Consider the following 115,343-nt stretch of genomic DNA (forward strand, 5'->3'; position numbering starts at 1 on the left):
GTCATCAAGGTTTCGTCAGCCGCCGTCGTCTTATAAGGCGTTGGAACTTTTGCGCCATTCTTTGCGATCATTGATAATGATCGTTGGGCTAGATTGCCGAAATCATTCGCCAAGTCGGCATTAATACGATTAACAATTGCTTCATGACTATAGCTGCCATCCTGACCAAAAGTCACTTCTCGTAACAGGAAATAGCGAAGCTGGTCTACGCCATAAAGTTTAGCCATATCTATTGGATCGACAACATTTCCAACAGATTTAGACATTTTTTCTCCTTTATTAAGGAGAAATCCGTGACCAAAAACGGCCTTTGGTAAAGGAATATTCGCTGCCATTAAAAAAGCAGGCCAGTAAACAGCATGAAAACGGATAATATCTTTACCGATAATATGAATGTCCGCTGGCCAATAGTGTTCAAGTCTGGCTTGATTATCAGGATACCCTGCCCCTGTCAGATAATTCGTTAACGCATCAATCCAGACATACATGACATGTCCTGGCGCATCCGGTACAGGAATGCCCCAATCAAAGCTGCTCCGTGAAATAGAAAGATCAGACAAGCCAGATTTTACAAAACTGATAACTTCATTCCGCCGGGCTTCCGGTTGAATAAATTTAGGGTGCGCTTCATAATAAGCTAGCAATTTATCTTGAAAGTCAGAAAGTCTAAAGAACCAGCTTTCTTCTACATTCCATTCAACGGGTGTCCCTTGCGGGGATAATTTATTACCAGCTGCGTCAGTAATCAGCTCATCTTCTTTATAAAAGGCTTCGTCTCGGACAGAATACCATCCTTCATAGCGTCCCAGATAAATATGCCCTGCATCGGCTAAAGTTTTCCACAAGGCTTGACTTGCCTTATAATGTTCAGCTTCTGTGGTCCTAATAAAGCGATCATAAGAAATATTATAAAGATCATCCATAGCTTTAAAATGAGAAGACATCTCATCTGCAAGGGTAATCGGTTTAACATCACGGTTACGCGCCGCCTGATCCATTTTTAGACCATGTTCATCAGTACCCGTTTGGAAATAGACATCCTGTCCTAAAAGACGATGATAGCGGGCAAGCGCATCAGCCGCGATAGCTTCATAAGCGTGACCAATATGGGGTTTGCCATTGGGATAGCTAATAGCAGTCGTAATATAAAAAGATTGAGACATAGCGTTTAACGTTTACCGAACCTATCTGTTGGAGCTAATCTGGCCAGCAATCCGGCCAGAGTGAAAACCGTTGCCTGTGGATCGAGTGATAATGATATAGCTTCATTAGCTAACTGGCGTGCCTTTTCCCACAAATGAATGGCGCGTGCCAATCTTTCTCCCGTTAGATGATGGGCTTCTGCGGCGATACGTGCAGGAGCCTGTTCCAAAAAGGCTTCATATCGTCCTTGTGCGGATTTAAGCGCAAGGCTTTGTGCAAGCTGGCTACGCAAGGAAAGATCGGAATCGCCTTTTTTAATCAGATCATTCATACTACGATCAAGAGTGGCTATATCAAGACCAGAAAATTTTAATCCGTATCCTGGGGCACCCTGACTAATTTTTACCAGACTAACTAATTCTTCTTCGTTAGCTTCAGGTAAATTCTGTCTTAGAGCTTTAAGAACATCAGAATCGTCTAACGCCTGAAAACGAAGTATCCGGCAACGTGACCGGATAGTGGGTAAAAGACGGGTTACCGCATGGCTGATTAGAAGAAATATTGTACCCGCAGGGGGCTCTTCAAGATTTTTTAACAGCGCATTAGCGGCTGCCCGTTCCAGATCATCAATGGAATCAATAATAACAATACGCCGGAAGGAAAGTGCTGGCGTAGTTGAAAATAACCGTTGAATGCCTCTTACTTGATCGACAGTGATATTTCTTGCCCGCTCTTGCTCTTTACTGTCACGAAATAATCGTTCTAATCGCAATAAATCTGGATGACTTCCGGCTTTTATAAGCGAAAGGGTAGGATGATGATCAGGAACAGCAATATTATTAACAGGTGCATTTTTTCTGAAGTCAGAATTGACCGCACTCGCTAAAAGCCATGCGGCCACCTTATCCGCCCATAACCGTTTGCCGATCCCACGCGGCCCCGCCAGCAACCAAGCATGGTGCAGCCTTCCACTCTTTTCTGCATGGTAAAGGGTTTTTACTGTCTGATCATGGCCGAATAATTCTGACATTAAGATAAAAGATCATCTATTGAATGCATGATACGCTTATGAACCATTTCGGCGGTGCCACTGGCGTCAATAATACGAAAACGTTCAGGATTTTCGAGAGCTAATTTATGAAAAGCCTCATTGACCTTCTTGTGATAGTCAAGATCGCGTTTTTCAAAACGGTTACCTTGGTTACCATCGCGAATTTTAGCCCGTTCAACCCCTTCCCCATTAGGCAGCACCAAAAGAAGCGTGCGATGCGGCATTAATCCCTGACTACCGATATAATGAAGCTTGCGGATATTGTCTTCGCCAATACCACTAGCATCGCCTTGGTAGGCTAAAGAACTATCAATATAGCGATCACACAGAACCCATTGCCCTTTGTCCAAAGCCGGACGTATAACACGGGTAACATGTTCAGAACGGGCCGCGGCAAAAAGCAAGGCTTCCGTTGCATTCGTCCAGCGGTGAATATCCCCTTCCAGCAATAAATGACGAATAGCGTTTCCCCCCGGACAGCCGCCGGGTTCACGCGTCTCAATAATATCGAAACCTTTTTCTTTTAAATCAGCACCAAGAAGGCGGATCTGTGTTGATTTTCCAACACCTTCACCGCCTTCTAAACTAATAAAATATCCCTGTTTATTAATCACATCCGTCCTAAAAGCCAACGCACGCCTTCCTTTATCCGCCCGAAAAAACCAGCGGATGCAACTGCTTTTTCTGCGACAAGAGGCGTTATTTGAGGTGGAGTATCAGAGGTAAATACTACAAGATTTGCAATATGTTGCCCTTCCGCAATAGGCGCCTTTATAGGCCCTTGATAGGTCACTTTTACCTTAATTTGATCAGAGGCTGTAATCGGTAACGTTACCGCCAGATCGCGCGGTGCCACTAAACCGACTGAAGATGCACTGCCACCCTGTACTTCCGCTGTCTGAACTCTTACGCCTTTTCTGACGACAGGTTTCGATTTCCATGCCCGGAAACCCCAATTCATAAAGGCTATGGATTGTTCACGACGTGCAGATCCTGACGGTAATCCCGCCATGACCATCACCAGCCGCCGCCCTTTTTGTTCGGCAGATCCTGTGAAACCATAACCGGCTTCATCCGTATGGCCTGTTTTAAGACCATCTGCGCCTTCGATAACCCCTAGCAAAGGATCTCTGTTTGATTGTGTTATGTCTTTACCTGAACCGAGGGTTTTTCCCCATGTAAATTCGCGCTGTCCATAGAACTGGCGATAAAGATCAGGAAAATCACGGATAGTGGCTTCAGCCAAGGTTTCGAGATCATGGGCGGTAACATAGGTAACACCCCCATCAGGCCAACCATTAGCGGTTCCGAAATGAGAATTGGTAAGACCGATCCTTTGTGCGGTTTCGTTCATAAGCGAAACAAAAGCAGGCTCAGTTCCCGCAATACCTTCGGATAAAACGACACACGCATCATTACCGGATAAAGTAACGATACCATGTAACAGGTTAGCGACACTGACCTGTTCATTGGGCGAAAGAAACATCGTCGAGCCAGCCGCCGGTCCATGCCATTTTTTCCATGTTTCCGGTTGTACTGTTATCGGTTGATCCAGCTTTAATTGCCCTTTTTTGATCAGGTCAAAGGCAATATAAACGGTCATCATTTTTGCCATTGATGCAGGCGGCATCCTTCGGTCTGCGTCTTTTGAATAAAGCACAGCGCCAGAGGATAAATCCTTCATATAGGCAATGGGGGCAATAGTCTCAAAAGGCGGTGCCGCCGCATAGAGAGAGGCTGTGGTAAGCCATGCTGTTATAGAAACAGAAATAAAGAAAGCTGGCTTCATTGAATCACCAATATCCCAAAAGGCGTGGTCATTAAGATATTTTATCCTGATAACCTTGCGACAGCTAATAACAATGTCAAAATGACAAAGTAAAATTAAAAGCTAGAGGCGTTTTACGCGCACTCTTGCTGTTCCCTTTTTCTCAATACCTAATGCGCGTGCTGCTCCTCTTGATAAATCTATTATTCTCCCTTGCACAAAAGGCCCCCGATCATTCACTCTAACGACCAAATGGCGCCCTGTTTCAAGGTTGGTCACCTCAACATAGCAGGGTAACGGTAAAGTTTTATGGGCTGCACTAATCCCATTTGGAGAAAATTTCTCCCCGATAGCCGTTGGGTGACCCGCAAAGTCATCCCCATACCATGAAGCATAGCCTACTTCATTATAATGGGGATCATCTTTGGGTACATAGGTAACCCCCCCCACATTATAGGGTCGGTTAGTGCCGCCGCCGGCATGACTGACATGACCATAATGGGTTTGCGGCCCGGCACAGGCCGCAACAAATAACATAGAAAGAACCGCGCCTAAACGAAGCGAAGATGTGAAATCAGCCCGTAATCGCATCAGCCAGTAACCCCACAGATAAAGCATAGAAATTAGAACAATTGTAATCAAGAATAGAGCGATAATTAGAAGAAACGAGCCATGCCGTCGCCCCAGAACCATCTGGTTCAATTAAGGCCATGGGTTCTGTTTCGGATGGTACATGGCTTCCCATAAAAGCAATTCCTAATTTTCGCCATTCAGATACTGGTTGCCAACGGCTTAACCGTGCATAAACGCGCGGACATGTTGGTGAGGCGGTCGTCGATTGGATAAAGCTACGATCTAAACTTATCGGTACTCTTACCGCAACACCCCATGGGACATCAGCGCGCCAGCCCGCTAATTTCAAATAATTGGCAATGGAGGCCAAAGCATCTATTTCATCTGACCAGATATTCTTGCGCCCATCCTGATTGCCATCCATAGCAGCGCGTAGATAAACACTCGGTAAAAATTGAGGAAATCCGGTAGCCCCTGCCCAGCTGCCTTTTAACAAATTACGGTCAATACCCGAATCCAGTATTTGCAAAGCCGCAATATATTCCCGTGTAAATAAATCACGCCGCCGCCCGTCATAGGCTAAGGTAGCCAAAGACTGTAACAAATCAAAATTACCTGAAAATTGCCCATAACCGCTTTCATGGCCATAAATCGCTAGCATGATACCAGCAGGCACACCGGTTTTTTGTTCAATCGAAGCTAATGCATCCTTTAAAGCCTGATATTTTTTTTGCCCCAATGCAATTCGGATAGCATCTACGTGACTAGCCGCATAAGGTGCAAAGGGGGGAATAGGCGCACCGGCTTTAGGTGATTCTGGTTGATTCTGATCCAGTTCAATGACACGGGCATTAGGGGTCAAACCCAAAGCCACATTATCAAAGGTTTCCGGCTTCACCCCGCTTGCCAAAGCTTGCGGACGAATAGACGCAAGAAATGCTTGAAAATCCTTATTGTCTGTTGATATCCCCCCGCTATTTTGGGTGTTGCCAGAAACAGAGATGGCGGTATTTGATAAAAGCTGTGAAGAGGCTGGATAAGCCATACCGCTTAATAAAACAGCTATTATCAGGGGATATAAACGCATAATCGCCCAAATCCTCTTGGAATGAAAAGTGATAGAAATGATTATCTATGCTTATTTCAAGAATTTAGACAACATTAACCGTGATATTAACGCAAATGAGGCCTTTCTTCATGGGCTATTTCAGCAAGCGCTAACAGAGCAGCAGAATAATAATCATCTTGTTCGGTTATTTTCGAGGTAATCGGTTTATTCAGCATCAAATGAACAATAGCCATACCGCCTGTTGAAAGCGGATAAGGCGCAATCGCCTGCGTATTAAGATCAATCCATGCCGGTATTGGTTGGTTATGGGTGAGATAACTATTCCAATAGACAGCAAAAGGCACTGCTAACGCGTCTTCTCCACCCCAAATTAAGTAAAGCGGGATACGGATGGCATCAAAACCAAAATAGGGCTGTTTATCAGCGGCAGGCGCTAAACTGCCATCATTTTTAAAATCAACCCAGTCTGTCGGTAATTGAGGTAATCCAAAACGAGCACGGGATAGCAATTTTTTGCCACTTTCAATAACCGTACGCCACATACCGTTATCTACCTGATCGAACGCTTTTAAGGCTGGCCAAATATAATAAGAAAAATTCAACGTCACATGATCTGTGCCGACAAAACCCTGTAATCCGGGTAAAAGAATAGTTTCGCCCCCACCCGAAAGAACTAATTTTTTACCAATAGCCTGCCTGATAGCGGCGGATGCCGCACCATACCCCTTACCCGGCCAGCGGGATTCTGCCCGTAACAGGGCCCATGCAATCAGAATATCACCGTCAGTAGCATTGTTAAGATCAGAGATCGGATTTTGCTGTGATCCATCATAGCGCCATGCAAACAGTGCCATATCTGAACGCATTAAATGCGTTTTTGTCCATTGCCATAGAGCATCGAAGTTAGCGCGATCATGGGCCGCTTCAGCTTGTAGCAGGCCATATCCCTGCCCTTCACTATGACTAATACCACCGTTACCGCTATCGACAATACGGCCTTCTTTTAAGAACCGATTGCAAAATAACTTCCAATTACTTTGATCTGTTGCATGAGCCTTACTACAAGCTGTTATCAACGGAATAGTCATTAAGCTGGCAAGTATAAAACGGCGGTTATATATCATAACTGAAGATTGTTTCACTACTGCCTACCTTTTGACAAGGGTTTTTATCCCATAAATCCTTTTGAAATTCTTATTTTAAAGAAAATTTCTATTTAGTGATTACCGTAATTCTCTGCATCCAGTGCATAATGGAGCGAAAGCAATTCTCGATATTCGCTATAAGGACCGAAGGTTGTTGCTCTGATTTCTCCCCCCAGTACCGCAGATCGACTTAAACGATAGCTAACCGAAAGACGACCTTCATACCCCGCACCGCTATGATGTTGACCCGAAAAACGATTAGCAAGCGCATTGTTAGCAAGATGAAACGCATTCATTTGGTTTTGTAAATCATGTTCATTGCCAAATATATAATTACTTCTTTCATAGAAGTTTTGATAACCTGGCGCCACCTCAGCATTAAGCTTCCAACGATCCAGCGTTCCCGTATAGCGAAGCGGGAAGGCAACACTGATGAAATGATTGGGGCTGAAATACCCCCCTTGACTGAAGGTAAAGAAATATTGGTTGTGGAGATAATGTTGATAATTAACATTTACCCCGATACTGAAATTGGCTGCTTGGCTATGTAATAAGGAATAATAACCGCCGACATTGGCTTCAACTGCGTGGTTGTTCTGAACTCGTGTGCCTCGATAAATACGGTAATTACCTTGTGCATAGAGTCCGCTACCATCGACATCATAAGATAAACCGGCGCCGCCGCCCGTTTTCATAACTTGTCCCCAATAAAGTCCTGTAACCGGATCGACGGTACCAGCATAGGCCACTAAACTATCCATAACAGGCCGTCTTTCCATGAAAAGATGGCCCGTTAAATGGTCGGTAATGGACGGCGACCAACCGATGCCGCCTTGAATATTGGTCTTTTTAAATCCAAGCGGGGTAGTACCAATATCTAAACTGAGATTACCGCGTTTAATACCTGCATCAAGCGCAACACCTGAGGCTGACTGGTTTTTGACGGATCGAATAAGGGCGGTGCCACCATGGGCAACACTAGACGTTGCTACCAGCGGATTAGCCCCAAATACAGCAGCACCATATATATCCGGCTGCCCTGCCGTCACATAAAGCGGGGTTGCCGAGAAAAAGCCGCGGATTTTGCTGCCAAGATCGGTTGTTACCTTTGCATGAAAACCATATTCATTAAGGCGACTTAATCCGACCTGTCCAGAATGTTCTCTAAATTCCGGTGTGCCTTCTAAAACCGTGCCCGTATTTAAAGAAAGATGATCAATACCGTCATTAATATCCCGCATTAAAGGATCATTGCTACCCCCATGAAAGCGGGCTGCTGCGGGATAATTGATAGGATCGGCAACGGCTATACTGGTGTAAGACGGCGCTTCCAGCATAGTCCCTTGGCCAAAAGCACTCCCCGGCGCAAAGACATTCCAACTATCATATTTTTTCTGTTGTTTTTGATCTTCCTTAATTTTCATCTGCGCTTCATCATCATCTTCAAAATCACGTGAAGATTGATTGAAAGGCTGGCCAAACATCCGGTTACCAGACATCCCATTGTTGAGGCCCCGCCCGGATTGGCTTGGGAAAGGTAGCGCTTGATCCTGCATTGCAAAATCATTGGCCGTTGTCGGTTTTGACTGCGTTACGGGTAATGCGTTGGTAGTCCCAGTGGAATTATTACGTAAAGATGGACGAGGAGCACTTCTTGTCTGAGACTTATAGGGTGCTGATCTTACAGGGATTTCATCGTTATTTTCTGAATCAGCAAAAAGTGGCTTTGCTTTAAAACCAGAGGACGCAACGTTAACAGATGCACCAGAGCGCCCGTTATTAGGCATATAGCTAGCATGATCGAAAGATTGTGAGTGATTGGAAGCTGTCGAACGAAAACTATTTGTAAAGCGGCGGCCACCAAAATCATCATCGTCATCATCGCGATTATAGGCGTAACTATCCTCTTCCCCAAAGCGATCTTCATCGGAAGAGGCCATTTCAATCTGGCTTTGCTTTTGTAATTTACGCCAATCATTTTCATTGAGAGCAAAGGGATTATAATGATCTTCTATCGGCATCTGCGTCGCATCATCAGCGGCACCTGTAGGTAGATCCGCCGATAATCCCCGTCTAATCATATGTTGATAGACAGCATGGGCCCGTTTTAAATCCTTTAAGGCTTTTTCATCGTTATCTTTTGTTTTTTCAAGCCGTGCCGCTGCCAGATAAACATAAGGATTACCCGGGGCAATTTTTTTTAGCTGTCTAAGGGCTCGTTCAGCGCGCTCGTCATTGCCTTCTTTTTGAGAAATTGTCAGGCTGTTCAGAAGCGCCGAGGCATCTTGGGGGTGATTTCTAAGCATATAATGATAAAGTGACTGAGCCTTATCATTAAGCCCTGTATCTTGATAAATTCTGGCGAGAACAGGTAATATATCGCTGCTGCCGCCGGATTCATCCCAAGCTTGGTGTAAAACGTCAAAGGCGGGCATGTAGAGTTTTTTTTGCCGCATCATATCAGCGCGCGCAATAGCCAATGTCCGATTAAGCATACGATACCCATTCTGGTCATGCTTAGACATTTCAGGCGTAATCTGACTGACAAAGCTGTTGGCTGTATTATAATTTCCAGTTCGGATTAAAACCGACAAGCTTGCTTGATAATCGTTTGCTGATCCCAAAGGTAAGGAAAGGCTGTGTTCAGCCAAAAAAGCAGCATCTTCAACATCGTTTAACTGTAAAAGCGCATCGGCAATTGTACCAAGTTGCGCAATGCTACGGTTAGGATCATTGGCCAGTGAGCGCAATAAACCAATGGCATCTCCCCGCCGTCCATAGAGACTCATGCGTTTGGCTTGCGCTAAAGCGACATTCAAATCCGCATTTTCGGCAATAGTATTGATTAAAGCTGTTCGTTGTTCTTCAGGTATCCGTTCAACCAACGCAATGACGTGTCGATTATCGCCTACTTCTTGCCAGAAGAGACTGGCCGCATAAATGGCTTCTTCAGAAGACGCCTGATCTTCTAAAGGGCGAATAAGGCTGACAGCCTCAGGGCGATGGCCCCGTTTTAATAAAAGTCGGGCATAATCCAGCCGTAGCCAAGGATTGGCAATATCATTTGCGATAGCCATCCGGAAATATTGCTCGGCATGGACATAATCCCCCTGTGACAAGGCCTTTCTAGCCTTGATGCCGTTTTCCTGACTTTTTAGTCGGGCAACAGCTACCGCATCAGCCGAGGAACCTAATTTATCATAAATGGCGGTTGCCTTATCAAATTGTCCCTGACGGGCGTAAATATCAGCCAAGAGAGAATCAGACACATTCTGGTCACCCCCTTGCTGTCCTTGAAGCTGTTCAAGGATTGACTGGGCTTTGTCTAATTGATTTGCACGACTAGCGACTTGTGCCTCTTCAAATCGGCCATAAAAACGGGCAGAGGATAAAGCAGAGGCCCACCGCCATCCTTCTTTATCTGATGAAGCTTCCTCTAAAAGACGGATGGCTTCCGAATAATTATGCTGTTTTAGACGAATAATCCCGAGACCGCCTAATGCGTCTTTATCATGAGGATAAAGGGCTAAAGCACGGCGAAAGCGTTGTTCGGCCAGATCCAACTGATTATTCTTAAAAGCATTAAAACCTTCTAACCGAATTCTACCCGCGCGCGCTGAAGGCGTTAATCCAGTAGGAAACGATCGACCGCCCTTACCCGTTACAATAACATTTTTAGGCGCATTCGACGCCGTATTGGAAGGACTTTCAGAATTTTCAATAGGGGCTGCGACAAAGGTAGATTGTTGGATAGCTTCCTTTGCCATACGGTTATTAGGATCTATTTCTAATAACCGCTGCCAGGCATTAGCGGCTAAATCGGGACGACCTCTATTTTTTCAGAAGATAGCTTGATTACGCAAAAGCTGAATAGCACCCCCACTTCCAACAGCTTTACCCGAAGAAGGCGCGTTACTATCCGTAGAAATTGATTTTTTATTGCCTGTTGTCGGGCTGGCGACTGCATTGATCGTCAACGAACCCAAAACCATCGCACCTGCTAATGAAGAGGCTAATGTAATTCCTGTTATCCGTTTCATGCTTCAGACTCATCATTATTCTCTGGTGCGTTCTCTTCGGTGGCATGCTCAAGACGGCGTTGTTGCTGAATTCTAAGCAAGGTGCCGATGGGTACAGCCAACAAAAGGGCGATGAATAATGTTATCACAATCATTACTAACGGATGGTTACTAGCCCAGTAACCCATCCACAGCCACCAAGGCACAGAACCTCGCCAATAAAGAGGCCCAACTTGGAAACTGCGAATACCGTTAATAGTATTAAGGGCGAGATCGCCTTTGATCTGGCCATCGTTTTGTTTCTTATCAAAAGATAACACGAAATCGGGAAGCTTTGTCTGATCAAGGGCTAGCAACGCTACAGCATCATGACGGCTATCAAAGGGTGACCGCCAAGCCATTAAACCTTGAAATTGGGAAGAAGAGATAGTCGCGGCGACATCTTGATCAGGATAAGACGGGACCTCAGGCGAAGTCATGTGGAAAAATCGGCTAAAGAAACTGACAAAAGGTCTTTCTTTTAACGTCAAATGTTGCCCGTCCCAACGAACCGGCGCATTTTCCAATAAATTATTATTTTCAGAAAGCGCAGGGCCGCCGATTATCAAAACATCCTTACCCTTCAAGCGATCTGGATTAATTCCTTCCTGAACTGAGAGTCTGGTAACGGCGGCGCCGGTTGTGTTGCCAAAGCGTGCCATAATGCCCAGATAAGCCTGAATAGCGCCCATTGTCGGATGGTCTTCCATCAAGACGACACTGTCACCTAAATCAGGAACGCGGGTAAAGGGATAACCTGCCCCTGCAAATAAGGCTAAGCTAGGTAAACGGGCTAAATGATGGGCATTCATCAGGTTGATGGTGCTTATAGGATCAATCGAAGAGCGCACATTATTGGGCAATACCGCCTGACAACGCCCTTTATCGGCTAGCTGTAAGTCATAGAAGAAACTAAGATAGTTATTAGGTGCCATCATGTATCCGGGAATGGCCCGTTTCCCTTGGTTTCGGATGCCAACGGCACCATCACGCCCCAGTAAGCGATCAATCCATGTTTTTTGGCCGATAGGTAACGTAGAGACATATTGCGAATTAAGCGATATATCCAATCGTGAACGCTTCCTATCCAGCCAACTTCCATAAGGATAACGATAACTGACATTCATTCTTGGGCCTGACCATGGCCAAAAGAATAAATCGGGGGCTGCTTTGAAATTGACGTCTAACGGCCCCGGCATAATGCTGTTACCGATTAAATCTTGTGGTGACTGAACCAATTCTGCTAGTTTGATAGCTCGGTCAGTTCTTATCCATCGCGGCGCTTCATATTCTTTATAACTAGGGATTTTGATGTCATCGACGACTACACGTGCCCCTTCAAGCGCTGCACTTCTTGAAGCAAGAACCGCCGCCGCCTGTTTTAATTCTTCTCCATTCCGGCCCATAATGACCAGAATCAAGCTAGAAGGATCAGAAGGATTTTTAACAATCTCAATAGTCGGCCCACTGATATGATCATCACCAAGACCAGCAATCGGATTTTTGCCCGTTGTAAATAGAATCGCATTTCCCGTCGGAATGCTACCTGTCATCGGGACAAAAGAAGCGCCTCGAAAACCGCGAGAACTCCCGATCCATGAAGCCACATAACCTGCAGATTCAAGCATGTCTTCATCAGGCATGGAACTAAAAACAAAAGGTAACGAAAGTCTTCCTGTATCAAACCGGTCAAAGAAGGGCGCTGGTAACCTTTCGAGATTAGCCTCGATAGGCGTTTTAACCATAGCCAGATCAAGAAAAGAACGTTTATTGGAAATATTCATCCAAAGCGAACTATGGACAGGATCTTCGCACTCTCGAGTATAGTGACCAATAAAACGAAGATTAATGCGATTTTCACCGGGTAAGAAAAGGGCTGGTTCGACGGGTATGGTAATATCCAGTCCATTCGCATTTTCTCGCAAAAGCGGAATAGAGCGAACAACTTCGTTATTGACCAAAACAACCAAATGGCTGAGATCGCTTAACAAGGATGGTGAGTAACTTAAGCTTAGTTTTAAATTGGCACGGGCGACCGTCTCATCACTTCTAAGACCAAAGGGAATACCCATTTCCCCTAAAACACCCACCAAATGAATAGTCTGACCTATCCCCATATTTTCAAAGGAGATATGGCCTTGCTGTGCGGTAGAAGGCACGGCGATTGTAACTTCATCTGATGATAGGGTGGTTTTTGATGAGGAAACCGTTGTTTTGGCGGATGCCTGATGATTATAAAAACCGGCTACAGTTAAAAATATCAGGCCGGCCGCCGTTGCTTTTACAGTAGCCACTTTTTTAATAACCTCTTGCTTTATGGCGGCTTTTTTATCCACGCGTTTTTTTGGACGGTAGTGCAGCAAGCCAAAGATAATTTTTAGAATATGGCGCATAGAGGCTATGGTTGAGATTGGTTTTTCATCGGCTCCATAATTTAACCAAGCGTCAGCCTGCCCCATAAGAGCAGCCACAAGTTTTTTTTGAACATCAAGGGACAGTACTTCGAATTGTAATCGAACCAGAGAGCCGCTCTGATTGATTAATTTTACAGGTAAAGCGAAATCTCGGCCATCTAACGTCATCGTAACATCGGTTATTGGATGCTCTTTTAAGTCATATCCTTTCGGCAACGAAATCGCGAGTCCGCCTAAAGAGATGTTATCTGTAATACTATCCAGCACGCGCCCATTCTCAAAATAAAGAGAGATCGGAATATGGAAAGGAAAACGGACCGTGTTCCGAATTTGTCGGCTTTCATGCGCAACAGCGACCGAGGCCAAGAGAATAATTAAATTAAAACCCGCCCATGCCATATTTAAGAATAAAACAGAGGCTTGGATATGAAATATATTCGGAAAGAAAAGCTTTATTGAACCAACAATAAGACCCAGAAAAAGAAAGGCTGCTGTAATAAGATGAGGTCGAACAGACTGAACATCAAAATAATCATCTTCCATCCGTTCTCCCTTATCGGTTACATTGAATTTTCCTTTATCTGGATTAAAAAAGGTCACCAAGGTGGGTTTAATAAGATGGAAGGCTAAAAGGGTTTCATTGATTTCACCCCAAAAAGGTTGACGGCGGCCACTACTAAGCCGTTCATGTGCCCAAAGAGATAAAAATAGATGCGGTATGGCATACGCAAAAACCATCACGGCAGAAGCATGGATAATGCTGGAATTGAACAGCATGAAGGCCAAGGGAGAAATCAAAAATATGACCCGTGGCAAAGCAAATTGATAATGTAACAGCGCATTCATATAACAAAGACGCTGCGCTATCGTTAAACCACCACCAAATAGAGGATTATCAATTCTTAAAATTTGTGTCATGCCGCGCGCCCAACGCGCCCGTTGTTTGATATGGGCTAATAAAGTATCCGTAGCGAGACCAGCCGAAAGACGGATATTAATATAGGCTGTATCCCAACCCCGACGTTGAAGTCGAAGCGCTGTATGGGCATCTTCGGTTACCGTTTCACCTGAAAATCCGTTATTTTCGTTTAAGGCCTCGCGTCGCAGAATGGCACAGGAACCACAAAAAAATGTGGCATCCCAAAGATCATTACCGCATTGGACAGAACCATAAAATAATTCGTTATCGCCCGGTAATTCATCGCCACCGGGCACATTTCTTTGAACAGGATCAGGGGAATAAAAAAAGTGAGGTGTCTGGACCAAAGCAAGGTTAGGCTCTTTTTGAAGCCAACCTATGGTCATTTGCAAGAAGGCCCGTGTCGGAACATGATCACAATCAAAAATACAAACAAAATCGCCATCAGTCCGCTTTAAAGCAGCATTAAGATTACCGGCTTTAGCGTTGTGGTTATCGCTACGCGTTAAATAATGGCATCCGACATCCTGAGCAAAAATTCTGAATTCTTCACGATTACCGTCATCAAGCAAATATACTTTAAAACGATCAGGCGGATAATCCATCCCCATCGCAGCAAAAACGGTATTACGGACGATTTCCATACTTTCATTATACGTTGGAATTAAAACATCAACGGTGGGTAAATCCTTGTCAGGCCCTTTAATTTTTACGACAGGCCGCTTTAAAGGCCACAATATCTGAAAAAGGCCAAGAACTAAAATAATCCATGCATAAAGCTCTGCCATAAAAAGGACGCCACCAAAGATAGCATCCATAATATGCTCAAAACGGAGCGTCTGAGTTATGCGCCAGAAAATATAACGAGAGGAGGTTAAGGTTGAGAAGAGACAGATAACAACCGAGGCATAATGGGAAGGGCTACGATCTATTAAGAGGGTAGTGCCCATTAAAGACAAACCATAAACCCACTGGTAATCTAGGGGTAGCGGCACCGCGATGACAATAATAGCGGCTAGTATAATCAAGATAATCAAAGGCCATTGTAATGAAGAGGCCCAAGCCTGTTCTGTCAGTCGTTTCATTTCAGACTTATTAAGGCGGAATTTATGAAACATGGGCTGAGGCCTTAGGCTTAACCATTGTCTGCCTTCCAAGCATCAGAAGAATCTGTTGGGCGATACTGTCAAAATCATTTAAGGCGGCACTAGCAGGAGCGTAAATATTCAAACGTTCAAGTTTACCTAGCGCCTCATTAAGCGCTTCATCTCGGCGGATAGTACCGATTAAATTATCCTCGGCCATATCTTGAACAAACTGTGCCGCGGCTCTTTGAAAATCATAACGGGGTTCGACAGCATTTAAAATATAACAATGGGTTTTATCAAAAGCTTCGGGTAATAAAGCCATACATCCTGCATTGGGAGCCAGAATAGTTATTACTAAGGCTTGATTGTTCTCATTAAGCACCTCTAATAACTCTAGATTTTCAGTACCTAAATCAACCAAGATAAAACCATTATCTTCGTCTATTTCTTTAGAAAAACTTAATAATTCTTCAATGGAAGAGGCTGATAAAAGCGGGATATCTATATCAGCTATTGTGTCGACTTTTGCGGAATCAGAAGTATTTTCTTCTGTTCCCAAGTGAAAAGTTAAAGATTGTTGGCCTGTTAAGTCAGCAAGCGCTACTTGCTGTTCAAAGCGGGATAAAGCCATAGCCAGATTGGCTACGACTGTAGTGACCCCTACCCCTCCCTTGAATGAATGAAACAATACCAACATATAAAGTCTTTCTTAATAAAAATAGACAGTTTTTATAAAATACCCCTCGTGATATTTATTAGATATTTAAAATTTTCTGTCTTTTTGTAATAGTGATTAAGTAAAATTAAGGTTAATATTATGGATTTATAATCATTTCGGATTTTTCTAATGACTTGTTATGAGTAATCTTCCAAGAAATATATTGCGCAGCCTTTTCTAATAATGGCCAGTGATGCCATTCTGCCGCATTTCTGTTATCGTAAACACGATAAGGTAAATTATCTTGGTCAATATCTTTCAAGAGATTATCTACATCTTGAGGCAGAGCTTTTTTAGCGTGTGACATAAATTTCTCCTGAAATGAAAAATTTTACCTTCTATTTTTATCTGATTTAAAAAGACAATATCCGAGAAGCGTAAACTATAGGTTAAGAAAAAAAATAAGGACGCCGACTACTGTCGACGTCCTTTATTGAATTGAAAATCAGGATTTTAGAAAAAAACGCTTGATTAGTTTTTACCAACCCGATTGTCACGACGTTCCGCAATACGTGCAGCCTTACCTGTACGACCACGAAGATAATAAAGTTTTGCACGACGGACAACACCGCGACGGACAACTTCAATTGAATCAACATTGGGCGAATACAGTGGAAAAACGCGTTCTACGCCTTCACCAAAAGACATCTTACGAACCGTAAAAGAAGAACCGATAGCCTTATTTGAACGTGCGATGCAGACGCCTTCATAAAACTGAATACGGATACGTTCACCTTCAACAACGCGAACACCGATTTTTAAGGTATCACCCGCACGGAAATCTGGAATAGACTTTTTTTCCTGCAGTTTGGCGATCTGTTCTGCTTCCAGAGTCTGAATAAGATTCATTTTTCATTCCTGTCTTTTTTGCCACGCGCCAGAGGGCGACTGACCTGAACACTCCGATAGTGTTCCCAAAGATCTGGCCGCCTTAGCCTTGTATCGCGTTCTGACATAGCTTGCCGCCATGCTTTAATATGCGCGTGATTCCCAGATCGTAGCACTTCGGGAATCGATAACCCTTCCCATTCAACAGGACGGGTATATTGGGGATATTCCAGCAAGCCGGATTCAAAGCTTTCCTCATCCCCGCTTGTGGTTCCGCCCATTACGCCAGGTAACAATCGGATGCAAGCATCTAACAATGTAAAGGCCGCCGTTTCGCCACCGGACAAAATATAATCCCCAATGGAAATAGGCTCAATGGATCGGGCTTCGAACAGCCGTTCATCAATGCCTTCAAAACGACCGCAAAGAATGATAGCTCCGGGGCCGGAAGCTAGTTGTCTTACCTTAGACTGTGTCAAAGGATAGCCTCGTGGCGTCATAGCTAACACCGGAAGTTGTGGTTTTTGTTGACACGCATAATCCAGCGAACGCGCTAAAATATCAGCACGCATAACCATTCCGGCACCGCCACCTGAGGGGGTATCATCCACAGTATGATGACGGTCAGTAGCAAAATCACGGATAGGAATAGTATCCAGTGACCAGATACCTTCCTTTAAGGCTCTGCCGGCTAAACTATAGCCAAGGGGCCCAGGGAATATTTCGGGATAAAGCGTAAGAACGGACGCTGAGAAAGAGGGGGTCATTCAATAAAATCGGCGGCAATCACAAGATGATCATCTTGAAAAGTAACGGCTTGAGCAATCGGTACCATAAACCGTTTTTGATCCGCTTTTTCTATTTCAAGAATGTCGCCCGCACCATAATTTTCGACAGCGACGGAAATACCAATTTTATTACCCGTCTCATCAAGGCAAGGCAAATCAATTAAATCAACATGGTAATATTCATCAGCCGGTAAATCCGGTAAAGCCTTACGGGGTACTGTTAAAGCAGTTCCCCGTAAAGCTTCGGCCTGATTACGATCCGTTATTTCTAAAAAACGAACAACCCAACCTTTGGTATCAGGTCGTAATTTTTTCAGCGTTAACGATGACCCGTTCGCCTCAAATACACCATAGGCTTTAAATTGAGCCGTATCCTCGGTGAAAGGCTTTAGCCGCACCTCTCCTGTTACGCCATGGGCGCCTGTTACGACTGCAAGCGTAATGGGACGATCGGCGGCTATCATAAAATTAAGCCTCGGTTGCAGGCGCAGCTGCTTCTTCTGCTACAGCGGGTTCAGCAGGCGCTTCGCTGGCAGCCTTGGCAGCTTCAGCAGCATCAGCTGCTTTTTGAGCGCGTTCTTCAGCCCGTTCCTTAGCCTTTTCACCCGGTTCTGCTTTTTTCGGGTTATTACGAGCAGCGCGTTCTAACAGACCTGCTGCATCAAAGAAGCGAGCAACGCGATCGGTAGGTTGTGCCCCCACAGATAACCAATGACGAGCGCGGTCAAGGTCTACGATGACGCGATTTTCATCTTCTTTGGAAAGCTGAGGATTGTAGCTACCAATCTTTTCGATGAAAGAGCCATCGCGCGGGCTGCGAGAATTAGCAACAACGATACGATAATACGGACGGCGCTTAGCACCACCACGAGAAAGACGAATTGAAACGGCCATTATATTTTCCTTTCACCAAAAAACTAGAAATATTTGTTATTAAATTACTTACGGCCAAAGCCACCAAAACCGGGAGGAAGTCCCGGCATACCCCCCGCAGGCGGCATAGGCGGGCCACCCCCGTCCAAGCCACCCCCGCCCAGCATTTTCATCAAGCCTTTGATGCCACCCAGTTTCTTCAGACGTTTCATCGCTGAAGACATTTCCTGATGCATTTTTAAAAGCCGATTTATTTCCTGAACGGTTGTACCGGATCCTTTGGCAATACGAATTTTGCGTTTGGCATTGATGAGTTCCGGACGCGTTCTTTCCTTGGGCGTCATGGAATCAATCATGGCTTCCATTTTAATCAGAATCCGGTCATCAACCTGACCATTTGCCATCGCATTTTTGATCTGCTTGACACCGGGCAACATCGAGGCAAGTGCCCCGACCCCACCCATACGGCGCATTTGACCAAATTGTTTCTTGAGATCATTAAAATCGAAACGCCCTTTGGCCATTTTGGCTGCCAAGGCTTCTGCTTCGTCCTTTTCAATCGTTTCGCTGGCCTTTTCGACCAAGGAAACAATATCCCCCATACCAAGAATACGGTTCGCCACCCGATCAGGATGGAAAGGCGAAAGACCATCAAGCTTTTCACTGGTTCCGACAAATTTAATCGGCTTACCTGTGACTGCACGCATGGAAAGCGCTGCACCACCGCGGGCATCCCCATCCATACGCGTTAATATAACGCCGGTAAGATCTACCTGCTCTGAAAAACTACGGGCGACATTGACGGCATCTTGACCCGACAGCGCATCAACAACCAATAGAGTTTCAATAGGCTGAGTGCTGTCTGCAACAGCCTTCATTTCATCCATCAGCAACTGATCGACATGAAGCCGCCCAGCCGTATCCAGAATAACAACGTCATAGCCCTGTAATCGGGCAGCCGTTAACGCGCGTTTAGCAATTTCGACTGGTTGCTGACCTGAAACAATCGGTAAGGTGGGAACATTGGCTTGCGTTCCCAAGGTGGCCAATTGTTCTTGCGCTGCTGGACGATGGACATCCAAAGACGCCATTAAAACACGTTTGTTGTCTTTTTCGGTAAGCTTTTTGCCTAATTTGGCAGAAGTCGTCGTCTTACCTGAACCCTGTAAACCTACCATTAAAATGACAGCAGGCGGATTGACCGCAAGATTAAGATCACTTGCCTCGGCACCCAGCATCTCAATCAGCCCATCATGGACGATTTTAACGACTTGTTGGCCTGGTGTTACCGATTTTAAAACATTTTGACCAATAGCTTGTTCTGTAATTTTACTAACAAAATCACGAACAACCGGTAAGGCAACATCCGCTTCCAAAAGGGCAATACGCACTTCGCGCATTGCTTGGCGGACATCATCCTCGTTAAGGGCACCACGACCACGCAGCCGATCAAAGACTCCGCTTAAGCGCTCGCTAAGACTGCCGAACATCGCCATCCCTTCCCGTATAAGCCGTAATGATAAGATTACGACAAGCTATCAAACCGATCAGAAGAATATTTCCGATACCTTGTAAAAAACTATATTTTACACCTTAAAAACGCAAAATACGCCGGTGGGCGAAAACTCGCTGACCGACGTGCGACATAAGGCTTATAATACAGATGTCTATCACAAAATTTCTGTCCTTTTACGGAAGTAGTCACTCTTTGGCAAGCGATACTCTCTTTTCTGGAAAAAATTAATATAATACATTGATATAAAAAGATTTTAATTTCTAAGTGTATAGGATTTATCTTGAAATTTTTGCTATGAAACTTTGATTTTTAGATAGATTCTGTCTGAAAAATATTTATGGAATCCATTTGATCTTCTATCAGACCGATTTCCTCAAAAACAAAAATCAGCTAGAGAGCCGATATGACTTTCTCTTTCCATAAAATGCATGGGCTTGGTAATGATTTCATCATTCTGGATGCCCGAAAAACGCCTATCCAAATGAATGCTGCGCGCGCGCAGGCTTTAAGTAACCGTCATACGGGTATTGGCTGTGATCAGCTTATCATTATCGGTACTGGTGACGAACAAGCCGATGTTTCGATGCAAATATGGAATGCTGATGGTTCCGAAGTCGAGGCCTGCGGTAATGCTACCCGTTGTGTGCCTGTATTTATCGGGCATGACGTCATAATCCGTACAGCCGCCGGTTTGCTCGATGCGCGTTTAGCGGATGAGGGCGCCTGTGTTGATATGGGGCAACCCCGTTTTTCATGGCAGGAAATTCCTTTGGAATATGCTATGGATACGTTGGCTCTGCCGGTTGCATGGGGAAATTTAAAACAGCCCACGGCTGTGAACATAGGAAATCCACATCTGGTATTCGTTGTTGAGGATGTCGATGCTATTGATTTTGGTCAATTAGGGCCAATTATTGAATATGATCCGTTGTTTCCCGAAAGGATCAACGTCAATATCGTTATGGTGGTGGGTAAAAATCACCTGAAAATGCGCACATGGGAACGCGGTGCCGGTTTAACACGGGCTTGTGGAACGGGGGCTTGTGCGACTTTTGCTGTCACTAAAAAACGGGGTCTCGTTTCGGGTAAAACCTTGATTGACTTACCGGGGGGGCAGTTACTTTTAAATGATAATGAAAAAGGGCATATTATTATGCAAGGGCCTGCCCAATATGTCTTTAAGGGTGAAGCCGACTGGGCTAATTTTTCATGAGTAAACCTGATATTATTACCTTAGGATGTCGTCTTAATATTGCTGAGAGTGAATCTATAAGGCAGTCCTTGATTAATAAAGAGAGTAGTCAGGATCTTATTGTTATCAACAGCTGTGCTGTGACGTCTCGTGCTGTCGCACAAACGCGACAAGCTATTCGCCGTGCACGGCGGGAACGGCCTGATGCTCGTATTGTCGTAACGGGCTGTGCCGCGCAAATTGATCCCGAAATTTTTGCCAAAATGCCAGAAGTATCCCGTGTTATCGGGAATATCGAAAAGCATCAAATCCAATCCTTTGCTTTTTCTGATCAACAATCTGATGAAGATCGGGTGCAGGTCGCGGATATTAACAGTTTAAAAGAAACGGCCCCTCATCTCATTACCGCTTTCAGTGAGCATAGTCGCGCTTTTTTAGAAATTCAGAATGGCTGCGATCATAATTGTAGCTTTTGTATTATTCCGCAAGGACGAGGACGCAATCGTTCCGCTTCCCGTGAAGAAATTATCCGCTGTGCAGAACGCTTGGTAGAAGCGGGTCACCAAGAATTAGTTCTCACCGGCGTTGATCTTACGTCTTATGGGGATGATTTATCGGAACAAGATACACTCGCCCATTTGATCGACCATCTGTTAACACAGATAAAAGCGCTAAAACGGATAAGACTTTCCTCACTCGATCCTAATGGGGTGGATGATTATTTGTTCGAATTAATCACGGGGGATGAACGGATTATGCCGCATGTCCATCTGTCCCTACAAGCAGGGGATGACCTGATTTTAAAGCGGATGAGACGGCGACATACCCGTGCCCAATCAATAGAATTGGTTTCTCGTCTAAAGGCAAAACGGCCCCAAATTGTAATTGGCGCTGATTTAATCGCCGGCTTCCCGACAGAAGATGAGCAGATGGCAAAAAACTCTCTTCAATTGATTGAAGATTGTGATATCGTTTTCGGGCATATTTTTCCTTACTCACCTCGCCAAGGCACGCCTGCTGCCAGAATGCCCCAAGTCCATACGGCTTTTATCAAAGAACGTGCCGGGAAGTTACGGGAAGCGGCGGCCAAACAACAACAGCTTTGGCTACAAAGCTTGATAGGTAGTCATCAATCGGTGTTATTAGAAGGGGATGGCTATCGTGGCCATACGCCACAATTTGCGCCTATCCGCCTTGCTGAACCTGTTACAGAAGGCGGGATTGTTGAAATCGCTGTTACCAGCGCGGATAAAGATGGCCTGATCGGTAAAAAATTATGAGTGAAACGCCTTGGTATAAAAAAATCGGTTTGGGTCTGAAACGGACATCTGATCGGTTAAGTGAAAATCTATCGTCTATTGCGCTTAAAGCGGCGCTTGATAACGAAACCTTGGATAAAATTGAAGAAGCGTTGATTGCGTGTGACCTTGGCCCTGGTACAGCCGAGCGTATTCGCCACCGGCTTTCTAGTGAACGTTTTCCCCAAGGCATTACCGAAATTGAAGTTCGGGAAGTCGTCGCACAAGAAATAACAAAAATTTTGGCACCGGTTGCTAAACCTATCGAGATTGTCGCTTTTCCACGACCTCAGGTTATTTTAGTTATCGGTGTTAATGGTTCGGGAAAAACGACGACTATCGCCAAGCTTGCCCATTGGTTTCAGGAATTGGATTATGAAGTCATGTTGGTGGCAGGGGATACCTTCCGCGCGGCGGCTATCGGACAACTGACGGTATGGGCAGAAAGACTAGATGTCCCGATTATTAGCGGTGAGGAAGGCGCAGATGCTGCAAGTCTTGTTTTTAAAGGACTTAAAGAAGGAACCGCACAAGGTACAGATGCTTTAATAGTGGATACGGCAGGCCGCTTACAAAATAAAGTTGGATTGATGGATGAATTGGCCAAAATCCGAAAGGTGCTTGGACGTCTTAATCCCGCTGCTCCGCATGATGTCATTTTAGTCTTGGATGCGACGAATGGGCAAAATGCATTGTCACAAATCGAGGTTTTTAAAGAAATCGCGGGCGTCTCCGGCCTGATTATGACGAAACTGGATGGTACCGCGCGCGGGGGTATTATGGTAGCTGCCGCTGAAAAATATGGCTTACCTATTCATGCTATCGGTGTTGGTGAAAGTTTGGATGATTTACGACCCTTTGACCCCGAAGCAGTTGCTCGGGCTATTGTAGGATTACCGCATAATTAAAGCTGGTAGCAATAATAGCGCTCGACATCGGGACGATTTTTGTTATCACCCTCTTAAGCCAGAGGATCGGGCGGCCGCCGGTATGAAGTTTTCATGCGGGAGGAAAGTCCGGGCTCCAAGGAGTAACGGTGCCGGATAACATCCGGCGAGGGTGACCTTAGGGAAAGTGCCACAGAAAACGAACCGCCTTCTTACTTTTGTAATGGAGGTAAGGGTGAAAAGGTGCGGTAAGAGCGCACCGCATTTTCGGTAACGAAAATGGCAGGGTAAACCCCACCGGGAGCAAAACCGAATAGGGATGGCATATGGGCTGGCTCCGCCCCGTCATCCGGGTTGGTTGCTGAAAACCAGAAGTAATTCTGGTTTTAGATGAATGGTCGCCTATCCAGCTTGGCTGGTGGACAGAACCCGGCTTATAGATCCTCTGGCTAAGAGATTGACTCATTAAAGTATAAGTAATTATTTTGAGCGCATTCTTTTGTTTTATTTACTTATTTGCTTTTCTTTTAGAAAAAGAAGTATGTAACTCTTTCCCCCGAATTGTAGCGCTGTAAAAATTCGTTCTTTGGGGATTCGATTTTTGAAATTCTTACGCTGAGCGGATTATTATGGCTCGATATACAAAATCCCGTGACTGGGGCTTTCCTCGTTGGCGCGGTTATACCGATACTAATCATGCTGCCCAGAAGGTGCGGATGTGTGACCGTGAAGGTTGTACTCTTCCAGGCAATTTCCCAGCCCCGAAATCACCCAACAGCCCTGAACGTTGGTATTTCTGCGAAGAGCATGTCACCGAATATAACCGCGGTTGGGATTATTTTGCCGGCTTATCCAAAGAAGAAGCCGCCAAGCGACAGGCCGAAGAAAAAAGCCAATCGACGGGGTATGCCTATTCAAGTTACAGTTGGGAAGGATCAGCATCAGGCCGTTCAAACGAAGTTATTCAGGCTCTTAAAGTCTTAGAATTAGAAGTCGATGCCGATTTCGAAGCCATTAAAATACAATGGCGTCTTTTGGCTAAAAAATGGCATCCTGATCTTAATGGAGGTAATGAGGAAGCCGCTAAGCGCTTTCAGGCCATTCAGGCTGCTTTTGATTTATTGAGAAACAGAGAAGAACGGGGTAGCCTTTAAAAAAGGCACTTTAATAATAGAAAAATAGTTAATCCGTTGATTCTGGTAAAGGTTTTTTCTGGGCAATATCAGCCGCAATGCTTTGCGCTTGCTGATAGGTCAAAGGGACAGAAAAGGTTAATACATTGTCACTGATAGGACTTCCCAGAACAAGCTGACTAAGCATTTTACCTTTGAATCTAATCTCAATCATCTGACTAAAACCATTACCAGCCGTGGCATCTGTCAGTTTTTCAGTACCTTCACCGGTCAGTGTGAGCATAATAACCGGATTGCCTTTTAATTGCGGTAGGGCTCGGGCATCAATAATTTCTGTTGGATCAATTTTCACCTCTCCAATGTAAAAACCGTCATCCCTTCGAGATTTTTGCGTGGGGTGGCTGTTTTCTTCCATAGGTATCGGTACTGCCTGAGAAGCAACAGGCGGTGCTGATAAAAGCAAAAGGCTGGATAATATCACTGATAGCGCTCCGCTGTAGCACGGATAAGGGCAATCATATTGGGAATACCTTGAGTGCGATTAGAACTCAGCTGATTTTTAAGATCAAAGGGCGCTAATAAAGCTTCGATGTCGGTCTCGACGATAGCAGACGGCGCTTTATCTTGAACCGCTAATAGAACCAAGGCGATAATACCTTTTGTAATGGCCGCATTAGAGTCAGCCAGAAAATGAAGGGTTCCGTCTTCTTTTCGGGTCGGATAGACCCAGACCGATGCAGAACAACCTTTAACCTTGGTTGCCTCTGTTTTTAAAGCTTCGGGCATTTCTTCAAGTCGCCGCCCCAGATCAATAAGCAAACGATAACGGTCATCACTTTCAAGAAAGCTGTATTCTTCTTCTAAATCAGTAAGATTGGTCATAAGATGCATTTATTCAGTTAAGGAAAGATATATCTTTTATGGCAATAAATAGCATAAAATAGCAATATAAATTGGATTATTGTGATAAAATTATCAATGCTATGCCCTTTTACCCACAGTTGAATAAACCTTCTTTTTTTCTCGATTTGATAGGGTGATCGATAAGGCTTTTTTTTAATCAATTTAAACATGTATTTTTTGTGAGAAAAAAGCGACCCCGCTTAACAGAAACGCAATCAGGAAAAAGGATATTTTTAAACCGGCAAGATTAGCAATAAAACCGACTAAAATAGGACCTGCCAAAACGCCCATATATCCTACTGTTGTCACAGCTGAAATCGCAAGATGGCTGGGCATGATAGTTTGTCGTCCGGCCGTACTATAAACAATCGGAACGATATTGGCACATCCTAAACCAATAAGGGCATATCCGATGAAGGTCGCAGAAACGACAGGCATAAAAATCACAATCAGATAACCTACCATAGCCAAAAGGCTTCCTAAAAAAACTGTTCGCATACTACCCAGTTTTTCAATAATCTTATTACCGAATAATCGGCCACAGGTCATAAGTGTCGAGAAACAGGCATATCCCCATCCCGCCTGTTCAACGGATACTTTTCGGATTGAAGTCAGAAAAATACCTCCCCAATCAAGCACTGCGCCTTCTGCAAGAAAGGCCACGCAACACATACCGCTTAAAAGCCAGACCATGCCTTTTGGTATAGAAAAAAACGAGCCAGTATTGCCCTCGCCTTTAACAGGTAACAAAAATTTCCAAACTGCTGCTAACAGACAAAAAAGAACAACCGAGCATAAGATCGCCGCCGCCAAAGGCGGAAATGCCTTTGAAAAAATGAGAGCCATGCCGCCCGCCCCTGCCGCGCCACCAATACTATACAAAGCATGGAACCCTGAAAGAATAGGGCGTTTAGCGCGTTTTTCGACAATAATAGCATGGATATTCATGCCGGCATCAACGGCACCAACAGCAGCACCCACAATTAATAAGCTTAAACCTAGCAAGACAGGAGAGGATAAGGTTGCAATAAAAGGTAGGATAACCACAGTAACAATAACACCGAGAGTGATAACCAAACGGCATCCAAAACGCGCAACCATGCTACCTGCCATGGGTAGCGAAAGAATGGCCCCCAAGCCTAAACATAACAAAAGATAGCCCAATTGCCCGTCTGAAATAGCGGCGTGCTTTTTGACAAAAGGGATTAAGGCCCCCCATATTGAAATTGCGCTTCCAAGAAGAAAAAACATTGTTGCCGTCGCGATTCTCTCGCTTTTCATGGCAAATCCTTAAAAATATTTTTTGTTTTTATTTTTAAAATTTAAAAATATAAAGATTAAATAAATCAAGATCTTAGAAAAATAAAATGGACTATTAATTTTATTTTACTTTAGAATCCTACCTCTAGTTCAATGCGTCAATTTCCCGATCCAAGGCAATAGTACGATGATTATCAGTCGTAATTCTTTCTAGGACAGCAACACGCTCTTTTAAGGTTGTAATCTCTTTTTGCATCTCTTTAAGAGAAGGGTCCTCCGATATGTCTCCAAGTCGGCTAGTATGACGAGAACGGGATTTAATAATACTTCCGGTAATGGCGAGCGCTACAATAATAATGATCATCAGATGAGATGAAATCATCCTACTATCCTTATTTTAAAGGAAAAATTTAAGAGAATATATTCTATGATATTTTAGCGGAGATTATCAATTTCCTTCGCCAACCGTCTATCTTGACTGGTGATATAGGTTTCGACTTTCGCTAGCCGATGATTCATATCGCGAAAGCGACCCTTCACACTGCGCAAACTAACACGGGGTTTAGTCCTGACCCCCTGCCAAAAACGGGTTTCATCGCCATCCATCTCCGATAACTCGAAGGGCTTATTTTCACTAAGCCATGCTGTGACAAAATAGGCGATAACCGTCCATGGAAAGCCCCCTATTAGGGTGGCAACGACGGTTAAAATCCGAACAACCGTAACATCAAGTCCAGTATAATCAGCGATACCCGCGCAAACCCCTAATATTTTCCCATGATATTTATCACGATAGAATTTTGTGCGTCGAAAAGACATTTTCTTCCCCTGTTTTAGAAAATAATCGGCATATTTAGTCATTTTTCGTTAAAAATTGGTCTAGAAAGATCTTTTTCAAAAGGGGGAACCTGTACCCCTGACTGTGGATTTTCTGCTGCGATAATGCGTTCAATTGTCTGTAAGCGTTCTTCCAGTTTACAGGCACTTTCATATAATTCTTCTATTAATTGCTCGTCGGCAGCACTGATGCCAGATGATTTTTTCCATTGGGTAATATAATGTAAAAATAACCACGGTATGCCGATAAACAACATAAAGCATACCCCGATTGGAACGATGATGGATTCCATTTAATTACCCCCTTTTATGTTGAAGTCGGTCCTTTAATTCGGACAGTTCTTTTTCAACTTTATCATCACCTTGTAAGCTTGCTATTTCTTCTTCCAGTGACAAACTACGGATACCCGCGGCTTCTGCTCGACCTTCTGCATGATCGACCCGTCTTTCAAGGGTCTCGAAGCGCGCGAAAGCCTCTTCTGTGTGCGAACCATTATAAAGCTCCCGCATTTTTAAACGATGTTTGGCACCCGTATATCGGGTAGCCAATACTGATTGACGACTACGCGCTTCATTCAGCTTGTTTTGAAGCTTGGTAATATCATCTTCCGACGCTTTGAGCGTCTCATTAAGGCTCGATTCTTCTTCAGCGAGATCTCGGATAAGATCGCCCGCTTTGTGTCTTTCGACCAAGGCCGCTTTCGCAAGGTCCTCTCGCCCTTTATTTAAAGCAATTTCTGCCTTTTCTAGCCAATTAACTTCAATCTTTTTTAAGCGATTGATCTGCCGTTGAATTTCTTTTTGGTCTGCAATCGTTTTTGCAGCAGAAGCCCTGACTTCAATAAGGGTTTCTTCCATTTCCAAAATGATCATTCGGATCATTTTTTCGGGGTCTTCCGAGCGATTTAAAATGTCCATAACATTGGCAGCAACAATATCACGCGTTCTGGAAAATATGCCCATTTCTAATCCTTATCTTTTTTCGTATTGCGTTTCATTCAGGGTTAATTGTTCTGTTTCAAGGCGTGAAGCAAAAGCCCGATTTTGTTCTGTATCCTGCTGAATTATTCGGCTATTTACATCTGCTAATTCTTGCGTATCTGCATCAAAAAGCACTTTAATATGAATTTTTTGCGCTGCCTTATGAAGGCTATCGGGTAAAGGGGGATAGTACAGCGTAGCCGCTACCCGCATCGCTTCTTTATCTAAAACAAGTTTACCCGCTGACTGCACCATATGAATATCGGAAGGATGGCCTTTTTTATCAATGGTCAGGCCAATGACGCTTACGCGTAAACCATCATTAGCCTGATCATTCACCGTTTCATGAATGGTCGCATTAAGGTTATAACTTACGGTTTGTTGCCATTTTTCAAGGTCATGGGCGGGTGTGAAGGCAAAAGCGGGCTTCGCTAATATGATAACAATAGCATAAGCAAAGCCTATCCTTTTTACTCTATTTTTAGAGCGGCAGCAAAAGCTTTTGAGAGAAGGCATTTTAGAGATCCTTGATATATATCCTTAATATCCCAAGCTCTGCATCAGCTATGCCAAATTTATTTTATCTTTTTCAATCAATAACTTATTATAAAAATGCAAAAATTTTAAAAAAGCATAATAGTATTTATTGCTATTTATTGGTCAAATTTCCTAATATTTAGGTATGAATAAAAATGTTTTCGTTATAGGGCAATCAGCGGCCTTTTTGGATGCGGTAGAACAAGCCAGTCGGGCAGCCGGATTAAATCGTTCTGTCTTGGTAATTGGTGAAAGAGGTACCGGAAAAGAATTGATTGCAGAACGGTTACATCGGCTCTCTTCGCGCTGGTCTGCCCCTCTCGTCACGATTAATTGCGCTGCTTTGCCTGAAAATCTAATCGAAGCGGAATTATTTGGTTATGAAATAGGCGCTTTTACGGGTGCTACTCGTGCCAAGGCTGGTCGCTTTGAGCAGGCCGATAGCGGCACTCTTTTTTTGGATGAACTCGCAACTCTCTCTCTATCGGCACAGGAGCGCTTGTTGCGCGCTGTCGAATATGGAGAAATAAGCCGTATTGGGGCCAGCCGTTCTATTCATGTTGATGTACGCATTGTAGCCGCAACGAACGAAGATTTACCTTCCTTAGCGGAAACAGGTCGCTTCCGTGCTGATTTATTGGATCGTCTTTCTTTTGAAGTGATAACCTTGCCCCCTTTACGGGCACGGAAAGAAGACATTCACTTGCTAGCCGATCATTTTGGCCGCCGTATGGCCTCAGAATTAGAGTGGCAGCAATGGTTAGGCTTTTCCAAGAAAGCGACTGAAATTCTAACCAGCTATAACTGGCCCGGAAATATACGCGAATTACGGAACGTCATTGAACGTAGTCTTTATCGATGGAATGATGAAAATCGACCTGTCGATACTATTATCCTTGATCCTTTTGCCTCTCCTTGGCGGCCTCATCACATCAAAAAATTGCAAACTGACATAGTCAAAGAAAATCCGGTGAGCCCTTCTCAACAGGCATCTTCACCCCTAACACAATTGTCTTTTTCATCTGAATGTTCAGATCTACGGACGGCTTGCCAAGCTTACGAATGTCATCTTTTGGAAAAAGCGTTGCAACAACATCATTACAATCAGCGCGCTACGGCGCAGGCTCTACAATTAAGCTATGATCAACTCCGACATCTTTTAAAACGGCATAATTTACTTTCCAAGGAAAGGGACCTTTCTAAAGAGAAACCCAATAAAGATAAAAGATAATCAATTACTGTTATTGAAAAAGAGAATACCCGTTTTGAAAATTTTAGTTTCCTAAAATCAAATATATAACTATCTGAATTATAATAATTTTTAACAAAGCAAAGCTTACTCTTTGTTCTTATTGAGAACGTCTTTCATTATGTGAAAAATGGTAACTTTTTAGCAGTTGATGCGTTCTCTAAACAAAAGGTTTTCGCGCCAGCCTATCGATTTAGGAGATAATATTATGGCTTTTTCTTTACCTAATTTGCCCTTCGGCCCCAAAGATCTTGATCCTTATATGTCAGCTGAAACGCTGGAATATCATCATGGAAAACATCACAAGGCCTATATCGATAAAACTAACAGCTGGATTGAAGAAAAAAAGCTTGAAGGCTTAACCCTTGTTGAGGTTATTAAAAAAGCCGTCGATACAAAAGACAAAGGCTTATTCAATAACGCAGCGCAGGCTTGGAATCATAATTTCTTCTGGTTATGCCTTGCAAAAGCCGGTCAAAAACCCAGTGGGAAACTGGCCTCTTTAATTGAAGAAAGTTTTGGTTCTACTGAAAGCCTGTTAGAAAAATTGGCAGCAGAAGCCGTCGGGCATTTTGGTAGTGGTTGGGCTTGGTTAGTTCTCGAAAATGGAAAACTGGCCATTACTTCTTATCATGATGGTGATACTCCCGTAGCGCATGGAACGGTTAAGCCTCTGCTGACACTGGATGTCTGGGAACATGCTTATTATATCGATTATCGGAATGCGCGTCCCAAATACGCAAAGGAAGTCCTTTCCAGTATTATTAATTGGGAATTCGTCGCGAAAAACCTTGATGGTGAAGGCGTCAGTCGAGGCGATTTAAAACAAGGTTGATTAAAAAATTAAAATAGCCGTAACTTATGCCGGTCTGATTTCAGGCCGGCATTTTTTAATTTTAACGTGGAAAATTAGATAATTCGATGCCTACCGATTGGCAATCTGAATAAGCATCCGGTTTACGAGTAAGGACACGAATATACCGAACATGGGCTCTCGCTGCGATTAAAGCATAGATTTCCTGAGCTAAAGTTTCTTGTAAATTAAAGCGACGGTTTTTGACCAAATCTAATAATGTTTGGTGAATATAGTCATAATTCCAAAAATTATTTTGGATACTATCACTATCAGGTAAAGCCACTTTATCGAGTTCTATATCAATAGTGACAAGAATACGCTGTGATTTATCAAGCTCGTGATGGTGAAAGCCAATTCCTGCCATCAAGGTTAGATCTTCGATATGCAGTCTATAGCTTTTCGGTGATAAATAATCCGGAATAAGGCCGCGTGCGGCTTTGGGATTAAAGATAGTGTCGCTCATAATAACCTCAAAATTTTCAGGCAATTTTGTAATCATGGAGATCATCAAAATTATTTGATGCCATCATAGCGCGTGCATGAAATCAGGTGAAGTCATCCTGTCAAAGGCTAATACGTGCCGAGACCAAAAGGCCAAAATAAAAGAGAGATGGCACGATATATTAGTCTATTTTTAGGGTAGATAATGTTATTTAAAAAGGCTTTCCCCCAATGTGATTAAAAATTAGGCAATGCAAGAAAGCGCCCTAAAAATAAGGAGTTTTTGGGCTTTTCCCCAATCTTATCCACAGGGTAATGCCTTCTTCTGGGGATAAATATTTAGAATAAAGGCGTTTAAATTACTCTAAAATTTTTTCTTTATAGGAAGAGAATCGTTCCGAAATAAAAAAAAGCCTTTTACAAGCACGGCTTGTAAGGAAAAAATCTATTTTCCTTGTATGAGATAAGGCCAATTAAAGAGTGACAACGCTTATTCCTTTAACTGATATTAATGCACAAGCGATTGAGGACTTGTTGGACATCGGATTTGGTAAAGACCGCCGAAGCCGAACCGCTTATCGCTTGCGAGAAGGGGTAAGCGCTATTCCTGAACTATCTTTTGCTGCCGTTCAAGGGACAACGCTTCAAGGCATCATTCAATGCTGGCCTGTCCGTCTTTCTTGTCTGAATGGTCAAAAATTACCGATGATCTTATTAGGGCCTGTCGCAGTTCATCCTAGTTATCAGGGGCAAAAATTAGGACAAAAGTTAGTTCAGCATAGCTTAGACATTGCCGATAGCAGTGAGATCAGAGGTAGCGATGCGATTATGCTCATCGGGGACCCCGAATATTATGATCGTTTTTTCGGTTTTTCTGCTGATGAAACAAAAGGATGGCGTTTGCCGGGGCCTGTCGAACAACGGCGGTTACTAGCACGGTTAACGTCCCCCCGTCTCCAAAATCGTGCCGGTATTGTAGAACCGGATGTATTGATTCTATCTTCAAAAAAGGCCTGATTTTTATGTCCATCTATCTACCCGATGCGTCATGGCGTCATCACAACGGCCTTGGACATTTGATAGATGTTTTTGGTGGCGATTCGATGATCCGCTTTGTCGGGGGGGGCGTCCGAGATAGTTTATTAAAGACCGCTGTCAGCGATATTGACTGTGCGACCCGCCATCACCCAGAAGAAACCGTCAAATTAATTAAGGATGCCGGCTTTAAAGCTGTTCCGACGGGTATCCAGCATGGAACGGTCACTGCAGTTTTGCCTTCGGGACCAGTCGAAATTACCAGCTTAAGGAAGGACGTTTCGACAGATGGTCGGCATGCCACCATTGCTTATAGCGATAGCTGGCAGGATGATGCGATGCGGCGTGATTTTACTATTAATGCGCTTTATGCCGAACCTAATAGCAGCTTAATACATGATTATTTTGGGGGTATTGCGGATCTTGAAGCTGGATGTGTCCGTTTCATAGGTGATCCTGAAACGAGAATTGCAGAAGATCATTTAAGAATTTTACGTTATTTCCGCTTTCAGGCGCGCTTTGGACGAGGGATCCCCGATGCGGCTTCTTTAGCGGCCTGTATTAAACGTGCGAATGATTTAATGGCCTTGTCTCGAGAACGCATTGCCAGTGAATTAATAAAAATATTAGCCCTCCCTGCACCCTTGGCTATCATTACGTTGATGATTCAGTCGGGCATTTTTACGCCGATTATACCTGAAATAAGGGATAATAGCCTGAAACAACTGAAACGTTTGTTAGAACGGGAAAAAGCTTATTCAGTAAAAGGGGATCCTCTTTTACGACTTGCGGCGCTTTTACCTGAAGATCCTGAATTAGGGCGATCTATTGCACAGAGATTGCGTTTTTCAAAAGAGCAAAAAAAATATTTAATAGCCCTTTTAACCCCCACCCAAGATGCGCCTTGTGCTTTGGCATGGAAAATTGGCAAACAAGCGGCAATAGGACATATAGTCCTTTTTAGGGAAGAGGATGCCCTACCCTCTACGATGTCTTTATTGCAGGATTGGGAATGTCCTGTTTTTCCCCTTAAAGGGGGAGATCTTATCAAGAAAGGTTTACCCGCTGGCCCTATCGTCGCGACCACGCTACAGGGTATTCAACAACAATGGATAGAGGCTGGTTTTCCAGAAGCTGAATGGGTTCATCAAAAAGCGGATCAAGCAATTGATCAGTTTTTATTAGCCGCTAAATAATAAGCTATAGCTTCATCTGCGGGTAGTGGGCGAGAAAAGTAAAAACCTTGAGCATAATCACACCCTAAATCCATGATAATTTTGTCTTGTTCAGCGGTTTCGATCCCTTCTACAACCGTTTTAATAGAAAGGGTCGAAGCCATACTGATAATCGCACGAGTAATAGCAACGGCGGTTTTATCTTCTGCTAGATTAGCAATAAAACTACGGTCTATTTTAAGATGGTCAATAGGAAAGGTTTTTAAATAAGAAAGCGAGGAATACCCTGTTCCAAAATCATCCATAGAGATTTTGATACCTAATTCATGCATTGTGTTGATAACACTGATGCTTTGTTCAGGGTAGCGCATCAAAGCACTTTCAGTTAGTTCCAATGTCAAACGCTCGCCATTTAAACCTACTTGACGGCTAAGGCTGTTAATTACTTCTGTAAGATTATCACGCATAAGCTGTAATGCAGATACGTTAACAGCAACCCGTATCGGTAAGGCAAAACCGGCCTGCTTATCCCAATCTTGTTGAGTATAGATTGATTTTTCTAAGGCCCATCGCCCTAAAGGAATAATCAAACCGGATTCTTCTGCGACAGGAATAAATTCTGCCGGAGAAATCGGCCCCAGTTCGGCATGATCCCAACGTGCCAGCGCTTCGAAACCAACCACCCGTTTGCTATAAGGCGAAATGATAGGCTGATAGGCTAAATGAAGATCTCCATTATCGATAGCCCGTCTAAGATCCGTTTCTAGACTAAATCTTTTCCGTAAAGCACTGGCCTCACCGACATTATAAACCTCTACATGGTCACTTTCTTTGGCATGTTTTAAGGCTATCTGGGCATCTCTCAAGAGGTCTTCGGAAACCTCGATCCGATCATCCATCAAGGAAAAACCAATAGCACAATTTACCTTAACCTTAAGATTGGCCAGATTGAACGGCGTCGACATCAAAGCTTTAATCCGACGGGCTGTATGCCAAACATCCGATGTCCCATGGTTAAGAGTCAACAGAATACCAAACTGATCGCCCCCGATTCGACCTAACCGATCACCAGGTCTTAACGCTGAGGTCAGACGTCTTGCCACAGAAACCAGCAATTCATCGCCGACAAGGGACCCCATACTTTCGTTAATCCGACTAAAGCGGATAAGGTCAATGGCAATAACCGCAACAGGTGAATTGCCATCATCCATGGCAATGACATCATCCAATAATCGCGAAAAACCTATGCGATTAGGAAGACCTGTTAAACTATCCCTTAAGATTTTTGTCCGTAAAGTTGTATGCAATTCGGCAGTCGCCGTGCAATCGATAGGAAGCATCAGATAACAGGTTTCTCCTATTATCGGGTTCTCCATCGCTGTCACTTTTATCTGATAAACACATCTTTTTTCTCTGCCCGGCGGCATCCAATCAAATTGATAGGGCTTTCTAAGCGATGGCGGCATATATTCAAGCGCAGCCACGAGTTCTGGATGGAGGTGAACGGTATTATCTTCTTCAGAAGCCGAAAGATTGGGTTGCTTCCGTGCACTGGCAACTTCAGAAAAGGCCGCGTTACAAAATAAAACTACTGGCTTTTTGTTTCTAAAAACAATGGAGGCAGCGGGGAAAGGCAATGCATTCAAGTAGCTTTGTTGCCAAGCATTGATGGTATCGGACAACTGAACGGGGTCACTTTCCATTACACCGGTTATTTTCCAATTATGTTCAGCCATAACCTGATTATCCAGTGACCTTCAATCAACTATTATTCAATACAGAATGAAAAATGAAAACAATAATTTTAATTTTAATATCTATTACTCTAATAGAATAAATAATTATTATTTTATCCAGTATTTTTACCAATAATAAAATAACAATATAATATTCGCATACTATATAAATATGGTAAAGACACCATATTGGATAAACATTAAATAATTGTTAATAAAAAAGAAAAACGCTTATTACAGTCAGAGAGCGAATTTATTATCTCGAGGAAAACCTACGGGTGGTAACCGTCCACTTGCACCTCGGGCGACCCGCCAAGGTACCATATTTAATTCCGTTCTTATCCGTCCGGTTTCTCCGCCCATAGGCCAGCTTAATCCTTGTTCAAAGGTAAATGTTGTAGCATCAGAAAGACCACCATCACGGTAACGTTGTAATTGAACCCCACTGCCCTTTGATAATTCGGGTATATCGGCCAGAGGAAAGACCAATAATTTTCGATTTTCTCCAATAAGGGCAATATGATCATGCAAGGAATCTATAGGGCGTAAAATGGCCAGATGCTGATCTTTTCTTAATTTAACGATTTGCTTTCCCTTACGGGTTTCGGCACTAATATCGCTCATATTTGTAATAAAACCACGTCCATCAGAGCTAATAACTAGAAATTTAGCGTTTTTCTCTAAAGGAAATAACCCCATAATCTGGGTATCATTGGCAATATCTAACATTAATCTTATCGGTTCACCAAAACCGCGTCCACCCGGCAAACGATCCGCTAAAAGCGTATAAAATCTTCCGTTGTTAGCCGCTATTAATAAGCGATCAGTCGTATAAGCATGACAAGAAAAATCTGCGCCATCCCCTTCTTTAAAGCGCAACGCCTCCGCCGATTTCAAATCAACATGCCCTTTTAAAGCTCTGATCCAGCCTCGTTTTGATAAAACAACCGTCACCGCTTCGCGCTCGATCATAGCATCTAGGGGGATGGCCTTGGCAGGCGTTTCTTCCATTATAAGCGTATGACGAGCACCTAGTTTGGTTTTAAGGCCATAGCGTTTATGCAATAAAGCAAGATCAGATTTGAGACGTTTGCGCTGTAGAGTATCACTGGCTAGCAACGCTTCTAACGCAGCCTGTTCCTGTTTTAAGCTATCGCGTTCTGTTTTAATTTCTAATTCTTCCAGTCGTTTTAGAGCACGAAGACGCATGTTTAAAATAGCTTCAGCTTGTCGATCATTTAAACCGAATTCGGTTATCAGGATGGGTTTTACCTCATCTTCATTGCGAATAATTTCTATTATCCGATCAAGATTAAGATAGGCGATCAAATACCCTTCCAGAAGTTCTATGCGGTCATCAATCCGCTGTAATCTATAATGGGCACGCCGCTGTAGTACGGTAAATTGATGCCCTAACCATTCTTTTATCACTTCATGAAGCGCCAAGACACAAGGGGTGTGCTGACAGTTCAATACGTTCATATTAAGAGAGATACGCGTTTCTAAGCTGGTTAAATGAAACAAACCATCCATCAACAATTGCGGATCAACTGTGCGGCTGCGGGGTTCCAGAACGATGCGAATGGTCTCGTCAGATTCGTCACGAATATCGCTTAGAATAGGGAGTTTTTTATCATTGATTAAAGCGGCTATTTCTTCAATCAATCGTGACTTTGGCACCTGCCAAGGAATTTCCTGAATAACAAGGATCCAGCCGCCACGCCCAATATCTTCTATCTGGTAACGGGCTCTGACACGAAAAGCGCCGCGGCCTGTCTTATAGCTGTGCTTGATACTGGCCCGTGAATCGACAATTTGTCCTCCCGTTGGAAAATCAGGGCCCTTTACAAATTGCAGTAAATCTTCTGTGCTCGCCTCTGGATGATCAATCATATGCGTAATAGCATCAATCAATTCAGCCACATTATGAGGCGGAATAGATGTCGCCATACCAACAGCGATACCGCTTGAGCCATTGGCCAATAAATTTGGAAATAAGCCTGAGAAAAATTCAGGTTCTTCCTCTTCACTGTTATAGGTTAAACGAAAGTCAACCGCCCCGTCGTCAATGCCTTCCATGAGATCATAGGCAGCAGCGGTTAAGCGCGCTTCGGTATAACGCATTGCAGCGGCATTATCGCCATCGATATTACCAAAATTACCTTGACCATCGACCAAGGGATAACGAAGGGCAAAACTCTGTGCGAGACGCACCATAGCATCATAAACGGACTGATCGCCATGGGGATGATATTTACCAATAACATCTCCGACCACGCGGGCGCATTTTTTATAAGCCGAGGCAGGATCAAGCTTCAACAGCCTCATCGCCCATAACAGTCGTCTTTGTACTGGTTTCAAGCCGTCTCTTATATCCGGAAGAGAACGTGATGTTATGGTCGAAAGGGCATAAGCAAGATAACGCTCGGATAAAGCCTTATCAAAAAAGGCTTCGTGGATTTGTTCAGAAACGGGAGAACTGGTCATAGCGGCAGGAAATAGCAGGATCGCAGCAGAGTGGCGAGAGGCGCTTTGGAATTAGTTCTTATAAACAGAGTAAACCGCCAGTGTTGAAACAGACAGGCAGGAAAACCTGCCTGTCCCAAAATATTATTGTAAACCGCGATTTTTACGATGGGATTCAAGATCCAAAACCGCCGTATCCGCATCTACAGGTAACAGACCCAATCGACGGGCGATTTCCTGATAAGCTTCCACTTCACCCCCTAAATCTTGGCGAAAACGGTCTTTATCTAATTTTTCATTAGTAATCATGTCCCATAACCGACAGCCATCAGGGCTGATTTCATCGGCCAACAGAACCCGGGCATAGTCATTTTCCCAGATACGACCAAATTCGAGTTTAAAATCCACAAGCCGAATATTAATGGCCGCAAAAAGGCCGCTCATAAAGTCATTCACACGGATAGCCATATCCGCAATATCACGCATTTCTTCTTGGGTAGCCCAACCAAAGCAGGCGATATGTTCATCGGCAACCATGGGATCACCAAGGGCATCATCTTTATAGTAATATTCAATAATGGTGCGCGGTAGCTGTGTGCCTTCTTCAATTCCCAGTCTTTTACTGAGCGATCCCGCAGCAACATTTCTAACAACAACTTCGATCGGAATAATTTCGACCTGCTTGACAAGTTGTTCGCGCATATTCAACCGACGAATAAAGTGGGTTGGAACACCGATACCAGCAAGTAATGTAAAAATATGTTCCGATACGCGGTTATTGATAACACCTTTACCGCTTATCATTCCTTTTTTTTGAGCGTTAAATGCAGTAGCATCATCTTTAAAATATTGAATGATTGTACCGGGCTCAGGCCCTTCATAAAGAATTTTGGCTTTGCCTTCATAAATTTGACGACGACGGGACATGAATTAGCTTCTCCGAAATTGGAACAGGAGGAATCCTGTGTCCGAAAAAGGCAAGGCACGGAATAAAACCGTATTTATTCCAATTAGGGTGCGTTTATAGCTGAGAAAAGGTTCATGCGCAAACAACGCAGGATAAAGTTTCTGATTATTTATCCTGCCCATATATCGGGATAAAATTAGAATTTTTTACTAAAAAAATTGCTACAACTGTTAAGTTTTACAAAAAAATTATTATTTTATAAAATAACAGAAAAAGGCTAGGTTATCGCCTAGCTAGGATAGCAAAAGTCAGTATTTTATAAAGCGCTATGACATTTCGATTGAAGCCCTCTTTAAAAAGTCGGGACGCTATCCAAACCTTCCGGTCAGATAGTCCCGCGCGCGACGGGTTTTCGGTCGCGCAAATAAGCGATCCGTTGGCCGGAATTCTATCATTTTACCTAAATACATGAAGCCAGTATAATCAGAAATGCGCGCGGCCTGCTGTAAATTATGCGTAACAATCACAATACTAAGGTCACTCTTTAATTCCATCAGGGTTTCTTCAAGACGTGCCGTTGAAACCGGATCGAGAGCAGACGCTGGCTCATCCAATAATAAGACCTCTGGCTCAACGGCAATACCGCGTGCCACACAAAGACGCTGCTGCTGACCACCAGAAAGGCTGAGACCGGAGGCGCGCAGTTTATCTTTGACTTCGTCCCACAGCGCAGAACGGCGGAGCGCTCTTTCTACAATTTCATCCATTTCATGGCGAGATTTTCGGAAATGCAACCGAACACCGTACGCCACATTATCGTAAATCGACATCGGGAAAGGGGTCGGTTTTTGGAAAACCATGCCGATACGAGCCCGTATTTGTGAAATATCGGATTCAGAAGGGATGATTTTTTCTTGATCTCCACGCGCTTTTAGTCGGCTAAGCGTATTCCGACCGGTTAAAATATCTTTTCCATCTAACAAAACGCGGCCCACGGCATATTGCTCGGGATAAAGTTCATAAATACGATTTAGAACACGGAGCAAGGTCGATTTACCACAGCCTGAAGGGCCGATTAAAGAGGTTATTTTATTACGTTCAACGGGTAGATTGACGTTAAAAAGCGTCTGCTTAGTCCCATAATAAAAATCCAGATTACGGGCTTCCAGATTCAGACCCTCGACTTTTGGGGGATCGATAAATTGTTCTTCTTTATCTATGACCTGTTGTTCGTTAGCCATTACTTGCCCTTCCCCTCAGCGATCACACGCCCTACTATGTTGATAGTTAAAACGGCCATCGCTATTAACAGCGCCCCGACCCATGCTAAACTGCGCCAGTCGTCATAAGCGCTCATGGCAAACTGAAAAATTGTCGTTGGTAAACTACCCATGGGTTCTGTTATATTCAGTGTCATGAATTGATTACCAAGTGCGGTAAACAACAAGGGTGCCGTTTCTCCGCTAATCCGTGCAAAGCCTAATAACCCGCCTGTTAAAAGGCCCGGCGCTGCCGCTTTCCAAATAATTGAACGGATAACAAAGCCCTGTGAAGCGCCCAATCCTACACCGGCTTCCCGCAAGGTATCGGGTTGCAGTTGGAGCATATCTTCTGTTGTTCTGGTTACAATGGGCATTGCCAATAAGGCAAGTGCAACCGAGCCCGCAAGCCCCGAGAAACCATGAAATGGGCGAACCATAATCTCATAGATAAAAAGACCTACAAGAATAGAAGGAACAGAAAGCAATACATCATTCAGAAAATGAACAAGGCTGCCATATCGTGAATTACCGCCATATTCAGAAAGCCATGTTCCAGCCAGAATACCTAATATTACAGCTATAATCATAGCTATAAAACACATCAGAACTGAGCCAATGATCGCGTTTCGTAATCCTCCGGTAGCACCGGGAGAAGGCTGGTCGAGCGTGAAAACAGATAAATGCAAACCACCAATACCATTAACAATCAAAGATCGCAGGATAAGGGCAAGCATACCTAAGGCTATAATCGTGGATAAAGTGCACAAGGTAATAAATATACCATTGGCAAGGCGGCGTTTAAAAATCCTAGTCATAAAGAATCCCTAAGTCCGCTTTCCAATAAGCAGTCGGGCTAAGATCAGAACTAAAAAAGTTATTAGAAATAAGACTAATCCCAATGCCGTTAAAGCTGCACTGTGCATTTCGCTTGTTGCTTCTGTAAATTCATTAGCGATCGTTGAGGCAATCGTTGAGCCTGAATCAAACAGAGAATGCGGGAATCCATGGGTATTCCCAATGATAAAGGTGACGGCCATGGTTTCTCCCAAGGCGCGGCCTAATCCCAGCATAATCACGCCGATCATACCTCGTTTTACATAAGGTATCGTGACAGAATGCGTAACTTCAAAAGGCGTAGCCCCTAACCCATAGGCCGCTTCTCTTACCTGTGACGGGACAGTCAAAAACAGCTCTCGAAACACCGAAGCCATATAAGGCAAAATCATAATAGCCAGAATAAGAGAGGCTGTCAGAATATTAGCGCCATTGGGTACGCCCGCTACCAACTTACCCAACCATGAATCGGGTTGCACATGCATGATAAGCGGGAATTGGATATAATTGGCAAACCATGGCGCAAGAACGAATAACCCCCACATCCCATAGACAATGGAAGGAATACCCGCCAGCAGTTCAACTGCAATAGCAATAGGGCGGGCTAATAGTCTTGGACAAAATTCTACCAGAAATACCGAGATTCCAACCGCCAAAGGCAATGCCAGCAAAAGCGCTAAAAAGGCCGTAATTAACGTGCCGACTATGGGACCGGCGGCCCCATAAATCTCGGAAACCGGATTCCATTCGCTAGAGGTAAAAAAGCTAAAACCAAAAGTTTTAAAAGCGGGCCAACCACCAATGGCAAGTGTTACGATAATACCGGCCATAGCAACGAGTGTTAAGGTTGCTGCTGAAAAACAAAGTGAACGGAAAATCATTTCTCCCAAGGAATCGGATTTGAAAACACGATCAGAAGAAGAAGTCGGGGGTGAAGGATGGCTATTCATAAGAATAATCCAACACCCGTTTAACACCAGCCATATCGAGCCAATACCCTCAAGAAAAAATGATAGCTTTTAACCGCGAACAAATTTTATCCGGAAACAATGCCTTAATGTGCTTTAATGCGCATTATAGACGGGCTTGCCATTAACCTGAATGTTATGCGGCCATTGTTGACGGATGAAAGTCTTCACTTCTTTCGGTAGGGGCGCATAGTCAAGGGATAAAGCAGCGCTATCTCCATTTTGATAAGCCCAATCGAAAAATTTCAATACTTCTGTTGTGGTTTCAGGTTTGTTCGGTGTTTTATGTAACAAAATATAAGTGGTAGAAACGAGAGGCCAGCTATTTTTGCCTTTTTGATCCAAAAGGGAAATGCCGTTGCCTGGTGCATGAGTCCAATCGGCGGCGGCCGAAGCTGCTGTGAAGCTTTCTGTTGAAGGGTGCGGGAATTGGCCTTCATAATTAGCAATAAGCGCATAAGGCACTGTACTTTGACGCGTATACGCATATTCGACATAACCAATAGCACCGACCGTTTGTTTTACAAAAGCCGCGACACCATCATTGCCTTTTCCGCCCAGACCGCTTGGCCATTGTACCGCATCACTGGCACCCACACGGGAAGCCCATTCAGAGCTTTTAAGTGTCAGATAAGACGTAAATTGGAAAGAAGTCCCTGAACCATCCGCTCTATGTACCACTGTAATCGGCACGGCTGGCAATTTTAACCATGGGTTAATAGAAGCAATACGGTTGTCATTCCATTTCGTGATTTTGCCGAGATAGATATCAGCAAGTAAACTGCCAGTTAAATGGAGCCGACCGGAACGTAAACCCGGTAGATTAACAATAGGAACGATACCGCCCATAACGGTTGGAAACTGGTATAATCCGCCTTTAGAAAGTTCGTCTGTTTTCAAGGGTTTGTCAGAAGCGCCAAAGTCAATCGTCGAAGCGTTAATCTGTTTGATCCCGCCCCCTGAACCAATAGGCTGATAGTTAATGACTATGCCTGTCTTACTCCGGTAATCATTAGCCCATTTGCCGTAAACGGGTGCCGGAAAGGTGGCACCTGCCCCCGAGATTGTCATTGCATAGGCAGAGCTGCCAAGAAGACTCATAAAACCTACGAGAGCAGCTATTTTCTTAACCATGACAGCACTATCTTTCTTTATATCGGATATTAAGGCGTTTCTATGCGACGATCTGTAATCCTGTCATATTGCATAAAAATGACAAAAACCTATTTTTTGTTTTGTGTTATCATAATGCCTGACAGTTTTTAGAGGTTCCTTTCTTAAAACAAGGATAGCCAATCTGGCCTAATATCTGTCAAATCTTCTGTCATGGTTTTGTCATAAAAGTGATAGAAAAACTGTCATAAGCGCTCGCTATATCTCCGCCCTGCCGAACGGGTTGTGCGTGGAGAGTATATGCAGCATTTTTTTCAATCTCTTAGAAGGAGCAGTGGATTAATTCCGGTATTGGGAATTTTTGCGAGTATTCCGGTTACTTCTTTTCCTGTCAAAGCGGCTTCCGTCCCGCCTTCCAGAAAGCTAAAATCTGTTCATTATTCTGCTGCAGCAGAGATCGCTAGGCAATCAGAAGAAATCCGCCAACTCCATGCTGAATTAAAAGCACTGGCTCTTAGGCTAGATGCTCAAGAAAATAAGAAACAGCAAACGGCTACGCCCGTTGTAGTTCAAGCAGATATTCCGCAAAAAGCGGTCCCTTTAAATACAAATGAACTAAAAAACGAACAACCGACTTTATCTGAGCAACAGCTGAGACTCGCCGCAGCAATTGATTCGATTCCTGATCAAATCAATAAGCAGGTTGATAAATCTGTCTCCCAAAGAATTGATAAGAAGCTTAAATTTGGTGACTGGTTTGCGAATACGCATATTGGGATGCGGATGTATTCTAATGCCAGCTATGTCAATTATCGACAGGATGGACAAGCGGCGGCATGGATGCCGGGTCGAACCTCTGCCCCGACCAGTATTAATACGCCCGCCGGTAATATTGGGTATGATACCAAAAATCGGCCTGTCGGAGATTCTATGGGGTTCGATTTAAAACGCTTCTATTTAATGGTTGATCATAAATTTAATGACAACTGGGCTGCCCGTTTGACTACGGACGCGTCTTATATTTCTGGTGTTGGGGAAGCCATATATATCAAGCATGCCTATCTTGAAGGAAAGCAGTCAGATGCCTTGTCGGTTCGTTTTGGTGCGGCCGATCTTCCTTGGTTACCTTTTGTCGAAAATCTTTATGGCTATCGGTGGGTAGAAAATACCTCTTCAGAGCGTGCGAATTTTGCGACTTCTGCTGATTGGGGTATTTTTGCCTTAGGTAAATTGTGGAATGGCTTGGTCGAATATAACATGGCTGTCGTTGACGGATCAGGGTATCGGTCACCGTTTCGTTCAAAGAACCCTGATTTTGAAGGCCGTATTAATGTTAATTATGCCGGTTTCACTGTCGGTGGTGGTGCGCATATTGGCCATCAAGGTCAAGAACGTGGTCAATTAGGCCAATATGTCTATAATGCAGCTCAGCGCTATAATGCAGTCATTGCTTATGTTCATGGGCGCTTCCGTTTTGGTGGCGAATATTTTTACGCCAAAGATTTCACCGCTTCCTCGCTGGATTGTAACCTTAATGCTTGTACAACAGATAGCACCCTTAATAAAAAGGATGCAGGTCAAGGATGGTCTGGTTGGGGGTCCATTCGCGTTTTGGACAGAGTATCAGTATTTGGGCGCTATGACTGGGCACAACCTTTTATGAAAAGCGATTCTCATTTCAGGGATCACTATTTTAATGCTGGTGTTGATTGGCAGCCGATTAAAAATATTGATGTGGGTCTTGTCTATAAGCAAGAAAATGTCACTAATAATGGCTACACAGGCACAGTGCCTATTTATATTAATACAACGAATGGGGCTATTGGGGGTATGAGAAGCGCTTCTTATAGAGAAGTCGGACTCTTTACGAATTTCAATTTTTAATATTTTAAAAAATTATTTGATTAAAAAAGGCCTTCGTTATTGAAGGCCTTTTTTATTACTGTTTTTTATTTTTTATTCCGTAATTCATCCCGAATTTCGCGCAGAAGAACAATATTTTCTGGTGGAGATACCTGTTCAGCCAGTTTCTCTTTTTTATCTTCGGATTTATCGAATTCCTTTTGAAGCTTACTAGCCGCTTTCATAATTAAAAATAGAATAAAAGCTACAATGACAAAATTGACAACAACCGTTAAAAACGCTCCATAGCCGAACAACGGTACCCCTGCTTTTTTCAAATCATTGTAACTTGTGAGAGATCCCGTATAATTTGCAGGAACAGCACCAAGACGAATAAAAAAGCCCGAGAAATCAACACCGCCAAAGACAGCACCGATGATCGGCATTAAAAGATCACCTGTTACAGAACTGATGATTTTATTAAAAGCATCACCCATGATAACAGCGATACCCAAACCGAGCACGTTACCTTTGCTGATAAAATTCTTGAAATCAGTGATTAGCGACATATTTTATTTTTCTCCGTGTTTGGCTATTCATCATATTTTAAAGAGTGATTAATTAGAATAAAAATAATTTAAATTTATACAAGTTTAATTATATTTTTAGTCCAAAATAGCGTTTGTTATTTATAGAAATAGGATTCTATATTAAAAAATATTTTTTAATTCAATAATTACTATGATTTCCAAATATTGGATTAAATTTTCATTTAATTTCGGTAATTAATCGGAGAATTCCCCATGTCCTTGTTACGTCGTCTTTCTCCCGCTTTACTGGTTCCGGTTGCGGCGGTTTCGCTTGCCGGTTGTGGGATTAACCAAATCCCAGCTGCTGAAGAAAACGCAAAAGCGCGCTGGGCAGATGTTCAGAATGAGTATCAACGACGAGCTGATCTTATTCCTAACTTGGTTGCTACTGTTAAAGGGTATGCTAGCCATGAAAAAGATGTCCTAACGGCGGTTACAGAAGCCCGTGCTAAGGCAACATCCATGAATGTTTCGGTGGACAACCCCGATTCTATGAAGCAATTTGCTGAGGCCCAAGGACGGTTAAGTATGGCTTTGGGACGCTTGATGTCAGTTCGTGAACAATATCCCCAGTTACAGGCAGATCAGAATTTTCTGGCTTTACAGGCTCAACTGGAAGGGACTGAAAACCGGATTACTATTGCAAGACGGGACTATAATGAAGCAGTTCAGTCTTATAATACCTTAGTCAGAACCTTCCCGAATGCTATCGGAGCTAAAATATTCTATGGTGCAAAACCCATGACCCCTTATGAAGCAACCGCAACCAATGCGCAGGCGGCCCCGACTGTCAGCTTTGATGCCCCAGATTCTGCCTCTCAAAAGAAATAATAGGATAGAGCCAGTAGCTATGTCTAATTTTAAAAAAAATTTACTGTCCCGCTGCTGGCTATTAGGCTGTCTTTTTTGTGCTTTTGCCACTGTCTTTATGACAGCGGGGGCTTTTGCCCAAAATTTTCCAGATATCGGTGATCAGTATGTGGTCGATGCCGCTCATGTTCTTTCCCCCCAAAGAGAGAAAAAGATTAATGCTGAGTTAGCGGAAATTGAGCGAAAAAGCGGGCATCAGATGATTGTTGTCACAGTCGATGATTTACAAGGTTACGATATCCGCGATTACGGGTATCGATTGGGGCGTCATTGGGGTATCGGGCACAACAAAATTAACGATGGATTGCTTTTTATTGTCTATCCGAAAGCCGGAAATAGAAAAGTAAGCGTCGAGGTCGGCTATGGCCTAGAGGGTAGTATTACCGATGCACTTACTTTTACCCTTCTCCATCAAAAAGTTGTGCCTGTTCTCAAAAAAAATGTCGAGGATGGCATTGAAGCAGGCGTTCAGGTTTTTGGTGATTTACTGACCGATCCTGAGGATGAATTAAGAAACAAGTCATTAAAGGCAGAAGCCGACTATAAAACGAAAACAACGAACGATTCCTTACCTGTAAAACCACTAAAGCCTATACACCCTTTAATATGGATTATTATTATAGGCGGAGGCTTCTTTTTTATAACGGCGCTTATCAGCGAAAGTAAATTTCAGAACTTCGCGAAGGGGCATGATAAAAATGATTATTCTTCTAAAAAAGAAGGTTTTTTATCCTCCCCTATCTCAGGACGGCTCCATTTTTTCTTTGGTACTTTATGGTCTGTTCTTCGATTTATTTTGAATATAATTTCAACTTTCATGCTACTTTCCATGCTGTTTGGCCGTCGGAATGGAGGGGGGCATGGTGGTAGCGGCGGTGGCTTCTTCGGGGGTGATGGCCGCGATAATTCTGATCATGATTCCGGTAACGATGATTCTTTTGGTGGCGGTGATGGGGGCTCATTTGGCGGTGGGGGCGCGTCAGATGATTGGTAAATATTTATTCTTCGACCGCGTAGGTGCTGAGGAAATAATATTTCATTTTTAATATCACATGAGATTTAATATCTTATTTTTTGTAAATCATTTTTAAACTTTTTATAAAAACATGAAAACCTCGTATAATATTCCAGAATAATAGATTTTAAATTCTGGATTGGACATCTGTATTATGAATAAAAACCCTGAAAAACCGCTTAAAACTGAACTTCTTTATTCTGGGAAATATATTCTTTTAAATCGGCGTGGTAGCTGGGAATATGCCAGTCGTCCTCATAATATGACAGCCGCCGTTATTGTTGCTATAGATGAAGACACCATTATTTTAGTCGAACAACGCCGCATTCCGTTTGATTGCAATACAATCGAATTGCCCGCGGGCCTTGTGGGCGATGAAGAATCCGGTGAATCTGTAGAAGACGCGGCCAAACGAGAGCTTATAGAAGAAACTGGCTACCATGCAGAAGTCATTCATAATTTAGGAGAATTTGCATCCTCTCCGGGTATGACGTCTGAAGGATTCTTTCTTATTCGTGCAGAAGTGTTAACTAAAGTCGGCGAAGGGGGCGGGGTTGATGATGAAAATATTACCGTTCATCGGGTAAAGTTAGCGCAACTATCCGAATTTATCGTTCAAAAGAGAGCTGAAGGGCTTGTTATGGATGCAAAGCTTTTATTGCTTTTAGGGCCTGCATTATTAGGAAAGACCGCATTTCCTGAAGACTGAACTATCTGAATGGTGACCCCGGCGTGACTCGAACACGCAACATCCTGCTTAGAAGGCAGGTGCTCTATCCCGTTGAGCTACGGGGTCACTTTGAGCAGAGCTATACGCATTCACGCGCAGGTTTCAACCACCAAGCGTATTTTTCTTTAATTTCTTTTTACTTCAGGCGGAAAAATTTGAATTTTTCGTTTCTGCACCGCTTGCTTGAACACAATAGAAAACTAAAAAGCGCCCTCTCTTTTAACTTAAGAATGTGGTTAGATTTTTTTAAATTATGAAAAGTCTCTCTTTTGGGCAGAATTTTTATCATTGAAATTATAAATAGCGCCGTTGAAAAAAATCCATCGCCTTTCCTTTTAACAAATAAGCTGAGTCGTGGAAAGGCAAGTGAAATCTAAAAAAAACAAAAAAAATAATCTTTGCGGTGGATTGCCATCCTACACTATCACTGGTGTATATCAACATATTGAAACACAATATTTGGAAAAATTTTCTAAAATTGAGTGCCGTATAATAGCGACTAATAGAGAGTTATAGCCGGCTAATATCCGTCGGTTTTGTCACTATGGGGACAAAGAAGACTTTCTTGAAAAGAAACTGGGAAAACCCGTTTTAACCCGCTTCTCTTTTTTAGAATTTTTTTTGAGTAGTTAAGGAAATAGAAGACGATGACGCTTTCTTCGGAAAAATTGAAAGATAGCACCAAAAGCGTAAACCAACGGCGTTTCAAAATTAAAATCGATTCGAGCCGGGACGCTTTATTAACTGAATTTGGTAAAGCCACTTTGGATGATCGTTATCTTCTCCCCGGTGAAAGTTATCAGGATCTTTTTGCCCGTGTTGCAGATGCCTATGCCGATGACGAAGCCCACGCGCAAAGGCTTTATGATTACATTTCTCGATTATGGTTCATGCCAGCAACGCCAGTTTTATCTAATGGCGGCACAAAACGTGGTTTACCTATTTCTTGCTATCTAAATTCTGTTCCAGACAGCCTTCAAGGTATCGTCAATATCTGGAATGAAAATGTCTGGTTGGCTTCCCGTGGTGGCGGAATCGGGACGTATTGGGGTAATGTACGCGGTATTGGGGAAACCGTTGGAATGAACGGTAAAACCAGCGGTATCATTCCCTTTGTTCGTGTCATGGATTCTTTGACATTAGCGATTAGTCAGGGATCGTTACGACGTGGTTCGGCGGCATGTTATATTGATATTTCTCATCCTGAAATTGAAGAATTTTTGGAAATTCGTAAACCTTCCGGCGATTTTAACCGGAAAGCTTTAAATCTACATCATGGTGTCTTGTTGACAGATGCTTTCATGGAAGCGGTTCGTGATGGACGTCCTTTTGATTTGGTTTCACCCCATGATGGTTCGAGACGGGGTGTAGTGGATGCTCGTAGTCTATTCCAGAAACTGGTAGAGACCCGACTTCAAACCGGAGAGCCCTATATTGTTTTCATTGATCATGTGAATAACAATATGCCGCATCATCATCAGGAACTAGGTTTAAAAGTCTCAACTTCTAACCTCTGTTCAGAAATAACCCTTCCCACAGGAATGGATCATCTGGGCAATCAGCGAACAGCGGTATGCTGCCTTTCCTCTCTTAATCTGATTACTTGGGATCAATGGCATGATGATAAACGCTTCATTGAAGATGTGATGCGTTTTCTCGATAACGTCTTGCAAAGTTATATTGATAATGCCACGGATGAAATGGCTCAAGCGCGTTATTCTGCGATGCGGGAACGATCCGTCGGGCTTGGCATAATGGGGTTTCATAGCTTTTTACAGGCACGGGGAATTCCGTTCGAAGGCGCTTTAGCCAAAAGTTGGAATCTCAAAATTTTCCGTCATATCAATGCTAAGGCCAATGAAGCCTCTATGCTTTTGGCCAAAGAGCGGGGCCCCTGCCCTGATGCTGCGGATACGGGCGTTATGGAGCGTTTTTCTTGCAAAATGGCCATTGCACCTACGGCCTCTATCAGCATTATTGCAGGCGGGGCTTCTGCCTGCATTGAGCCTATCCCAGCCAATATTTATACGCATAAAACATTATCTGGCAGCTTCGTTGTCAAGAATCCTTATTTACAAAGACTTTTGCAAAAAAAATCAAAAGATTCCGAAGCTATATGGAATTCCATTTTAGAAATGAATGGCTCTGTTCAGCATCTGGAATGCTTGAGTTCTGAAGAAAAAGATATTTTCAAAACCAGTTTTGAAATTGATCAGCGTTGGTTAATAGAAATGGCTGCTGATCGCGCATCCTATATTGATCAAGCGCAATCTTTGAATTTGTTTATTCCAGCAGATGTCGAAAAATGGGATCTCTTGATGCTGCATTTCCGTGCATGGGAATTAGGTGTAAAATCACTTTATTATCTGCGCTCAAAATCTATTCAACGTGCGGGATTTGCAGGAGGTGTTGAAGCGGACAACACATCGCAAATGCGTCAAATTGAGGTGGAAATGCGCAATTATGATGAATGTTTAGCCTGTCAGTAAGTAAAAATAGACTAAATATTTATCCTCGGAGAATTGATAGTCATATTTAATATTCCATATTTAGTTGAATGATTGGCGACGCTAAGGGAGGTCATAGTGACCGTCATTGCGGTTTACAGTTCCAAAGGCGGTGTTGGGAAGACCACCTTGGCGATCAGTTTGGCTGGCTTATCGGCCAGCCAATCTTGCCGCCGGACTTTATTATGGGATCTTGATCCTCAAGGGGCTGCCTCTTTCCTGTTAGGCGGTGAAAAGGCTGAATATCAGCATGGTTTTCATAATATCGAAACTATTTTCACTCAAAAACTAGATCCTAAAAATTTTATTATTCCAACCGAGCTTCCTGAACTGGATCTTTTACCTGCCGATATTTCTTTGCGGCATCTAGATGCCATTTTATTAAAATTGGATAAACGAAAACGGCTAAAAAAAATTCTACATTTTCTAGCAAAAGATTATGATCGAATTATAATGGATTGTCCCCCTATGGTAGGGGCCTTAAGCGATCAGCTGGCTGAAGCGGTATCGTTAATTGTTGTTCCGGTGCCCCCTGATCCCCTCGCTTATCGAAGTTACCAAGAAATAGTCAGCTATTTTAGTGAAAAATCACAAATGACTTTTGCCTTAATGCCTGTGTTTAATATGGTGGATAAAAGGCGGATTACCCACAAACAGGCCATGGAACGAGAAAAAGATTGGCCGGTCATCCCAAGAACTTGTCTTTTTGAAAAAATGGCGCAACATCGTCGCCCAATCACCACTTATGCGCCGCGCAGTTCGGCATCATTAGGACTAGCAGACTTATGGCTTACGGTTGAACGTCGCCTTATGACCTTGAAATTATAATTTCAGCTAATCTTTTCTGATAGGATGGTATTCGCTTTATAAAGAAGGTTTAGAATTTTCTTTTATTAGGTGAGTCTGTTCTTTCCGGCGACGCAGATTGCGACGCAACGCAGCCCCTAATTGTTGTTGCTTATTATCTTTCTGATTCTTGGCCATTTTTTTAAAAATATCCGCTTTTTTTTAAAATTAAGGTCTAGCAACCTTGACTAATAGAAATAGTTTCGCCATAGGAGCGCCTCACCATGAAAAAAGGTGACAGTGCTGCCGTAGCTCAGTGGTAGAGCGCATCCTTGGTAAGGCTGAGGTCGTGAGTTCAATCCTCACCGGCAGCACCATTTCTTTAATGTTTCCTTAAATCTAAATCCCTCACCCTAACCTCTATTACGAGAATCCTGTTCTCTCTCGTTTGTATATCTGATCAAGATATAAAAAACCCGCTTACAAGCTTTCTTGTCCGCGGGTCTTTTTATTTAAGATTTAAAGTTTTTCTTGATTCCGACGACCCAGAAGTCGCAGCCGTAAAGCATTCAGTTTAATAAAGCCTGCGGCATCCTGCTGATCATAGGCCCCCGCATCATCTTCAAAAGTAACGACCTTTTCAGAATAAAGCGTATTGGGTGATTTACGGCCAATAACGTTGACGCTTCCTTTATACAGCTTCAGACGTACTGTGCCGCTTACTCTTGCCTGACTATGATCGATGGCAGCCTGTAACATCTCCCGTTCAGGAGAGAACCAGAAGCCATTATAAATTAGTTCAGCATAACGCGGCATTAACTCATCTTTGAGGTGCATTGCGCCGCCATCAAGGGTAATTTGCTCAATACCACGATGGGCTTGTATAAGGATAGTCCCGCCTGGGGTTTCGTACATCCCACGAGATTTCATGCCGATGTAACGATTTTCGACCAGATCCAAACGACCAATGCCATGCTTACGCCCTAAGTCGTTAAGCTTTGTTAGAATTTCGGCTGGCGTTAAGGCTTCACCATTGATCGCTACTGCATCCCCACGTTCAAAATCAACTGTAATGATTTCTGGCGTATTCGGCGCATCTTCAGGGTTAACCGTGCGAGAATAGACGTAATCTGGTACTTCTTCCCATGGATCTTCCAGAATTTTACCTTCTGAAGATGTGTGGAGCAAATTAGAGTCAACCGAGAAAGGCGATTCACCACGTTTATCTTTGGGCACCGCGATCTGACGCGATTCAGCGTAGGCAATCAATTTGCTGCGGCTATTAAGATCCCATTCCCGCCATGGGGCAATAACTTTAATATCCGGGGCTAAGGCATAATATCCCAGTTCAAAGCGTATCTGATCATTACCTTTGCCGGTTGCCCCATGCGCTACTGCATCGGCACCGACCTGACGTGCAATTTCGATTTGACGCTTGGCAATAAGGGGGCGTGCGATAGATGTGCCCAGAAGATACTGCCCTTCATAAAGCGCATTGGCTCGCATCATTGGGAAGACAAAATCACGGACGAATTCTTCCCGAAGATCATCCATAAAGATATGTTCGGGCTTAATGCCCATCATCTCGGCCTTTTTACGAGCCGGTTCAAGCTCCTCTCCTTGACCGAGATCTGCCGTGAAGGTGACAACTTCGCAGCCATATTGTTCTTGCAGCCATTTCAAAATAACACTGGTATCAAGGCCGCCTGAATAAGCCAGCACGACACGTTTGACTTTTTCGGTCATGAAAGTCTCCGAAATGAATTTTATAAATGCGGCAATGTCTTTACCGTATAGCCGCCGATTGCCATGCTTATCATGGTGATTCAAGCATCATCCTGTTTTAAACGCATTCTATAGCGGCTTCCTTATTAAAGGAGGATAGATTATTATAAGCATTATCAGGTAATATTCATAAAATGCCTGATAGCGTTTCATCTTCGAAGTATAGGAAAATACCCTAGGAATTATATTTTATTATAAAGTTCTACCTCTTCTTTTTGAAACAAGGTCAAAAATGATGAAAAAGAAAACATTTCTTTTGAATGGTCTGTCAGCCGTATCGGGTCTGCTTTTAGCAGCATCCCCTCTCTCTCAGGCTTTTGCACAAGATATGGTTCCGCCCCACTTTCTGCCGATTACACGGGGAGAAATGCAGGCGCGCATAAGACAAGACTTTGATAAGTTTGATCTTAATCATGATGGTACCGTGACTACGGCTGAATTTCAAACCGCTTTGGCCAATGAAAAAAGCCAATGTCAGGCGATGATGGCCCAGTTTCAAAAAGAAAATCCTGACGCTCCGAAGGACCCAGATGACAGTTCAGCTGGAAAGAAAGGCCGTGGGCGGCGCGGTGGCCATCGGATGTGTGATATGGAAAAAGGGCCCATGTCTCATTGGTTTGATCGCATGGATACCAACCATGATGGTCAGGTTACCTATAATGAAGCCAGTAGTCAGGCTTTAGGGGCCTATGATGCCGTTGATACTAATCATGATGGTATCATTACCCCCGATGAACGTAAGGCGGCTTTTGAAAAATGGAAAGCAGAACATCCTTTCCGTGGTCCCGATAGCAAAAGCACGACCAGCACCAGTAAAACACGGTAATTCTTTTAAAAATTATCCCTGCTCTTTGGGCAGGGATAATTTTAAATAGACCATTTTGGATATGGGTTAATTTTAGTATTCACTAGCCTTTAATACAGCCTCATTTTCAAACATATAATCACGCGTTAAAGGTAGGCTATCCCGTTTTTTAATATATTGAATTTGATAATTACACATTTGGCCAAAACGGAACGCAGCAGAAGCCCCTGCCAGATAAAAAGTCCACATACGATAAAAACGGGCATCGTAAAGTTTAATAATATCAGCCTTGGCCGCCATCACCCGTTTATACCAATGATTAATCGTATACATATAATGTAGCCGAAGGGTTTCTACGTCTGAAACAATTAAACCGCTATGCTCACTTGCACCAATAACTTCTGATAAAGCAGGACAATATCCACCAGGAAAAATATATTTGTTTGTCCATGGATCTGTCGTGCCGGGTAGCCCAAGACGACCAATAGTGTGAAGCAACATCACCCCGTCATCGGCCAAAAGATCACGGCAATGATTAAAAAAGCTTTTATAATAAGGGGGGCCTACATGTTCAAACATCCCTACCGAAACAATACGGTCAAAACGTCCTTCTACCTGTCGATAATCAATAAGTTTGAATTTTACCCGATCTGAAACCCCCGCTTCTTCTGCACGTTTTTTTGCAACTTTTAATTGCTCCTCCGAAAGCGTTATCCCCAAGACATCGACATCCGCCACGCGATTTAAATAAAGCGCCATGCCACCCCATCCGCATCCAATATCTAAAATTTTTTGGCCGGATTTAAGCGCTAATTTAGAGGCAATATGAATTTTCTTGTCAAGCTGCGCTTGATCAAGAGAATTATGTGTATCCGTGAAGTAACCGCAACTATATTGACGGTCCTGATCCAAAAAGAGATGATATAGTTTATCACTTAGATCATAGTGATGGGCAACATTTTGTTTTGAGCGAGCCTTCCAGTTAAGGCGCTGAAATTTGTTCGCCATGCTTTGAATCGTGCGGGGGATTACCCCGCCTTCCAGCATACTGGCCCGATCACTGACAGTATTGGCAAGAATAAGATCAATGAGTCCTAGGATATCCTCATCATCTACTGTCATGCGACCATCCATATAGGCCTCACCTGAACCCATATAAGGATGAATAGCCACAAAATCGGGCGCTTCGGGATCATGAAAACGTACCGTAATCGGCGTGTTTTTAGAGACGGTCCCATAGGTATGACGTTGACCATTTGATTCAATAATGATCAGTTGGCCTTGGCGGATTAATTTCTTCAAAAATCTATCGAGTAGCCACATGCTAAAACTTTACAGGCTTTTAAGTGATAGACAAGAGCAGAAATTATACCATTTTACTATGAATTAGAAGGATCCTGCACATAGGATCGGGGTTGTCTTTCCGCGGCTGATTTTAATTGTCCGCAAGCGGCCATAATATCTTGCCCCCGTGTGCGTCTCACTGGTGCCGAGATGCCCGCCTCGAAAATAATATCTGAAAAACGGGCTATCCGTTCTGCTGGGGAGCATTCATAGGGCGATTCCGGCCATGCGTTAAAAGGAATAAGGTTAACTTTGGCCGGTAAACGATAGTAGCGTAGTAACCGAACCAACTCATGCGCATCTTCTTCGCTGTCATTTTTATCTTTTAACATGACATACTCAAAGGTGATGCGCCGTGCATTATTGACCCCGGGATAAGCCGCACAAGCCGCCAATAATTCTTCAATGCCGTATTTTTTATTGATAGGTACAATTTCGTCACGCACTGTTTTCGTAACCGCATGGAGCGAAACCGCTAGATTAACACCCATTTCTTCACCGGCACGCGCCATAAGGGGAACAACACCTGCCGTCGAAAGCGTAATACGGCGGCGGGATAAAGCGATACCATCGCCATCCATGACGAGCTTTAACGCGTCTCGGACATTATCAAAATTATAGAGGGGCTCTCCCATCCCCATCATAACGACATTCGTCAGCAAACGCCCTTCCGGCTTTGAAGGCCATTCCCCTAAGCTATCTCGCGCCAGCATAATTTGACCCACTATTTCACCGACGCTTAAATTGCGTACTAATTTCATAGTGCCCGTATTACAAAAACGGCAATTGAGCGTGCAGCCAATCTGACTTGAGACGCACAGCGTGCCACGATCGGCATCTGGAATAAAAACCATCTCATAGTCATGCCCGTCATCGGTTTTTAATAGCCATTTTCGGGTCCCATCGACCGATATTTGAGCCGTCACGACCTCAGGACGAGAAATAACAAAACGTTCTGCTAGCCATGGACGCATGGTTTTAGCAATATCCGTCATAACCTCAAATTCGACGGCACCACGGTTATACATCCAATGCCAAAGTTGTTTTGTGCGTAATTTCGCCTGTTTCTCTTCAAGTCCGGCTTCTTTTAAAGCCTGTCGGATTTGATCCCGTGATAAACCCAAAAGATCAATGCGGCCATCCTGACGTGTTGGCAAAATGCGAGGTGCTACTTGTACTTCAGCCTGACCGCTGATCAGACTACCGGAAAGAGAAGAAGTTAAGGTCATAGGATATAAAAACTCAAAAATAAGCTTAATTTCTGCCTGCATAAGAGGACAAAGCGGAGAAATATAATTTTTTAGAAAAGGATAAGGCTGCTCATTATCTAGAATAGCATAAAAATAGATATTTTGAAAATGTTGTTGCCGCTCTATAGCGTATAAAGCGGCTTAATAAAGATTCATTTTATCTGAAAACCCAATCAATAAAATCAATGTATATCGCGACGATTGAGCCACGGGGCTATAAGCAGGCAAGCGATAATAAACGAACCCAAGGTTAGCCCTAAAAATTCACACTGAGAAAAGTGAATAGTTAATTTTGAAGTCACTATATCAAGCTTATTATTAATAAAGCGTAAGCCGTAATCCCACGGATAATAAAGCCATCCTTGTTCCGAAAAACCTATATTCACAGGCCCAGCTGCAAAGCTGAGAAGGGTTCCAAGCGTTAGCGGCAAGGTCGTATTAGAGGTAAACCAGCTTATGCTATGTTGAATAAACAGAACAGGCAAAAAAACGAGAGACAAGCCAGCGACCAGCATAATGAAATTGTTTTCTGGCATGAATCCGATCGGATCGCTCTTTATACTGACCAATAGACCCGCGCTATATACCAATATAAGGATCAGATTAGCTGAGGCTAAAAGTGCCCACTCAACGAACAGCTTGGCAAAATATAAATGGCATGGTCGTATGGGCAAAGTTAACATTAAACGCCAAGTCTGGTTCTGGTGATCATTGCCATTAATGCGCGTCGCAATAATAGCGATATAGAGCGGAAAAACAAAACTACTCCAAAGATATAAGGCGCTTTGCCATATTATCTGCCATGAAGCTCTATCCAGAGGGTGCCCTATGGTAAAAGCAGCAAGCGTAACGACTATAGCAGGGGCTATTAAAAACAATACTAAGCTGCGCGTGCGACTGATTTTTGTAAATTCCGCTATAATCAGCCTGATCATTAAAGATAAGGAATGCTTTAACCTTTGCAAAACCATAGCGCTTTTTATACCCCGCCTCTGGAAAGTTGTATTTGTTGAGAGAACCATTGTTCCAGCTTGGGTTGCTGTAGCGTGGATTGATAAAAATCAATATTGGCTTCAACCAACAGCCGGTAAATCGGCGGCGTATCTTGACGATAAATCCCTTCGATCAAGAGTTTATTTTCGTTATGCTGAAATACTTTATAGCCGTGATTTGTCAGTAAAGTGAGCGCTGCTTCGTTATCCGCAACCTCCAGTAACAGACCACAGCGATGGGTGGCCCGAATGCTTTCTAGCGTTCCTTGAAATAGGATTTCTCCCTGACTGAGTAGAGCAAGATGTGTGGCTGTTTTTTCAACTTCTTCCAACTGGTGGCTGGAAAAGAAAACCGTGCACCCTGTCCTTTCGGGCAAACTTACTAATAACTCTCGAATTTCTTTAATGCCTTCAGGATCAAGACCATTTGTCGGTTCATCAAGAATGAGTAATTTAGGATTACCTAATAAAGCATGGGCTAAAGCTAACCGTTGTTTCATCCCCAAGGAATAATGACTGATTTTCAAATTGCGCTCACAATGGAGAGAAACCATTTCGATAACGCGGTCTATTTCCTGATAGGGAAGCTTTTTTAGTAAACAGCCTATTTTTAAAAAATTAAAGGCGGTCATATGACCATAAAGGCTCGGTGAATCGACCAAACATCCCATATTTTGCAAAGCCGCTATGGGATTTTTTTGCATATCATGACCCAGTACAACCACTTTGCCGGATGTGGCATGGCAAAGACCTGTAATAAGTCGAATAGTGGTTGATTTGCCCTGTCCATTATTACCAAGGAAGGCGAAAAGACTGTTTTTAGGAACCGTAAGGTTAATATCCTTCAAAACAGTATGGGCACCAAAATTTTTTGAAACATTATGTAAGCGAATAGCTGTAGTCAAAGCATTCCCCCTCGCCCTACTTTATAACGCAAAAATGCTTTCGACCGGAATAAAACCCCTATATTTGGAATAGATTAAATAAAATCTACTATACAAGCGGGCGTTCTTGATAGGGTTGTAGCGTATAATCAGTGATACCAAAAGCCGCGAGATCCGCTTTCATTTCCAAGAGCGCCGCTTCATCCAATAAAGGCGGATAGACCGTTGTACGAATTTGGTGGCTAACGCCACTCTCAAGGAGATGCTGCAAACTTTTTTTTACGTTTTCAGCGCTATTCGGGATGCGCGTAATTTTATCATAGAGGGAAAAAGGCCCTTTGATGTCAAAACCGATCCAATCCACCAAGGGTAATAGCGGGATCAGACGTTCTGGTTTGACACCGGCGGTGTGCAAGCCGATTTTAAAACCTAAATCGCGTACCCCTCGCATGGCATCAGGTAAGGCCGATTGCAAAGTGGGTTCACCACCAGAGAAGACAACACCGTCCAAAAGCCGACCACGCTGTTTTAAAAAAGCGACCAGGTCATCCCATGGAATTTGTGTTTCAGCTTTTCCTGTCGCAGGACGTAGCGATTGATTATGGCAATAAGGACAATCCCAGCTACATCCTTGACAGAAAAAAGTGGCGACAAGTTCACCTGGCCAGTCGCAACTGGACATGCTTGCTATGCCGCCCACTCTTAAATCAGTTGCAGCCACAGCTACCTTCTTCAAAATAACGGCGCTGCCCAAATTCGCCCTGCTTACCAATATTGAATGAGGATACCGGACGATGATAGCCCATAACGCGCGTCCAGATTTCACAAGGCTGACGTTCTTCGTCTTTCAGCTCGATTTTTGTGTAATCTTGGGTCGTAATTTTTAATTCAGTCATGATTTTTCCTCTCTTGGAATAGTTAAATTTTCTAGGCTGCTTTATTATTACATTTCGCCGCAAGCAGTTCCGCATCGCATTTAGGACAGAACTTATGCTCGCCCTCTAAATAGCCGTGTTTTGGACAGATCGAGAAAGTGGGCGTAATGGTAATGTAGGGCAGCCGGAAATTTTCAAGCGCCCGACGCACCAATTTCTTGCAGGCTTCTGCATTAGAAATGCGTGATCCCATATAGAGATGCAACACAGTGCCGCCGGTATATTTGCTTTGTAAAATTTCTTGGCGTTCTAGGGCTTCAAAGGGATCATCTGTAAAATCAACCGGAAGTTGACTGGAATTGGTATAATAAGGATTCGTTTCACTCCCGGCCTGAAGCATGTCGGGGAAGCGTTTCTTATCCTCACGAGCAAAGCGATAGGTTGCTCCTTCAGCCGGTGTCGCCTCTAAGTTATAAAGATGACCGGTTTCTTCTTGAAATTCGACAATCCGTGACCGGATATGATCCAGAAAACGTACCGCAAAAGTTGCCCCCCATTCGGTCGTCAGATCTTCTGCACCCGAAGTAAAGTTACGGATCATTTCGTTGACACCGTTAATGCCAAGCGTTGAAAAATGATTGCGTAAAGTGCCGAGATAACGCTTCGTGTAAGGAAATAAGCCGTTATCGATATGTTTTTGGATAACTTTGCGCTTAATTTCGAGGCTGGTGCGACCGATATTCAGCATCGCGTCCAAGCGTTGAAAAAGGCTAGCTTCATCGCCACGATGCATACGCCCAAGACGAGCACAGTTGATCGTAACAACCCCTAATGAGCCTGTTTGTTCGGCGCTTCCAAAAAGACCGTTTCCGCGCTTTAATAGCTCGGTAAGGTCTAGTTGCAAACGACAGCACATCGAGCGCACCATATGCGGCTTTAAGTCAGAGTTTAGAAAATTCTGGAAATAAGGGAGGCCATATTTCGCCGTCATTTCAAACAGACGGTTGGCATTCTCACTTTCCCAGGGGAAATCAGGCGTAATATTATATGTCGGGATCGGAAAAGTGAAGACACGCCCTTTAGCGTCTCCTTCCGTCATGACTTCCATGTAAGCGCGGTTGATAAGATCCATTTCTGGTTGAAGATCGCCATAGGTAAAGGGCATATCTTCACCACCGATTACCGGCACCTGATCTTTTAAATCATCAGGGCATGTCCAATCAAAGGTCAGATTGGTAAAAGGCGTCTGCGTTCCCCAGCGTGATGGCACATTCAGATTATAGATCAATTCCTGAATATATTGCCGTATCTGCTTATATTCCAAGCCATCCTTACGGATAAAAGGTGCCATATAGGTATCGAAGGAACTGAACGCCTGCGCGCCCGCCCATTCATTCTGTAAAGTACCCAGAAAATTGACGATCTGCCCAATAGCGCTCGACATATGTTTGGGGGCACCAGCTTCGACTTTACCGGGAACACCATTCAAACCTTCAGTAAGTAAGGTTCTAAGAGACCAGCCGGCACAATAGCCGGAAAGCATATCTAAATCATGGATATGCAAATCACCTGCACGATGCGCTTCCCCAACCTCGGGAGGATAAATATGGGATAGCCAGTAATTGGCAACGACCTTACCGGAAACATTCAGGATGAGACCACCCAAAGAATAGCCTTGGTTGGCATTGGCATTCACCCGCCAATCGGCCTGTTCCAGATATTCATTGATCGAGGATTCAACCTTGACGATGGTTTCCTGATCTTTCCGAGATTTTGAACGTTGTTCCCGATAGACAATATAAGCACGCGCTGTTGCAAAATAGTCAGCCGAGACCAAAACCTGTTCAACAATATCCTGAATCTGCTCAATTTCAGGCGCATGATCCGAAAAGCGATGCGCGATAACTTTTTGTGCCTGTGCAGAAAGTCTCGCCGCTTCAGATGCCTTAAATTCTCCTGTAGCTGCACCTGCTTTTTCGATAGCAAGACGAATTTTACCGCTATCGAATAGCACCTTATCGCCATTACGCTTAAGAGCGAAAGCAGGAAAAGCTGGCGCAGCACGGGCCATTGATGGTGTCCTTTTTTTATTAAAATCGCGTTCAATTCTAAGATAAACAGCCCACAAATAGAGGCGCAAATTCTTTAAAAAAGCCCCTAAAAGTGTAAAGAAAACCTTTGGTTGCAGATAGTTTGCAACCATATATGCTGTGTTATCTTATTTTGAGATCACTAAATGTTGTATGAATCTCTAGATCAGAAGCTCATTTTTCGTCAAGCGAATAGATAGTCTTGACAAAGAAATAAGCGCCATTTCCGGCGAGAAAAATCTTATGAAAAAAAATGCTCTCTAACCGATAACTTTTTTAAAAAAATTAAAAACACGCTTGGCATCACCTTTGCAATTTATATTAATTGCCTCTTTTATTATTGAGATTTGTTCTCAATATATTTTTCCCATCCCGATGCCCTTAATTCACAGGCAGGGCACTGTCCGCAGCCATATCCCCATGGATGTAATTGTTGCCGATCACCTAAATAACAACTGTGGCTTTCTTGCCGAATCAACTCGACCAGAGCAGCGCCTCCAATCTCTTCGGCCATCTGCCAAGTGGCAGCCTTATCAAGCCACATAAGCGGCGTATGCAGCACCAGCCGCCTTTCCAGCCCCAAATTAATCGCGACCTGCAAGGCCTTAATAGTATCATCGCGGCAGTCAGGATAACCGGAATAATCCGTTTCGCACATACCACCGACAATATGACGAAGTCCCCGCCGGTAGGCAATTGTAGCGGCAAAGGTAAAAAATAACAGATTCCGTCCCGGAACAAAGCTGTTAGGAATACCGTCTTCACCAAAAGCTATTTCGGTTTCGCGTGTAAGGGCACAATCGCTGATTTGATGAAGGACATTAAGATCCAAACTGTGGTCTTGTCCAAGTCGATCAGCCCAAGTAGATGACATTTTTGATAATTCGTTTCGGATAGTTTTACGGCAATCCAATTCAACTTTATGCCGTTGGCCATAGTCAAAACCAATCGTCTCGACTCTTGAAAAATGTTCTAAGGCCCATGCAAGGCAGGTAGTAGAATCCTGACCACCAGAATAAAGAACAAGGCAACCTTCTTGCGCTGTTCCATACTGAATATCACTTGAGAAAGATTTTTTTATTGCCGTCATTTTAGCCCCTTTTTTACCCTTTTTACGCCTTTAAGCCTTAACCACATTAATAGATGATTCTTAATGAGCCCTCTTATTTTCTGCAATGTGGCGCCATGTCTGAATAAAACGCTCGATTACGGCTTCGTTTGTTTCAGGGCCAAAACTGACGCGAATGACTTCTTCAGCCTTTTTGTGATCATATCCCATCGCTTCTAGGACGGGGCTGATCTTTAAACTTCCTGATGCGCAAGCACTGCCAGCAGAAATTGAAATACCCGCCATATCAAATAGAATAAGCTGGGTCTTAGCGGCAATATTCGGCATATGATAAGAGGCAATCGTAGGAATTCGACTTGAATTTTCAGCAATAATGCCGCCGCCTGCGGCTAATATGGCGCGATCTAGCTTTTCGCGTAGCGCTTTGTTTTTTTTTAACCAGCTTTTGTCTTGTGCTACCGCCGCCGCAAATCCGAGAATGGCAGGCCCATTCTCCGTGCCTGCTCGATAGCCTTGCTCCTGTCCACCAAAAGGCAAAAGATCCGCTAAATCGCGTACAAGTAGCGCCCCAATACCGGGAGGCCCCCCCAACTTATGCGCCGAGATACTGATAAAATCAGCATCCGGAAGGTCAATTTTCCCCGCTGACTGAGACGAATCAGCAAACCATAAACTATTTTTTTCTCTGATTTTTGAGGCAACCTCATCAAAAGGCTGGATGACTCCCGTTTCATTATTGACAGCCTGAATGGCAATAACCTGTTTTTCAGGTAAATTATCTAACTGAACATAGCCTGCACTATCAACGGGCAGCGTTTCAACGGCGATCCCTGTCCTACGGAAGGCATCATGCTCTACAGCCGATATCGTCGATTTTTTAAAGATATTTTGCTGTAAAACCAAAGCGATAGCTTCGCTGGCACCACTGGTAAAAATTAAATGATGGGGCCAGTTCAGGGCCTGTTTAATCTGAAAACGGGCCGATTCTACGGCTTGGCGCATCTCACGACCCTCTTTATGGGGTGATGATGGATTAGCCCACAAATCCAACCCTCTATACATTGCTTTTTTTGCCGCATCCAAGAGCGGTGTAGTGGCTGCATGATCGAGATAAAGGCGGCTATTCACACAGAGTCCTTAAAAGCTTTCGGCTTTTATAAAGCCGTAAATATTGCGTGGAAAAAACCCTAACCTTATATAAGCTAGAGCGATAACTTGTTTTTTTAGGGTGTTTATTACATCCGATAACTAAATGGATCACCATGCCTGCAGTCATTTTCCCCGGCCCGGAAGGGCGTCTTGAAGGTCGATTTCAACCCGGATCGCGACCAAGGGCACCTGTTGCTTTAATTCTTCACCCTCACCCACAAGGTGGGGGCACGATGAATAATCATATTACTATGGCACTTTACCAGACTTTTGTCCGCCGTGGTTTTGCGACATTGCGTTTCAATTTTCGCAGTGTCGGGCGTTCTCAAGGGGTTTTTGATAACGGCATTGGCGAACTCTCTGACGCAGCGTCTGCATTAGATTGGGTTCAATCTATCCACCCAGAAGCGATTACGACATGGGTCGCTGGTTTTGGATTCGGGGCATGGATTGGGATGCAATTGCTGATGCGGCGGCCTGAGATTAAAGGTTTTATTTCAATTGCTCCCCCTGCCAATATGTATGACTTTTCATTTTTAGCGCCTTGTCCTTCTTCGGGTATCATCATTCAGGGGGGTGCCGATGAAGTCGTGACGGGTTCTGCCATTCAGAAATTAGTGGATAAGTTGCGAACGCAAAAACATATTACTATTGATCACGATACTATTCTGGGAGCTAATCATTTTTTCCAAAATGAAATGCCGGAACTTATGCAGAGCGTAGATAACTATCTGGATATGCGGTTAAAAGCTGATCTTTCCTAACAGAAATTCTTCTGGGAGAAGGGATATTTTCTATTTCCCCCTTCTCCCATGAAAAATTAAAAATATTTCTGACCTATCAAATTTGGAATATATTGAAGTTTTTTGTTCATAGTTATAATAAATTATTCAGGACAGAATAATTTTCTTTAATAATTATTTTAAGATGTTGTTGTTTTTGTAAAATTTATTATATTTAGGGTGGTTGCTCCCATATTCTCAGGATTAATATTTTTTAATTTTATTTCAGAAAATCTATAATTTTTGCTATTTATATAACAGTTATCCTTGAAATTTATTTCTTATAAAAGAAATATATTTTTTATTATTTTATTATTTTATTATTTTAGAAAGTCCTTGATTTTATCATTATTGTACTTCGTTTTTTTCAATAATTTAAAAAATTTTTAAATAGCTATTTAAATCTTGATAATCCTCTTTACATCCGAAGCCTTAGTTTTTATGAACGACGCCCGCTGCCCCATGGGACTTCCAACCGCAAGGCAGCTTTTTAGTCTTGCCACCCTACCCTCTGGAGGTCCCTTGAATTGCACAAACATCATAGCGCGCTGGGGTTAGCTTCTTCTCTCCGTCCGGTTGATCCGGTCACCCTTATTCGCCCTCATGCTGCTCATCGCGCGGCTCGCTTTTTTATTGAGAAATTTGCGGGTACGACGATGTATGCCGTGAAGGCCAATCCTTCACCGGCCCTTATTTGTCGTCTGTGGGAATCTGGTATTACCCATTATGATGTAGCCTCGGCTAATGAAGTACGGTTGGTAAGAGGATTGCTACCGCACGCTACCTTATGTTTTATGAATCCTGTTAAACCAGAAGAAGTCATCCGTGAGGCATATCATGTCCATGGTGTGCGGGCTTTTTCGTTGGATAATCAGGAAGAACTAGACAAAATTCTGCGGGCAACCGACTATGCCAAAGATTTAACGTTATGTGTGCGGTTACGTGTTTCTTCTGATCATTCCAAACTAAGTTTGAGTTCTAAATTCGGCATCGATCCGAATGCTTCGGCATCTTTATTAATGGCTGCAAGACAAGCCTCAGATGCTTTGGGTATTTGTTTTCATGTGGGTAGCCAAGCGATGTCCCCTGTTGCCTATATTCAGGCATTAGGGTTAGTCCGTGATGCTATTGTTCAAGCCGGTGTGACCGTAGATGTCATTGATGTCGGGGGCGGTTTTCCTTCTGTTTATCCAGATCTTGAGCCGCAGGCTTTGGAAAATTATTTCCATGCCATCCATGAAGCCTACGAAGCCTTACCTATCTCTTACTCTGCGGAATTATGGGCAGAACCGGGACGCGCTTTATCGGCAGAATATTCCAGCATTATGGTTCGGGTAGAACGTCGGCGCGGGAATGAACTTTATATCAATGATGGCGCTTATGGGGCCTTATTCGATGCTGCCCATCTTAATTGGCGTTTCCCTGTAAGATTGTTACGGGATAAACCGAGTGATGCGCGCCTATTAGATTTTAGTTTTTATGGCCCAACCTGTGATGATATGGATTACATGGCAGGCCCCTTTTCATTACCGGCGGATGTAGCCGTTGGCGATTACATTGAAATCGGTATGCTGGGGGCTTACGGCAATGCCATGCGCACGGATTTTAATGGTTTTAAAATGGGGCCTACGTTGATCGCAGATGATCAACCCATGGCAAGCCTTTATGATGATGAAAATGATCTCAGACGCACTATAGCTATCCGCTAAGTCATGAGCATTTTTAATATATTGGCTAGAAAATATTGCTATTAAAAACCTGTTTTCTGGTTCGATTTATCTAGGGTTACTTAAATTTTATGTCGGCTTATTTCCGGCGCTAAGCGGAGCTTTCTTTCATGACAGACACGACGATCAACGACCAACGCAAAGCAGAATTGCTTTCAAAAGAAGTCGAACACATCGACATCCGAAGCTTTGATGCCCGTCCTATTATTAATGCAATGGGTAAGATGAGCTTCACCAGTCGTGATCTGGCACGTGCAACCGACATCTATAATCAGATGCTGGCTGATCCCAAATGCTCTATTTTCTTAGTCATTGCAGGGTCGACTTCGGCGGGTGGCTGCATGGATGCTTATGCTGAATTACTACGCTCTAATATGATTGATGGGGTTGTCGCGACAGGGGCTTCCATCGTTGACATGGATTTTTTTGAAGGCTTGGGACACAAACATTATCAGGCTCTAGAAGTACCTGATGATATGACCCTTCGTTCTCTTTACATTGATCGTATTTACGATACCTATATTGACGAAGAACAGCTTCAGGATTGCGATAATACAATCTATAAGATTGCAGAATCCTTAAATCCCGGCGGTTATTCCAGCCGTGCCTTTATTCGGGAAATGGGGCGCTATCTGTCAGAGCATGGTAAAAAAGAAAATAGCCTCGTCAAATTAGCTTATGAGCATGATGTTCCGATTTTCTGTCCGGCCTTTGTCGATTCTTCTGCCGGATTTGGTCTCGTAAAGCATCAGGTTGAGCGGATTCGTGATAAAAAACCTTATGTTATGCTGGATGCTGCTGCCGATTTCCGTGAACTGACTGAAATTAAAATTCAAGCAGGTACGACCGGTCTTTTGATGATTGGTGGTGGCGTGCCAAAGAATTTTGTTCAAGACACGGTCGTTTGTGCGGAAGTCTTGGGCTACGAAAATATTGAAATGCATAAATATGCCGTGCAAATTACGGTAGCTGACGTGCGGGATGGGGCCTGCTCTTCTTCAACTTTAAAAGAAGCTGCTAGCTGGGGTAAGGTTGATACAGCGCTGGAACAGATGGTTTATGCTGAAGCCGGTTCGGTTTTACCCTTGTTGGCTTCTGATGCATGGCATCGTGGTCTGTGGAAAAATCGTGAACCACGGGCATGGAGCAAAATTTTTGCTTAAATTTACTGTATAAGTTTTTATAAATTTTAAATTATTTTTGGAGAAAGCCCCATTTTTTGGGGCTTTTTTCTATCCTTTTTGAAGATAAAAATCCGATTTTCATTTCTAATTTTAATTTTTTTGCCAGTACTTATTAAAAGTTTTCTACGTGCTCCCCTCTTGCCGTTTGTGTCGTTCTGGCTCATGGTTCGTCCGACATGACAGGTTCTGATGATTTTAGCTTTAATAGAGAGGGCGATCAGCTAGCCTTAAGGGGCTCTCTGACACTTTCGGATATAGAAAGCTTATCCGATAAGCTGAAAACATTTTCCTCGGTAAAAGTGATAGATCTTTCTGATCTTCACCGAATGGATACAGCGGGTGCTTGGGTTGTTCACAAACTGGCCAAAGATACCAAAGCTGAAATCAAGGGAGCGGATACGGCTATAACGCATATTCTGGATAGAATAGCGCATTATGACTATCCTCTAGCCAATCCTCCTGAACCAATATCGCCTCTAGTCTATGTTTTGAGCAGTACCGGTAAAAATATAGTACAGGTATGGAAAACAACGGTTGGCTTAATTAATTTTTTTGGAGCGCTTCTACTAAGCCTTTGGCATATTATTCGTCATCCAAGCCGTTTGCGGCTTACCGCTACTTCATGCCAACTGGAATCTGTTGGTGTTAATGCTATTGCGATTGTTGGCTTGATGAGCATACTTGTCGGGGTCGTTATTGCCCAGCAAGGCGCTGTACAGCTTCGCCAATTTGGCGCAGAAATTTATAGTATTAATCTTGTTGGCCGAATTTCCTTTCGCGAATTAGGGGTTTTGATGACCGCAATTATGATTGCTGGCCGTTCAGGATCGGCTTTCGCCGCAGAAATTGGTTCTATGAATTTGGCGGAAGAAATTGATGCGATGCGCATTATTGGTGTATCGCCTATGGAAACATTGGTTGTACCGCGATTTATTGCCAGTATTTTTATGATGCCTTTATTGGGCTTTTATGCCACCATAGCGGCTATTTTGGGCGGTGGTTTACTCTGTTGGACTTCTCTTGAAATTCCTCCGGCTACTTTTATTACCCGCTTACGGGAGGTTATTCCCTATACAGATATTGCCGTCGGCTTGATTAAAGCGCCTATCTTTGGGGCATTGATTTCAATAACCGGCTGTTTTCAAGGTACTCAGGTTAAAGGCAATGCGGAACAATTGGGACGCTGTACGACAAAAGCCGTTGTTCATTCTATTTTTCTGGTAATCGTTCTTGATGCCTTCTTTGCAGTATTCTTTTCCGAGATAGGCTGGGTATGAGCGATTCTGACGTTATAAAAATACGCGGTCTAAAGAACAGTTTTGGTACTCAGGTTGTTCACGAAAACCTTGATCTCAGTGTCAAACGCGGTGAGATACTGGGCCTCGTCGGAGGTTCCGGTAGCGGTAAGTCTGTTTTAATGCGTTCCATCATCGGTTTACAGAAACCCTCTGCGGGTTCAATCGAGGTTTTGGGTCATGAAATATTAGGCCAAGATATTTTGACGTTGCGTATGGTTAGCAGACATTGGGGCGTTTTGTTTCAGGAAAGTGCTTTATTCTCAACCTTGAATATTATTGAAAACATTCAAGTCCCCTTACGAGAGTATTATCCAGATCTTGACCAATCACTCTTAAATGAGATTGCCTCTTATAAAATTGCTATGACTGATTTACCGGAAGAGGCCGGTATAAAATATAACTCTGAACTTTCTGGGGGGATGCGAAAACGCGCCGGATTATCCCGTGCTTTAGCGCTTGATCCCGATTTGTTATTTTTAGATGAACCCACCTCCGGTCTTGATCCCGTTAGTGCAGATGCTATTGACGCCTTGATCTTGGGATTACGTCAGATGCTGGGATTGACCGTGTTTATGATCACCCATGATCTCGATAGCCTTTACAATATTTGTGATCGCGTCGCGGTACTAGCCGACAAAAAGGTTATTGCTATCGATTCGGTCGAGAATTTAGCTAAGCTCGATCATCCTTGGATAAAACGCTACTTTAATGGGCCTCGTGGTCGGGCAGCGGCGGAATCCTACGATGCCAGAAAGACAGGAGCATAAGGAACAGACGATGGAAACCCGCTCCAATTATATCCTCGTTGGTAGTGTTACGCTGCTATTACTGGCTTTAATTGCCGCTGTGCTTATCTGGGTAGGCCGTATTTCCGGTAATGAGACACGATTATATGATATCTTTTTTCATCAATCCGTCGATGGCCTGACCAAAGGCAGCACCGTTACCTATTCCGGTGTTCCTTCAGGACAAGTAAAAGAGATTAAATTATTACCCAAAGATCCCGATTTTGTTCGTGTAAGAATTATTCTTAATGCGGATACGCCTGTTCTCCAAGGTACCACTGCAACGATGTCTAGTGTCGGATTTACAGGGGTTAATCAAATTACCTTGGCGGGTGGTGTCGCCGGCGCAAAACCGATTGAGAATCAAGGGCCTTTTGGGGTTCCCGTTATTCCGACCAAACCTGGCGCTTTGGGGCAGATATTGAATAGTGCGCCCCAGCTGTTGGAACGGATTACAACCTTAACTGAAAGAATGAGTGATCTTCTCAACGATCATAATCAGCGCTCGATTGCTCGTATTTTAGATAATATGAATACGCTTTCTGCAACAATGGCAGGACAATCGCCTAAAATTCGGCAAATTCTTGATGATACACATCATGCTTTGGTCAATTTAGGAGATGCAGGCCACCAGATCGCAGATTTGGCACAGACTACAAATGATACCGTTAAACAGGATATTCATCCGGCGACGGCCCATTTGAAAGAAACCGTAATGGCGGCGCGTGACAGTATGCAAAATCTTAATGCAATGCTGATTGATGCTCGTCCGGGTGTTCATCACTTCTCTAACGAAACGATGCCTCAATTTGATCAGTTGATAAATGATTTGCATGATATGATTGGCAACATGTCCGCATTAACGGATCGTCTCAACCAGAACGGCGCTGAGGGAATGATTAGAGGACGCCCGTTACCTGATTACAAGCCTAAGGATTAGTATTATGGATTTTCGTTATCGCTCAGCCCTGATACTTCCTATGGCTGCCCTGATGGTGTCTGGCTGTGTCAATATTGGCAATCGGACACCACCCAAAAATTTATTAACATTGACACCTGCTGTGGAGGGGGCTGTAAACAGTAATGTTTCCTCTCAGAATAAGCCTCTTTTGCTGGTTTCGCCGCCGTCCGTGCCGGCAGAATTAAAAGTAACGCGTATTCCGGTTACGACTAGTCCAACAACCATTGCTTATTTAACGGATGGGGTATGGGTAGATTTACCTTCCCGTCTCTTTAGTAGTTTACTGTCTGATACTATCGCGCATCATAATCGTTTTATGATTGTTAGTTATCGGACAGCCGTTGTGCCGGGTTATCGTTTGTCAGGCACCTTATCGGCTTTTGGATTAGATGCGGTACATCATCAGGTTGTTATTACCTATGAGGCCTTTTTCAGCGGCGTTGATAATAAGACCAGGCAAAGTGAAGATGTGATAAGCCATCGGTTTGAAGTACGGCAAGATATAAAGCAGCAGGATGCTGTCAATGTCGCAGCAGCCCTTAACAAAGCGTCCAATCAGCTCGCTGACCAAGTGGCTAGTTGGTTGGACCAGCAAGCTGTAGCTCCCGCGGCATCATAAACAATGGCTTTTTTGGGATCGCTTCTTTCTTTTTGTGCGTTATAGCGTTAAGAGCGCATTTGGCCTTGATAATATTATATCGGGGCTGATCTGGATTTCTATCATTTTTGCATATTATCCTTTTTAAGAAGCATAATGCTAAAAAATCCGGCGAATAATCTTGAAATTATCATAGGCTATAACAAAAAGTTATACTCTGTAGTTTAGAAATAAAGAGGCTTCATTTGGCAAAAGAAGAATTGCTCGAAATGCGTGGTCGCGTTGTGGAATTGCTTCCTAACGCGATGTTTCGTGTTCAATTAGAAAATGATCATGAAATCTTAGGCCATACGGCTGGCAAGATGCGGAAAAATCGTATTCGTGTCTTGGTAGGGGACGAAGTTTTAGTTGAACTAACCCCTTATGATCTGACCAAAGGGCGGATCACCTATCGCTTTAAATAAATTTTATGGCATCACCCCTTGTTCTTGCCTCTGCCAGTCCTAGACGACTGGCATTGCTAGCGCGTATCGGTATAAAACCGGACTTCGTAGAACCTGCTGATATTGATGAAACGCCTAGAAGGGATGAGCTCCCCCTCGTCTATGTCAAACGTATGGCGATGGAAAAGGCTGAACAGACCGCCGTTCGCTATCCCGATAGTGTGATTTTGGCGGCGGATACCGTTGTTGCGGTAGGAAGACGGATTCTTCCTAAGGCAGAAGACGCGCATCAGGCGCGCCATTATCTCAAATTGTTATCAGGACGCAGACATCGCGTTTTAACGGCTGTTGTGCTTAAAAACGGCACAGACTCTTCTGTTCTGAGGGTGTCTTCTAATGTGGTCACCTTTAAGCGTCTTAGTACACAAGAAATTGATGACTATATTACAAGCAAAGAATGGCGAGATAAAGCGGGAGGCTATGCTATTCAAGGCTATGCTGAAGCTTTCATCCGCTTTCTGGCGGGTAGTCATTCTGCTGTAATGGGGTTACCCCTTTATGAGACGCGCCACCTTTTAATAAGTGCAGGGTATCTTGGCTCTGCTTCTCAAGATTGTATTGATAAGCTTTAACTTATGCCTTGTTACGAATGGATTATCGAAAAAGGTATTGGTGAAACACGGGCTGCGTTATTTTCGGATGGCGAGATCGTCAAAGCCCGTATCGACCCCGAAGAACAGATTATTCGAGCAGGTAGCATTTTAGATGTCAGGCTTAGTCAGATAACGAATGCAACAGGTCGGGCTCTGGCTGTCACAGAGGATGACCAAGCTATCTGGGTCAATGGCGTACCAAGACAGATCACTCAAGGTAGCTCTATACGGGTTGAAATTACGCGTGAGAGAGTTTTTGAACGTGGTATTATAAAACCCCCTCATGCACGTGCGGTTACGTCTGATACGCCTATACAGGCCGGATTAACGCTTGAAGAGCGTATTAAAGCGCGGGGTTATCCGGTTAGCTATCAATCCGCCCATCAATTTGATCGTTTAGAAAATGCGGGTTGGTCTGAAATTATCGAACAGGCTTATACAGGCGATATTGATTTTTCAGGGGGGCGTCTGCGTATGGCGTTAACCCCTGCCCTGACTTTGTTTGATATAGATGGCCATTTAGAAGCGCTTGATCTTGCGTTAAAAGGTACAGAAGCGGCCGCAAAAGCGATTACTTGCTTTGATATAGGGGGATCTATCGGACTGGACTTACCCGGTCTATCCGGCAAAGCCGCCCGTCAGAAAGTCGCAGAATGGATCGATAAGTATCTTCCTCCTCCCTTTGACCGAACCGGGGTTAATGGTTTTGGATTTTTGCAAATCATTCGACCCAAAAGACGCCCTTCTTTGCCAGAACAGATTGCCGCTCAGCCGATTGCACACAGAGCTCGCCAATTGTTGCGTCAGGCTAGTCGTGCAAAAGGAGCTGGTAAACGCACCTTAACAGCATCATCGCTTGTAATAGATTATTTAGAGCGCCATCCCGAATGGATTAAGGCCTTAACGCGTTTAACAGCGGCTGAGATAGTGTTGCACCCCGAGCCACTACGTTCAATATATGAAAGTGATGTCGGGGTAGAATTTCCCTGATTATCTATTTTTAGGGAAAAACGATGAAAAATAAGAAAAAGCCATTGATAGAGAATAAACCTTCTTTGAATAGTCGGTGCCCTATTTGTGGAAAGCCTTCTGAAAGAGAATTCCGTCCTTTTTGTAGCCGAGGATGCCGTGACCGTGATTTGCTGAATTGGTTGGGCGATGCCTACCGTTTACCGGGACGATCTACGCAAGAAGAAGATGAAGTATTTGATTAAATTATCAGATATTTAAGAAAAAAGAAAAAAATACTGGACAAGATCGCAATTCATTTTTATACGCCCACTCCAGACAAGACGAACAAGTCTTGGCCCAGGTAGCTCAGTCGGTAGAGCATGTGACTGAAAATCACAGTGTCGGCGGTTCGATTCCGTCCCTGGGCACCATAATTAAAAGCTATAGGGTGTTCATTTCAAAGCTAGCCCTATTTTAATAAATTTCATCTTCCTTTTCAGAGAAAATTCTATTCTTGTTTGAGGATAAACAGTCGTTTTATCGTCTTTTTTTGTCTGTTCTCTTTAAAAAAGATTACCCTGCTTGGTATCCGTTAAGGATTTGGGTGTTTCGGCTGAAAAACGCTGTAATAGATGGCTATCTTCCGGTGTGATCTGTTGATCAAGCCAATAGGCTAATATCTTTAAAATATAACGTTGTTCATCTTCGGTAAGCGTTTTGTCTGGCTCGATATTATGCCATTTATGAAGGCATCCTCGACAACAGGTCCCTGTAGCATGTTGCGCTAAAAAAACAGGATGCCCCTTGTAAGGGGTTTGCTTCCCATCATTCGAGATCGTAGCGGGGGCTAATCGCTTTTCAATAAAATCTTTTCCGTGCTCTAGAATAACCGACCGCCCCTTAGAAACAAAATATTGTTTTTCTTTAAAACCAAGCCGGAACCTCCTACGAAAAGAGGAGCGACCTAAACGCTTGAACAGCAGAACAAGAGAATCTTCCATTTGTTATGAATAGCATTGATGATCTTTTTTGCCGAGTTAAACTTAAAAAGAAGGCGGCTAATAGAAAAATTACTAGCCGCCTCGTTCCTATACTGATTAGTTTTTTAGATTATGATTGCACTGTATTTGAGGCAGGTGGAATTTTACCTAATATAGCCTGGCGCTCGAAAATATCCTGTGTCAAAGACAGTGACATAAGATGCGCATAGACTAAAGGTAAGAATCCAGACTTCACCATTTTACGGAGAACATCCCCTCGTAAGTCCTGTAACCGTTCTTCAGAAATAATCTGAAAACTGCGGTAAACATAAGGCTGTGGCGCGCCCTTGGGTTGTATGGCGACTTCTCCATCAATCAACAGCTTATGTTCAATAAGTTCGGCGACAAAGTCAGTAGTGCGTTGCGCTGAAACGGCAAACTGTTCACAAAAACCTAAAATGTTTTTAGTAAACTCGCTTGGTTCATCGCCATCAAATAAAGCCTCTCCGTCCTCGAATTCACCGACCATGCCCCGAGTAGGATCAACACATAAGGACATATCCTCACTATCCGGATTAAGTTTGGCCAACATAAAAGGATAGCGGCGAATATAAGCCGGTAAATAAATATGTGTTTCGCGGGGATTACCTTCTTCATCGAAAAAGACGTTAATCCCGTCATTCAGCCCCATAAGCGCTAAAGGTACAGGGTTAGGACCTGCAGAGAAAACAATCGGAAAACTGCGCTGAGCTAAAGCGAACTCTTCAACAGCCAGTGGGATCGCATGGATATCCGACATAAAAGGCAGTTTATCTTGTAACCGGAAGCGCCAATTTTTATGATCATGCCGTGAAATCGGGATAAGATCATTGTAAAGCACCGGTAAAGCATTGCTTGGCTTTGAAGCCATTCGTTTTCTGCTCCTAATAGTGAAAATAAAATTCGATGACTGCCTGAAAAAATCAGAGGACAAAAATGCCTATGACACATGACACATGACACATGACACATGACACATGACATTATAACGATAAATTACAAAAATATTTTCTTATGGTATAATCAAACTAGAAATAGAAATTTATTACCAACTGTGGCTTTTTATGACGATTAATCAGCGCTATCTACAGGCAATAACTTACCCGGATTCATGATAGCATGCGGATCAAGGGCCTTTTTTATAGCCTTTAGCGCCTTTATTTTTGTTTTGTTTCCGAATTGCATGAAATCAGCCAATTTAGTCTGTCCAATACCATGTTCTGCCGAGATCGCGCCACCAACAGCCATTACTCTTTCGTAAACGAAACGAGAAACTTCGATGCCGTCTTTTTCGACCCATTCCAACTGATTGGGAATATCTTTGGGCGGACAGACATTAAAATGAACGTTACCATCACCAAGATGGCCGAAGGTCAATACCGTACATCCGGCGAAGCGTTTTTCGATAGCAATGCTTTCGTTCTCAATGAAGGAAGGCATCGCGCCGACGGGTACTGAAATGTCATGCTTAACTGCAAAACCTTCAGTTCTTTCTGCTAACGGGATGGTTTCCCTTAATTTCCAAAGTTTACAGGCCTGTGTTTCATTCTGAGCAACAACCGCTTCAAGAATTTCTTCGGCTTCTGTAGCATCAGCTAAAATATTAATCATTGCTGTTTCGAGGTCGAAACCTTCTGTAATGGCTGTAGCTTCTATCAAGACATACCAAGGATATTCTTTTTCCGTAGGAAGCTGTGTATCCGGAATATGTTTTAGAACCAGATCAATCAAGCTGGATTCCATTAACTCGAAAACTTCAACCGCTTCACCACTTTCCTTCTCTAACCGGCGAAGTAAAGTCAAGGCTGCTGATGGAGAGGCAACCCCTACCCACATAACAGTCCGTAAGCGAGGTTTGGGCATAAGCCGTAAGCTGGCCGCTGTAATAACCCCAAGGGTGCCTTCAGCCCCTGCTAAAAGCTGACGTAGGTCATAGCCTTGATTGTCTTTCCTTAAAGGCAAAATATTTTCTAGTAATGACCCATCAGGAAAGACGGCTTCAATGCCCAATACAGAGGCCCGCATAGGGCCAAAACGTAATACATGCGATCCCCCTGCATTAGTAGAGATTAACCCCCCTACTGTTGCCATATCTTTAGAGGCGATATTGAGTGGGAAGCGTAAATTATGTTTGTCTGCGGCCTCGTGAAGGGCTGATAAAATAACACCGGCTTCGACAGTCGCACAGCTTTCTTCAGGAGAAATAGAACGAATAGCATTCAAGCGTCTTGTCGAGAGTAAGAGCGCGTTACCTTCTTTAGAAGGCGTGGCCCCCCCTACTGTAGAACTATTACCGCCTTGCGGCACCACGGGGACACCCGCTTCATAAGCCAGCTTCATAATAGCAACAACGTCTTCTTTAGTCGCAGGAGAAAGGAGCGCTGCTGCATTACCACGTAACTTGCCGCGCCAGTCTTCGAGAAAAGAAGCCATGACGGTTGGATCTTTGGTAAACCCTTCTGCGCCCAAGAGCGTTTCCAGCTTGCCAAGCAAAGCTTCATCTGGATGATGAGGCATCATAATCTCCATAGAATAAGGCTACTATGCAGAATGTGAGTTGGGTTCACCTTAAAAAGGAGAAATCATAATCTGCCAAAGTAGAAGGATATTGAGGTTTTAATTTAATACAGCGGCAGACTTTGCAACTTTATTTAAGCCAAGTCAAACCTTGCAACTGATCTGTTTCAATCATGGCAGTTATGTCGTCCAGTGGAAGACAGTTTGCTGACTGAAGCGAAAAAGGACTTTGCATATCTTTTCCTAAACGATTGAGAATGAATAGCAAAAATCCGACAATAGTAGTCGCTAAGGGCGTAGCAATACCCAAAGTATCGACAGCACTAATAGGCAGAAGAATACAAAAGAACTCAATAAAAAGCATAGGAAAGAATGTATATTGATGGGGCAGCGGCGTAGATTTAATTTTTTCCATGCCCCCTTGAGCATGAGAAATAGCCGACAGCGTTGTTTCAAGCGTCTGAATTTGGATAGTATCCAAAGCTTCTTTTTTAGCAATAGCCGCTATTTGGCGTCCTGTTTCCAATAAAATAAGATTAGGCGCATTATTCGCTTCTTTCAGAGCTTCTCTTTCTTCCTGTGGTAAAAAAGGCGTAATATCCTGCCATGGTGATTGATCAAATAAACGGCAACGCAAAGCATGCACATAGGCTATATGACGATACACCAGATTTTTTTTCTGCTGGTCATCTTTAATAATCATTTCGACTTCCCGAGCAAAATTTCGGGAATTATTATTCATTAGCCCCCATAATCCGCGGGCATCCCACCAGCGCGCATAGGCACTATTCGTTGAAAAACCGATAAAAAGGATTAGGGCCGAACCCAGAATCGTAGTAGGTGCCGTCGGCACATCCATCCACAAAGCCCATTCGGGATCATAAAGATAGAGTGCTGTAATTAGGATATCCCAAGCCAGTAAAATTAATAGAGAGGGGCCCACATAAGAAAAAATGTCTTTGGTATGAGCAAACCGCTGGCGAAGAGAATTCACAAAAGTCCTTTCGATAGGAATATTGAACAAAACTTAGAATGTAAGGCGATAGGGAATGGCCTTAACGCCTTCCCTAAAAGGGTGATAAATTAATAAGATTTTGATGAATATAGGTTAAACATTAAAGCCTATTTTCATGGGGTTATTTTTATAAGTATTATAAAAATTATCAATAATACATTTAAATTTAAATTTCTGTAACGTGTTATTTAATGTAACGCTTGCCAGACCGCTAGAGCTTGTGCCGTATCTTTAACATCGTGCACCCGTAGTAACTGTACGCCTTTATCAGCGGCATCCAAGGCGATCGCTAAAGACCCACCCAATCTTTCTTGCGGTGGGCTATCCCCTGCAAAAGCTAAAATCAATTTCTTCCGGCTTGCTCCAAGCATTAACGGGCAACCTAAGCCATGAAATAGAGCAATCCCGCGAATTAACTCGAGATTATGTTGAAGATTTTTACCAAAACCAATACCGGGATCAAGAATAATACGATGACGTTCAATACCGGCGGCTTCTGCAATAGCAATACGTTGTTCTAACCAGTCATACACTTCTATTAAAACATTATTATAGACTGGATTCTTCTGCATCACTTCGGGGTTACCGCAATGATGCATCAAAATAACGGGATACTTACTTTCTGCAGCTATTTTTAAGGATTGGGAATCCCAGCTAAGAGCGGATACATCATTAAAAATAGCGGGTGTTTTCTTCCATACTGCTTTTATCACCGAAGCTTTTCGTGTGTCGATTGAAAGAGGTATCGACTCTTTCAATAATGCCTTAACCACGGGTAATACGCGTTTTTTTTCTTCAGTTTCCGAAATCTCTTTTGCGCCGGGACGGGTAGATTCCCCTCCAAGGTCAATTAAAGAAGCCCCCTGCTTCATCATGGTTCTTGCTGAATCACAGGCTTGTTCGACACTGTTTTGATAACGTCCCCCATCAGAAAAACTATCGGGCGTGACATTAAGAATCCCTACAACATGGGGCTGATCCAGCTTTATTTCATGCGTGCCCAATTTAAGGGAGGCTCTAGGTGAAACGATACGTGAAATGATTTTATAAGCTTGTAATTGTAATTCTGGCGGCAAACTATTTAGAAAATTGTTGATGTCGGCGGCTGGGATAATCCGATCCTGAATGACTTCATTTTTGACCACTGTTATAACAGAAAACGCTCCGAACCATTTTAAGCCCCCGGCCAAGCGGAAACTGACACCAGAAGGCACCATAGGTGCGTTGATAAAGGCAGTCGGGCAAAGATATAGCCGAATATCAGAATAAGCCTTATCTTGGATATTTTTAAAAAAATCGGACATTACAAAGTCTCAGCAATATAACGCTGTCGCAAAATATCTAAGGGCAATAAAGTCTGTTCTTCTTCAAAATGCCAGAAAATCCATCCATTACAAGAGACAGCCTCTTGAATCTGTGCGCCTAATTTATGAATAGAGCCGATGCGCCCATCACCAGACCTTAAAGCGCCATCTATGCCGACGATGGCTTTAAAACGACGACGGCTATCATACAGTTCTAATCCGGGGCGAATAATGCCCCGTTCTATCAGAGATCCAAACGTCACACGCGGCTGTTTCCGACGATCAGGGAAACGGGTCATCAGATCTTCGTCAAAAGGCTGGACCTTACTTATTCGGGCACTGGCAGCCTTAATATAGGTGGGTTCTCGCTCTATACCGATCCAATGCCGTCTTAAATACTGGGAAACTACCCCAGTTGTCCCCGTACCAAAGAAAGGGTCTAGGATAACATCATCAGGCTGGGATGAAGCCAATAAAATACGATAAAGTAAGGCTTCCGGTTTCTGTGTGGGATGGATTTTATGACCTTCTTCATCCTTCAATCTTTCACTACCTGCACAGATAGGTAATATCCAATCCGAGCGCATTTGAAGATCATCATTGAAGGTTTTTAACGAGGCATAATTAAAAGTGTATCGGGATTTATCGGATTTTGCCGCCCAGATTAAAGTTTCATGGGCATTTGTAAACCGTCGCCCTTTAAAATTAGGCATTGGATTGGATTTTCGCCAAATAATATCATTGAGAATCCAATAGCCTTCATCCTGTAAGACGGTGCCTACGCGAAAAATATTATGGTAGCTCCCAATGACCCAGATAGTACCATCTTCTTTCAATACACGGCGGGCTTCTTTCAACCACAGTCTTGTAAAACGGTCATAGGCCGCAAAAGTATCGAATTTATCCCAAGCATTATCAACGGCATCGACCCGCCCCCCTTCAGGCCGGAATAAATCACCACTTAGCTGAAGATTGTAAGGAGGATCGGCAAAGATAAGATCAACTGAATTATCCGGCAAAGATTGCAGAATACGGATACAATCCCCCTCAAGGATTTGGTCTAAAGGGAGCGTTCCAGAATTAGACAAATCCTTATCGCCTCCGATGTTTTCTTCGCTAATGCGTGATGGACATTCGGCAAGGCGCATAAAAATTGATCCTTCTACAAAAATCCTACTCCACTGTGATTCAACGGGACTTTGGGGTCAAGAGGCTGAGCTATAAAAAATAAAAATTGCTGAATATATTTTCAGATTAGATAGAAGCATCAATAAAAAATAACACTTATTAGAAGCGATACTTAAAAAACGAATCTTTAAAGCGAGCGTATTACCTCGATTTTTGTTCTAAATAATCACGAATGGGCGAAAAACTACATCGGTGAAGCGGCGTAGGCCCCAATGTCCAAATAGCGTCCCGATGTTGTTTTGTGCCATATCCCATATTATGTTCCCAGCCATAACCTGGCCACCGCTGACTTTCTTCTATCATCAGATGATCGCGTTCAACTTTCGCTAGAACAGAAGCCGCTGCTATAGATAAGGAAAGCCGATCACCGCCAATAATCGTCTGCGATGGCCATGGCCAGTCCGGTAGGTCGCATCCATCAACAAGAATACAGGCCGGTTTTATCCCTGTTTTCGTTATAAGCGCTTTTACGGCCCGCTTCATAGCCAAGAGGCTGGCCTGTCGGATGTTGATGCGATCAATATCGGCAACGTCCACCAAGGCTGTTGCATAGACGGCATGTTCATGCAGTTGATCTGACAATAATTGGCGACGTCTAAAAGTTAGTTTTTTGGAATCATTAATTCCTACAGGAATATCTTCTTTATTAAGAAGCGCTGCCCCAGCCATAACAGGGCCAGCCAAGGGGCCTCTTCCCACTTCATCAACACCGAATACAGGGCCATCTATCGCATTTTCAAAAGCCAAATCAGGCAGAATAATCGTCTTTTTAGTTATGTTTTTAATAGGGCTCACGGTATTTAATTACTTTCAAGAAACCAGCGGTCAAACGCACTAATACCAAGGGTATGACCAATAGGGCCCTGCCCCTTTCCTAAATCGGGTGCGTTTTCTAGCGCTGCCCGAACATAGGAACGGCCTCTGTTTACGGCCTCTTCCAAAGTCATCCCTTGTCCAAGAGAGGTCGCAATAGCACTCGATAAACTACAGCCCGTGCCATGCGTATTTTCAGTTAAAATTCGCGCTCCCTGCCATTCTACTAAATGACCATCTGGCCATATCAAGCGATCAATCAGCTGTGCACCCTTGGCATGTCCCCCCTTGGCTAAAATAGGACAATCATATTTTTGAGCGAGTTTCTGTGCTGCCTCTATAATTTGAGCCCCAGAGTCCAGGATAACTTCACCCAGAATTTCAAGCTCGGGAATATTGGGTGTAATCAGATCAGCACGGCGCATCAGTCGATCAAAAGCGGCTATCGTTTCATCATCAGCCAGATGAGAACCACTGGTCGCTACCATAACCGGATCAAGAACAACCGGTATTTCGGGGCAACTGGCTAAACAATCAGCTACTTCCCTCGCAATGTCGCCGGAACCGATCATACCGATTTTGATAGCAGATATACCAATATCTTCAAAAACAGCTTTGATTTGGGCAACGACAATTTCACAAGGTATCGTATGAATAGCCGTCACACCTTGGGTATTTTGGGCAGTCAGGGCTGTAATAGCTGTCATGGCATGACCGCCCAACATTGTAATGGTGCGAATATCCGCCTGAATTCCGGCACCTCCACCAGAGTCCGACCCCGCTATGCTTAAAATTCTGGCGGGTTTATCTATATCGATTTTAGGGGTTTTATGCGGCACGGCGTACAGTATCACAGATATGATCGACAATATGATGAATAAGTTCTTTATCTTCGGCTTCGGCCATAACACGGATTAAAGGTTCTGTTCCTGACTTACGAATAAGCAGTCGCCCTTTGCCATGAAGCGTTTCTTCAGCTTCAGAAATAGCCTGACAAACCGTTTCATTTTCCAAGGGTTCGCCCCCTGTATAACGAACATTTTTTAGAAGTTGCGGCATAGGATCGAATACATGCAACAATTCGCTTGCCTTTTTCTCACTTTGGACAAGATCCGCTAGAACTTGAAGCGCGGCGACTAAGCCATCACCGGTCGTCGCATGATAAGATAAAATAATATGGCCAGATTGTTCACCGCCGACGGTATAGCCCCCTGCCCGCATTGCCTCGACAACATGGCGATCACCTACCTTGGTACGAAGCAGATTGATACCCAGACGCGATAGATAACGTTCCAGACCCAGATTAGACATAACCGTTGCTACCACGCTATCGCCTTGTAACAAGTTACGCCGGCGCGCCGAAGTAGCAATCAGGGCCATAATTTGATCGCCATCAACGATCTGACCTTTTTCATCCACGATAATGAGACGATCCGCATCACCATCAAGTGCAATGCCTAAATCGGCACGCGTTTCAAGCACCTTGGCCTGTAAAGCAGAAGGGTCTGTCGATCCGCAATGATCATTGATGTTAAGACCATTCGGTGAAACCCCGAGGGTTACAACCTCTGCTCCTAATTCCCATAACACAGCCGGTGCTACTTGATAGGCCGCACCATTAGCGCAATCGAGCACTAGCCGTAGTTTATTCAGTTTTAAGGATTCTGGAAAGCTGGATTTCACTGCGTGAATATAACGGCCTTGGGCGTCATCAATACGTCTGGCACGCCCAATATTAGCAGGCGTCGCCAATACTGGCGGTTGATCAATGGCAGCCTCTATCGCGGCTTCATCTTCTTCTGAAAGCTTATACCCGCTGGGGCCAAATAATTTGATGCCGTTATCGTAAAACGGGTTATGACTAGCCGAAATCATGACGCCCAAATCGGCCCGCATGGAACGGGTAAGAAGGGCGACACCCGGTGTGGGTAACGGCCCAACCAAAACGACATCCATGCCGACACTGGTAAAGCCAGCCATAAGTGCTGATTCTACCATGTAGCCAGAAAGACGCGTATCTTTTCCGATAAGGACGCGATGACGGTGGGGGCCACGGGTGAAATAAGCCCCTGCTGCTTGTCCTACCTTCATAGCGACATCGGCTGTCATTGGGGATTGGTTCGTGCAACCGCGAATACCGTCCGTTCCAAAATATTGCCGCGACATACGCGATTACCATCCTTTCAGATATTAATAGCTCGACTTTAAAACAGGAACCTTAATCCAGCCTTTCATGTAACAGACGTTTTAGAAAAGGCGAAATAAGGAGTATGACTCCGCCAGATACAACGGAAAGCCAACCGATAGAAGAATAAACATACACAATATTGTGAAAGCCATCTTCTGCTCCCGCACTTGTTAAACGAGCAATCAGACCCGCTCCATATTCACCAAAGGCAGTTGAGAAAAACCATGTCCCGACCATTAATCCGGTCATATTGCTGGGCGATAATTTAGTAACAGCCGATAATCCGACAGGGGATAGGCACAATTCACCGATAGTGTGGCATAGATAAATCAGAAAGATGAAAAGAACAGGAACGAAACCTTGTTTTGCAGCGTAGCTACCTGCTACCAAGACAAGAAATCCAGTACCCAGCCCAATTAACCCTAAACCGAATTTGAAAAAAGTAGACGGCTCACGGTTATATTTGCCTAAAAAAGTCCAAAGCATAGCGGCCAAGGGCGCTAATAAAATAATATAAATCGAATTAAGCGACTGGAACATTGAGGTCGCAATCTCAATGCCAAAAATATGGCGATCCGTATAACGATCGGTAAACATATTAAGGGATGAGCCCGCTTGTTCAAATAATGACCAGAAGGCAACGGAGCCAACCATCAAGAGTAACGCAGCAAAGAGGCGATCACGCGCTATCGAAGATAACCCTACTGCCTGCCATATAATATAGCCCACCAGAACAACGCCGATGACGCCTAATAACTGGCCAATAATCTGATGATAATGAAGCAGTAAAGCCGAAAGCATTATAGCCGCCAGCCCAAGAATATATATCCAATATTCTCGGGAAATACCGAAAATACGCTGTCTTAACAAGACAGATGAAGGCGCTTCACCTTTGCCTTTCAGAAGTGGGCGACAGACTATAAAAATAATAAGCCCGATAGCCATACCGATACCGGCAAGCCCAAAACCATAGCGCCAGCCATATTTTTCACCGATATATCCGCACGCCAAAGGCCCCAACGCGCCCCCAAGATTGATACCCATATAAAAAATTGTGAAAGCCGCATCACGCCTTAAGTCTTGGTAATCATAAAGTGACCCGACAATGGCGGATATATTGCCCTTCAAAAAGCCTGTCCCGACAATAATAAAGGCCAGTGCTATATAAAAACAATTAACGGCCAGCGCACTACCTTCTTTGGGGCCTTCAAACCCCATTAAAAAATGACCTATCGTGATAAGAATAGCGCCATAAAGGACGGCTTTACGACCACCCAATAATTTATCTGCAATAAAGCCGCCGATAACCGGTGTTATGTATACTAAAGAGGCATAGGATGCATAAATAGCGTAAGATTTATCATCACTAAATAAAAAATGTTTGGTCAAATAGAATATAAGAAGAGCACGCATCCCATAAAAAGAAAAACGTTCCCACATTTCGGTAAAGAACAGCAGAAATAAACCTGCTGGGTGCCCTATAAATGTTTTTTCTGAAAGTCTGTTATTCTGCAATAGTCTACCCCTTGTCTCTACAAGAGAGGTAGCAAAATTGTTGTTATTTCATCCATTTTGCCCCCCTTCAAAACCCCAATTTACTTTGGAAACAGAATATCGGCTTTTTTGCAAGCGGGATTAATGCTGGGAAAGGGAACTATTGTAAAAAAATTCCGCTTTAGAAGAGAAGATATTTTCTTGTGAAGAGGTTCTCATGCTTAATGATTATTCCACAGCGAAAAAGCTGTTGGCAACGCGTAGATCGGGTAAAGCCTCTCAACTGGAGGCACCCGGCCCTTCCGAGACTGATCTGCTTTGGATCTTAGAAATAGCTATGCGTGTTCCCGATCATGGGAAATTAGCCCCTTGGCGTTTTTTCATTGTAGGGAAAAAAGAAAGAAGCGCTCTAAATGCCCTTTTTGAAGCTGCTTTAAAGGCAGAAAAACCGAATGCCGACAAAAAAAATTATGAAAAAATGAATAAACTTGCTCATTCTGCGCCTTGCTTAGTCGTTGTTCTTGCCAAGGTCGATAAGAAGAGTTCAGTTCCTATTTTTGAACAGCATTTGTCGGCGGGTGCCGCCTGTATGAATTTATTATTAGCCGCGCATAGTCTTGGTTTTGTCGGCAATTGGTTAACGGGATGGGCTGCCTTTTCGCCTACCGTTATAAAAAGTTTTGGTGGCGAAGAAGGTGATTTAATCGCTGGTTTTATTTTTTTAGGAACAGAAGAAAAAGATATAGAGGAACGCAAGCGTCCTGATGTTAAAGATATTGTCCATAAGTGGAAATCAAAAAATAAAGAATAAAATTTAAGTACATCATATCATAATTTTTTTATTTTAAAATATTTTTATTATAAATGATACGCGCCAGTATTACCGGCGCGTATCGTAATGAAAAAGAATTATTTTGTTTTTTCTTCTTCACGCATCTGATGAGCTGCGGCAACCATCGCCAAAAGTGATGGTTTTACTTCTTCCCAACGGCGCGTTTTAAGACCACAATCTGGATTCACCCACAGACGATCTGCCGGTAGATATTTACGGGCAAGCCGTAATAATTCTACCATTTCTTTGACAGAAGGAATTCTGGGAGAGTGAATATCATAAACACCGGGGCCAATCTGATTTGGATATTCATAGCTTGCAAAAGCCTGTAATAATTCCATCTGAGACCGTGCCGTTTCGATGGAAAGCGCATCGGCATCCATAGCGGCAATGGAGGGCAAAATATCATTAAATTCTGAATAGCACATGTGGCTATGAATTTGTGTTTTATCCTGCACGCCAGAAGCCGTCAGGCGGAAAGATTCAACCGCCCAATCTAAATAAGTCTGCCATTCATTCCGTCGTAAAGGCAAACCTTCACGCAAAGCGGCTTCATCAATCTGAATGATTTTAGCGCCCGCTTTTTCCAGATCGACAACCTCATCCCGAATAGCCAGCGCTAGCTGACGACAGCTTTCCGAACGGGGTTGATCATTACGGACAAATGACCAGTTTAGAATTGTCACCGGGCCCGTTAACATGCCTTTGACAGGCTTTTCGCTCTGTGCCTGAGAGAAGGCCCACCATTCAACTGTCATCGCCTTCGGACGGGTTACATCACCGAATAAAATCGGAGGACGGACACAACGAGAACCATAGCTTTGTACCCAACCATTATTGGTAAAGACAAAACCACTCAGTTGCTCGCCGAAATATTGCACCATATCATTGCGTTCGAATTCGCCATGAACCAAAACGTCAAGGCCGATTTCTTCTTGCCAATGAATAGTAGCCGCGGTTTGTTCACGCAGGAATTGCGTATAACCCGCATCATCCAATTCACCACGGCGATGCTTGGCGCGCGCCTGTCTTACTTCGGTTGTTTGGGGGAAAGAACCGATAGTCGTGGTTGGATAAAGGGGAAGTTTTAAACCTTCCTGCTGAAGAGCGGCACGCTTTGGATAAGGGCTGAGCCGTTGTGCCATTTGCGGTGTGACGGTTGCCAAACGCTTGGCTACTTGTGGATTATGAATACGAGGCGATGAACGCCGATTCTCGGCGGCCTTAGCAGAATCCGCTAATTCCAAGGCCACTTCATTGCGACCTTTATTCAAGGCTTTCTTCAGAATTACCAGTTCTTCAAGCTTTTGATGGGCAAAAGCAAGCCATTGCGCTACTTCAGCATCAATCTTCTTTTCAGCTTTCAGATCAACTGGAACATGCAATAAAGAACAAGACGGTGCTAAGATAAGATCACGAGTTTTAGCAAGCGGCTCAACCCAATCCAAAAGGGCATCAAGATCCGTACGCCAAATATTGCGTCCATCGATAACACCAAGAGAAAGCACCAAGTCTGGACGTGCTTTTTCTAATAAGGCTTTCTGATCTTCTTTACCGCGAATGAGATCAAGATGAATACCCGAAACCGGAAGTGATAAAGCCAGATCAAGGTTATCAGCAAGGCGACCAAAATAGCTGGTCAGCATCAAAGAGGGGCCAGCTTTGGAAAGCTTATCATAGGCTTTCTTAAAGGCTGCTTTTTGTTGATCATTAAGATCTAATACCAAAGCAGGTTCATCAATCTGAACCCATTTCGCGCCCGCTTTTGCAAGACTTTCTAAAACGTCAGTATAGATCGAAATGACATCATCGAGATAATCAAAAGGATTAACATCCCGACCTTTGGCCAGACTGAGCCATGTCACCGGCCCTAACAGGACAGGACGGGTTTCAATACCGGCGGCTTTGGCTTCGTTATATAAGTCCAAGGCCTTGGTAGAAGCCAGAGCCAGCTTTTGGCCTTTGACTAATTCGGGCACCATGTAATGATAGTTGGTATCAAACCATTTGGTCATTTCCATGGCGGTAACGCTATGATCAGCCGAGGTAGTGCCCCGTGCCATAGCGAAATAAGTAGCAAGGTCTACCTTACCCCCTTTAAAGCCATAGCGTTCTGGTACCGCGCCCAACATAGCACTTGTATCAAGCACATGATCATAGAAAGAAAAATCATTGCTTGGGATATAGTCGATACCCAGCTTATCCTGTAGCTGCCATGTTTCATGGCGCAGCTCTGCTGCGGTTTTTTCTAATTCAGCTTCACTACTACGACCGCCCCAAAAGCTTTCTAACGCAAATTTTAGTTCACGCCGAGGCCCTATTCTTGGGAAACCCAGATTAGCAACTTTAACACTCATTTCTCTTCAACCCCGAAAAGAAGCTGATTTCTGGAAACGCCTTTTCAGCCTTCCAAAAGCAGCGGATGGATAACAGGGTTAAGGCAGGTCTCCTGACTTACAGATCATCACCTAAGATCAACCTTCCCGATATTACTATCAGTGGTAAAAATGATCCTGGCTACCTGTTTACAGTTGCGGGGGCAGCACCGGCTTTGGATTTTTCCGCACCGATTTCCCTCTTAGCTTTGTAACACGTACAAAGAACCTTAATCCTTCTTCTTGCTCACCGATCATGAACCAAAGGTCAAGCTAAATATAAAGATGTGTTTATATGTTTATTTTTTGATTAGTTTATTTTTTGCGTTCGGCTTCCCTATTAAGGTGCCGAAAAGATAGATTTTTCCGCCAAAAAGGGAGAAAGCTTGCAGAACATAGCGTCACAAGCTAGCCCAATCGAATGAATGCATTTTCTTCACGCTTGGGAACTGTCGTTCGCCCCTGTGACGAGGCTGGCATAAAAGAAGCCGTTTCGCTGATTCGATCAGGCTTACCTGTCGCGGTGCCGACCGAGACCGTTTATGGTCTGGCTGCGGATGCCGCTTCTAACGAGGCTGTGGCTCGTATTTATCAGGCAAAAGGCCGCCCTTCTTTTAATCCGCTTATTGTTCATGTTGCCGATATTGAACAGGCGTTGTCCATTGCCGCATTCAGTGAAGAAACCCTAAAAATAGCACAATTATTTTGGCCGGGCCCGCTCACCATGGTGCTTCCTTTGAAAAAAGAAGCCCCCATTGCCTCTATCGTTACAGCCGGATTAAAGCGTGTAGCGATTAGAATGCCTTCGCATCCTGTTATGCGCGCTTTAATCCTGTCTTCCCGTTGTCTATTAGCGGCCCCCTCTGCCAATAAAAGTGGTGCGATCAGTCCTACTTCTGCCCAGCATGTCAAAAACTCTTTGGATGGACGTATTCCGCTTATTCTTGATGGAGGTCTCACCGAAGATGGCCTTGAATCGACCATTATTGCGCCAGAGAACGACAAAATACATCTGTTGCGTTATGGACCGATTACGATTGAAGCGTTGAAAAAGGCGACTGCCTTACCGATTGTAGAGACCCATAAAGAAAATAGTACCTCTCACCCTATTGAAGCGCCGGGACAATTGAGCAGCCATTATGCGCCCCATCAGCCCGTTAAATTAGAGGTAGAAGTCAAGCAACCAGATGAATGGCATATCGGTTTTGGTAAAATTGAGGGCGACGATAATCTTTCATTCACAGGCGATTTGGTCGAGGCGGCGGCGCATTTATTTGCAGCCCTTCATCGCGCTGAAGCCAGCGGGTGCCGTCAAATCGTGATAGCCCCTATTCCAGACCACGGCATAGGACGGGCTATTAACGATCGCCTGAGACGCGCCGCCGCACCTCGTTAAAAAAAACAAGAATGTAATCCAAGCCTATGAAGAAGATTTATTTTTTAGTCTTGCGGCATAGCTTTTTCGGAATTTGGCTAATTTAGGGGCGATTACAGTTACGCAATAGGCGTTACTACTACCTTGTTTTTCAAAGTAATCTTGATGATAGGATTCAGCGGGATAAAAAGTTGAGGATGATTCAATCGTGGTTACCACAGGCTTTTTATTGTGTGCTTGGGCTCTTACGACAGCATCTTGTGCCTCGTGTTCTTGCTGCTTGTTAAGGGTAAAAATAGCCGAACGGTATTGCGTGCCAACGTCAGCACCTTGCTGATTAAGTTGGGTCGCATCATGGATATTAAAGAATATATCTAAAATATCGGCATAGCGAATTTTTTCAGGATCGAAAGATAATCGAATGGCCTCTGCATGCCCCGTTGTGCCTTGGCAGACCTGTTTATAATCAGGATGGGCTATATTTCCACCGATATAGCCACTTTCTACGGAAGATATACCTATTACGTCTTTAAAAATGGCTTCTACACACCAAAAACAGCCACCGGCTAATATTGCTTCTTCTATCATAGAGAAGAAAACGGCCTGATTCTAAAAAAGTTTCGGAATAGTCCGATCCGTTTTGATAGGCCCATAAATGCAAAACGCCACCTGTTCAGCACAAGTGGCGTTTTAAAGCAATCTGTGACGCTATTAAGCGACAGCAGCGCGCTTGAAAGAAGAAGCTTCTTTAGCAAGCGACGTGATCTTAGCCACATCGGGTTTGCCAGCTGGAACAACCCAGCTACCACCGACACAAAGGACAGAAGGATGAGCCAGATATTTAGGGGCAGTTTCCGGCGTGATACCGCCCGTCGGGCAAAAACGAACCTGACGGAAAACAGAAGCCATTGACTTCAGAGCGGGTAAACCACCAATGTTTTCAGCCGGGAAAAATTTGAAGCGTTCCAGACCAAGGTCAAGACCGAGCATCAGATCAGCAGCGTTAGCAATACCAGGAAGCAAAGCAGCTTTCTGAGCAACAGCATGCTTACCAAGATCAGCGGTCAAACCTGGGCTGACGAAGAATTCGCAACCAGCTTCCTGAGCCTGATCCAGCATCTTTGCATTAAGAACCGTACCGGCACCAACAACGGCACCTGGAACTTCTTTCATGACCTTGATAGCTTCAAGGGCACAAGGGGTGCGAAGCGTTACTTCAAGAACGTTCAGACCACCAGCAACTAAAGCTTCTGCAATGGGTTTTGCATCAGCAATATCTTCAATGACCAGTACCGGCATAACCGGGGCTAAGCGCATTACGGAATCGATATCGCGCATCTTAGACTCCTGCTTTATTTCCCTTAATGGGTTCGTTGCCTGCATCTACCCCCTCACTCGAAAAATCAAGTTTTTTACGTGGAGGAAGTGCAAAACGTGTGTATGCAATAGCTTCAGGCATGTTTTCTGCAATAAAAAGCAACATTTTTTCACGAATGTCACAACACAAATCCCAAGAGGAGGGCGCATCCCTTGCCGTCGCTAATAATCTAAGCTCGATATATTCCGGCTTCATATCGCTAACTTGCAAAATAAAAGAGCGGCCATCCCATAAAGGGTTGGAAACAACTACTTTTTTCATGTGTTCACGCAGACGTTCAACGTCAGCCAAGGGATCAACATATAAAAATATTTTTCCGATTAATTGCTCGGCTTCGCGTGTCCAGTTTTCAAACGGTTGTTCCAAAAAACGAGCCAGCGGTACAATAACCCGTCGTTCATCCCATAAACGAACCGTTACATAGGTTAATGTGATTTTTTCTATCCAACCCCAATCGCCGCTCTCAACAATAACTAAATCATCAATTCGGATAGGTTCCGTAAAAGCGACCTGAATACCTGCAATCAGATTTTTTAAGAGCGGTTGCGCCGCCGCACCCACCGCTAAACCTACCAAACCAGCCGAAGCCATCAGCGTTACACCGATATTTCTGACCGCTGGAATCGTCATCATCATGATGCCTAATGTGACCATGATGATAAGAAAAGAACCGACTCGCATCATAATCGACATACGTGTTCTATGGCGACGGGATGCTAATTTCCGGCTTTCATTGCCTTCCACAGATTGTCGGCTACGAATATCGACAATGTCGCTAACCGCATGAAGCATCGCCAAGGCTAACCACCCTGCCATAGCCGGAACAACAAAAGACGCTGCGCGTAAAAGTAAGCTTTCTCCAACAGGGCCAAAGGGTAATATCTGTTGAGATATATAGATGCCAATCAGACAGGAAACCCAGCGTAGGGGACGCGATAATTTATTAAGTAAACTTTGGCTGACCGGACTTTCTTTATTTTGAATAAGATAGCGTAGAAATCGCAGCAGAAAACGATAAAAGGCAAGGCTCGCTATTATGCAGATACCAAGAACAAGCATTGTCTGGACAGACACAGGGAGCATACGAATAAGATAATCAGTCAATCAAATTATCTCTTATATAAACAGATTAGGTTCTGTTAGATCTTGATCCAGTCTGCAGCGGCAGCGATGTGGATAACCGCGAGGAAGCAGGTTGCTGTTTTTTCATATCTGGTAGCGACAGCGCGCCACTCTTTGAGGCGAGCCCAGAGGTTTTCAACAAGATGCCGGCAACGATAAGCCCATTTAGGGCAGGCGACCGACGCATCACGTCGTTTTGCAGGAATGGCTGGTCGAGCCCCGATGTCCCAGATCCGTTCACGGAAAGCATCCGAAGCATAGCCTTTGTCAGCTACGACCCACATGGGAACAGAGGGGAGATGTTCAAGCATGACTGGCGCCATTGGCAGTTCATGAGCCTGTCCAGACGCAAGAGCGAAATCAATTCCTTTTCCGTGTCCATCAGCAATTACACAGACTTTCGTGCCATAGCCCCCGCGAGAGCGGCCAAGTGCTTCACGATGGTCTCGCTCTTCGAAAGAATCCCCTTTTTTTGGGCTCCTGCCGCCTTATGGTGAGCCCTGATGTTCGTACCATCCAGAAAAGTCATTCCGAGTGCCACTCCCTGTTGTTCCTGAACCCGTTTCAACAGGCGGTCCCATACGCCAAGTTTCGCCCAGCGGATGAAAAGCTGCGCTGCCCGCCACCACGGACCCAATTCAGCGGGAATGCTCCGCCATTTCGCACCATTCTCATGTCGCCAGAATATCGCCGATATCGTGCGACGCAGATCATGGGGTGGTGTCTTACCCTTCGGGCGAACTGCCTCAATTAGAGGTTCCCAGATCGACCATGTCTCATCCGTAAAAATACCGGTAACGATTCCGTCTTCCATCCCTTTTATGTAAAAAAATTTAAGATCTAACAGGCCCTAGACAGAACAAAGATATTTCAGAATCCTTTACTTAATATTCAAGCAATATAGGGTATTTTTATAAAATTTTCCAGTAAAATGAAATATTTTCGATAACTATGTAAAAATAAATTTTTTTGTTAAAAAGACAGTTTATAATCTATACTTTATTTTATAAAATATTAGTATAATTATACTATAATTAATTTTTATAAGTATATGTTTTATGAAAATGGAACCTAATTTAGATTCTATAGTTATAAAACATTAATATGTAAGAAAGGAAAGCATTCTACCATGCCTAGTAACCGATTGACCAACTCTGTGGCAGGTCTTCTTCTAAGTGCAACGGCAGCGTTGAGTCTATCCCCAGTCATGGCGAGTGCCGCCTCTGCCTATTCTGTTGAAGATCAGGGTGCCATCAGCAATGCCGGTGATAGTCTTCAAAATGGTGCAGATGAAACCAGTCAGGCTGTTAGCAATACAGCGACTGCTGCTCGTAAAAAAGCAGGGAAGACTACGAAAAAAGTTCGTCGTTCTACCGTAAAGACGACGAATAAAGCGTCTAATGACGTTGGCAAGTCTTGGAAAAAGACGGGCACCAAGGCTGAAAGCGCTACCGACAGTGCGGGCGATGCCATTGAAAATACGACCGATAAAGCCGGTAACGAGATTAAAAAGGGCGCGAATACCGTGGGAAGCGCTTTTTCTAATGCTTGGAAAGGTGCCACTGGCCATAAATAATCTTCATTAAAATTATAGATTATTAAATAAAAGGTGCTTTTGGTATTAATTTTCGCCAAAAGCACTTTTTATATCCATATTATAAATTTACATTTTATAACTATGTTTTTTTATTGTTTAATATTGTCTAAAATAGAAATATATAGTCTAAATACTACCTGCTGGTTTCTTGATCAGGAACTCTTTTTCTATCAGCAGGATTTTTATTGATGCGCTTTTATAGTATTATGGCTTCATTACTATTTTCGGCCAGTATGGTCCTTAGCCCTGTCTGGGCAGAACATCCCGATAAAAAAACACTCGATAAAAAAATAGAAAATAATAAGCTTAATACATCCCTTACTGAAGAGATTCAGGCAAATTGGGCTCACCCGCCCGTTCTGGAACAAGAAAAAGTAACCGAACATACTTTATCACTGAATGGTCAGAATTTGCGCTATCATGCCACTGCGGGTACCTTAACTATCCGTGATAGCGAAGGTAAACCAACGGCAAGTGTTTTTTATACCGCTTATACGCTAGATAGTAAAAATTCTGTATCCAATCGGCCTGTTACCTTTTTTTATAATGGCGGACCGGGATCTTCTTCATTGTGGCTTCATGTCGGATCTTTTGGCCCTATGCGGGTCAATACGGCAGATCCGATAACCATTCGCCCTGCGCCTTATCCGTTCGGCCCTAACCCCGATAGCATGTTAGATGTTTCTGATCTGGTCTTTATTGATGCTATTGGTTCAGGCTATTCACGTCCCTTAGGGGATACGAAAGGCAAAGAATTTTGGGGCGTCGATCAAGATGCACAGGCTTTTGCAAAAACGATCCAGCGCTATGTTACTAAAAATCAGCGCTGGGGAAGCCCTAAATATCTTTTCGGGGAAAGCTATGGTACAACCCGCTCAGGTCAGTTAGTGAACCTGTTACAAAAAGAGGGTATGCAGTTTAATGGTGTTATTCTGCTTTCCTCTATTTTGAACTATGGCATCCGCCAACCGGGATACGATCATATCTATAAGGCTTATTTGCCAAGTTATGCGGCCACCGCTTGGTATCATAACAAGCTAAGGAATAGACCTGCTGATCTTAAAAGTTTTCTTGATCGGGCGCGTGCCTTTGCTAATGGCCCCTATTCTACGGCCCTTGATAAGGGCGACCATATTTCTGATGAAGAAAAAAGTCAGATAGCCCAGCAATTAGCTGGATTTACAGGGCTTTCTCCTGAATTTATTAAGCTCAATAATCTTAGGATTGATCTTGGCAGTTTCCGTAAAGAATTATTACGTGATCGCCACCTAACGACAGGACGGTTAGATGCCCGCTATACAGGCATCGATTCAGAACCAGCAGGGGAAACTCCTGAATTTGACGCTTCCAGTACCGCTGTTTCCGGTGCTTTCTTTGGATTATTTAGCGATTATTTGACGCGTGATTTACAATATCAAAGCAATATGAATTATAACATCAGTATTTACGGTCAGCCTGACTTTAAATGGGATTGGAAACACAAAGCGCCAGGATCGTCTTCCGTACAGCAAATACCCGATGTTGCAGTTGATTTATCTCTAGCAATGCGTGAAAATCCTCATCTGAAGATTCTCTCGCTTAATGGCTATTACGATATGGCAACGCCTTTTTTTGCAACAGAGTATGATCTTTCCCATATGATGTTAGAGCCAGCGCAACGCGCTAATATAGCTTATCGTTATTATCCATCTGGTCATATGGTCTATTTGGATCCGGTTTCTCTGCATGAAATGAAACAAGATGTGGCTCGATTTTATACCGAAACAACAGCCCATTAAGAAATAAGCCTAGGATTTTATTCCACCCCAAAATTATTCCGGTAGCTTAGGGTTATCGGAATAATTTTTATGGCTCATAGTAACGTCGAATCCTTTTTCAAGACATAAAAATTTTTATCTAATAATGTTGAAATGCCTTTTACCTATATTATCTCTATTTCAACAAATGATGCGGCCTTATGGAGCAACCTTTGTTTCTCTGGCAAGTAATGCAGAGATTAAATTTAGTCGCTTATTAAAAGGATTAGATAAATGCGTGCTTTTGATCTTACCCCGTTTTTGCGCTCTTCTGTCGGATTCGAAAACATTAACCGTTTAGTTGACATTGCTTCACGGGGTGAAAGTGAAGCCTTCCCACCCTATAATATCGAAAAATTAAGCGAAAATCGTTATTGTATCTCTATGGCCGTTGCCGGTTTTTCCAAAGACGAACTTGATGTAACGGTACAGGATAATGTGCTTACAATTACCGGACAGGCGGCAGAAAATACTGTTAAGGAAACGCGAGAATATTTGCATCGTGGTATTGCCAAGCGCAGCTTTGAACGGCGTTTCCAATTAGCGGATACCATTAAGATTGTCGGTGCCGATTACGAGAATGGTTTGTTGAATATTGAGCTGGATCGGATTGTTCCAGACCAGAAGAAACCGCGTAAGATTGAAATTGGCGGCGATAGTTCAAAAATCGAAAAGAATTTGCCTGATGATAGCACAGTAAGTCCAGTAAAGGCCGCTTAATCATGCGCGTTTAAACGTTATACTTAAAAAAAAGAACCGCTTCTATTAAGAGGCGGTTCTTTTTTTACTTGAAAATAACATCAAAAAATTATCGAATTTTTATGCAATAATATCTGGAACCAACTGGTCTTCTATCAAGGCGATTTCATCACGTAGACGCAATTTTCTTTTTTTCATACGTGCTAACCGCAATTGTTCAGCCGGTGCGTTGAGCGCTAACGCTTCAATGGCAATATCCAGATCCCGATGTTCCTGACGTAGCAGATTAAGCTGCTTAAGTAATGCGTCATTATTCATCATCAATCCTTTGAACCTGCTTTTCTATCGCCCTAATCAGGAAGTAGGATGTTTCTAAGGCCTATCTCTATGGCATATCGGGTCATCAAAAAATATAGTTTATCTTTAAAAAAGATTTTGTATCGCGACAAAGCAGATAATCTGTGATTTACTCCTTTATGTTAGGATACTCTAACCGGCTATGAATAAGGAGACTCTTCACCATGAGAAATCGTCACCTTTCTGCATTATTCGCCAAACATGCCCATATTGATGCCCGTCTTAGGGCAGAAGTTATTCGACCCAATCCTGATTTCACTGTAGTCAGCCGCCTGAAAAAAGAAAAATTGCGAATAAAAGAAGATATATCCGGTATAAAGTAAAATTTATAAAAAGAGGGGCTTCAAATCTGATTGAAGTCCCTCTTTGCTTGAATCTTTAAAAAGAAAACAAAGCCCTATATTTATTCATCTCTCGATACTTTTTCATGACGCTCGTGGCGTTCTTGTGCTTCAATAGTCATCGTCGCAATAGGGCGTGCTTCCAGACGGGCAAGAGAAATCGGATCACCAGTAACTTCGCAATATCCGTATTCACCTTCATCGATTCGTCTCAATGCAGCGTCAATTTTTGAAATTAACTTTCTTTGCCGATCGCGGGTACGCAATTCGATTGACCAATCTGTTTCACTAGAGGCCCTATCCGTCAAATCAGCTTCTCGTAATGAGTCTTGTCGTAATTGCGCTAGAGTTCCCTGTGATTCTGTTAGAATGGCTTCTTTCCAGCGTAACAATTTCTCGCGGAAATAGGCTTGCTGTCGCTCATTCATAAATGGCTCATCCGCTGAAGGACGATAGTCATCAGGGCCAGCAATAGAGGGTGATTTATCTAAAGCACTAACCTTAATACCTTTGGTATTAACCTTAGAAGCAGTGAAATTAGATGCCATGTACGTTGCTCCCTTTTAAGGTTGGCAATCACCATTTTGCTACCACGGTATCTGGCGGGATTGGTCCGGGCAGAAATAGGCTTCCATCGTGTAATTCGGTGCCCAATATGCAGATTTATTATAAGGCTGACCGCATCACGACTCCTTGCGTAATAAACAGACGAATCCGATCAGACAAGATAGAGAAGTATCGTATTAGTAAATACCATTTTTAAAATGGATGAACATAGATTTTTTTACAGCCTTGCGTTCAATTTACAGCATCGTCATAGGCAATGACTATGCATGATATTAGACTAATTCGTTCAGAGCCTGAAAAATTTGATCAGGCTTTATCTCGTCGGGGTCTGGCACCGATTTCACAGACCCTTTTGGAAATTGATGGTAATCGCCGTGCGCTTGCCCTTGAATTGCAAACACTTCAGACGAAAAGAAATGAAGTGTCGCGTCTGATCGGGCAAGCCATGAAAAGCGGTGATAAAACTTCAGCCGAAAAAATGAAGGCAGAAGTCGCCACTATAAAAGAAAGAATGGCTGAGATTGAAGGGGAAGAAGCGCTTTTGGGCGAGACGCTTCATACTCAGCTGGCGGCTATACCGAATCTTCCGGCAGAAGATGTTCCCACGGGAAGCGATGAGCAGGATAATCTTGAAGTTTTTCGGTGGGGAACTCCGCGCGAATTCTCCTTTAAACCCAAGGAACATGCTGATTTTGCACCGGCATTAGGTCTTGATTTTGATACCGCCGCTACTATGTCTGGGGCACGTTTTGCTCTGATGCGCGGGACAATGGCTCGACTCAATCGGGCTATTGGCCAATTTATGCTGGATTGTCAGACAGAACAAAACGGTTTCACTGAAATTGCACCGCCGCTTCTTGTCCGTGATCAGGCTTTGTTTGGAACAGGTCAGTTACCCAAATTTGCAGAAGATTTATTTCATACAACAGACGATCGCTGGCTGATTCCAACCGCCGAAGTCTGTTTAACGAATATTGTCCGCGAATCGATTATTGAGGAATCCCGATTACCTTTACGTTTTACCGCTTTGACCCCTTGTTTTCGAGCTGAGGCCGGCGCTGCGGGTCGGGATACACGCGGTCTTATCCGCCAGCATCAATTCGATAAAGTCGAAATGGTATCTATTACGACGCCAGAAAATTCAACAGCCGAACAAATGCGGATGGTTGAATGCGCAGAAAATATTCTTCAAAGCCTCAATTTACCCTATCGCCGCATGTTATTATGCACTGGTGATATGGGATTTTCTGCCATGCGCACGTATGATCTTGAAGTATGGCTGCCGGGGCAAAATTGTTATCGCGAGATTAGCAGCATTTCAGATTGTGGCGCTTTTCAGGCCAGACGTATGGAAGCCCGTTATCGTCCGGCTGAAGGAAAAGGTACAAATGTCGTTCATACATTAAATGGCTCGGGCTTAGCTGTTGGTAGAACGTTGGTCGCTATTCTTGAAAATTATCAAGAAGAAGATGGCTCTGTAACCATTCCAGAAATCTTACACCCTTATATGAAGGGTATAACCAAGTTGGAGATCGCTTAAAAATGCGAATTTTAATTACAAATGACGATGGTATTGAAGCTGAAGGTATTAAAATATTAGAAGCAATAGCTCGTAAAATTTCCGATGATGTGACGATTGTTGCTCCAGATAAAGAGCGTTCCGGTATGGCGCATTCTCTGACACTGAGTATGCCCAGTCGGCTTTATAAACATGAAGAAAAACGGTATTCAGTATCCGGAACGCCTTCGGATTCGGTGGTTATGGGCATCAAGGAGATCATGAAAGATAATCCGCCTGACCTTGTTCTTTCGGGTATTAATCACGGTGCCAATCTTGCTGAAGATGTAACCTATTCGGGCACGGTTTCTGCCGCCATGGAAGGGGCTATCGCGGGTATACGTTCTATTGGCTTAAGTCAGGTTTACAGTTCTGATTTTCAGGATGGTAAGCTTTGCTTTGATGCTTCTGTCGAATGGGGCACCACCGTTGTTAAAAAACTGATTGCCTCGCCTTTACCCAATCGTACCTTTTATAATGTCAATTTTCCGGCCTGCACGGGAGAGGATGTCAAAGGCATTAAGGTAATTGCACAAGGCCATCGGGATTACGGCCGTCTTAATATCGAGCAAGGAATCGATCCTCGCGGTAAACTTTGGTATTGGGTAGCTTTGGGTGAAGCTATCAATAAAAATAATTTGAATGCGGATCTTGATCTGTCATCACAAAATTATGTGACGGTTACACCCTTAGTTCCAAATTTCACCGATTTTGCCTCTTTGGAATCGTTAACGGATATTCTAGAAAAATGATAAAAAGCCGATCTCTGTGGACAATAAGTATTCTGTGCTTAACAAGCTTATTGTTTACAGCCTCTTTATCAGCAGCCTTTGCTTTTAAAGAGGCGAGATCTGCTACCCATATTGTAAAAACTGGGGAAACCTTAAATGGTATCGCCTACCATCTCGGCATAAAGAGAACGGAATTAATAAAGGTTAACCATTTAAAGGAGCCCTATTTTTTACAGGAAGGGCAAATATTACACCTTCCAGAAGTCCACGCTTCCTATTTTGTGAAAGAAGGCGATACTGGATTGGGGTTAGCCCATATTTATGGCGTATCATGGCAACGCATCATTGCGCTTAACCATTTACAGCCGCCCTATCAGTTGCGGCGGGGTATGAAGCTTATTTTACCGGTGGCCTCTATTGAAAACAGGCACGAGCCATCCAAAGATAACGCTCTCAATATGAAGCAAATCGTTGGGGGGGCGCAGCCTGCGGTTGTTCACAAGACACGATCTGACAAAGCAGATCAGGTCCTGAATTTTGGCTGGCCGGCACATGGTGCCATTCTTAGCGCTTATGGGCGAACGGATAATGGCCGTGTTAACAACGGGCTGGATATAGCGGCAACAGTGGGTTCTCCTGTTTTTGCAGCTGAAGAAGGGCGTGTTGCCTATATCGGTACGCATATTTCAATTTTAGGGGGGGTCATCCTGATCCAACATGCCCAAAGTTGGATGACAGCCTATGGCCATTTAGATAAAATAAAGGTAGCACAAGGCGATTTTGTCCATAAGGGGCAGTTAATAGCTTATGCGGGTGAAAGCGGTCAAACAACGCGTCCTCAACTCCATTTTGAGATTCGCCACGGCTTAAAAGCTGTTAATCCGTCCCGTTTATTACCAACGCGCCCATAATCGGATTGTTATAGATTAGAGGCCTATGCTGTTCTATAGATTTGAAGATTAATAGTCGTTCATTCACAGGTTCAAATTCTTAAGAAGAAAGGGGTTCAATATTCGCGCTATAATAACGAATATAACCGCTTTTTTCCTATCTTTAGCTTTCTTGATGATGATACCGACTGTGCTAAAGGCACAGGATCATCTTAATATAGCCCTTCAGTTAGAACCGCCCTCTCTGAACCCGACATCGGGTGCCTCGGCGGCGATTGATGAAGTCAGCTATGGAACCATTTTCGAAGGCCTCGTCCGTCTATCGCGAGATAGTCAGCCTGAACCTTGGTTAGCTACTGGATGGCAAATAAGTGCCGACGGACGAGATTACATCTTTACCTTAAAACCGCATGTAACTTTTAGTGATGGCAGTCCTTTTAATGCCGAAAGCGCCGCCTTTAGTCTTAATCATGCGCGAGCAGCGACCTCTACCAATGTTCAACAGGAAGCATTGTCAGTTATTGAAAAGATAGAGGTTATATCCCCTTTAAAGTTGCATATCCGGTTAAAACAGCCTGATAGTTTTTTTCTGACATTATTGGGGCTACCCGATTGTGTCATGATTTCGCCGCAGTCAGCCTCCAATTTAGCAACGGCCCCCGTTGGGACAGGCCCCTTTCGATTAGATTTTTGGCATCATGGTGACCAGCTACAATTGGTTGCAAGGTCTGATTATTGGGGCAAATATCCACCGCTCAAAACACTTGATTTTCTTTTTATTACTGATCCCTTTGCTGCCTATGCTGCGATAAAAACAGGCCGTGTTGATTTTTTTGCTAATTTTCCAGCTCCTGAAAATATGGCAGAATTAGCGAAAGATTCACGGTTGAAATTGCTTAGTTTTCCCAGCGAAGGCGAAGTGATTTTAGCCTTTAATCAGCATCTACCCCTTTTTCAAAATCGTCTTTTACGACAAGCTATTTCTTTAGCTATTAATCGTCCGGCCCTTATTGATGCTGCACTTTATGGTTATGGACGCGTAATCGGTAGCCATTTTCCGCCCCAAAATCCTGATTATCTCGATTTAACGGGATATTATAAATATAATCCTGAAAAAGCACAGCAACGGTTAAAACAGGCTGGCTATCCGAATGGATTAAGCCTTAATCTCGACTTACCTCCCTCTAGTTATGCAACCCGTTCGGGTGAAATGATCGCTGACCAGCTGGCCAAAATCGGAATTCATGTCACGATCCATCGCCTTGAATGGATGACATGGCTTGATCAGGTATATCAAAAACACAATTTTCAAATGACCATTGTTAGTCATGCTGAACCGTTTGATTATATGATTTACGGCAAGAAGAATTACTATTTTGGCTATCACAATCCAGTGCTCAACCGCCTATTAGAAGAAATTCACAGCAACAGCGATCCCATTCGGCGGCATAGGCTCTTACAAGACGTTCAAAAGACTTTAACTGAAGATGCTGCCAATGTTTTTTTATTTCAGGCACCGCACTTAGTCGTTGCCAAAAAAGACTTGGAGGGTCTGTGGCGAGAAAGTCCGACCCAACCCTTTGATTTAACCCAAGCTTATTTTTCAAGCAAAGCGACAAATTCTTCTCAAGAATCTGTTTCCGATACCAGAGGTAAAAATTCATTTTCCTCTTATGTTTTAAAATGTTCAGGAATCGCTGGTCTCTTTTGTATCCTCCTTCTCATCCGTTATTTAGGCTTACTGTGGTTTCTTAAAAAATTGGTTTTATTTGTTCTGACTTTATGGGTCGCTAGTCTAATCATTTTTGGTTTATTATCCGTTTTACCCGGTGATCCTGCGGCCTACATGATGGGGCTAGAAGCCAGTCCCCGCGCTATTGCGGCAGTCCATGCAGAATTTGATTTAAATGGGGCGGCTTATCTTCGTTATAGCCGCTGGTTAAGCCATATGATGCAGGGTGATCTTGGTCTTAGCTTCGGTTATCATATACCGGTCACTAATCTGATTAATGAGGCCTTGTCGGTTTCAATGCCTTTAGTTTTCTGTGCCTTCGTTATGGCCTGCATCGGCGGTGTGATATTGGGTTTTCTGGTAGCTTTTTATTATTATAGACCTGTTGGCCCTATTTTTCTGGGGCTGACCCGTATGGGTTTATCTCTGCCCAGTTTCTGGCTAGCTATTTTATTGCTTTATTGCGTTCTTCATTTTCAGTGGTCAGTTATGCCCAATAGTCACCCTTCTTTTTTTCATCTGCTGACTGTAAAAGCTTTTTATTGGCCTGTTACCGCCTTAGCGGTACCACAAGCGACATGGCTTGCCCGTGCTTTTAGCCAACAATTGCTCGCTTTAGAAAAAGAAGATTTTATGCTTGCGGCGCGAGCCCGTGGGTTGTCACGTAACAAAGCCTTATTACGACATGCGGCACGCCATGCCCTACCCGCTTTATTGCCTTTATTAAGTCTCTCTTTTCCTGCAATGTTGGCCGGCGCTGTTATTGTTGAGAATATCTTTTCTTTAGCGGGTATAGGGCGATTGTTATTACAAGCAATAACAATGCGTGACCTTATCTTAATACAGGCTATCGCATTATTATTGGTCGCTATTACTTTGTTTATGCGTTTTCTAAGCGATCTCATCCATCCGCTTATTGATCCCCGTCTAAGACAGCATTTATGACTTATTTTCGATCACTGCCCTTGTTGTTACGCTGTGGAATCACCCTATTTGCAGCTTTTTTTTCAGTTATCTTTCTTAACCTTTTGTTGAACGGGACAAGGGCGGTTATCGCACTTCATCAGCGATTAGCGCCCCCTTCTTTACAACATGGCTTCGGCACCGATGCGCTTGGGCGGGATATATTCCAACAAGTCATGCTTGCTTCTGGTTATTCCAGCTTGATTGCCTTACCAGCCGTTGCTTTAGGCCTTTTATTAGGCGTTCCCATAGGCCTTATTGCGGCTGTCCAAAAAGGATGGTTAAGCACTTGCTTAATGCAGAGCGTCGATATTCTTTTTGCCTTTCCGGCATTAATCGCGGCCTTGTTACTCCAATTATTATTCGGTTCTGGGCCCTTAGATGCGTTAATGGCTATCACGCTTTATGCTATTCCCGTTTTTGCACGGGTGGCTTGTAGCCATGGAAGAACCATAGCAACCTTTGATTTTATAACGGCGGCACGTCTTTCTGGACAAAATCGGATCGCTATCGCTTTTGATCATATTCTACCCAATATTAAAGTCGCATTATTGACTCAAGCGAGCAGTCAATGTGCCTTTGCTTTTATTGCCGAAGCTGGATTGGCCTATATTGGTATTGGGATACAGCCGCCGATCCCCAGTCTTGGAAGAATGTTGGCAGAATCACAAAGTCTATTAACACGGGCACCATGGTTAGTTTTATGGCCGGGTTTCATGTTGTTTTGGATCATTACAGCCTGCCAGATGATGGGTGAAGGCTTGGTTCAGTACCCAGTAAAAGGCAAAAGATGACCCTTTTAGCGATAGAAGACTTATCTGTCCGATCAGGCGAACATTTCTTGCTAAAAAATATCCGCTTTCGCATTGGTCGGGGAGAGATTGTTGGGCTTTTGGGAGAATCTGGTTCTGGCAAATCAACCCTAGCCCGTAGTATTCTACGCTTGCTACCCCAAGAGGTGATAACAACAGGGGTTATTCGGCTGGGATCGACTAATCTTACCACCTTATCAGAAAAGCAAATGAACGGCTATCGCGGGCATGAAATCGCCTTTGTGGGGCAAGATTCTTTGCTTTTCCTTGATCCCCTGATGACGATTGGCAATCATATTGTCGAAAGTCTCAAGGCCACTTCAAAAAACACTGAAAAGCAATCCGAACACATAAATGAGGCTCTAGCTTGGGTAGGTTTACCCACCACCATGGCAAACCTCTATCCCTCTAACCTTTCTGGGGGGCAACGTCAGCGGGCAGCCCTTGCCATAGCGCTGGCATCCAAGCCAAGACTTCTGATCGCGGATGAACCCACCTCGGCTTTAGATGCCCTAACCGAACGTGAAATTATGGCAATATTCTCTCGTATAACGGAAGGCCGTCATACAGCGATATTATTAATCAGCCATAACGCAGCTATGGTAAGTCATCGAGCAGATCGTATTATCGTGCTAAAAAACGGCGAGATAATCGAAAAAAAAGCTGCCCGAAAATGGTGGTCAGCACCTTCTCACCCCTATAGTCAGGCTTTAATAAAGGCTGATCAGGCTCTAAGAATTGCGCCGCTCATTACAGAAAAACAAGCGCAGTCTCCTTTAACCGTAAAGCGCCCTTTATTAGAAATTAGTCATCTTTGTTATCAGCGCGATAAAAAAGTAGTTTTAGACGATATTAATCTGAAATTATTCAAAGGAGACAGAATAGCCCTTGTCGGTGAATCGGGTGCCGGTAAATCAACCTTGTTAAAGGTAATACTCGGTATTTTACCGATTTTATCAGGCGAAATCAGGGTTCAAGATCAGGCGATTTCCTTTCATTCTCATAAAGAACGGATCGCTTTTTATCGTAAAGTACAGGCTGTTTTCCAAGACCCAGCAAGCAGCCTTGATCCTCGCTGGCGGATTGCAAAAATAATAGGGGAGCCCTTGGCGCTTTATAAAGAGCGGTTTTCTTCAGAGGAAAAACAAAATCGTATAAGCCTGGCTTTGGAAGCGCTGGCATTACCGAGCACGTTGCAAAATGATTACCCTTCGACCCTGTCCGGTGGTCAACAACAGCGCGTTGCAATCGCTCGGGCGTTAATCAACAAACCTGAAATTTTGTTATTAGATGAAGCCTTTTCAGCGCTCGATACTATTAATCGGTTAGCTATCAGTAAACAGCTTATCAATTTATCTGAAAAAAATGGGATGGGTTGCCTACTCGTCACGCATGATCTGACCTTAGCGCGTTTTTTTGCAACGCGGATCATGATTCTTCATAACGGACATGTTATAGAAAATAATACAGTCGAGACTGTTTTTACAGCGCCTGCACATTATTATACCCAAAAGCTTATTCAAGCGTGGCGGGAAAATTACAATATTTGATTGCTTTTTTGTGGAAGAAACAAAGCGGCAGAGTATAAAGCAAATTCGCTTTTTTTAATCAGGGATGACCGAACAGTTATGAAAGCAACGATCGAACGCGCGACTTTACTAAAAAGTCTTAGCCATGTTCAATCGGTAGTAGAGCGGCGCAATACTATTCCTATTTTATCTAATGTTTTGATTGAAGCTGCCGCCGATGGTCGCGTCAAACTGATGGCTACTGACCTTGATTTGCAGGTTGTTGAAACTTTTTCAGCCGAAGTTGAGGACGCAGGTGAAACGACAGTTTCAGCGCATATGCTTTTTGAGATTGTGCGTAAATTACCGGACGGTACACAAATTCAACTCAATGCGTCTGATGGCAAAATGTTAATCGTCGCCGGTCGCTCACGTTTTAATCTGGCAACGCTTCCTCGCGATGATTTTCCGGTTATCAGTGAAAGCGAATTGCCCACCCATTTTGCCTTACCTACGGAAAGCTTACGGCAGATTATTGATAAAACCCGTTTTGCTATTTCGGTTGATGAAACGCGTTATTATCTCAATGGTATTTTTCTTCATACCTTGAAAAATGGCGAATCGGTTATGAAAGCGGCTGCAACCGATGGACATAGATTGGCCTGTGTCACTATCCCTTGTCCTTCTGGGGCAGAAGATATGCCCGACGTCATTATTCCCCGTAAATGCGTTTTAGAATTAAGAAAATTATTGGATGAATGTGACGATGAGGTCAAAATATCGCTCTCATCCAGCAAGATTTGCTTCGATCTCGGTCATGCTATTCTGACTTCTAAACTGATTGACGGGACTTTTCCTGATTATTCACGGGTTATTCCGGTCGCCAATGACAAATTGTTACGGGTTAATCCCAAAGCCCTGATGCAAGGGGTCGATCGTGTTGCCACCATCGCGAGTGAAAAGACGCGAGCAGTAAAAATGTCGTTAGATCAGGGACGTATTTCCCTCTCTGTGACGAGCCAAGAAAACGGCATGGCGACAGAAGAAGTGCTGGGTGAATACACATCCAATAGTTTTGAAATCGGTTTCAACGCCCGTTACCTGTTGGATATTTTAGGCCAAATTGAAAATGATATGGCTGAAATTCACTTGGCCGATGCGTCTGCGCCAACCTTAATCCGAGATTCAGATGAATCGCCTGCGCTTTACGTATTAATGCCGATGCGTGTGTGAGGGTATTGAACGAACCTATAATTTAAAAAGCCGCCCTACCAAGAGCGGCTTTTTTATTCTGGATCCCATTAGAGACGGGCGCGAATACCTCCATAAAAGGTGCGCCCTAATGTGCCATAGCGATAAGCTGTCTCGTAATATTTATTGGATAGATTTTCGACCCGACCAAAAAGCGTAAGATTTTTAGTAACCGGCATTTCTGCCCGTAAATCATAAAGCGTATAACCATGGTTAATAGCCGGATTAAGGCTATATTCGCCGTGAACCGTATCCCATGATTTCGATGCCCAACGAACAGCAATTCCGGTTACAAGACCAAACTTCCAGTGATAATCAGCGGAACCATTGGCTGTATTTTTAGGACGCCTTGGCAACTGATAGCCATAATCATATCCCGCGGAATGATCTTTTGCTGATGTCCATGTATAGTTACCGCTTAAAGTAATCCGCTTGATGTCAAGGCTAGCACTGACTTCAACCCCATGCGCTACGCTCCGATTGATATTAGCATAATATCCATAGCGCGGAATTGTGGTATTGGGTGTATAACAAATGGCTGGCAAATCACCGAAATAAGGACAGCTGAGATAGGCAATAAGATTATTGGACGTTCGCTGAAAATAATCTGCGGCTAAGGTCAGTCGTTTATGGAAGAAACGTTGTTCAAATCCCGCATCCCAACCGTGTGATTTTTCAGCTTTTAAATTTTGGTCACCATATTCGCTATAAAGCTGATACAAGGAAGGCGCATTAAAGCCTTGCCCATAATGCGCCCGAAAAACGGTGTTATCATGGTTAAAGGCCCACACACCGCCGCCCGAGAATAAAACATTGCCCCCGAATTGGGAACGATGATCATAACGCACACCGCCATCGACAGAGAAGCCTTTAATAATTTTGCCTTTTAACTGGCCATAGACGCTATTGATGTCCATACTACCTTTTGTGATAGTATCCCCATAAGCAGGGGATGAACTCCGCATAGCGCTATGCTCGTTTTCATAACCGAATATTAAATCCCAATTTTTAACCAAGGCAAGGCTGCCTTGATATTCCAGCCTTCGGGTATGTCCATTACCTAAGAAGGTTTGGGTATTATACGGTTCATAAGAAGGGCTAATATCACTTCTTTTTGTATTGGTGTAACTATATCCAAAACGATTACGAAGCCGATTATCAAACAAGGCAACGTTTAAACCCGCATACCCCATCCATTGTTCTTTATTTTCATAATCAGAGGTGTCAGGCGTTCCATAACTGCTATCAAGATCAGTCATGGCTTTTGAATAATATCCTCTTAAATCGACAGAAACTTGATCAACAAGTTTGATATTAACGCGGCCTGTCGCAGAACGGTTATGATATCCGTCATTTTCATGTCCCCCATAACGGGGACTGATGGCAGAGATACCTTTTGTATAAAAATTATTTCCAGCTAGTCGCCACGTAATTCGATCACTGCTACCCCCGACAGCGGCACGGGCATTAATCGTGCTGTGCGATCCCGTTTCCAGATCAACACTCCCCCCTAAAGGTTTGGTTGGCATGGCGGTAACGACATTAACGACGCCGCCAATGGCCTGACTGCCCCAAAGAATAGATTGAGAACCTCGTAACACTTCAATTCTTGAAGTATCACCTGTCATCAAAGTACCAAAATCATAGCCATTATTGGTGGAAGCCGCATCTGTCATACGGACACCGTCAATAACAAGCATAGTTTGACCTGATTCAGCGCCCCGAATGAAGACTGAAGTTGCCGTTCCATAACCCCCATTGCGGGTGACAGACACACCGGGCGTTCGGGCCAGAATATCCGAAATCGCCATGCCTTGGCTGTGATCTATGGCGGCCTTATCCAGAACAGTAACTTGTGAAGAAACCTGATCAGCTTTTTCAGGGCTTCGGGATGCGGTAACGACTAAGGCAGTTTGTGTGTTTTTAGCAATAGAGAGGGCATCAGCATCGGGATCAGAGGCATTATTCTCGATCTGCTTATGGGCTTTTGATTTTATATCTGAATTTTTAGGCATTTTGTGCGCCTGATGACGATTGTTATCACTTGTTTTTGCCAAGGCTGGCTGGAAAGTCGTCAAGGCTGTTGTTGTAAAAGCTAAGGTTGATAAAATAAATAATCGGGCCATGGTCCCCCCCTCTCTGTTGCGGTCGCAATCCGACAATCCTAAAGGCAATACCCTAAAGGATACGACGGATTACCGTCGTCCCTGCGAGGAGATTCCTCGTCCGATCAGAAAATCCCCTGTCTGATCGTGGAACGACTGCATTGGGTCGGTCTCCTGGCTCACGGCATTAAAAAAACCGCCTTCCCAAAAATATTCAGTGGCTTTTGGTTTTCTGTTAACCGTTTACAGTTGCAGGGGCAGCCAAGGCTTTTCACCTTATTCCCTTTTTTCTCCTCTCAAGGAGGAGAACCCAACGCAAACCGCCCTCGTAAACTGAATTAAAGGATCAGGTCAATCACTCTTATAATATTGCGCTATTTTCTACTAACAAGCGTCCTTTTTTCTCCGCTATAGAAAGAATTATGCGCTGTCCTCTCTCTTTTTTCTCATGGTCTATTTTAATCAGCCTGTTCATTTTGATAGAAAAACCTTTATGCGCCTTCAAGGAAGCCCCCCGCCCTGCGCGTATTGTTTCCTTAAATCTTTGTGCTGATGAATTATTGGTAGATTTGGCCGACAGGTCACAAATCGCTGCCTTGACCCGTTATGCGCGTAATCCTGAAATGTCATTAGTCACAAAAGAAGCGCAATCACTTCCTTTTACCTATGGAAGTGCTGAAGAATTAATACGCCTTAATCCCGATTTGATTATTACCAGTAGCTATAGCCACAGCGAATTTTTATCTCTGCTCAAAAAACGCCATGTTAAGATTATTGATCTTTCATTAGCCAATAGTTCTAATGAGATTATCCAACAAATCCGTTTGATTGCCGAGGCTATCGGTCATCCCGAACGGGGTGAAAAAATGATCAAGAAAATGAAATATGCGCTTAATCACTTACCTTCACCCGCAGGACATCGGCGCGTTGCGGCTTATTATCAACGACAAGGCTATTTGAGTGGGCCTGGCAGTTTAGTGGATGATATAATGACCAAGGCCGGTTTAAAAAATTTGGCCGCTTCTTTACACAAATCAGTGTTGTCACGTTTATCGCTTGAAGAAATAGTGCGGGCACAGCCTGATTTTTTGATCATGGAACAGAATGGCAAGGCGGTAACCGATCAGGGACGGGCTATGTTGCAACATCCTTTATTGAAGAAAGCTATTCCAGAATCTCGTCATCTCTATATTCCCGCCGCGCTCACGCTTTGTGGTAGTCCTGATTATCCAAGGGCTATTCAAATTTTAGACGAGCAAATGGAAACTTTTGATCATTCCCTGCGTTAGTTTTATTAATCTGTTTTTGTACAAGAGCAGATAACTTCGCCCGTAGGATAAATTTACCTTTGTCGAAGGTAAAATAAGGATATCCGGGCAAACTGATTTAAAAATTATCAGTTATCCTGCTTTTGCAAAGGCTTACAGGCTATCCTGTCGGCAGTTAGAGCCCCATATAGGGGTTTCCCTTACAATAGACAAAAGATGTGGAGAGTTAAGATGACTATCGACACTTTAGAAAAAACCAAGACCTCTAAGAAAACGGAATCTTTTGATAAGATAACCATCAGAGGGATTGATAAGCCAGCAACCCGCGTAGCGCTTGGAACTTGGGCAATCGGCGGCTGGATGTGGGGCGGCACGGATGACGACCTTTCGATCAGAACTATCCAACGTGCTATTGATCTTGGTATTAATACTATTGATACCGCCCCCGCTTATGGACGAGGTCATTCTGAAGAAATAGTCGGAAAAGCCATTAAGGGGAAACGCGATAAGCTTATTATTGCGACCAAGGTGGGGCTCGATTGGACTCTGACAGAAGATCAGTCCATGGTTCGGAATGCTTCAGCCGCACGAATTCGGAAAGAAATTGAAGATTCCCTCCGTCGTTTAGGGACAGATTATATTGATCTTTATCAGGTTCATTGGCCCGATCCTTTAGTGTCCGCTGAAGAAACAGCTTCCACGCTGGAAGCCCTGCGCAAAGAAGGTAAAATCCGGTCGATCGGGGTGTCAAATTATTCACCTGATCAAATGGATGCGTTTAGAAAATATGCTCAGCTTTCAGTGACGCAATCGCCTTATAATCTGTTTGAACGCGAAATTGACAAAGAGATTATGCCTTACGCCAAAAAACACGACCTTGTTGTTTTGGGCTATGGTGCGCTTTGCCGTGGGCTACTTTCCGGTAAAATGTCAGCAGAACGGCATTTTGAAGGAGATGATCTGCGTAAACAGGATCCGAAATTCCAAAAACCGCGCTTCGAGCATTATCTATCTGCGGTTGAAGAACTCAAAAAATTCGCCAAGGAACGGTATAACAAATCTGTTTTGGCATTATCTGTTCGGTGGATGTTAGAGCAAGGCCCGACTTTAGCCCTGTGGGGTGCACGCAAACCGGAACAAATTGACGGTATCGCCGATGTCTTTGGATGGCAATTAACCGCGCAAGATTTGAAAGAGATTGACGCTATTTTAGAGCGCAACATTCCAAGCCCGGTTGGCCCCGAATTTATGGCACCGCCTGCGCGCAAGAAGAAATAATTTCCAAAGCTTACGCCAAAACAAGAAAGCCGTCCTACTGTAAAGTGGGGCGGTTTTTTATTTTATAAGAAAAAATGCAATCAAAAGGAATTATAATGGAGCGGGCGAAGGGAATCGAACCCTCCTAGCTAGCTTGGAAGGCTAGTGCATTACCACTATGCTACGCCCGCATTCTTGCCAGTGGCCCTTCCTTACCTATTTCACGATCAACAGGCAAGAAATATCTAAAGCAAACGACGACTTTCGTTAATTTGCCACAAAATAAGAGAAGGAATGCCAATAGAAATATCCCGTGCGCGTTTTAATAACGATAAAGCAATGACTTCTGCGCCGGTTAATCCAAAAAGAGGCGCAATAAGGACGTAAGCCCCTTCTTGCAGGCCGATGGCCCCGGGAACAATAAAAGCAGCACTTCTTAAGGCAAAAATAAGACTTTCGATAGTTAGAACAGCGGGCAGGGAAATAGAAATCCCCATTAGACGAAGAGCGAACCATGCACTGGAAGCGCCCATAACCCACGCCAACATATTAAACAAAAAAGAAGCCGAAAGCTTATAGGGTTGATGGTAAATCTGAGTCATTTTATCCGAAACCCCTCGGATATTATCTTCAGCACCAGGCACTATTTTTTCAGCTAATCCCCCAGTAAAACGCAATATGGGACGCTGAAAGAGTATAAATAACAGTAGAATAGCAACGATGACGCCTAAACCAATAAAAGACAAAGGCTGAACGGACATTTTTTCGCCGCCCCAACAATGAAGAGAAATAACCCCTACCCCGAATAGGGTAAAAAGAAGCTGTGACGCCATTTCTGCGGTCATATCGACTATCATAGAAGCGTAAACAAGCTGAAAAGGTAGGCCTGCCCCTGTTAAGGTCCGCGCGCCTAATACTATTCCACCGATTTGAGAAAAAGGTAAAATCTCACTTGCGGCTTCCCTGATGGTTCGCCCCCACGCAAATAAAGGTATTTTTCGTAAAGGTTGCCCCGGGGCAACGGAAAACCAAGCGGTGCCTAAAATCAGTAAAACAATGAGAGACAAGATACAAAAGGCTATAAATCCACCAATGCCGATGCTGGCTACTGAAGCGAAAATATTATGAAAACCAATCTGACGCATGAAGTAGAGGGCAATAGCAAAGCCGGCGAGGCTCGCTGCTAGGACTACAATCCGTCCCCATGTATTTTGTTTATGTTTACCGGTCATTAAGCTGTGCTATCATGAAAAGAGCCGCTTAAAAGCTTAAGCGGCTACTGGGTATCAAACCCTGATTTATTGAAGATGGTCTATTCCACAGAGCAGGAAGAACCGCAAGTTTCTCACCCTAAAAATATAAAAAAATAAGGCTTTTTCAGGGTGCAAAAAGCCTTATCTTATCTTAAGTTGAATTTTTAAGGTCGTGTTAGAGTATTTATTTTCCTAAAAAATCAGAAAAATTACCAAGGACGATATTTTGATCTTTTATTGCCTTTTTTACCGTTTCATCAGTAAGGGCATGCCATTCCTCGATAGATTCATAGCCGACAGCATGGCCTTCAAATTCATCACTAATGGCCGGATGAAGATAGATTTCACTTAAGCCTTCTGGCAAATGTTCAATCAAGCCCAGCATCCGATGCGGATTCATATGCCCCGACCATGCGATGCCAAAAGTCTGATCAGGAACCAAAAGACCTGCATGAACGGAGCGCTTTCTTATCCCATAAGCCCAAGGCATCGCGACATAATCGGGTAAATGCCGTGTGACAGGCTCGATAGTCGATAAGACATTTATCGGTTCTACAGGCGCACGCATCGCTTTTAAGCCATATCGACGCCCAATAGCGAGGATAAGACTGGAAATGGTGGGATGAAGGTGAAAATGCTTATGGGCATTGACATGATCTAACTTTAACCCAGTCGCAGCAAAAGCACTGAATTGAGCATTAATTTCCCGAACCAGCTGTCGTCTGACACTGGGACGGAAAAAAATATCAACCCCTGCCCGCACCATATTACGGCGAAATAGGCCATCGCGATCGACAAGATCAGGAATTTCATCCGGTGGCAGGATGGGTTTTCCTTCAACCAGTACTAAATGAAGACCAACCCCCAATTTAGGAAGTCGTCTCGCCCGCTCTACGGCATCAAGCACAGCGGGCGCGCCGACCATTAGACTGGCTGCCGTCAACACGCCATCGACATGCGCCTTTTCTACCGCCTCGTTAACGACAGTAGCAGCACCAAAATCATCAGCGGTGACGATCAGCTTTTTCACTTCTTTACTCCGTTTTTAACAAGCTTCTTTCCGTTCCCGAAGGAATTGAAAGAATTCTACACCTTCACGCAGCCGGCGCTTCATCATATCGAAGTCACGGACCATTTCTCCGACAATCGAGACGACTTTACCAGGGCGGAAGTAAAAACGCTTATAGAAGGTTTCAACTGAACGGAAGATTTCTTCATGACTTAAATGCGGATAACTTAAAGGGGCAATCTGCACACCATTATCATCCACTAATTCGGCATGAGACTGATCCAGCCAGCCATTTTCTATGGCCTGTTTATAAAGTAAGGTTCCCGGATAAGGCGCTGCTAAAGAAACTTGGATCGTATGAGGATTGATTTCACAAGCCCATTTGATAGTTTGTTCAATAGTTTCGCGGGTTTCTCCCGGTAAACCCAGAATAAAAGTACCATGAATAGCAATACCAAGATCATGGCAATCGCGCGTGAATTTTTCAGCGACCTCGACGCGCAAACCTTTTTTAATATTATGCAAAATTTGCTGATTGCCAGATTCATAGCCGACTAAAAGTAGTCTTAATCCATTATCTTTTAGGATTTTCAGCGTTTCATAAGGAACATTAGCCTTGGCATTACAAGACCATGTTACCCCTAATTTACCTAATTCCCGTGCAATCGCCTCGGCGCGTGGGCGATCATCTGTGAAGGTATCATCATCAAAGAAAAACTCTTTTACCTGTGGGAAGGTTTTAATCGCATATTTGATTTCCTCAATGACGTGTTCCACACTACGCGTACGATATTTATGCCCCCCGACGGTCTGCGGCCAAAGACAGAAACTGCAATGCGATTTACAACCACGGCCTGTATAAATCGAGATATAGGGGTGTTTCAGATAACCGATGAAATATTTTTCAATTTCAAGATCGCGCTTGTAAATAGGAGTTACAAAAGGCAGTTCATCCATATTTTGGAGCAAAGGGCGATCCGCATTATGAACGATTTCACCTTTATCATTGATAAAGCTTAACCCCAGAATAAAAGACCATTCCTGACCATCGGCAACTTCCTTGATTGTAAAATCAAATTCATTGCGCGCAACAAAGTCAACAATGCCCTTGGCATCTTTTAAACTTTTTTCTGCTTCAACCGCGACCTTGGCGCCAATGAAACCAATTTTCATTGACGGATTGACTTTTTTTAAGGCTGCGGCGGTTTTGACATCTGATGTAAAACTGGGAACCGAGGTATGTAAAATTGCAAGATCATAATCCGGTGCAATCGCCAAAACTTCCGGTAATTTTGTACCATGAGGCGGTGCATCAATCAGTTTTGAATCTTTAATAAGAGCTGCAGGCTGGGCCAACCATGTGGGATACCAGAAGCTCTTTATTTCACGGCGAGCCTGATAGCGGGAACCGGCCCCGCCATCGAAGCCGTCAAAAGACGGCGCCTGCAGAAAAAGCGTACGCATCATTATAAAAAGGACTCCTATTTGCGCGAAATGCGTCCGTTGGAATGCAACATAAGTTCCATCCCCTGCCAATCAACAGAAGAGATAAAGAAGGTCGATAAAAATATCCCGAAAGAAAGTAAATCGCGTAAAGGTAGTTGTAATAACGCCTCTAAACGGGACACGCCTGTTACTTTATTTATACGCCATCCCAACAGCCATCGGGAAGCTAAAGCAAGACAAAAAACTGGCCAACTCACCCATCCACTTGTTGCTATAAGACCAATAAAGGCTAAAGGCACGGGATAAGTAACCGCACTACCTAAAAAACCTACTGGATCTATATCACGAATAGTTGCAGACCAACGTAATTCATGTCGAACAAGGGATAAGAAACTGGATTCAGTACAGCTATGCGTTAAAATAACGGGAAGTACTTCTACCTTTAAGCCTAAAGCTCTTACCTTTGCTCCCAACATATAATCATCGGCTAGAATATTAGACAGGCTTTCCAAGCCTCCTATAGATTCCAGCGTATCGCGCTTTATGGCGATGGTAGAACCCATGCAAGGATTAGCTTTTGTAAGAGCAACGCCGACC

107 protein-coding genes, 4 tRNA genes, 1 other RNA gene and 2 riboswitches (2 of these 114 only partly in view) are annotated in these 115,343 nt (G+C 43.7%); of the genes, 44 read left to right on the forward strand and 68 right to left on the reverse strand.

The annotated features are described in order from the left end of the window. The 17 genes from metG to ffh all read right to left on the reverse strand — a co-directional run. On the reverse strand, window positions 1-1,163 hold the 5' portion of the coding sequence (gene metG, locus ZYMOP_RS01015; protein ID WP_013933500.1) for a methionine--tRNA ligase. The gene continues 418 nt to the left of window position 1, outside the view; 1,163 of the gene's 1,581 nt are visible here — the first part of the coding sequence; the start codon lies at window positions 1,161-1,163; its stop codon lies beyond the left edge, outside the window. A gap of 5 nt (window positions 1,164-1,168) precedes the next feature. Next, entirely contained in the window at window positions 1,169-2,173 is a 1,005-nt protein-coding gene (locus ZYMOP_RS01020) for a DNA polymerase III subunit delta' (protein WP_013933501.1), read from the reverse strand. After that, window positions 2,173-2,826, reverse strand: a complete 654-nt coding sequence (gene tmk / locus ZYMOP_RS01025; RefSeq protein WP_252507428.1) for a dTMP kinase — start codon at window positions 2,824-2,826, stop codon at window positions 2,173-2,175. The genes ZYMOP_RS01020 and tmk overlap by 1 nt, the downstream gene beginning before the upstream one ends. Further along, window positions 2,805-3,983, reverse strand: a complete 1,179-nt coding sequence (locus tag ZYMOP_RS01030; protein ID WP_013933503.1) for a D-alanyl-D-alanine carboxypeptidase family protein — start codon at window positions 3,981-3,983, stop codon at window positions 2,805-2,807. The genes tmk and ZYMOP_RS01030 overlap by 22 nt, the downstream gene beginning before the upstream one ends. Window positions 3,984-4,085: 102 nt before the next feature. Further along, the gene (locus ZYMOP_RS01035) at window positions 4,086-4,553 is read right to left on the reverse strand and encodes a septal ring lytic transglycosylase RlpA family protein (protein WP_013933504.1); all 468 of its coding nucleotides are present in this window, start codon (window positions 4,551-4,553) and stop codon (window positions 4,086-4,088) included. Continuing rightward, entirely contained in the window at window positions 4,537-5,622 is a 1,086-nt protein-coding gene (locus ZYMOP_RS01040; protein WP_013933505.1) for a lytic murein transglycosylase, read from the reverse strand. The genes ZYMOP_RS01035 and ZYMOP_RS01040 overlap by 17 nt, the downstream gene beginning before the upstream one ends. 86 nt (window positions 5,623-5,708) lie before the next feature. Continuing rightward, on the reverse strand, window positions 5,709-6,746 hold the full coding sequence (locus ZYMOP_RS01045; RefSeq protein WP_013933506.1) for a family 8 glycosyl hydrolase: 1,038 nt from the start codon (window positions 6,744-6,746) through the stop codon (window positions 5,709-5,711). A gap of 74 nt (window positions 6,747-6,820) precedes the next feature. Next, on the reverse strand, window positions 6,821-10,516 hold the full coding sequence (locus ZYMOP_RS01050; RefSeq protein WP_013933507.1) for a cellulose biosynthesis protein BcsC: 3,696 nt from the start codon (window positions 10,514-10,516) through the stop codon (window positions 6,821-6,823). Between the two features lie 72 nt (window positions 10,517-10,588). Next, on the reverse strand, window positions 10,589-10,789 hold the full coding sequence (locus ZYMOP_RS09515) for a hypothetical protein (RefSeq protein WP_013933508.1): 201 nt from the start codon (window positions 10,787-10,789) through the stop codon (window positions 10,589-10,591). Beyond that, window positions 10,786-15,258 (reverse strand): UDP-forming cellulose synthase catalytic subunit, encoded by a 4,473-nt coding sequence (bcsA, locus tag ZYMOP_RS09520; protein WP_013933509.1) that lies wholly within the window; start codon window positions 15,256-15,258, stop codon window positions 10,786-10,788. Before bcsA ends, ZYMOP_RS09515 begins: the two co-directional genes overlap by 4 nt. Then, complete coding sequence (locus tag ZYMOP_RS01060; protein WP_013933510.1) at window positions 15,248-15,925, reverse strand: ParA family protein; 678 nt, start codon at window positions 15,923-15,925, stop codon at window positions 15,248-15,250. The genes bcsA and ZYMOP_RS01060 overlap by 11 nt, the downstream gene beginning before the upstream one ends. Window positions 15,926-16,043: 118 nt before the next feature. Continuing rightward, the gene (locus ZYMOP_RS01065) at window positions 16,044-16,253 is read right to left on the reverse strand and encodes a hypothetical protein (protein WP_013933511.1); all 210 of its coding nucleotides are present in this window, start codon (window positions 16,251-16,253) and stop codon (window positions 16,044-16,046) included. 164 nt (window positions 16,254-16,417) lie between these two features. Further along, window positions 16,418-16,795, reverse strand: a complete 378-nt coding sequence (gene rplS, locus ZYMOP_RS01070) for a 50S ribosomal protein L19 (protein ID WP_013933512.1) — start codon at window positions 16,793-16,795, stop codon at window positions 16,418-16,420. Continuing rightward, entirely contained in the window at window positions 16,792-17,541 is a 750-nt protein-coding gene (trmD, locus tag ZYMOP_RS01075) for a tRNA (guanosine(37)-N1)-methyltransferase TrmD (protein WP_013933513.1), read from the reverse strand. Before trmD ends, rplS begins: the two co-directional genes overlap by 4 nt. Beyond that, entirely contained in the window at window positions 17,538-18,026 is a 489-nt protein-coding gene (rimM, locus tag ZYMOP_RS01080; protein ID WP_013933514.1) for a ribosome maturation factor RimM, read from the reverse strand. Before rimM ends, trmD begins: the two co-directional genes overlap by 4 nt. 4 nt (window positions 18,027-18,030) lie before the next feature. Further along, window positions 18,031-18,456, reverse strand: a complete 426-nt coding sequence (rpsP, locus tag ZYMOP_RS01085) for a 30S ribosomal protein S16 (RefSeq protein ID WP_013933515.1) — start codon at window positions 18,454-18,456, stop codon at window positions 18,031-18,033. Between the two features lie 44 nt (window positions 18,457-18,500). Next, a complete protein-coding gene (ffh, locus tag ZYMOP_RS01090; RefSeq protein WP_013933516.1) occupies window positions 18,501-19,925 on the reverse strand; it encodes a signal recognition particle protein in 1,425 nt (474 codons plus the stop codon). Window positions 19,926-20,354: 429 nt separating this feature from the next. Here ffh and dapF point away from each other — a divergent pair, with 429 nt between their 5' ends. The 5 genes from dapF to ZYMOP_RS01110 all read left to right on the forward strand — a co-directional run bounded on the left by dapF (window position 20,355) and on the right by ZYMOP_RS01110 (window position 24,482). Continuing rightward, window positions 20,355-21,164 (forward strand): diaminopimelate epimerase, encoded by an 810-nt coding sequence (dapF, locus tag ZYMOP_RS01095; RefSeq protein ID WP_013933517.1) that lies wholly within the window; start codon window positions 20,355-20,357, stop codon window positions 21,162-21,164. After that, on the forward strand, window positions 21,161-22,423 hold the full coding sequence (gene mtaB, locus ZYMOP_RS01100) for a tRNA (N(6)-L-threonylcarbamoyladenosine(37)-C(2))-methylthiotransferase MtaB (RefSeq protein WP_013933518.1): 1,263 nt from the start codon (window positions 21,161-21,163) through the stop codon (window positions 22,421-22,423). The genes dapF and mtaB overlap by 4 nt, the downstream gene beginning before the upstream one ends. Further along, window positions 22,420-23,349 (forward strand): signal recognition particle-docking protein FtsY, encoded by a 930-nt coding sequence (gene ftsY, locus ZYMOP_RS01105; RefSeq protein ID WP_013933519.1) that lies wholly within the window; start codon window positions 22,420-22,422, stop codon window positions 23,347-23,349. Before mtaB ends, ftsY begins: the two co-directional genes overlap by 4 nt. A gap of 58 nt (window positions 23,350-23,407) precedes the next feature. Further along, window positions 23,408-23,781: RNase P RNA component class A (gene rnpB / locus ZYMOP_RS09255), an RNA gene on the forward strand. A 176-nt stretch (window positions 23,782-23,957) separates the two neighbouring features. Continuing rightward, the gene (locus ZYMOP_RS01110) at window positions 23,958-24,482 is read left to right on the forward strand and encodes a J domain-containing protein (RefSeq protein WP_013933520.1); all 525 of its coding nucleotides are present in this window, start codon (window positions 23,958-23,960) and stop codon (window positions 24,480-24,482) included. Between the two features lie 28 nt (window positions 24,483-24,510). Here ZYMOP_RS01110 and ZYMOP_RS01115 read toward each other — a convergent pair whose 3' ends face one another. The 8 genes from ZYMOP_RS01115 to ZYMOP_RS01150 form a co-directional block, all read right to left on the reverse strand. Next, the gene (locus ZYMOP_RS01115) at window positions 24,511-24,942 is read right to left on the reverse strand and encodes a hypothetical protein (protein ID WP_013933521.1); all 432 of its coding nucleotides are present in this window, start codon (window positions 24,940-24,942) and stop codon (window positions 24,511-24,513) included. Then, window positions 24,939-25,343 carry a SufE family protein gene (locus tag ZYMOP_RS01120; RefSeq protein WP_158498487.1) on the reverse strand — a complete coding sequence of 135 codons (405 nt, stop codon included), beginning with the start codon at window positions 25,341-25,343 and terminating at the stop codon, window positions 24,939-24,941. The genes ZYMOP_RS01115 and ZYMOP_RS01120 overlap by 4 nt, the downstream gene beginning before the upstream one ends. Before the next feature lie 183 nt (window positions 25,344-25,526). Then, window positions 25,527-26,645, reverse strand: a complete 1,119-nt coding sequence (locus ZYMOP_RS01125) for an MFS transporter (RefSeq protein WP_013933523.1) — start codon at window positions 26,643-26,645, stop codon at window positions 25,527-25,529. 124 nt (window positions 26,646-26,769) lie between these two features. Beyond that, a complete protein-coding gene (locus ZYMOP_RS01130; RefSeq protein ID WP_013933524.1) occupies window positions 26,770-27,006 on the reverse strand; it encodes a hypothetical protein in 237 nt (78 codons plus the stop codon). Window positions 27,007-27,059: 53 nt separating this feature from the next. Beyond that, a complete protein-coding gene (gene pspC, locus ZYMOP_RS01135) occupies window positions 27,060-27,443 on the reverse strand; it encodes an envelope stress response membrane protein PspC (protein ID WP_013933525.1) in 384 nt (127 codons plus the stop codon). A gap of 38 nt (window positions 27,444-27,481) precedes the next feature. Further along, window positions 27,482-27,754: an envelope stress response membrane protein PspB gene (gene pspB / locus ZYMOP_RS01140; protein WP_013933526.1), complete on the reverse strand. Its 273-nt coding sequence runs from the start codon at window positions 27,752-27,754 to the stop codon at window positions 27,482-27,484. A gap of 4 nt (window positions 27,755-27,758) precedes the next feature. Beyond that, complete coding sequence (gene pspA, locus ZYMOP_RS01145) at window positions 27,759-28,424, reverse strand: phage shock protein PspA (RefSeq protein ID WP_013933527.1); 666 nt, start codon at window positions 28,422-28,424, stop codon at window positions 27,759-27,761. Window positions 28,425-28,433: 9 nt separating this feature from the next. Further along, window positions 28,434-28,958, reverse strand: a complete 525-nt coding sequence (locus ZYMOP_RS01150) for an energy transducer TonB (protein WP_013933528.1) — start codon at window positions 28,956-28,958, stop codon at window positions 28,434-28,436. Between the two features lie 166 nt (window positions 28,959-29,124). On the opposite strand from ZYMOP_RS01150, the gene pspF reads away from it, so the two are divergent. Continuing rightward, window positions 29,125-30,210, forward strand: a complete 1,086-nt coding sequence (pspF, locus tag ZYMOP_RS01155; protein WP_013933529.1) for a phage shock protein operon transcriptional activator — start codon at window positions 29,125-29,127, stop codon at window positions 30,208-30,210. Between the two features lie 226 nt (window positions 30,211-30,436). Further along, window positions 30,437-31,063 carry a superoxide dismutase gene (locus ZYMOP_RS01160; protein WP_013933530.1) on the forward strand — a complete coding sequence of 209 codons (627 nt, stop codon included), beginning with the start codon at window positions 30,437-30,439 and terminating at the stop codon, window positions 31,061-31,063. Between the two features lie 61 nt (window positions 31,064-31,124). Here ZYMOP_RS01160 and ZYMOP_RS01165 read toward each other — a convergent pair whose 3' ends face one another. After that, a complete protein-coding gene (locus ZYMOP_RS01165; protein ID WP_252507429.1) occupies window positions 31,125-31,592 on the reverse strand; it encodes a dihydroneopterin aldolase in 468 nt (155 codons plus the stop codon). A 413-nt stretch (window positions 31,593-32,005) separates the two neighbouring features. On the opposite strand from ZYMOP_RS01165, the gene ZYMOP_RS01170 reads away from it, so the two are divergent. Together ZYMOP_RS01170 and ZYMOP_RS01175 are read left to right on the forward strand one after the other, a co-directional pair. Next, window positions 32,006-32,542, forward strand: coding sequence for a GNAT family N-acetyltransferase (locus tag ZYMOP_RS01170; RefSeq protein ID WP_013933532.1), 537 nt, complete (start codon window positions 32,006-32,008; stop codon window positions 32,540-32,542). 5 nt (window positions 32,543-32,547) lie between these two features. Beyond that, the gene (locus ZYMOP_RS01175) at window positions 32,548-33,756 is read left to right on the forward strand and encodes a CCA tRNA nucleotidyltransferase (RefSeq protein WP_013933533.1); all 1,209 of its coding nucleotides are present in this window, start codon (window positions 32,548-32,550) and stop codon (window positions 33,754-33,756) included. Here ZYMOP_RS01175 and ZYMOP_RS01180 read toward each other — a convergent pair. The 7 genes from ZYMOP_RS01180 to pstS all read right to left on the reverse strand — a co-directional run bounded on the left by ZYMOP_RS01180 (window position 33,732) and on the right by pstS (window position 43,042). Continuing rightward, window positions 33,732-35,471, reverse strand: coding sequence for a putative bifunctional diguanylate cyclase/phosphodiesterase (locus ZYMOP_RS01180; RefSeq protein ID WP_013933534.1), 1,740 nt, complete (start codon window positions 35,469-35,471; stop codon window positions 33,732-33,734). The two genes, ZYMOP_RS01175 and ZYMOP_RS01180, sit on opposite strands and share 25 nt — an antisense overlap. 240 nt (window positions 35,472-35,711) lie before the next feature. Further along, entirely contained in the window at window positions 35,712-37,958 is a 2,247-nt protein-coding gene (gene parC, locus ZYMOP_RS01185) for a DNA topoisomerase IV subunit A (RefSeq protein WP_013933535.1), read from the reverse strand. Between the two features lie 123 nt (window positions 37,959-38,081). Beyond that, window positions 38,082-38,864, reverse strand: a complete 783-nt coding sequence (gene purC / locus ZYMOP_RS01190; RefSeq protein WP_013933536.1) for a phosphoribosylaminoimidazolesuccinocarboxamide synthase — start codon at window positions 38,862-38,864, stop codon at window positions 38,082-38,084. Window positions 38,865-39,212: 348 nt separating this feature from the next. After that, a complete protein-coding gene (locus ZYMOP_RS01195; protein WP_013933537.1) occupies window positions 39,213-40,085 on the reverse strand; it encodes a phosphate ABC transporter ATP-binding protein in 873 nt (290 codons plus the stop codon). Then, window positions 40,085-40,921, reverse strand: coding sequence for a phosphate ABC transporter permease PstA (pstA, locus tag ZYMOP_RS01200; RefSeq protein WP_013933538.1), 837 nt, complete (start codon window positions 40,919-40,921; stop codon window positions 40,085-40,087). Before pstA ends, ZYMOP_RS01195 begins: the two co-directional genes overlap by 1 nt. A gap of 9 nt (window positions 40,922-40,930) precedes the next feature. Then, window positions 40,931-41,890, reverse strand: coding sequence for a phosphate ABC transporter permease subunit PstC (gene pstC / locus ZYMOP_RS01205; RefSeq protein ID WP_013933539.1), 960 nt, complete (start codon window positions 41,888-41,890; stop codon window positions 40,931-40,933). Window positions 41,891-42,004: 114 nt separating this feature from the next. After that, window positions 42,005-43,042 (reverse strand): phosphate ABC transporter substrate-binding protein PstS, encoded by a 1,038-nt coding sequence (gene pstS / locus ZYMOP_RS01210; protein ID WP_013933540.1) that lies wholly within the window; start codon window positions 43,040-43,042, stop codon window positions 42,005-42,007. A 279-nt stretch (window positions 43,043-43,321) separates the two neighbouring features. Here pstS and ZYMOP_RS01215 point away from each other — a divergent pair, with 279 nt between their 5' ends. Then, window positions 43,322-44,905 carry a porin family protein gene (locus ZYMOP_RS01215; RefSeq protein ID WP_013933541.1) on the forward strand — a complete coding sequence of 528 codons (1,584 nt, stop codon included), beginning with the start codon at window positions 43,322-43,324 and terminating at the stop codon, window positions 44,903-44,905. Window positions 44,906-44,970: 65 nt separating this feature from the next. On the opposite strand, the gene mscL is transcribed toward ZYMOP_RS01215, so the two are convergent. After that, window positions 44,971-45,432: a large conductance mechanosensitive channel protein MscL gene (mscL, locus tag ZYMOP_RS01220; protein WP_013933542.1), complete on the reverse strand. Its 462-nt coding sequence runs from the start codon at window positions 45,430-45,432 to the stop codon at window positions 44,971-44,973. 234 nt (window positions 45,433-45,666) lie between these two features. Here mscL and ZYMOP_RS01225 point away from each other — a divergent pair, with 234 nt between their 5' ends. The 3 genes from ZYMOP_RS01225 (at window position 45,667) to ZYMOP_RS01235 (ending at window position 48,047) form a co-directional block, all read left to right on the forward strand. Beyond that, window positions 45,667-46,284: a LemA family protein gene (locus ZYMOP_RS01225; protein WP_013933543.1), complete on the forward strand. Its 618-nt coding sequence runs from the start codon at window positions 45,667-45,669 to the stop codon at window positions 46,282-46,284. 19 nt (window positions 46,285-46,303) lie between these two features. Next, window positions 46,304-47,317, forward strand: coding sequence for a TPM domain-containing protein (locus ZYMOP_RS01230; RefSeq protein WP_013933544.1), 1,014 nt, complete (start codon window positions 46,304-46,306; stop codon window positions 47,315-47,317). Window positions 47,318-47,492: 175 nt separating this feature from the next. Next, the gene (locus ZYMOP_RS01235; RefSeq protein WP_013933545.1) at window positions 47,493-48,047 is read left to right on the forward strand and encodes an NUDIX hydrolase; all 555 of its coding nucleotides are present in this window, start codon (window positions 47,493-47,495) and stop codon (window positions 48,045-48,047) included. Between the two features lie 10 nt (window positions 48,048-48,057). Here the strand turns inward: ZYMOP_RS01235 and ZYMOP_RS01240 are convergent. Continuing rightward, a tRNA-Arg gene (locus ZYMOP_RS01240) sits at window positions 48,058-48,134 on the reverse strand. 581 nt (window positions 48,135-48,715) lie between these two features. On the opposite strand from ZYMOP_RS01240, the gene ZYMOP_RS01245 reads away from it, so the two are divergent. From ZYMOP_RS01245 to ZYMOP_RS01255, 3 genes are all read left to right on the forward strand, one after another. Next, complete coding sequence (locus ZYMOP_RS01245) at window positions 48,716-50,557, forward strand: ribonucleoside-diphosphate reductase subunit alpha (protein WP_013933546.1); 1,842 nt, start codon at window positions 48,716-48,718, stop codon at window positions 50,555-50,557. Window positions 50,558-50,653: 96 nt separating this feature from the next. After that, window positions 50,654-51,403: a ParA family protein gene (locus ZYMOP_RS01250; RefSeq protein WP_013933547.1), complete on the forward strand. Its 750-nt coding sequence runs from the start codon at window positions 50,654-50,656 to the stop codon at window positions 51,401-51,403. A 260-nt stretch (window positions 51,404-51,663) separates the two neighbouring features. Next, window positions 51,664-51,738 (forward strand) — tRNA-Thr (locus ZYMOP_RS01255). 142 nt (window positions 51,739-51,880) lie between these two features. On the opposite strand, the gene ZYMOP_RS01260 is transcribed toward ZYMOP_RS01255, so the two are convergent. Continuing rightward, a complete protein-coding gene (locus ZYMOP_RS01260; protein ID WP_013933549.1) occupies window positions 51,881-53,107 on the reverse strand; it encodes an argininosuccinate synthase in 1,227 nt (408 codons plus the stop codon). A 274-nt stretch (window positions 53,108-53,381) separates the two neighbouring features. Between ZYMOP_RS01260 and ZYMOP_RS01265 the strand changes: the two genes are divergently transcribed. Beyond that, on the forward strand, window positions 53,382-53,972 hold the full coding sequence (locus ZYMOP_RS01265) for an EF-hand domain-containing protein (protein ID WP_041581614.1): 591 nt from the start codon (window positions 53,382-53,384) through the stop codon (window positions 53,970-53,972). A 72-nt stretch (window positions 53,973-54,044) separates the two neighbouring features. On the opposite strand, the gene ZYMOP_RS01270 is transcribed toward ZYMOP_RS01265, so the two are convergent. From ZYMOP_RS01270 to ZYMOP_RS01310, 9 genes are all read right to left on the reverse strand, one after another. Next, window positions 54,045-55,274 (reverse strand): SAM-dependent methyltransferase, encoded by a 1,230-nt coding sequence (locus ZYMOP_RS01270; protein WP_013933551.1) that lies wholly within the window; start codon window positions 55,272-55,274, stop codon window positions 54,045-54,047. 56 nt (window positions 55,275-55,330) lie between these two features. Next, the gene (rlmN, locus tag ZYMOP_RS01275) at window positions 55,331-56,524 is read right to left on the reverse strand and encodes a dual-specificity RNA methyltransferase RlmN (RefSeq protein ID WP_041581856.1); all 1,194 of its coding nucleotides are present in this window, start codon (window positions 56,522-56,524) and stop codon (window positions 55,331-55,333) included. Between the two features lie 203 nt (window positions 56,525-56,727). Further along, entirely contained in the window at window positions 56,728-57,480 is a 753-nt protein-coding gene (locus tag ZYMOP_RS01280; protein WP_041581858.1) for an ABC transporter permease, read from the reverse strand. Window positions 57,481-57,524: 44 nt separating this feature from the next. Continuing rightward, complete coding sequence (locus ZYMOP_RS01285) at window positions 57,525-58,442, reverse strand: ABC transporter ATP-binding protein (RefSeq protein WP_013933554.1); 918 nt, start codon at window positions 58,440-58,442, stop codon at window positions 57,525-57,527. Window positions 58,443-58,530: 88 nt separating this feature from the next. After that, entirely contained in the window at window positions 58,531-59,142 is a 612-nt protein-coding gene (locus ZYMOP_RS01290) for an anaerobic ribonucleoside-triphosphate reductase activating protein (RefSeq protein WP_013933555.1), read from the reverse strand. Continuing rightward, window positions 59,129-59,317: an anaerobic ribonucleoside-triphosphate reductase gene (nrdD, locus tag ZYMOP_RS01295; RefSeq protein ID WP_013933556.1), complete on the reverse strand. Its 189-nt coding sequence runs from the start codon at window positions 59,315-59,317 to the stop codon at window positions 59,129-59,131. Before nrdD ends, ZYMOP_RS01290 begins: the two co-directional genes overlap by 14 nt. 31 nt (window positions 59,318-59,348) lie before the next feature. After that, on the reverse strand, window positions 59,349-61,367 hold the full coding sequence (locus ZYMOP_RS01300) for a ribonucleoside triphosphate reductase (RefSeq protein WP_013933557.1): 2,019 nt from the start codon (window positions 61,365-61,367) through the stop codon (window positions 59,349-59,351). Between the two features lie 356 nt (window positions 61,368-61,723). After that, window positions 61,724-62,476, reverse strand: a complete 753-nt coding sequence (queC, locus tag ZYMOP_RS01305) for a 7-cyano-7-deazaguanine synthase QueC (protein ID WP_013933558.1) — start codon at window positions 62,474-62,476, stop codon at window positions 61,724-61,726. 60 nt (window positions 62,477-62,536) lie between these two features. Further along, window positions 62,537-63,583: a cysteine desulfurase family protein gene (locus tag ZYMOP_RS01310; RefSeq protein WP_013933559.1), complete on the reverse strand. Its 1,047-nt coding sequence runs from the start codon at window positions 63,581-63,583 to the stop codon at window positions 62,537-62,539. A gap of 134 nt (window positions 63,584-63,717) precedes the next feature. Between ZYMOP_RS01310 and ZYMOP_RS01315 the strand changes: the two genes are divergently transcribed. From ZYMOP_RS01315 to ZYMOP_RS01370, 12 genes are all read left to right on the forward strand, one after another. After that, window positions 63,718-64,368, forward strand: coding sequence for an alpha/beta hydrolase (locus ZYMOP_RS01315; protein WP_013933560.1), 651 nt, complete (start codon window positions 63,718-63,720; stop codon window positions 64,366-64,368). Window positions 64,369-64,913: 545 nt separating this feature from the next. Then, window positions 64,914-66,095 (forward strand): type III PLP-dependent enzyme, encoded by a 1,182-nt coding sequence (locus tag ZYMOP_RS01320; RefSeq protein WP_013933561.1) that lies wholly within the window; start codon window positions 64,914-64,916, stop codon window positions 66,093-66,095. A 128-nt stretch (window positions 66,096-66,223) separates the two neighbouring features. Then, window positions 66,224-67,276 (forward strand): 1,9-bis(guanidino)-5-aza-nonane synthase, encoded by a 1,053-nt coding sequence (locus tag ZYMOP_RS01325; RefSeq protein WP_013933562.1) that lies wholly within the window; start codon window positions 66,224-66,226, stop codon window positions 67,274-67,276. Between the two features lie 197 nt (window positions 67,277-67,473). Beyond that, a complete protein-coding gene (locus ZYMOP_RS01330) occupies window positions 67,474-68,574 on the forward strand; it encodes an ABC transporter permease (protein ID WP_013933563.1) in 1,101 nt (366 codons plus the stop codon). Next, window positions 68,571-69,362 (forward strand): ABC transporter ATP-binding protein, encoded by a 792-nt coding sequence (locus ZYMOP_RS01335; protein ID WP_013933564.1) that lies wholly within the window; start codon window positions 68,571-68,573, stop codon window positions 69,360-69,362. The genes ZYMOP_RS01330 and ZYMOP_RS01335 overlap by 4 nt, the downstream gene beginning before the upstream one ends. Before the next feature lie 10 nt (window positions 69,363-69,372). Then, on the forward strand, window positions 69,373-70,320 hold the full coding sequence (locus ZYMOP_RS01340; RefSeq protein WP_013933565.1) for an MlaD family protein: 948 nt from the start codon (window positions 69,373-69,375) through the stop codon (window positions 70,318-70,320). A 4-nt stretch (window positions 70,321-70,324) separates the two neighbouring features. Continuing rightward, entirely contained in the window at window positions 70,325-70,960 is a 636-nt protein-coding gene (locus tag ZYMOP_RS01345) for an ABC-type transport auxiliary lipoprotein family protein (RefSeq protein WP_013933566.1), read from the forward strand. Window positions 70,961-71,184: 224 nt separating this feature from the next. Beyond that, window positions 71,185-71,403: a translation initiation factor IF-1 gene (gene infA, locus ZYMOP_RS01350; protein ID WP_007403889.1), complete on the forward strand. Its 219-nt coding sequence runs from the start codon at window positions 71,185-71,187 to the stop codon at window positions 71,401-71,403. Window positions 71,404-71,408: 5 nt separating this feature from the next. Beyond that, window positions 71,409-72,014: a Maf family protein gene (locus ZYMOP_RS01355; RefSeq protein WP_013933567.1), complete on the forward strand. Its 606-nt coding sequence runs from the start codon at window positions 71,409-71,411 to the stop codon at window positions 72,012-72,014. A gap of 3 nt (window positions 72,015-72,017) precedes the next feature. Next, window positions 72,018-73,025, forward strand: coding sequence for a hypothetical protein (locus ZYMOP_RS01360; RefSeq protein WP_013933568.1), 1,008 nt, complete (start codon window positions 72,018-72,020; stop codon window positions 73,023-73,025). 23 nt (window positions 73,026-73,048) lie between these two features. Beyond that, on the forward strand, window positions 73,049-73,249 hold the full coding sequence (gene yacG, locus ZYMOP_RS01365; RefSeq protein ID WP_013933569.1) for a DNA gyrase inhibitor YacG: 201 nt from the start codon (window positions 73,049-73,051) through the stop codon (window positions 73,247-73,249). A gap of 92 nt (window positions 73,250-73,341) precedes the next feature. After that, a tRNA-Phe gene (locus ZYMOP_RS01370) sits at window positions 73,342-73,417 on the forward strand. 132 nt (window positions 73,418-73,549) lie between these two features. Here the strand turns inward: ZYMOP_RS01370 and ZYMOP_RS01375 are convergent. The 10 genes from ZYMOP_RS01375 to ZYMOP_RS01420 form a co-directional block, all read right to left on the reverse strand. Then, entirely contained in the window at window positions 73,550-73,987 is a 438-nt protein-coding gene (locus ZYMOP_RS01375; RefSeq protein WP_013933570.1) for a DUF4186 domain-containing protein, read from the reverse strand. A gap of 109 nt (window positions 73,988-74,096) precedes the next feature. Next, the gene (locus ZYMOP_RS01380) at window positions 74,097-74,876 is read right to left on the reverse strand and encodes a SapC family protein (protein ID WP_013933571.1); all 780 of its coding nucleotides are present in this window, start codon (window positions 74,874-74,876) and stop codon (window positions 74,097-74,099) included. Window positions 74,877-75,076: 200 nt separating this feature from the next. After that, window positions 75,077-76,522 carry an FAD-binding oxidoreductase gene (locus ZYMOP_RS01385; protein ID WP_013933572.1) on the reverse strand — a complete coding sequence of 482 codons (1,446 nt, stop codon included), beginning with the start codon at window positions 76,520-76,522 and terminating at the stop codon, window positions 75,077-75,079. Window positions 76,523-76,652: 130 nt separating this feature from the next. After that, window positions 76,653-77,516, reverse strand: a complete 864-nt coding sequence (locus ZYMOP_RS01390; protein WP_013933573.1) for a bestrophin family protein — start codon at window positions 77,514-77,516, stop codon at window positions 76,653-76,655. Window positions 77,517-77,725: 209 nt separating this feature from the next. Beyond that, complete coding sequence (folP, locus tag ZYMOP_RS01395) at window positions 77,726-78,841, reverse strand: dihydropteroate synthase (protein ID WP_013933574.1); 1,116 nt, start codon at window positions 78,839-78,841, stop codon at window positions 77,726-77,728. Beyond that, entirely contained in the window at window positions 78,841-79,989 is a 1,149-nt protein-coding gene (locus ZYMOP_RS01400) for a site-specific DNA-methyltransferase (protein WP_013933575.1), read from the reverse strand. Before ZYMOP_RS01400 ends, folP begins: the two co-directional genes overlap by 1 nt. A 181-nt stretch (window positions 79,990-80,170) precedes the next feature. Beyond that, a complete protein-coding gene (locus tag ZYMOP_RS01405) occupies window positions 80,171-80,824 on the reverse strand; it encodes a ribonuclease HII (protein ID WP_013933576.1) in 654 nt (217 codons plus the stop codon). A 5-nt stretch (window positions 80,825-80,829) separates the two neighbouring features. Beyond that, window positions 80,830-81,681 carry a bifunctional hydroxymethylpyrimidine kinase/phosphomethylpyrimidine kinase gene (gene thiD / locus ZYMOP_RS01410; RefSeq protein WP_013933577.1) on the reverse strand — a complete coding sequence of 284 codons (852 nt, stop codon included), beginning with the start codon at window positions 81,679-81,681 and terminating at the stop codon, window positions 80,830-80,832. Further along, on the reverse strand, window positions 81,671-83,008 hold the full coding sequence (gene glmM / locus ZYMOP_RS01415) for a phosphoglucosamine mutase (RefSeq protein ID WP_013933578.1): 1,338 nt from the start codon (window positions 83,006-83,008) through the stop codon (window positions 81,671-81,673). The genes thiD and glmM overlap by 11 nt, the downstream gene beginning before the upstream one ends. Window positions 83,009-83,060: 52 nt before the next feature. Beyond that, window positions 83,061-84,545, reverse strand: coding sequence for a peptide MFS transporter (locus ZYMOP_RS01420; protein WP_013933579.1), 1,485 nt, complete (start codon window positions 84,543-84,545; stop codon window positions 83,061-83,063). Window positions 84,546-84,741: 196 nt separating this feature from the next. Here ZYMOP_RS01420 and ZYMOP_RS01425 point away from each other — a divergent pair, with 196 nt between their 5' ends. Beyond that, on the forward strand, window positions 84,742-85,335 hold the full coding sequence (locus ZYMOP_RS01425; RefSeq protein WP_013933580.1) for a nitroreductase family protein: 594 nt from the start codon (window positions 84,742-84,744) through the stop codon (window positions 85,333-85,335). Window positions 85,336-85,433: 98 nt separating this feature from the next. Here ZYMOP_RS01425 and metE read toward each other — a convergent pair whose 3' ends face one another. Further along, on the reverse strand, window positions 85,434-87,713 hold the full coding sequence (metE, locus tag ZYMOP_RS01430) for a 5-methyltetrahydropteroyltriglutamate--homocysteine S-methyltransferase (protein ID WP_013933581.1): 2,280 nt from the start codon (window positions 87,711-87,713) through the stop codon (window positions 85,434-85,436). 65 nt (window positions 87,714-87,778) lie between these two features. After that, window positions 87,779-87,979: riboswitch (cobalamin riboswitch) on the reverse strand. A 173-nt stretch (window positions 87,980-88,152) separates the two neighbouring features. On the opposite strand from metE, the gene ZYMOP_RS01435 reads away from it, so the two are divergent. Then, the gene (locus ZYMOP_RS01435; RefSeq protein ID WP_013933582.1) at window positions 88,153-89,127 is read left to right on the forward strand and encodes an L-threonylcarbamoyladenylate synthase; all 975 of its coding nucleotides are present in this window, start codon (window positions 88,153-88,155) and stop codon (window positions 89,125-89,127) included. A 24-nt stretch (window positions 89,128-89,151) separates the two neighbouring features. Here ZYMOP_RS01435 and msrA read toward each other — a convergent pair whose 3' ends face one another. The 4 genes from msrA to ZYMOP_RS09280 form a co-directional block, all read right to left on the reverse strand. Further along, entirely contained in the window at window positions 89,152-89,694 is a 543-nt protein-coding gene (gene msrA, locus ZYMOP_RS01440) for a peptide-methionine (S)-S-oxide reductase MsrA (RefSeq protein WP_013933583.1), read from the reverse strand. A gap of 123 nt (window positions 89,695-89,817) precedes the next feature. Next, complete coding sequence (gene eda / locus ZYMOP_RS01445; RefSeq protein ID WP_013933584.1) at window positions 89,818-90,444, reverse strand: bifunctional 4-hydroxy-2-oxoglutarate aldolase/2-dehydro-3-deoxy-phosphogluconate aldolase; 627 nt, start codon at window positions 90,442-90,444, stop codon at window positions 89,818-89,820. Between the two features lies 1 nt (window position 90,445). Next, complete coding sequence (locus ZYMOP_RS01450; RefSeq protein ID WP_013933585.1) at window positions 90,446-91,588, reverse strand: mechanosensitive ion channel family protein; 1,143 nt, start codon at window positions 91,586-91,588, stop codon at window positions 90,446-90,448. Between the two features lie 35 nt (window positions 91,589-91,623). Continuing rightward, window positions 91,624-92,420, reverse strand: a protein-coding gene (locus ZYMOP_RS09280; RefSeq protein ID WP_252507399.1) for an IS5 family transposase whose coding sequence is annotated in 2 segments (ribosomal slippage) — window positions 91,624-92,081 and window positions 92,081-92,420 — 798 coding nt in all. Because the reading frame shifts where the segments join, the coding sequence is not laid out codon by codon here. Window positions 92,421-92,735: 315 nt separating this feature from the next. On the opposite strand from ZYMOP_RS09280, the gene ZYMOP_RS01465 reads away from it, so the two are divergent. From ZYMOP_RS01465 to ZYMOP_RS01475, 3 genes are all read left to right on the forward strand, one after another. Beyond that, a complete protein-coding gene (locus ZYMOP_RS01465) occupies window positions 92,736-93,182 on the forward strand; it encodes a hypothetical protein (RefSeq protein ID WP_013933587.1) in 447 nt (148 codons plus the stop codon). 209 nt (window positions 93,183-93,391) lie between these two features. Beyond that, entirely contained in the window at window positions 93,392-94,981 is a 1,590-nt protein-coding gene (locus ZYMOP_RS01470; RefSeq protein WP_013933588.1) for a S10 family peptidase, read from the forward strand. A 252-nt stretch (window positions 94,982-95,233) separates the two neighbouring features. Further along, window positions 95,234-95,719: an Hsp20 family protein gene (locus tag ZYMOP_RS01475; RefSeq protein WP_013933589.1), complete on the forward strand. Its 486-nt coding sequence runs from the start codon at window positions 95,234-95,236 to the stop codon at window positions 95,717-95,719. Window positions 95,720-95,818: 99 nt separating this feature from the next. Here ZYMOP_RS01475 and ZYMOP_RS01480 read toward each other — a convergent pair whose 3' ends face one another. Further along, window positions 95,819-96,016, reverse strand: coding sequence for a YdcH family protein (locus tag ZYMOP_RS01480; protein WP_013933590.1), 198 nt, complete (start codon window positions 96,014-96,016; stop codon window positions 95,819-95,821). Window positions 96,017-96,219: 203 nt separating this feature from the next. Here ZYMOP_RS01480 and ZYMOP_RS09285 point away from each other — a divergent pair, with 203 nt between their 5' ends. Beyond that, window positions 96,220-96,378, forward strand: coding sequence for a YdcH family protein (locus tag ZYMOP_RS09285; protein ID WP_013933591.1), 159 nt, complete (start codon window positions 96,220-96,222; stop codon window positions 96,376-96,378). A gap of 80 nt (window positions 96,379-96,458) precedes the next feature. Here ZYMOP_RS09285 and dksA read toward each other — a convergent pair whose 3' ends face one another. Then, window positions 96,459-96,944, reverse strand: a complete 486-nt coding sequence (gene dksA / locus ZYMOP_RS01485; protein WP_013933592.1) for an RNA polymerase-binding protein DksA — start codon at window positions 96,942-96,944, stop codon at window positions 96,459-96,461. Window positions 96,945-97,225: 281 nt separating this feature from the next. On the opposite strand from dksA, the gene serS reads away from it, so the two are divergent. From serS to dnaN, 7 genes are all read left to right on the forward strand, one after another. Next, window positions 97,226-98,503, forward strand: a complete 1,278-nt coding sequence (gene serS / locus ZYMOP_RS01490; RefSeq protein WP_013933593.1) for a serine--tRNA ligase — start codon at window positions 97,226-97,228, stop codon at window positions 98,501-98,503. A 2-nt stretch (window positions 98,504-98,505) separates the two neighbouring features. After that, window positions 98,506-99,273, forward strand: a complete 768-nt coding sequence (gene surE / locus ZYMOP_RS01495; protein ID WP_013933594.1) for a 5'/3'-nucleotidase SurE — start codon at window positions 98,506-98,508, stop codon at window positions 99,271-99,273. Beyond that, a complete protein-coding gene (locus ZYMOP_RS01500) occupies window positions 99,270-100,163 on the forward strand; it encodes a peptidoglycan DD-metalloendopeptidase family protein (RefSeq protein WP_013933595.1) in 894 nt (297 codons plus the stop codon). Before surE ends, ZYMOP_RS01500 begins: the two co-directional genes overlap by 4 nt. A gap of 154 nt (window positions 100,164-100,317) precedes the next feature. Next, entirely contained in the window at window positions 100,318-102,819 is a 2,502-nt protein-coding gene (locus tag ZYMOP_RS01505; protein ID WP_013933596.1) for an ABC transporter substrate-binding protein, read from the forward strand. Then, on the forward strand, window positions 102,816-103,631 hold the full coding sequence (locus ZYMOP_RS01510) for an ABC transporter permease (protein WP_013933597.1): 816 nt from the start codon (window positions 102,816-102,818) through the stop codon (window positions 103,629-103,631). The genes ZYMOP_RS01505 and ZYMOP_RS01510 overlap by 4 nt, the downstream gene beginning before the upstream one ends. After that, window positions 103,628-105,199 (forward strand): ABC transporter ATP-binding protein, encoded by a 1,572-nt coding sequence (locus ZYMOP_RS01515; protein WP_013933598.1) that lies wholly within the window; start codon window positions 103,628-103,630, stop codon window positions 105,197-105,199. The genes ZYMOP_RS01510 and ZYMOP_RS01515 overlap by 4 nt, the downstream gene beginning before the upstream one ends. A gap of 78 nt (window positions 105,200-105,277) precedes the next feature. Continuing rightward, window positions 105,278-106,390 carry a DNA polymerase III subunit beta gene (dnaN, locus tag ZYMOP_RS01520; RefSeq protein WP_013933599.1) on the forward strand — a complete coding sequence of 371 codons (1,113 nt, stop codon included), beginning with the start codon at window positions 105,278-105,280 and terminating at the stop codon, window positions 106,388-106,390. Between the two features lie 68 nt (window positions 106,391-106,458). On the opposite strand, the gene ZYMOP_RS01525 is transcribed toward dnaN, so the two are convergent. After that, window positions 106,459-108,534, reverse strand: coding sequence for a TonB-dependent receptor plug domain-containing protein (locus ZYMOP_RS01525; RefSeq protein WP_013933600.1), 2,076 nt, complete (start codon window positions 108,532-108,534; stop codon window positions 106,459-106,461). A gap of 126 nt (window positions 108,535-108,660) precedes the next feature. Then, window positions 108,661-108,842: riboswitch (cobalamin riboswitch) on the reverse strand. A 93-nt stretch (window positions 108,843-108,935) separates the two neighbouring features. Between ZYMOP_RS01525 and ZYMOP_RS01530 the strand changes: the two genes are divergently transcribed. Together ZYMOP_RS01530 and ZYMOP_RS01535 are read left to right on the forward strand one after the other, a co-directional pair. After that, on the forward strand, window positions 108,936-109,802 hold the full coding sequence (locus ZYMOP_RS01530; protein ID WP_013933601.1) for an ABC transporter substrate-binding protein: 867 nt from the start codon (window positions 108,936-108,938) through the stop codon (window positions 109,800-109,802). A 210-nt stretch (window positions 109,803-110,012) separates the two neighbouring features. Next, complete coding sequence (locus ZYMOP_RS01535) at window positions 110,013-111,059, forward strand: aldo/keto reductase (protein ID WP_013933602.1); 1,047 nt, start codon at window positions 110,013-110,015, stop codon at window positions 111,057-111,059. A 96-nt stretch (window positions 111,060-111,155) separates the two neighbouring features. On the opposite strand, the gene ZYMOP_RS01540 is transcribed toward ZYMOP_RS01535, so the two are convergent. The 5 genes from ZYMOP_RS01540 to hpnI form a co-directional block, all read right to left on the reverse strand. Next, window positions 111,156-111,229, reverse strand: a tRNA-Gly gene (locus ZYMOP_RS01540). 54 nt (window positions 111,230-111,283) lie between these two features. Next, window positions 111,284-112,270 carry a lysylphosphatidylglycerol synthase domain-containing protein gene (locus tag ZYMOP_RS01545; RefSeq protein ID WP_013933603.1) on the reverse strand — a complete coding sequence of 329 codons (987 nt, stop codon included), beginning with the start codon at window positions 112,268-112,270 and terminating at the stop codon, window positions 111,284-111,286. Window positions 112,271-112,475: 205 nt separating this feature from the next. After that, window positions 112,476-113,321, reverse strand: a complete 846-nt coding sequence (hpnK, locus tag ZYMOP_RS01550) for a hopanoid biosynthesis-associated protein HpnK (protein ID WP_013933604.1) — start codon at window positions 113,319-113,321, stop codon at window positions 112,476-112,478. A 15-nt stretch (window positions 113,322-113,336) separates the two neighbouring features. After that, window positions 113,337-114,767, reverse strand: coding sequence for a hopanoid biosynthesis associated radical SAM protein HpnJ (gene hpnJ, locus ZYMOP_RS01555; RefSeq protein WP_013933605.1), 1,431 nt, complete (start codon window positions 114,765-114,767; stop codon window positions 113,337-113,339). Window positions 114,768-114,781: 14 nt separating this feature from the next. Then, window positions 114,782-115,343, reverse strand: partial view of a bacteriohopanetetrol glucosamine biosynthesis glycosyltransferase HpnI gene (gene hpnI, locus ZYMOP_RS01560; protein WP_013933606.1) — the end only. It continues 593 nt past the right edge of the window; 562 of the gene's 1,155 nt are visible here — the last part of the coding sequence; its start codon lies off the right edge, out of view; its stop codon occupies window positions 114,782-114,784.

This window comes from Zymomonas mobilis subsp. pomaceae ATCC 29192, from assembly GCF_000218875.1.
GTDB classification, from domain to species: Bacteria; Pseudomonadota; Alphaproteobacteria; order Sphingomonadales; family Sphingomonadaceae; genus Zymomonas; species Zymomonas pomaceae.

Coding starts and splice junctions, on each gene's coding strand:
- ZYMOP_RS01020 (WP_013933501.1), bottom strand. CDS start 2,173: ATGTCAGAATTATTCGGCCATGATCAGACAGTAAAAACCCTTTACCAT.
- ZYMOP_RS01030 (WP_013933503.1), bottom strand. CDS start 3,983: ATGAAGCCAGCTTTCTTTATTTCTGTTTCTATAACAGCATGGCTTACC.
- ZYMOP_RS01035 (WP_013933504.1), bottom strand. CDS start 4,553: ATGCGATTACGGGCTGATTTCACATCTTCGCTTCGTTTAGGCGCGGTT.
- ZYMOP_RS01040 (WP_013933505.1), bottom strand. CDS start 5,622: ATGCGTTTATATCCCCTGATAATAGCTGTTTTATTAAGCGGTATGGCT.
- ZYMOP_RS01050 (WP_013933507.1), bottom strand. CDS start 10,516: ATGGCAAAGGAAGCTATCCAACAATCTACCTTTGTCGCAGCCCCTATT.
- ZYMOP_RS09515 (WP_013933508.1), bottom strand. CDS start 10,789: ATGAAACGGATAACAGGAATTACATTAGCCTCTTCATTAGCAGGTGCG.
- bcsA (WP_013933509.1), bottom strand. CDS start 15,258: ATGTTTCATAAATTCCGCCTTAATAAGTCTGAAATGAAACGACTGACA.
- ZYMOP_RS01060 (WP_013933510.1), bottom strand. CDS start 15,925: ATGTTGGTATTGTTTCATTCATTCAAGGGAGGGGTAGGGGTCACTACA.
- ZYMOP_RS01065 (WP_013933511.1), bottom strand. CDS start 16,253: ATGTCACACGCTAAAAAAGCTCTGCCTCAAGATGTAGATAATCTCTTG.
- rplS (WP_013933512.1), bottom strand. CDS start 16,795: ATGAATCTTATTCAGACTCTGGAAGCAGAACAGATCGCCAAACTGCAG.
- trmD (WP_013933513.1), bottom strand. CDS start 17,541: ATGACCCCCTCTTTCTCAGCGTCCGTTCTTACGCTTTATCCCGAAATA.
- rimM (WP_013933514.1), bottom strand. CDS start 18,026: ATGATAGCCGCCGATCGTCCCATTACGCTTGCAGTCGTAACAGGCGCC.
- rpsP (WP_013933515.1), bottom strand. CDS start 18,456: ATGGCCGTTTCAATTCGTCTTTCTCGTGGTGGTGCTAAGCGCCGTCCG.
- ffh (WP_013933516.1), bottom strand. CDS start 19,925: ATGTTCGGCAGTCTTAGCGAGCGCTTAAGCGGAGTCTTTGATCGGCTG.
- dapF (WP_013933517.1), top strand. CDS start 20,355: ATGACTTTCTCTTTCCATAAAATGCATGGGCTTGGTAATGATTTCATC.
- mtaB (WP_013933518.1), top strand. CDS start 21,161: ATGAGTAAACCTGATATTATTACCTTAGGATGTCGTCTTAATATTGCT.
- ftsY (WP_013933519.1), top strand. CDS start 22,420: ATGAGTGAAACGCCTTGGTATAAAAAAATCGGTTTGGGTCTGAAACGG.
- ZYMOP_RS01110 (WP_013933520.1), top strand. CDS start 23,958: ATGGCTCGATATACAAAATCCCGTGACTGGGGCTTTCCTCGTTGGCGC.
- ZYMOP_RS01120 (WP_158498487.1), bottom strand. CDS start 25,343: ATGACCAATCTTACTGATTTAGAAGAAGAATACAGCTTTCTTGAAAGT.
- ZYMOP_RS01125 (WP_013933523.1), bottom strand. CDS start 26,645: ATGAAAAGCGAGAGAATCGCGACGGCAACAATGTTTTTTCTTCTTGGA.
- ZYMOP_RS01130 (WP_013933524.1), bottom strand. CDS start 27,006: ATGATTTCATCTCATCTGATGATCATTATTATTGTAGCGCTCGCCATT.
- pspC (WP_013933525.1), bottom strand. CDS start 27,443: ATGTCTTTTCGACGCACAAAATTCTATCGTGATAAATATCATGGGAAA.
- pspB (WP_013933526.1), bottom strand. CDS start 27,754: ATGGAATCCATCATCGTTCCAATCGGGGTATGCTTTATGTTGTTTATC.
- pspA (WP_013933527.1), bottom strand. CDS start 28,424: ATGGGCATATTTTCCAGAACGCGTGATATTGTTGCTGCCAATGTTATG.
- ZYMOP_RS01150 (WP_013933528.1), bottom strand. CDS start 28,958: ATGCCTTCTCTCAAAAGCTTTTGCTGCCGCTCTAAAAATAGAGTAAAA.
- pspF (WP_013933529.1), top strand. CDS start 29,125: ATGAATAAAAATGTTTTCGTTATAGGGCAATCAGCGGCCTTTTTGGAT.
- ZYMOP_RS01160 (WP_013933530.1), top strand. CDS start 30,437: ATGGCTTTTTCTTTACCTAATTTGCCCTTCGGCCCCAAAGATCTTGAT.
- ZYMOP_RS01165 (WP_252507429.1), bottom strand. CDS start 31,592: ATGATCTCCATGATTACAAAATTGCCTGAAAATTTTGAGGTTATTATG.
- ZYMOP_RS01175 (WP_013933533.1), top strand. CDS start 32,548: ATGTCCATCTATCTACCCGATGCGTCATGGCGTCATCACAACGGCCTT.
- ZYMOP_RS01180 (WP_013933534.1), bottom strand. CDS start 35,471: ATGGCTGAACATAATTGGAAAATAACCGGTGTAATGGAAAGTGACCCC.
- parC (WP_013933535.1), bottom strand. CDS start 37,958: ATGACCAGTTCTCCCGTTTCTGAACAAATCCACGAAGCCTTTTTTGAT.
- purC (WP_013933536.1), bottom strand. CDS start 38,864: ATGTCCCGTCGTCGTCAAATTTATGAAGGCAAAGCCAAAATTCTTTAT.
- ZYMOP_RS01195 (WP_013933537.1), bottom strand. CDS start 40,085: ATGGCTAACGAACAACAGGTCATAGATAAAGAAGAACAATTTATCGAT.
- pstA (WP_013933538.1), bottom strand. CDS start 40,921: ATGACTAGGATTTTTAAACGCCGCCTTGCCAATGGTATATTTATTACC.
- pstC (WP_013933539.1), bottom strand. CDS start 41,890: ATGAATAGCCATCCTTCACCCCCGACTTCTTCTTCTGATCGTGTTTTC.
- pstS (WP_013933540.1), bottom strand. CDS start 43,042: ATGGTTAAGAAAATAGCTGCTCTCGTAGGTTTTATGAGTCTTCTTGGC.
- ZYMOP_RS01215 (WP_013933541.1), top strand. CDS start 43,322: ATGCAGCATTTTTTTCAATCTCTTAGAAGGAGCAGTGGATTAATTCCG.
- mscL (WP_013933542.1), bottom strand. CDS start 45,432: ATGTCGCTAATCACTGATTTCAAGAATTTTATCAGCAAAGGTAACGTG.
- ZYMOP_RS01225 (WP_013933543.1), top strand. CDS start 45,667: ATGTCCTTGTTACGTCGTCTTTCTCCCGCTTTACTGGTTCCGGTTGCG.
- ZYMOP_RS01230 (WP_013933544.1), top strand. CDS start 46,304: ATGTCTAATTTTAAAAAAAATTTACTGTCCCGCTGCTGGCTATTAGGC.
- ZYMOP_RS01235 (WP_013933545.1), top strand. CDS start 47,493: ATGAATAAAAACCCTGAAAAACCGCTTAAAACTGAACTTCTTTATTCT.
- ZYMOP_RS01245 (WP_013933546.1), top strand. CDS start 48,716: ATGACGCTTTCTTCGGAAAAATTGAAAGATAGCACCAAAAGCGTAAAC.
- ZYMOP_RS01260 (WP_013933549.1), bottom strand. CDS start 53,107: ATGACCGAAAAAGTCAAACGTGTCGTGCTGGCTTATTCAGGCGGCCTT.
- ZYMOP_RS01265 (WP_041581614.1), top strand. CDS start 53,382: ATGAAAAAGAAAACATTTCTTTTGAATGGTCTGTCAGCCGTATCGGGT.
- ZYMOP_RS01270 (WP_013933551.1), bottom strand. CDS start 55,274: ATGTGGCTACTCGATAGATTTTTGAAGAAATTAATCCGCCAAGGCCAA.
- rlmN (WP_041581856.1), bottom strand. CDS start 56,524: ATGACCTTAACTTCTTCTCTTTCCGGTAGTCTGATCAGCGGTCAGGCT.
- ZYMOP_RS01280 (WP_041581858.1), bottom strand. CDS start 57,480: ATGATCAGGCTGATTATAGCGGAATTTACAAAAATCAGTCGCACGCGC.
- nrdD (WP_013933556.1), bottom strand. CDS start 59,317: ATGACTGAATTAAAAATTACGACCCAAGATTACACAAAAATCGAGCTG.
- ZYMOP_RS01300 (WP_013933557.1), bottom strand. CDS start 61,367: ATGGCCCGTGCTGCGCCAGCTTTTCCTGCTTTCGCTCTTAAGCGTAAT.
- queC (WP_013933558.1), bottom strand. CDS start 62,476: ATGACGGCAATAAAAAAATCTTTCTCAAGTGATATTCAGTATGGAACA.
- ZYMOP_RS01315 (WP_013933560.1), top strand. CDS start 63,718: ATGCCTGCAGTCATTTTCCCCGGCCCGGAAGGGCGTCTTGAAGGTCGA.
- ZYMOP_RS01325 (WP_013933562.1), top strand. CDS start 66,224: ATGACAGACACGACGATCAACGACCAACGCAAAGCAGAATTGCTTTCA.
- ZYMOP_RS01330 (WP_013933563.1), top strand. CDS start 67,474: ATGACAGGTTCTGATGATTTTAGCTTTAATAGAGAGGGCGATCAGCTA.
- ZYMOP_RS01335 (WP_013933564.1), top strand. CDS start 68,571: ATGAGCGATTCTGACGTTATAAAAATACGCGGTCTAAAGAACAGTTTT.
- ZYMOP_RS01340 (WP_013933565.1), top strand. CDS start 69,373: ATGGAAACCCGCTCCAATTATATCCTCGTTGGTAGTGTTACGCTGCTA.
- ZYMOP_RS01345 (WP_013933566.1), top strand. CDS start 70,325: ATGGATTTTCGTTATCGCTCAGCCCTGATACTTCCTATGGCTGCCCTG.
- ZYMOP_RS01355 (WP_013933567.1), top strand. CDS start 71,409: ATGGCATCACCCCTTGTTCTTGCCTCTGCCAGTCCTAGACGACTGGCA.
- ZYMOP_RS01360 (WP_013933568.1), top strand. CDS start 72,018: ATGCCTTGTTACGAATGGATTATCGAAAAAGGTATTGGTGAAACACGG.
- yacG (WP_013933569.1), top strand. CDS start 73,049: ATGAAAAATAAGAAAAAGCCATTGATAGAGAATAAACCTTCTTTGAAT.
- ZYMOP_RS01375 (WP_013933570.1), bottom strand. CDS start 73,987: ATGGAAGATTCTCTTGTTCTGCTGTTCAAGCGTTTAGGTCGCTCCTCT.
- ZYMOP_RS01380 (WP_013933571.1), bottom strand. CDS start 74,876: ATGGCTTCAAAGCCAAGCAATGCTTTACCGGTGCTTTACAATGATCTT.
- ZYMOP_RS01385 (WP_013933572.1), bottom strand. CDS start 76,522: ATGCCTCATCATCCAGATGAAGCTTTGCTTGGCAAGCTGGAAACGCTC.
- folP (WP_013933574.1), bottom strand. CDS start 78,841: ATGTCCGATTTTTTTAAAAATATCCAAGATAAGGCTTATTCTGATATT.
- ZYMOP_RS01400 (WP_013933575.1), bottom strand. CDS start 79,989: ATGCGCCTTGCCGAATGTCCATCACGCATTAGCGAAGAAAACATCGGA.
- glmM (WP_013933578.1), bottom strand. CDS start 83,008: ATGTCGCGGCAATATTTTGGAACGGACGGTATTCGCGGTTGCACGAAC.
- ZYMOP_RS01425 (WP_013933580.1), top strand. CDS start 84,742: ATGCTTAATGATTATTCCACAGCGAAAAAGCTGTTGGCAACGCGTAGA.
- metE (WP_013933581.1), bottom strand. CDS start 87,713: ATGAGTGTTAAAGTTGCTAATCTGGGTTTCCCAAGAATAGGGCCTCGG.
- ZYMOP_RS01435 (WP_013933582.1), top strand. CDS start 88,153: ATGAATGCATTTTCTTCACGCTTGGGAACTGTCGTTCGCCCCTGTGAC.
- msrA (WP_013933583.1), bottom strand. CDS start 89,694: ATGATAGAAGAAGCAATATTAGCCGGTGGCTGTTTTTGGTGTGTAGAA.
- eda (WP_013933584.1), bottom strand. CDS start 90,444: ATGCGCGATATCGATTCCGTAATGCGCTTAGCCCCGGTTATGCCGGTA.
- ZYMOP_RS01465 (WP_013933587.1), top strand. CDS start 92,736: ATGCCTAGTAACCGATTGACCAACTCTGTGGCAGGTCTTCTTCTAAGT.
- ZYMOP_RS01470 (WP_013933588.1), top strand. CDS start 93,392: ATGCGCTTTTATAGTATTATGGCTTCATTACTATTTTCGGCCAGTATG.
- ZYMOP_RS01475 (WP_013933589.1), top strand. CDS start 95,234: ATGCGTGCTTTTGATCTTACCCCGTTTTTGCGCTCTTCTGTCGGATTC.
- ZYMOP_RS01480 (WP_013933590.1), bottom strand. CDS start 96,016: ATGAATAATGACGCATTACTTAAGCAGCTTAATCTGCTACGTCAGGAA.
- ZYMOP_RS09285 (WP_013933591.1), top strand. CDS start 96,220: ATGAGAAATCGTCACCTTTCTGCATTATTCGCCAAACATGCCCATATT.
- dksA (WP_013933592.1), bottom strand. CDS start 96,944: ATGGCATCTAATTTCACTGCTTCTAAGGTTAATACCAAAGGTATTAAG.
- serS (WP_013933593.1), top strand. CDS start 97,226: ATGCATGATATTAGACTAATTCGTTCAGAGCCTGAAAAATTTGATCAG.
- surE (WP_013933594.1), top strand. CDS start 98,506: ATGCGAATTTTAATTACAAATGACGATGGTATTGAAGCTGAAGGTATT.
- ZYMOP_RS01500 (WP_013933595.1), top strand. CDS start 99,270: ATGATAAAAAGCCGATCTCTGTGGACAATAAGTATTCTGTGCTTAACA.
- ZYMOP_RS01505 (WP_013933596.1), top strand. CDS start 100,318: ATGATGATACCGACTGTGCTAAAGGCACAGGATCATCTTAATATAGCC.
- ZYMOP_RS01510 (WP_013933597.1), top strand. CDS start 102,816: ATGACTTATTTTCGATCACTGCCCTTGTTGTTACGCTGTGGAATCACC.
- ZYMOP_RS01515 (WP_013933598.1), top strand. CDS start 103,628: ATGACCCTTTTAGCGATAGAAGACTTATCTGTCCGATCAGGCGAACAT.
- dnaN (WP_013933599.1), top strand. CDS start 105,278: ATGAAAGCAACGATCGAACGCGCGACTTTACTAAAAAGTCTTAGCCAT.
- ZYMOP_RS01525 (WP_013933600.1), bottom strand. CDS start 108,534: ATGGCCCGATTATTTATTTTATCAACCTTAGCTTTTACAACAACAGCC.
- ZYMOP_RS01530 (WP_013933601.1), top strand. CDS start 108,936: ATGCGCTGTCCTCTCTCTTTTTTCTCATGGTCTATTTTAATCAGCCTG.
- ZYMOP_RS01535 (WP_013933602.1), top strand. CDS start 110,013: ATGACTATCGACACTTTAGAAAAAACCAAGACCTCTAAGAAAACGGAA.
- ZYMOP_RS01545 (WP_013933603.1), bottom strand. CDS start 112,270: ATGACCGGTAAACATAAACAAAATACATGGGGACGGATTGTAGTCCTA.
- hpnJ (WP_013933605.1), bottom strand. CDS start 114,767: ATGATGCGTACGCTTTTTCTGCAGGCGCCGTCTTTTGACGGCTTCGAT.